Below are 81,996 nucleotides of genomic sequence, written 5' to 3'. Positions count from 1 at the left end.
GGAACGGCCCGTTCATAGCGCAGGTGAGGGCGGGTCAGCCGGTTTGGGAGGCGGCGGTCTTCGACCCGAAGGGCTTCCGCTGCAGAGCGCGAGCGACCGGCTCGACGATCCGCGCGGCCGTCGGGCCGAGGATCGCCATCAGCAGCACATACGCCGTCGCGAGCGCCGCGAGTTCGCCGGTCACCGCACCCGCCGCCACCGCAAGCCCGGCGATGACGATCGAGAACTCGCCTCGCGCGACCAACGCGGCTCCGGCGCGAGCGCGGCCCATCTTCCCGATGCCCTGCCGTCGCGCGGCCCACCAGCCGGTGCCGACCTTCGTCAGCGTGGTCGCGACCGCCAGCACGACCGCCCAGCCGAGCACGGGCGGGATCGAAGCGGGGTTGGTGTTGAGCCCGAACACGACGAAGAACACGGCGGCGAACAGGTCTCGCAGCGGTTCGAGCATGTGCGTCGCGTTCTCCGCCGTCGAACCCGAGATCGCGATACCGAGCAGGAACGCGCCGACCGCGGCCGAAACCTGCATCGCCGAAGCGACACCGGCGACCAGCAGTGCCGCGCCGAGGACCTTGAGGAGGAACACCTCGCGATCCGGGCTGTCGACGGCCGCGGAGACGTAGCGGCCGAACTTCAGCGCGATCACCAGGACCACGGTGATGACCATCAGCGAGATCCCGACGGCCTTCATCCCGCCGAGGAAGCTCACCCCGCCGAGCACCGCGGTGAGGATCGGCAGGTACAGCGCCATCACCAGGTCCTCGAACACCAGGATCGACAGCACCACCGGGGTTTCCCGGTTACCGAGCCGTCCGAGGTCGCCGAGCACCTTCGCGATGATCCCGGACGACGAGATGTAGGTGACGCCCGCCATGACGATCGCGCCGATCGGCCCCCAGCCGAGGATGAGCGCCACGATCGCCCCCGGAGCGGCGTTCAGCACGATGTCCACGACACCCGCCACCCACGAGCGTTTCAGCCCGGTGAACAGCTCGGCGGCCGAATACTCCAGGCCCAGCAGGAGGAGCAGCAGGACGACACCGATCTCGCTGGCGAGATGGGTGAAGTCGCCGATGTCGCCGAGCGGGATCAGCCCGCCCTGCCCGAAGCACAGGCCACCGATCAGGTACAGCGGAATGGGGGACATCCCGATCTTCCCGGCGAGGCGGCCCAACGCGCCCAGCCCGAAGAAGACCGCCCCGAGTTCGATCAAGGACAGTGCGGTGTGATCCATCCGCGATCAGCCGTACTTCAAGATCTTGACGGCGGCCTCGAGACCTTCTGAGGTGCCGACCGCGACGAGTACGTCGCCCGCGGTGAGGTTGAAGTCCGGGTTGGGGGAGGGGTGGACCTGTCCGGCCCGCATCACCGCGACCACCGAGACGCTCGTCCGCGTGCGCATGGCGGTGTCGCCCAGTGTCCGCCCGTCGAACGGTGACGACGCCTTGATCGGCAGCTGCTTGGTGTTGATACCGGGCAGATCCCGGTGCTCTTCGGTGAGCTGGGCGACCAGCTGGGGCGCGCCGAGCAGGTTCGCCAGCGCGCCCGCCTCGTCGGTGGTGAGCGGAAGTGACGCCAGGCAGGCGTCGGGATCGTCCGTTTTGGACACGATCAGCTCGACGTGTCCATCGCGATGGGTCACCACCCCGACACGGCGGCCGTTGCGGGTGGCGAAGTCCTTGCGGACGCCTATTCCGGGGAGCGGGGTCACTTCGACGTTCACGTGAACAACAGTAACTCACTGTCCGTTTCGCGCGGGACGGATCAGGAACAACGCCGAGATCACCACCATGAGGGCGCACGTCGCGCCGTGGATGCCGAGCGCGGCGCCCACGGATCCGTTGTGGGTCAACACGATCAGCATGTCGCCGAACGGGATGAAGGCCAGCGCCAGCATCGCCCAGCCCAGCGCGCGGGCGTTCCGGAACAGGATCAGCGCGAGCACCACGAGCGCCGTGCCGATGTCACGGACGCCCTTGACCGCGAGGATCGGGTCGCCCTCGGAAGGCATCACCGGCAGCCCGAATCCGCCCGTCTGGGTCGCCGGGAAGAACACGTAACCGCTGCCGAAGTAGAGGACGAAAAGCACGAGGGCGGCGGACAGGACGTAGGCGATCTTGATTCGGGTCATGGTCTCCGACTCCAAAAGCTAGCAGCGCTAGGAACGGTGCCGACACTAGTGCTAGCACAGCTAGCTTGTCTAGCGGTGCTAGCATGCCCGTATGGTCACGAACCCCCGGCGCGAGCGGGATCGCTCGCAACGCGAACAGCTGATCGTCACCACGGCTCGCGAGATCGCCGAAGAAGAGGGCTGGGACGCGGTCACCACCCGGCGGCTGGCGGCGAAGATCGAGTACAGCCAGCCCGTGCTCTACAGCCACTTCTCCGGCAAGGGGGCGATCATGGCGGCCGCGGCGCTCGAGGGCTGCACCGAAATGGCCGCCGACATGCGGCGAGGGGCCGGGGCGGCGGAGGGCTCCCGTGACGCGCTGCTTCGGCTGGCCGGGAACTACTTCGACTTCGCCGACCGCAAACCCGCGCTCTACGACGCGATCTTCACTCTCGCCAGTGAACTGAGCTTCGCCAGCCCGGACAGTCCGGAGCCGTTGAAGGACGCGTTCGGCGCGCTGCTCGAAGTCGTCGGCCCGGTCGCCGGCCAGTACGACCCGGCCCTCTACACCGAGACCTTCTGGGCCGCCCTGCACGGCCTGGTCACCCTCGAACGCAGCAGCCGGCTCCCGGCGGCCGCGCGCGCGGAACGCATCGGCATGCTCGTCGACCGGTTCGCCGTGGGCGGCTGAGGCGTGTCGTTCGCCACCAGGCAGAATGGTCGTCGATCAGATGAGCGACGGATGAGCTGAGGAGTGTTTCGGTGGCGGGAGCCCTGCGTGGTGTGGTCGCGATGGACGGCCCGTCCGGAACCGGGAAATCCACGGTTTCGCGGAAGCTCGCGACGAAACTCGGCGCCGGTTACCTCGACACCGGCGCGATGTACCGCATGGTCACCCTCGCCGTCCTGCGCGCCGGAACCGACCTGACCGACGCGGACGCGATCGCCGACGTCGCCCGGAAGGCCGAATTCGGCATCGGGACCAGCCCGGACGAAGCGACCGTGACCCTGGCGGGTGAAGACGTCTCCGCCGAGATCCGCGGCGCGGACGTCACCACCGCGGTGTCGCCGGTTTCGGCCGTCCCCGCGGTCCGCGAACTGCTGGTCGCCCGGCAGCGCGAGATCATCGCCGAGGTGCTCGGCCGCGTCGGCGGCATCGTGGTCGAAGGCCGCGACATCGGCACCGTCGTCTCGCCGGACGCCCCGCTCAAGATCTTCCTCACCGCGTCGGCCGAAGTCCGCGCCGCACGCCGCAGCGCGCAGGATTCCGCCGCCGGTCGCGAGTCCACCGTCGACGTCGCCAAGGCGGCGGTGGAACGACGTGACCGCCTCGACTCCACGCGGGCGGCTTCGCCCTTGCGCGCGGCGGAGGACGCCGTCGAGGTGGACACTTCGGCGCTCAATATCGACCAGGTGATCGTGGCGCTGGCGGAACTCGCACTGCACCGCGGCCTTCTCGAGGGTTGCCCGGCCGAGGCGACGAGGTGACCGCGCAGGGGCTTCCCGAGGGCGCGAGCGGCCCGATTCACACGTTCGGCCGCGGCATCGCGAAGTTCATCGTGCGGCCCGCCTTCCGGGTGCGGGTGCACGGTGCCGAGCGGGTCCCGGCGTCCGGGCCGGTGGTGTTCATCGCCAACCACAGCTCGATGGTGGAACCGCAGCTGCTCTTCGGAATGTTGCCGAGGCGCACGGCGTTCCTGGTCAAGGAGGAACTCTTCCGGGGGTTCGTCGGCTGGTTCTTCCCGAAGCTGGGCCAGATCCCGGTGAAACGGGGGGCGGTGGACCGCAAGCCGCTGATGGCGGCGGTCAAGGTGCTCGAGGACGGCGGTGCGGTCGGGATCTTCCCCGAAGGCACCCGCGGCCTCGGTGACGCCGAAAACTTCGAGCGCGGCGCGGCCTTCCTGGTCCGCGCCGGGAACGCGACCGTGGTTCCGGTCGCCACTCGGGGGACGTACAAACCCGCCGGCGCCAAGAGGCGTTGGCGGCCACGCGTCGACATCATGGTCGGCGAACCTTTCACTCCCGACATCGGGAAGGGAAGGACAGGGCTGGAGGAGGGAACCGAGCGGCTTCGCATCGCGCTCGCGGACCTCGTGAAGGCACTGGACGAATGGCGCTTGGAGCACGGGCTCCGAGACACGCGACAGGATTGAGAAAATGACAGAGCTTGACGGAGTCGGCGAGGTCGACGGCTCCTGGTCCGACGAGTCCGAATTCACCGCGCTCGACGCGCAGATCGCCGCGGGCGAGGCCGAGGAGGAGGCGCAGCTCGCGCAGCCGGTCCTCGCCGTCGTCGGCAGGCCGAACGTCGGCAAGTCCACCCTGGTCAACCGCATCCTCGGCCGTCGCGAGGCGGTCGTGCAGGACGTCCCCGGCGTGACCAGGGACCGCGTCGCCTACGACGCGTTCTGGGCGGGCCGCCGGTTCACGCTGGTGGACACGGGCGGATGGGAGCCGGACGCGACCGGGCTCCAGGCCAGCGTCGCCGCGCAGGCCGAGATGGCGATGGCCACCGCCGACGCGGTGCTGCTGGTCATCGACGCCAGTGTCGGCGCGACGGCCACCGACGAGGCCGTTTCCAAGGTCTTGCGCCGCTCGAAGAAGCCGGTGCTGCTCGCCGCCAACAAGGTCGACGACGACCGCCTGCTCGCCGACACCGCGTCGCTGTGGTCGCTCGGCCTCGGCGAGCCGTATCCGGTCAGCGCGCTGCACGGCCGCAGCTCGGGCGATCTGCTCGACGCCATCGTCAAGGCGCTGCCGTCGATGCCGCGCGACGGCGACCGCGCCACCACCGGCCCGCGCCGCGTCGCGCTGGTCGGCAAGCCGAACGTGGGCAAGTCGAGCCTGCTGAACAAGCTCTCCGGCGAGGAGCGGTCCGTCGTGGACTCGGTCGCTGGCACCACCGTCGACCCGGTCGACTCGCTGGTCGAGCTCGACGGCGAGACCTGGCGGTTCGTCGACACGGCCGGTCTGCGCAAGCGGGTCAACTCGGCCAACGGCGCCGAGTACTACGCCTCGCTGCGGACCAAGACCGCGATCGACGCGGCCGAGGTCGCGATCGTGCTGCTGGACGCGGCCGAACCGCTTTCGGAGCAGGACCTGCGGGTGCTGACCATGGTCGTCGAGGCGGGCCGCGCCTGCGTGCTCGCCTTCAACAAGTGGGACCTCGTCGACGAGGACCGCCGCCACGCCATGGTCCGCGAACTGGACCGCGGCCTGGTGCGGGTGCCGTGGGCGGACAAGGTCAACATCTCCGCGCTCACCGGGCGGTCGGTGCGCAAGCTCGCGCCCGCGCTGCGGACCGCGTTGAAGTCCTGGGACCAGCGGGTGCCCACCGGTCAGCTGAACGGCTGGCTGGCCGACCTCATCGCCGCGACCCCGCCGCCGGTGCGCGGTGGCAAGCAGCCGAAGGTGCTGTTCGCGACCCAGGCGGGCATCCGGCCACCGACGCTGGTGCTGTTCACCACCGGCTTCCTCGAGGCGGGCTACCGGCGGTTCATCGAACGGAAGTTCCGTGAGCGGTTCGGTTTCGAAGGCAGCCCCGTTCGGGTGAATGTGCGGGTGCGGGAAAAGAAGCAAAAGCCCAAGGCCGGTGGTAAAGCGGCGGGGAAACCGAAGACCCGCTGATTTTCTCACGATGTAGGTGACTATTTCACTGGGTGGACACGCCGATGACCTCGGGTTTCGGCGTGTCCACCGGTGAGTTTCGACACTCTGCCGAGACCCTCCCGAGATATGTCGTTCACCTGCGGTAAAGTCGATGGTCTGCTAGCGGGCGCCTCATTCGGAGAGCGAGCCCGAATGACGCACTTCGCGAAAGGTGTGTGATGGGCTTGCGCGCCCATGGTTCCGCCGTGCCCGTGGTGATCTCCCGATGACCCTGACCGCCGACTCACGACCGATCGCCTGCGTCGCGGACGTCACCGTCGCCCCGTCGCCCGCCCCGGTCGCCGATCGAGCCCTGTTCTGGTCCGGTCTCGGCGCGGGCGAGCGCACCCTGATCGACATCCTCGCCGAGACCGCCGCCCGCCACCCCAACGCGGGCGCGATCGAGGACGGCGAGACCACGCTGTCCTACCGCAAGCTCATCGAGGAGATCGACGCCTACGGCCGCAAGCTGACCGCCAACGGCGTCGGCGTCGGCGACCGGGTCGGCGTCCGGATCTCCTCCGGCACCGCCGAGCTCTACGTCGCGATCCTCGCGATCCTGTCCGTCGGCGCCGCCTATGTACCGGTCGACGCGGACGACCCGGAGGAACGCGCCGAACTGGTCTTCGGCGAGGCCGACGTCGCCGCGGTCGTCACCGACGGCGGCGCGATCACCGTGCTCGGCTCGCCGGGCGGCGTCGAGGGCTCGCCCGCCCCGACCGACGACGCCTGGATCATCTTCACCTCCGGTTCGACCGGTAAGCCGAAGGGCGTCGCGGTCTCGCACGCCTCGGCCGCCGCCTTCGTCGACGCCGAAGCTCAGCTGTTCCTCACCGAGGAGCCGATCGGCCCCGGAGACCGCGTGCTCGCCGGGCTGTCCGTCGCGTTCGACGCCTCCTGTGAAGAGATGTGGCTCGCCTGGCGCCACGGTGCCTGCCTGGTGCCCGCGCCGCGTTCGCTCGTGCGTACCGGCGTCGACCTCGGCCCGTGGCTGGTCGCGCAGGGCATCACCGTCGTCTCGACCGTGCCGACGCTGGCCGCGCTGTGGCCAGCCGACGCGCTCGAAGACGTCCGCCTGTTGATCTTCGGTGGCGAAGCGTGCCCGCCGGAGCTGGCCGAACGCGTCGCCGTCGAGGGACGCGAAGTCTGGAACACCTACGGCCCGACCGAGGCCACCGTCGTCGCCTGCGCCGCGCAGATGACCGGCGAAGGCCCCGTCCGCATCGGCCTGCCGCTGGTGGGCTGGCAGCTCGCCGTGGTCAACGAGGCGGGCGAACCGGTCGCGATGGGGGAGACCGGCGAGCTGGTCATCGGCGGCGTCGGCCTGGCCCGCTACCTGGACCCGGAGAAGGACGCCGAGAAGTTCGCGCCGCTGCCTTCGCTGGGCTGGCGCCGCGCGTACCGCAGCGGCGACATGGTCCGCGCGGAGGCCGAGGGCCTGCTGTTCCTCGGGCGCCTCGACGAGCAGGTGAAACTCGGCGGCCGCCGGATCGAACTCGGTGAGGTCGACGCCGCGCTCCAGGCGTTGCCCGGCGTGCAGGGTGCCGCGGCTGCGGTCCGCCGCACCAAGGCGGGAAACCAGGTGCTCGTGGGGTACGTCGTGCCCGCCGAAGGGGTCGAGTTCGACCACGACGAAGCCGCGACCCGGCTGCGCGAGCAGCTGCCCGCCGCGCTCGTCCCGCTGCTGGCGCTGATCGACGATCTGCCGACGCGTACCTCCGGCAAGGTCGACCGCAACGCGCTGCCCTGGCCGCTGTCCACTGTGGACGCCGCGAAATCCGGTCTGTCGCCGACGGAGAGCTGGCTCGCCGAAGGCTGGGCGGAGATCCTGGGCGTCTCGGTCGACAGCCCGAAGGCCGACTTCTTCACCAACGGCGGCGGCAGCCTGACCGCCGCCCAGCTGATCGCGCGGATCCGCACCCGCCACCCGCAGGTGTCGGTGAGCGACATCTACGCGAACCCGAAGCTCGGCGCGCTCGCGTCGATGCTGGACGCGCTGAGCGGCGAGAAGACCGAACGCCGCGACATCGCGCCCACCCCGCGCAAGGCCGGGATCATCCAGTCGCTGCTGATGATCCCGCTGATGGGCCTGGTCGGCCTGCGCTGGACGACCATCGCCGCGACGCTGTCGAACGTGCTGTCGCTGGCCGGTTTCGCTTGGGCGCCGACGCTGAACTGGGCGTGGATCGCGGTCGCGTGGATCGTGCTGTTCAGCCCGGCCGGGCGGATCGCGATCTCGGCGACCGGCTCCCGGCTGCTGCTGCGCGGAGTCCGTCCCGGCAGCTACCCGCGTGGCGGCAATGTCCACTTGCGACTGTGGACCGCCGAGAAGCTCGCCGAGTTCAGCGGCGCGGACAGTGTCGCGGGCGCTTCCTGGATGACGACGTACGCCAAGGCCCTCGGCGCGCGGATCGCGAAGGACGTCGATCTGCATTCCCCGCCGCCGGTCACCGGTATGCTGAAGCTCGGCCGCGGTGCCGCCGTCGAACCCGAGGTCGACCTGTCCGGCCACTGGGTGGACGGCGACCTCGTACACATCGGCAAGATCCGGATCGGCGCCGACGCCCGGATCGGCGCGCGCAGCACGCTGTTCCCCGGTGCGCGAATCGGCAAGGGCGCGGAGATCGCGGCCGGGTCGACCGTCCGCGGCAACGTGCCCGCCGGGCAGCGCTGGGCCGGCGCGCCCGCCGCGCGTGCCAGCAAGGACGCGCTGAAGTGGCCGTCGAGCCGCCCGCCGCGTTCGCGGTTCTGGGCTTCGGTCTACGGCGCGACTTCGGTCGCGCTGGGGCTGCTGCCCGCCGTCGCCGCCCTGCCCGCTGTCGCCGTGCTGGGTCACGCGATCGCCGGTGCGCCGTCGCTGGGCGCCGCGCTCGGCCAGGCGCTGCTGTTCACGCCGCTCGCGACCGTCGCGTACTTCCTTACGTACGCCCTGCTCGTGCTCGTCGGCGTCCGCTCGCTGAGCATCGGCATGGTCGAGGGCTATCACCCGGTGCACGGCCGTGTCGCGTGGCAGGTCTGGGCGACCGAGCGGCTGATGGGCATGGCGCGTGAAGGGCTGTTCCCCTTGTACGCCAGCCTGTTCACCCCGGTGTGGCTCCGGATGCTCGGGGCGAAGGTCGGCCGCAACGTCGAGGCTTCGACCGTGCTCGCGCTGCCGAAGATGACCCAGGTGGACAGTGGCGCGTTCCTCGCGGACGACACCATGGTCGCCACCTACGAACTCGGCCACGGCTGGCTGCACGTCGCGCCGGCGCGGATCGGCAAGCAGGCGTTCCTCGGCAACTCGGGGATGGCCGCGCCGGGACGTTCGGTGCCGAAACGCGGTCTGGTCGGGGTGCTGTCGTCGGCCCCGCTCAAGGCGAAGAAGGGCTCGTCGTACCTCGGGATGCCGCCGCTTCCGGTCCGCCGGTCGGTCGGCGAGGCCGACACGAGCCGTACCTTCACTCCGCCGCTGCGGCTTAAGGCGGCCCGGGCACTCGTCGAACTCTGCCGCATCGTGCCGGTGATGTGCGGCGTCGCGCTGACCGTGCTGGTGGCCGCCGGGATCTTCGCGCTGGCGTCGTCGTTCGGTTTCCTGGTCGCGGTGCTGCTCGGCGGGCCGCTGCTGCTCGCCGCCGGCGCCGTCGCCGCGCTGACCGCCACCGCGATGAAGTGGCTGCTGGTCGGCCGGTTCCGCGCGGTCGACCATCCGTTGTGGAGCTCGTTCGTCTGGCGCAACGAGCTCGCCGACACCTTCGTCGAGGCGCTCGCCGTGCCGTGGCTGATCGGTTCGCTCGGCGGTACGCCGCTGCTGCCGGCGTGGCTGCGGACCATGGGCGTCAAGATCGGGCGCGGCGTGTGGCTGGAGACGTACTGGCTGCCCGAGTCGGATCTGGTGAGCCTCGGCGACGGCGCGACGATCAACCGCGGCTGTGTGGTGCAGACGCACCTGTTCCACGACCGGATCATGACGATGTCGCCGGTGACCCTGGACGAGGGAGCGACGCTCGGGCCGCACGGTATCGTGCTGCCTGGCGCGAGCATCGGCGCGCGGACGACCGTCGGACCGGGCTCCCTGGTGACCCGGGGCGACGCGGTTCCCGCCGACTCGCGCTGGCTGGGTAATCCCATCTCGGCCTGGACGAAGTAGGAACGGCTGGCGGAGCTGAGGTGCGTTCGGAATGGTGACCACAGGGGTGAACCCGCCCTGGCCGAAGGCCCCGCTATCGCGGTGGCAGGGCGCCGTGTCCACGCACCGTGACGGTCTTCTGTCAACCAGCGCCCTGCCGACGTCGATCGCGGCCGCGGGTTCACAGACAGACACAATGGAAAGCGGGGTCTTTCGCGGGTGATTTCGAAGGCCTCCGCGCAGCCCTCGCCCGGCGCGGACACCTCCGGTGACTCCTATCTGCCCCGTCACGGTAACGGCGGTTACCGGGTCCGGCATTACGACCTGGAGCTGGACTACAAGATCGGTCCCAACCGTTTGTCCGCCTCCGCGGCCATCACCGCGGAGGCGACGCAGGCGCTGTCGCGGTTCACGCTCGACTTCGGTGATTTCCGGATCAACCGGGTGCTGGTCAACGGGAAACCGGCCAAGTACCTGCGGCGTGCGCACAAGCTGCAGGTGAAGCCGGCGAAGTCGCTGGCCCTCGGCAGCGAGTTCCTGGTGGAGGTCCACTACGTCGGCAATCCGCGGCCGCTTCCGGGGCTGTGGGGCGACATCGGCTGGGACGAACTGACCGACGGCTCGCTCGTCGCGAGCCAGCCGGTCGGGGCGCCGTCGTGGTTCCCCTGCAACGACCATCCCGCGGACAAGGCGACGTACCGTGTCGCACTCACGACGTCGTCGCCGTATCTCGTGGCCGTCACCGGGAATCTCGTGTCCCGGTACACGCGCGCGAGCACCACTCAGTGGGTCTTCGAGCGGCCCGAGCCGACGCCGACGTACCTGATGAGTGTCCAAATCGGACGGTACGACGACATCGTGCTCGCGTCCGGCGGTGTCCCGCAGCGGGCCGCCGTCCCGCCGCGGCTACGCCGGGCCTTCGCGCGCGATTTCGGGCGGCAGGGCCAGATCATGGACTCGCTGCAGCGGCTGTTCGGGCCGTATCCGTTCGGCGAGTACGTCATCGTCGTCACCGACGACGACCTCGACGACCCGATCGAAGCGCAGGGCATGTCGATCTTCGGCGCCAACCACGTCGACGGACGGCGCACGCACGAACGGCTCGTCGTCCACGAACTGGCGCACCAGTGGTTCGGCAACAGCCTGACCGTCGCCGATTGGCGGCACATCTGGCTGAACGAAGGCTTCGCGACGTACGCGGAATGGCTCTGGTCCGAGGAATCCGGCGGACAGAGCGCGCACGTGTGGGCGAAGACCTGGCACGCGCGGATGAAGGCGAAGCCCGCCGACCTGCGTCTCGCCGACCCCGGCGTGGCACGGATGTTCGACGAGCGGGTGTACAAGCGGGGCGGGCTTTTGTTGCACGCCTTGCGTTGTACCGTCGGTGACGAGGTCTTCTTCCCGCTGGTGAAGGCTTGGGCGATGGAGAACCGGCACGGTCTGGTGACGACTGCCGGGTTCGTTGCGCTCGCTGAACGCTTTGCCGGGCGTTCGCTTGGTGGGTTCTTCGATGCTTGGCTGGACGCTCCGGCGCTGCCTCCGCTTCCGCTCGCTTGATGCGCGTGTCCTGAAGGCCCCTTTGAGACATCCAACGTCTCAAAGGGGGCCTTCAGGACATCCGGCGAGTTGTCCACAGGCGGTGCTGACGGAGCGAGTTGTCCACAGATCGCCGGAGGCACTGGCGAGACGTCACCGAATGCTCGGACGATCATGGAGTGAAAACCGGAGAATGGGCCGACGATCCCGAACGGCTCTACCAGCACAGTCGCGGTGGCGTGATCACCGTCGCCCGGCTCGTGGAGCTCGGTGCGCCCGCCAGAACCTGCTACCGGCGCTGTCAACCGGGGCGTCCTTGGCGACGCTTGCTGCCGGGTGTGCTCCTGCTCGGCGGCGGCGAGCCTGACCATCGGCAGCTGGTAGACGCCGCGTTGCTGTACGCCGGCCGGGAAGCCGTGGTCACCGGTGCGGCCCTCTGCCGTCGCCGGGGTCTGCGCTCGGTTCCCGCGGGAGCAACCCGTGTGCATCTGCTGGTCCCGCATGAACACAAGATCAGCAGTTCCGGATTCGTGATCGTCGAGCGTACGACGCGGATGCCGCCGCGGCGGTTCGACGACGGTGTTCCGGTGGCGCCGTTCGCCAGAGCCGTTCTCGACTTGTGCAGGAGGCTCCGCTCACCAAACGCGATTTCGGCCTTGCTCACCGAGGCGGTGCAATCCGGTGGGCTGAGCCCGGCGAAGTTACTGGAGGAGCTCGACGCGGGAAGCAATCGCGGCACGGCGATCCCGCGTCAGGTGCTGCGTGATGTCCTCAGAGGGGCCCGGTCCGTCGCCGAAATCGACGCGATGCGCGTCTGGCGGCTCTCCGGCCTGCCCGAACCGCTCTGGAACCACCAGCTCCGAGACGAAAAGGGCGAGTACATCGCGACACCCGACGGCTACTTCAAGGAAGCCGCTCTCGCCTGGGAGATCGACTCTTACGAGTTCCACTTCGCGAAAGAGGACTATGCGAAGACCCTGGACAGGAACGCCAGATACGCCGCTGCGGGAATCGCCGTTCTGCAAACCCTCCCCAGCCGTCTCAGGTCAGAGCCCGAGGCTGTCGCTCGAGAGCTTCGCCAGGCATATGAGGCTCGACGCCGCGAATTCCCAGAACGTACTTGAACTCAACCGAGGTTGAGGAGGCAAGCTCAGGCCAAGCGAATCCCCTGGGAGGTAACGAAAGTGATTCTCCAGCTCGCCGAAGCGAAAGGCTGCCCTCGTGACCTCGTCGGCGGCAAAGCCGCGAATCTCGCGGAGATGATTTCGGCGGGTTTCCCGGTGCCGGAAGGCTTCTGTATCACGACCGCCGCGTACCGGCAGATTCTTGCGGACGGTGCCGCGCCGCTTCCGGCCCGGCTCGAAACCGGGATAGTCGAGGCGTACGAACGGCTTTCGCGGGGCGGTCCGGTCGCGGTGCGGTCGTCGTCGACCGCCGAGGATCTGCCGGACGCCAGTTTCGCCGGACAGTACGACACCTTCCTCGGCGTCCGGGGTGCGGACGAGGTGCTCGCGGCGGTGCGCCGGTGCTGGGCCTCGTTGTGGTCCGATCGGGCGACGAGATACCGGGAGGCGCACGACACCGGTCATGTTCCCGGCATCGCGGTGATCGTGCAGCGCCTGGTCGAGGCCGAGTGCGCAGGGGTGCTGTACACGGCGAATCCGGTTTCGGGTAAACGATCCGAAATCGTCGTCGACGCCGCGCCCGGGTTGGGTGAAGCGGTGGTTTCCGGTGCGGTCACGCCGGATCACTACCGGCTGAGCGGCAAGGGCGAAATCGTCGAGGGGCCGGGTGAGGGTTGCTTGACGCCGTCACGGCTGGGTGAGCTCGCGGCCGTCGGCAGGAGGCTGGAGAAGCACTTCGGCGCGCCGCAGGACGTCGAGTGGGCGTTCGATGGCGACGGCGAACTGTGGTTGACCCAGTCGCGGCACATCACCACGCTGTTCCCGGTCCCGGAGACCGCGGGAGAGCCGCGCGCGTACTGGTCGGTCAACGTCTACCAGGGGATCAACCGTCCCTTCACGCCGATGGGCGCGTCCATGATCCGGGAGCGGCAGCGCGGGATGGCGACGTACATGAGCGCGCTCGGCTTCTCCGACGAGATCGTCGACGTGGACGGGTGGCTGTTCTGGGACATCACCGACGGCGTGCGAAGCCCGGCGAAGCGGCCGAAGATGGCCGCGTTCATGGACAGCCTCGCGGCGCCGTCGGGGCGGTTGGTCGAACAGCTCGGCCGAGACCAGCGGTTCCCTTCGGTGCCGCCCGGATCCGACGAGGACACCCCGCCTGAGAACCGGCGCCGCCGCTGGGACCGGATGATCGCCGCGTGGCTGTTGCCGGATCGGGCCCGCGCCAGGGGCGTCCGCGACGCCGAACGGCGGATCGCCGCGTTCGCGGGACCGGACGACGCGACGGCCTGGCAGCGACTGTCCTTTGTGGAGTCCATTCGCGGTGACGTCTGCCGGATCGAGGCGAATCTTCCGCGTGACGCCAATACCGCGGGTGCGGTCGGCGGGCAGCTGGCCGGACGGCTGCTGCGGGGTTACGTGGACGAGGCAGAGATCGCCGCCGTTTTCCGCGGCATCCCGCACAATCCGACCACCGAGATGGATCTGGCGTTGTGGCGCACGGGAGAGTCGATCCGACGGGACGACGAGGCCCGCAGACTGCTGCTGGACACCGCGCCCGACGAGCTGGCCGCCAAACAGCTCGCGGGAGCCCTGCCGGACGTCATCCAGCACGGCGTCGCGGCGTTCCTGACGGATTACGGTTGCCGCGCCACCTCGGAGATCGACTTCGGCGTACCCCGCTGGGCCGACGATCCCGAGCCGGTCTTCGCGATGCTGGTGAATCTGCTGAGTGCGGAAGCCCGCTTCGAAAGCACGGCCGCGGCGGCCGAGACACGGATCGTCGAACTCACTCGCCGACTTCCGGTGACCAAAGCGCACCGGGTGATCTTGGCGCGTTTCCTGCTGCGCCGGTCGAGGCGATTGCGCGGTCTGCGTGAGTTCCCGAAATTCTGTCTCATGCGCGGTTTCGCCGCGCTCCGGAAGCAGTTGCTCCTCGTCGGCGAGGAGATCGTCCAGGCGGAGAGACTGGGCCGGGCCGACGACGTGATGTTCCTCGACCTCGCCGAAGTCCGCGAAGCCTTGGACGGCAGAGACTTCCGGGCGATCGTTGCGCGACGGCGAGAGGTCTGGGGGCGGGAGGCGCGCAGGCCTCGGGTGCCGTCGGTCCTGCTTTCCGACGGCACCGTGCCCGCGCTCGAGTCCCATGCGGGCGAAGGTGACCTCGCCGGGCTGGCCGCGGCGGCGGGGGTGGTGACCGGCCGGGCGAGGGTGGTCCGCGATCCCGACGGGGCGCGGATCGAACCGGGCGAGATCCTCGTCGCCGCGACGACGGATCCCGGATGGACACCGCTGTTCCTCACCGCGGCCGCGCTCGTGACCGAAACGGGCGGGATGATCTCCCATGGCACCACCGTCGCCAGGGAACACGGGATCCCGGCCGTGGTCGGTGTCCCCGACGCCACCACGCTGATCACCACCGGCCGGGTGATCACCGTCGACGGCTCGGCGGGGACGATCACGTTCGGCGAGGAGCACCGGTGACCTCCGCGCTCACCGGCGCGTTCAACTTCCGCGACACCGGCGGCGGGCCGATCCGGCGGAGGCGGCTGTTCCGCAGCGACACCTTGCAGGCTCTGACTGGCAGGGATAAGGACCTCCTGCTCGACCGGTTCGGTATCGAAGGCGTCCTCGACCTTCGCTCCAGCGCCGAGACGGCCGGCGAGGGCCGGGCGGCACTGCCCGGAGTCCGCTACGCGAACGTGCCGTTGCGGACCGTCCAAAGCGGACGGTCGTTGGAGGCGACTTACGCCGACCATCTCCGGCTCGACGACAACCTCCCGGTCGCCATCGAGATCCTGGCGGTCCTGCTGGCCCGGCCCGTCGTGGTGCATTGCGCGTCGGGCAAGGACCGGACCGGGATCGTCACGGCCCTCGCGCTCGGTCTCGCCGGTGCGCCACGGGAGCTGATCGTCCAGGACTACCTGCGCAGCGCGTACAGCCTTCCCCGGGTGATCGAGCGCTTCCGCTCGCTCCGGTTGCCGGAGGAACTGTTCCGGTGCACCGAAAGCACGATCAACGCTCTGCTAGACAGCGTCGAGGACGATTTCGGGAGTTTCGCCGGCTGGGCGCGGCAGCGTGGTGTGTCCGACGCGGCGGTCCGGACATTGAAGGCGCGTTTGCTCGAACCTCCCGACCTGCGGCAGCCCCGGTAAATCGGTGGTCGGCGGCTCGGACGTCTCGTTATCGTCCTTTCTCCGACGTCAGGGGGAGAAGCATGGGACGGAAGAGTCCGCAGGAGAAGAAGCGGCTGAGCTACGCCAAGGATCGTCGCAACGATTACGGCGCGAACGACAAGGCTTCGCGCAAGAACCTTCCACGTCACAAACGCCGTGTGAACCAGGCGAATCGGCACCGCGATCAACAGATGCTGACCTCGGCCCGCGGACCGGTGGACCTCGAACATGCGGCGACCGCCGAGGAGGACCTGTTGAAGGTCCGGCCCCTGCGGTGGCGGAAATGGCCCGATACCCCGCTGGGCGGGGTCGTGCGCGGAAAGCTGGACCGGATCGATGTGCGCCGGTCGTTCGAGGCGGCAACACTGTCCCCATTGGCCGACCGCGAACCGCGCGAGATGCTCTCCGCGGCGGCGCACCTTTTGTCGACCAAGGACGTGGCGGTCCTGCACTTCCTGGCGCACACCGGTGTTCGGGTCACCGAACTCTCCGCACTCGATCTGCGGGACGTGTCGACCGGCTCGGTCATCGTGCGCGGCGGGCGACGGCGGACGATTCCGCTGCCGCCCGAGCTTCGGCCTCCGCTCGACGCCTATCTCCGGGTCCGTGCCGAGCGGCCGGGTGCTGACGAGGAACCGGCGTACTTCCTCAACGCTTTTGGCTGCCGAGTGTCTCCGAGGTCGGTCAATGACGTCGTGGCCACATTCGGGACCTTGATCGGCATGCCAGGGCTCTCCGCGCGAACTCTGCGCAAGACCTTCGCCATCGACCTGCTCCGCGCCGGAGCCGATCTCGGCACCGCCTCCGAGATGCTCGGTCACGCCTCGCCTGACGCTACTCGTGCCTACCTCGCCCGCTGACCGATAGGTCGGATGTATCTGCCGCTTTCCGGGTGAGCGTACTGGTCAAAGTGCGCTGATCTCTGGAAACATGCCGGTCGCCAGGACTTGATCTGCGGTAAACGTAGTATGAATCTGGAGGCGCCCCATGGCCGAGCTGTCCAGGCGATCGATGCTGAGGGTCGCGGCGGGGGCGGCGGCGCTCGGTGGCCTCTGGGCTCAAGGTGCGCCACCGGCGCTCGCCGGAGAAGACGTCCGTCGCCGGATCGTCGACGACGCGCGCATGGTCTGGAAGCGGCTGCCGACGGGCTGGCAAGAGGGCCCGTTCCTCGCCAACGGCTTCCTCGGCGTCCAGTTCTACGCGGGCGCGCAGCCGAACGTCCTCAAGGTGATGCTCAGCCATTCGCGCGTCCAGGACCAGCGCGGGCAGTGGGAAGCGGCCATCGGGTACTCGCGGCTCCCGATCGGCTACCTCACCCTCACCTTCGAGGGCGCGATCACGGCGGTGGACTGGCACCTCGACCTGTACAACGCCGAACTCGGCGGCACCATCACCACCACCCGCGGCTCGGTGCGCTTCTCCGCGCTGGTCCACAACGACCAGGACCTCCTTCTCGTCTCGCTCACCGGGGAGGCGGCGGCGGACTGGGGGTTCACGCCGCTCAAGTCGGCCACCACCCGGACGATCCGTAAACCGCCCGACTACACGGCCAATCCCGATCCGAAGCTCGTCAGTGCGGGCGCCGTCCGGTACTGCGAGCAGCCGCTCCACGCCGGCGGCGGATACACGACGGCGTGGCGCGAGCGGACCATCGGCACGCGACGGCTTCTGGCGGCGACGGTCGCGTACGGGTTCCCCGAGCCGACGCACACCGCGGAAGCGATCACCAGGGTCAATCGGGCGTCGACGGTGGTCCCGGACCTGCTCGTCGCCGGGCACCGGCGCTGGTGGAACGCCTTCTACCGGCGCAGTTTCGTGTCCATTCCGGACAAACGGATCCAGCGGTTCTACTGGATCCAGCTGTACAAGACCGCGTGCGCCACCCGCGCGAGCGGCCCGGTGGTCGCCGAGTGGGGGCCGTGGTTCCCGGAGGTCGGCAACAGCTGGACGGCGGTGTGGTGGAACCTGAACGTCCAGGTCACGTATCCGATCGTCAACAGCAGCAACCATCCCGAACTCGACGCCGTCACCGAGACCTTCCGTCGCGACTACGCCAACCTCGAACTCTCGGTGCCTCCCGCTCACCGGGACGGCGACACGTACGCGCTTTCGCATCCGGGCGACTGGCGGCTGCGGCCCGGCGGCGCCCGCGCGGTCGGGGTCCCCGGGCCCGCCACCAAGAACGACCAGACCGGAAACCTGATCTGGGGTCTGCACAACGTCTGGCTCGCGTACCGGCACAGCATGGACCACCGGGTCCTGCGCGACGTCCTGTATCCGACGCTCGCCAAGGCGCTCAACTACTACCGGCATTTCCTCGCGACGGGCCCGGACGGCGCCCTGCATCTGCCGATGACGAGATCGCCCGAGTACGCCGACGCGGCCGACTGCACCTACGACCTGTCGTTGATCCGCTGGGCCGCGCGCACCCTCGTCGAATCGGCGGCCAAGCTACGGATCGACGATCCGCGGGTGCCGGCGTGGCGGGAGATCGGCGAGAAGCTGGTGCCGTACCACCAGGATCCCGCTCAAGGCGTGCTGATCGGAGACGGCGTCCCGCTGGCCGACTCGCATCGGCACTTCTCGCATCTGCTGTGGCTCTATCCGCTGCGCGAGAAACTCTGGGATCGTCCCGGAGAGCGGGACATCATGCGCCGTACGTTCGCGCATTGGTCGAGCGCGCAGGAGAAATGGCACGGTTACAGCTTCGCGGCGGCGTCGTCGATGTGTTCCGTGATGAACCAGCCCGAGGAAGCCCTGCGCTATCTGAAGATCTTCCTCGACGGAACCGTCGTCGCGAACACCCAGCTGACACCGAACACGATGTACCGCGAGGGGGCGAACCTCGCGATCGAGAGTCCCATCACCGCCGCACAGTCCGTTGTGGACATGCTCCTGCAGGGTGACCACGGCGTGCTCAAGGTCTTCCCGTCGGTCTCGTCGGCGTGGCCGGACGCGTCCTTCGAAAGCCTGCGCGCGGAGGGGGCGTTCCTCGTGGACGCGTCCCGGCGGAACGGCGCGACCGAATGGATCCGCGTCCGCAGCGAGGCGGGGGAGCCGCTCACCCTGCGGCACGGGATTCCCGGCGACATCGAGGTCCGTGACGCGCGCGGACGGCGCCTTCCTTGGCGCCACGCGGGTCCCGGCACGATCTCCATTCCGCTCCATCGCGGCGGGACGGCCGTTGTCTCGCGACGCGGCACGCGTCCGGAACTGGAGCCGCGGGACGTGCCCGGCGACCGTTCGACTCCGGCTTGGGGGATCTGAGCATGGACATCACTCGCAGGACGGTGCTCGGCGGGGCGTTGGCAGGCGTGGCCGCGGCCGGATTCGCGCCGTCCGCGTCGGCGGTGGAGAACGACTTCGCGCTCGGCGGCCTCGACTGGCCCGGATTCCTCGGCACGGCCGACCTGATCTGGCGCCGGATGCCGAAGACCTGGTACGAGGGGCCCTTTCTGGGCAACGGTTTCCTAGGCTCGGGCATCTACGCCGAACCCGGCCGGAACGCCGTCCGGTTCAACGTCCAGCACAGCGAAGTACAGGATCACCGGCCGGAGTTCGGTTCCCTGTTCGGGCTCGCACGGCTGCCGATCGGGCATTTCACCCTCGAACCGGTCGGTGCCATCACCGGGATCGACTGGCGGATGGACCTCTGGAACGCCGAGCTCAGGGGCACGATCACCACGGCCGCGGGCAGCCTGTCGCTGCGCGCGATCGTCCACACCGGACAGTCTCTCCTGGCCGTCGAGATCGAGCCGACCGAGGGGGAGCGCGGTTTCGCCTGGGTCTTCCATCCGGCGGAGGCGGTGAGCCCGAGAACGGATCCGAAGTTCGGGAAGCCGCCGCCCGCCGGGTATGCCGCCAACCCGCCCGCGACTCTGAAAAGCAGCGGTGACAGCAGGCTTTCCGTGCAGACCCTGCTGTCGGGCGGCGAACACGTCACGGCGTGGCGCGAGGTCGCCCAGGGCTCGAAGCGGACGCTGTACACGTCCGTGGCCTGGTCGTATCCGAAGCGGACCGCCGTGCGGGAGGCGTTGAAGACGGTCCGTCGCGCCGAGCCGTTCTCGGCGTTGACGGCCGGACACCGCCGCTGGTGGCACGACTACTACCGGCACGGTTTCCTGTCCATTCCGGACACCCGGCTCCAGAGCTTCTACTGGATCCAGCTGTACAAGATCGCTTCCGCCGCGCGCCGGGAGGCTCCGGTGATGGCGACCTGCGGACCGTGGCTGGAGCCGACCCCGTGGCCCGCGACCTGGTGGAACCTCAACGTCCAGCTCGAGTACTGGCTCATCCACGGGTCCAACCACCTCGAACTGGACGCCGTCGGCCACGCGCTCGGGAAGTACCGGGCGAATCTGACGAGCCAGGTCGCCGAGCCGTACCAGCACGATTCGGCGGGCATCCCGCGTACGACGGACATGAACCTGCTCAACGGCGCGGTCGGGACGAACGCGGGCTTCCCGGTCGGCATCCCGGGCAAGGAGACACCGACGCCGGAGGTCGGGAACCTCACCTGGGCGCTGCACAACGTCTGGCTGTCGTATCGGCACACGATGGACCGGCTCCTGCTGCGGGACACCCTGTTCCCCTTGCTGCGCAAGGCGATCAACTACTACCTCCACTTCCTGACGCCCGGGGCCGACGGGAAGCTTCATCTTCCGGCGACGTTCTCCCCGGAGTACGGCGTCAACGCGCCCGACTGCAACTACGACCTGGCACTGATCCGATGGGGCTGCAAGACCCTGCTGGAGTCGGCGGCGGAACTGCGCGTCGACGATCCGCTCGCGCGACGGTGGCGGGAGGTCCTGGCCACACTCGTCCCGTATCCGGCCGACGCCAACGGCTACATGATCGGCGCGGGGGTGCCGTTCGCGAAGTCGCATCGGCACTACTCGCATCTGCTGCAGATCTACCCGCTGTACGAGATCACCTGGGAGCGGCCGGAGCACCGGCGGATCATCGAGACCTCGCTCGATCACTGGGTGGGCTTCGAGGGGGCGTTGCAGGGCTACACGTTCACCGGGGCCGCGTCGATGTCGGCGCAGATGCTGCGCGGCGAGAAGGCGGAGTTCTACCTCGGTGAACTGCAGCGGCGCTACATCCAGCCGAACACGATGTACAAGGAATCCGGTCCGGTGATCGAGACACCGCTTTCGGCCGCGCAGTCGCTGCACGACATGCTCGTGCAGAGCTGGGGTGGCGTGATCCGGCTCTTCCCGGCGCTGCCCGCGAAATGGGCCGACGCCGCGCTGCGCGACTTCCGCACGGAGGGGGCGTTCCTGCTCAGCGCCTCGCGGCAGGGCGGGAAGACGCGGTGGGTCAAGATCACCAGCGAGGCCGGGGCGCCGTGCGTGCTGCGGACGGATCTCGACGGCGAGCTGACCGTCCGTGACCGGTGGGGGCGGCCGAAACGCTGGCGGCGGCTGCCGAACGGTGACGTCCGGATCGACCTGCGGCGCGGTGAAGAGGCTGTCGTGCACCGTGCGGGCGACCGGCCGGACTTCGAGATCCGGGCCGTGCCGTCGAACGGGGACAGCGCGCCATGGGGGATGCCGTGACCTCTTGAAGGGCGATACGAAAGAGTGTCCCTGTACTTCCTCCGGACGACAGGAGCACAGATGTCCCAGCCGCCGCAGCCGGGAGAGCCCGAAGGCCAGGCGCCCGACCCCGGCCCTCAGCCGGGGCAGCCGTACCCGCAGCAGCCGTACCCGCAGCAGCCTTATCCGCAGCAGCCGTACCAGCAACAAGGCTGGTACGGCGCGCCGCAGCAGCCGCCGCCGTCTTCGAACAAGACGGCGCTGTGGGTCGGGCTCGGGGTACTGGGACTTGTCGTGGTGGTCGCCGTCGTGGCGATCCTGGGGTTCGTCGCGCCGGGTTTCTTCCTGTCGGACTCGAAGGACAAAGGCGCGGTCGCGTCGTCCTCGTCGGCTCCGGCCTCCAGCTCCCAGGAGACGACGACGCAGAGCCCGGTGAACATCCCGTCCGCCCGCACCGAACTGCCGAAACGCACGACCCCGCTCGCGGATCCGACGGAGTGCGCCTATCCGGCGGACACCAGCAAGGAGGCGGCGAAGAAGGTGAACCCGCCGGCGGCGGGACCGACTCCGGCTTCCGGCACGGCGGCGGTCACGGTCAAGACGAGCGCGGGTGACATCGGGCTGACGTTGGACCGCGGCCTCGCTCCGTGCACCGTGGCGAACTTCCTTTCGCTGGCGCAGCAGGGTTATTACGACGGCACCTCGTGCCACCGGCTCGGCGTTTCGGGACTGCAGATGCTCCAGTGCGGCGACCCGGAGGGCTCCGGAATGGGCGGACCGGGTTACACGATCCCGGACGAGATCTTCCCCGAGCTCAAGTACGGTCGCGGGCTCATCGCCATGGCGAAGACCCAGAACCCGGACTCGGGCGGCAGCCAGTTCTTCATGGTCTTCGGTGAAGCGGAACTGCCGCCGGACTACACGGTGTTCGGGAGCATCTCCGACGAGGGCCTCCAGACCCTGGACAAGGTCGCGCGCGGGGGCGTGGACGCCGAGAAGGGGTCCGGAGACGGGACGGGGCCGCCCCGGATCGAGGTGAAGTTCCAGTCCATCGCGGTGGGCTGAACTCGCGGTTGCCAGGAAAGGGCCTTTCCTGGCAACCGTCGTCTCACCCGGCGGTCCGCGGCTCTTCGCGCAGGATCCGCCAGCACAGATAGAGGCAGACGCCCGCCGCGGGCGCGCCGCCCAGCAGTGTGGCGGCGATGCCGAGCGGGATCACCGTCCCCGCCAGGTACAGCGGCACCAGCGCGGCCGTGGCGATCGCGAACTTCGCGAGGAAGATCGTCGTGCACAGGTAGTACCGCCGACGCCGCCGTCGATCGCGCCGCCAGGTCTGACGTTCGCCGCGTAGCCTGCCCAGCACCAGCCCGATGACCGGCTGTCGCACCAGGATGGACAGTCCGAACAGCACCCCGCCTCCCGCCTGCCAGAGGACCGTGCTCAGGTAGAAGTCGGCCGCGTGGCCGGAATTCCCGGCCAGCAGTGCGGACACCCCGACCACGATCACCCCGATCGACGGCTGCCAGACCTTGCGGTCGGTGAACAGCCGCACCGCGGCCAGCACGACCACGGCGCCGACCGTGATCAGCGCCGACGTCAGCACCTGCCCGGTCACGAGGTACGCGACGAGGAACACCACCCGCGACGCGACACCTTCGGCGACCGTGCGCCAACCGCCCACCGCGCTGAACAACGACAGCGACTTCCGGGTCAGCACGTCGAGGCTCACGCGCCCACCTTCGTGAAACCGTTGCGGCGCATCGTGTCCTCGTACTGGCCGATCGCGTCGAGCAGGCCGAGCCGTCCGTGGTGCGCCTCGGCCAGCGCTTCGCAGAGATGGCGCGCGTCCTGCATCGCGAGGTTGCCGCCGAAGCCCGGGGCGAGATGGATTGCGTCGCCGAGGAGCGTCACCGGACCGGCGCGCCAGGGCTCCGGCGGTGGGATCGATCCGATCCGCAGGGCGACCGTGAAGTCCGGCCATGCCTCGCCGATGATCGTCCGCAGGGCTGGAGGCATCTCCATGCTCGGCTCCCGTGTGGCGGGCAAGGCCCACATCACGTAGTCCTCGATTTCGGCCGCGGTGCGACGCAGGGCGGGCAGCCACCGCCGTCGCGCGGACAGGGGAGCTTCGGAGAACCGCAGCACGGCCACCACCACCGTCGTGCCGCGGATGCGAGCAGTCGCGGGGCTGTGGCCGATCAGGCCGGGCAGCCCGGTGCCGAGGACGGCCCGCAGCGGAGTCGCGCCCATGATCATCCGGCGTCCCGTGTCCACCACCCGCGCGTCGGGCAGATACCGGCGGCGGACCGCCGAGCCGATTCCGTCCGCGCCGACGAGAACGTCCGCGGTGTCCGTGCTCCCGTCGGCGAACCACGCCCGGACCGTGCCGTCGGCGCGCTGTTCGAACCGGGTGAACTCCGTCCAGAACCTGGCCACGTCGTCGAGATCGGTCAGCAGGACCGCTCTCAGCAACGGCCGGTGTACCTGCCTGCCGGGTCTTGCCAGGCTCGGCTGAACGCCCGTGATCGCGAGTTCCCCGTCCACATCGGACAGTGTCAGGGTCTGCTCGCGCGGTCCTCCCGTGGTGGCCTCGACCATCGCGAAATGCGCCGGGGGCAGGCATGCGTGCAGCGCCGACCTCCCGCGCTCGTCGAGGTGCAGGCTCACGCCCTGCGGACGTCCCTGCGGGGTGTCTCGCTCGTACACCGCGACGTCGATCCCCGCCCGGCGCAACCCGTGAGCGAGCGTCAGCCCGCCGAGACCGGCGCCGATCACGATCACCTTCATGACTTCACCTCATTCTTCACCGCCTGATGAAGAACACGGTACCGAAAACTTCATCGGGTGGTGAAGAAAACGGTGTTAGGCTTCGGATGCCATGACAGAACACGAGAAGAACCGCCGTCCCGGGCGCTGGCGGTCGGGCGCGGAGAGCAAGCGGCGGATTCTGCAGGTCGCTCGTGAGCTGTTCCACGAGCACGGCTACGGCAGTACGACCGTGCGCATGATCGCCACCGCCGCCGAGGTCGACCCGGCGATGGTCTTTTACTTCTTCGGCACCAAGCAAGGTCTGTTCAGCGCCGCGATCGAGATCTCCGGCGACGTCCCGCCCGCCGTCGAGGCCCTTTTCGACGGCGGCCTCGACGGCATCGGCGAGCGCCTCGTCCGGACGCTGGTGGGGAACCTCGACAAATCCGACCGCACGCCGCTGATGATGCTGACCCGGTCGGCTCCCGCCGATCCGCGGTCCGAAGCGCTGCTGCGCGAGTTCATCGACCGGGAGATCACCGGCAGGCTCGCGGCGCTGCTCGGCACGCCGGACGCCGCGCTGCGGGCGGGCATGGTCAACGTGCAGATCCTGGGGCTCGCGGTCGCCCGGTACATCATGCGTATCGAGCCGATCGCGTCTTCGTCCGTCGACGAACTGGCCGCCACGTTCGGCCCGCTCGTGCAGCACTGCCTGACCGGGCCCGCGACGCGCGCGTGATCGCTCTTGTATCTCCCCCGAGGGGAGGTGCGAGGGTGGGCGGATGGACGCCCCCCGGTACTCGATCGGCGAGCTCTCCCGGCGGACCGGGCTGACCGTCAAGACCATCCGTTTCTACTCCGACCGAGGCATCTTGGCCCCGTCCGGCCGCACCGCGTCCGGGCACCGCCGCTATGGCGTCGACGCACTCGCGCGCCTGGAGCTCGTGCGCACGTTGCGTGAGCTGGGACTCGACCTGGCCACGATCCGGAAGGTCGTCGAAAGCGAAGCCGCCCTTCCCGATGTCGCCGAGGCCCACCTGCGGGCGCTGGAAGCGCAGATCCACGTGCTGCGTCTCCGTCATGCGGTGCTGAAAGCCGTGACCCGGCGCGGATCCACTCCCGAGGAGATCACTCTGATGCACGACTTGGCCAAACTGACCGAGGATGAGCGACGTCGGCTGATCGACGACTTCCTCGACGCCATCTTCGGCGGTCTCGAGCATCCCGGGTTCGTCGGGATCGCCCGCTCGATGACGCCCGAACTACCCGAAAGTCCCGCGGTCGAACAGGTCGACGCCTGGGTGGAACTCGCCGGACTGGTGAGGGATCCGGATTTCCGCGCCCTCATGCGACGCCTCGCCGAAGGGTACGACGCCGCCCCGCGGCGGGATCTGCCCTGGCTGGACATCGCCGATGATCCCCGGCGGGAGCGGTACCTCGAGCTGCTCGCCGTGATCAACGGGTGGGCGGCTCCGGATCAGCGCCGCGTTCCCTGATCGGGGGAGAGGATCTCGGCCAGCCGAAGGGTGTCTTCGAGGTAGCGCTCGTAGGGGAAGCCCGCCGCGATGAGCCCGGCGCGGAACTCGTCGTAGAGCGGTTTTCCGGCCGCGTGGAAGGCTTTCCGGCCGACTTCGGTGAGGCGGACGAGCCTCCGGCGTGCGTGCTCGGGGTCGACGGTGATCTGTACCAGGCCGTCCGCTTCGAGCGGTCGTAGCGCCCGGCTGATCGCCGGGTCGGACACCGAAAGCGCCTGTGCGAGCCGATGCTGCGTCGCCGGCTCGATCTCCTCGAGCGTGCCCAAAAGCCGTATCTGGCTGTAGGTCAAGCCGTCGGTGTCTTCGGTGCGCCGCCGGGCGTTCTCGCCCAGCAGCATGACCACGCGGTGCAACAGGTCTGCGAGTCCGTCATCCACGAGGATCACTATACCTGATTGTTGACGAGTTAATATTAACTAGGTAAGACTGAAGACATGGACAACTTCTCATACCTCGCCCAATCCGCCTTCCCGCTGGTCTGGATGCTGGTACCGGCCGTCGGGGCGTTCCTGCGAGCCCGCCACGCTCCGACGGCCCACGAACGGCTGGAGATCTGGCAGCGCTGGTGGGCGATCGGCGCCCTGGGCTTCGGCAGCCTGTGGATGACGGTCGCGTTCCTCGCGTTCCCGGACGTCATGGCCACCGCCATCGGCTTCGACCGGACGCCCTTCCTGTTCGAGATCGCCTTCGCCAACCTCGGGCTGGCCGTCATGGGATTCCGCGCCGCTTCGGCGTCCGCGCGTGAACGCGTCACCATCGGACTCGGCGCCGGGATGTTCCTCTGGGGAGCCCTGGTCGGCCACGTCTACCAGTGGTTCGCCAACGGCGTCCACAGCCCCGGCAACACCGGCGGAGTCCTCGCCAACGACCTGCTCATCCCCGCCGTCATGATCATCCTGGCCGTACGGTCACGGAAGCTCCGCCCGGCAACCGTCGCCTGACGCAGAAGGAGATTTCCGCATCATGGCGACTCAGGCCCCTCCCGAGCGGCTCACCATGTTCATCGACGCGGTGATCGCGATCGCGCTCACCCTGCTGGCGTTGGAACTCCCCGTCCCCGCTGGCGACACCACCGAGGCGATGCTGAGTTCGGTGGCGGATCACGGCAAGGAGTATCTGGCCTTCGGTGTCAGCTTCGTGGTGATCGCCGCCCATTGGCGCGCCCACCACGAGATCTTCGGCCACGTCCGCTCGCTGAACAGCCGCCTGATCAGCCTCACCCTTGCCTGGCTGTTCATGCAGGTGCTGACGCCGTTCGCGACCCGGGTGATCACCGCGGACGGCGCCTTCCCGCCCCGGTTCAGCCTGTACGCGATCGTGCAGGTGCTGGCGTCCGCTTCGTTCGCGCTGATCATCCGGGAGATCCGGCGCGAACACCTCTACCGCGCGGACACGCCGCCGTGGGCGTTCAGTCAGAACCTGGTGCGGAGTGTGTGCCTGGCGGTTGTGTTCGGGGTTTCGGTTCCTGTTTCGTTCGTCACCGCGGGTACTTGGGCGTATTTGTGTTGGCTGGCGGCGCCGGTGGTGCTGGCGGTGGCCGGGCGGGTGCAGGGGCGTGCGAGGTGAAGTCGGGTAGTCATAGGGGTATGACCGACCGTGTTCCGTGGCAGGCCGACGCCTATCTCGATCTCGCCCGCCGAGCCTGTTTCGTCTGCGAACTTCTCGACGGCAACCCCGACTACCCGCATCACATCGCCTACCGGGATGCCGACGCGGTGGTCTTCGCCAGCCGTTTCCCTTCCGTGCTCGGGCATTTTCTCGTGGCCCCGATCGAACATCGGGAGCACGCCATCGGCGACTTCACCGCCGACGAGTACCTGGCCGTCCAGCGGGTCGTGCACCGCGCGGGCACCGCGTTGAGCGACTTGTTGACCGTCGAACGGCTTTACGTGCTGTCCTTGGGCAGTCAACAGGCCAACCGGCACGTCCATTGGCACCTCGCGCCTCTGCCGCCCGGCGTTCCGTACGAGCAGCAGCAGGCCGCGGTGTTCGATCCCGCGCGTGGCCATCTGGACGTTCCCGATGACGAACTGGCGGATCTTGCGCGCCGGCTCGGTGAACGCATGACCGACAGCTCGACGATGTAGGAATCGGGACACTCAACGTCCCGATTCCTACATCGTCGACACTCGGCATGCGAGAGGTTCCGGCTCCCTTCGGCGGTTGGGCGTGTCTCAGGAGACGGCGCGCGTGATCAGGTGGACGACACGCGTGACTGGATGGACGACACGCGTGTCGCCGGGGCCTTCAAATGCCAAACGAAAGACGTCAGAGCGGGTTGTGCGCCCCCAGCGGCGCGGTGCAGAACGGTCCGCCGACGTACTCCGCCGCCACCCCCGTCGGCGCGGGCATGTCCGCCAGCTGGTCCGCGTAGGTCTCCGCGTTGTCGAGCGACTTGTAGCCCAGCTCTTCGGCTTCGGCGAGTGAGTAGATCCGGCGCGTGTTGTCGGAGACGCCCCAGATCAGCCGGTAGCCGGGGGAGGGGTAGCTCAGGCAGGCCTCGAACAGCCGGGCGCCGTCGTCGGGGGAGAGCCACGTCGTCAGGCCGCGCGGGCCGAGGACGAGCGGGCTTTCGAAGCAGGAGCCGATCCGGATGACGATCACGTCCATGCCGAACCGCGAGTGGTACAGGCTGCCGAGCGCTTCGATGGCCGCCTTGCTGACGCCGTAGTAGGTGTCGGGGCGGGGCGTGGAGTCGGCGGGGAGGCCGTCCGCGCCCGCCTCGTCGTTGCGGCGGAAGCCGACGGAATGGTTGCTGGAAGCCAGAATCACGCGCGGCACACCGGCGGCGCGCGCGGCTTCGAGGACGGTGTGGGTGCCGTTGATGTTCACGTCGAGCGTGGCTTCCCACGAGTTCTCGCGGCTGTGCCCGCCGAGGTGGATCACCGCGTCGACGCCGGCGCAGGCCTTCGCCATCGCCTCCGGGTCGGTCACCGAAGCGGTGATCAGCTCGACGTCCTCGCCGCCCGAGGCTTCGGGTTGCGCGGCCAGGTCGAGCAGGCGCAGCACCCGTCCGGAACGGCGCAGTCGCGGCCGCATCAGGGTGCCGACGATGCCCGCCGAGCCGGTGATCAGGACGCGCTGGTCTGCCATGGGGACCCCTTGTCAGTGAAGGAAAGTGGGAAACAGGTCAGCGGATGCCGGCGCGGCGCAGTTGCTGGCCGAGCTCCGCGGTGATTTCGGCGAGGAGCTCGCCGACGCGCTGGGCATCGGCGTCGGTGACCTCGGTGACCGGCATGGAGCAACTGATCGCGTCGGTGCCGGGGATGCGGTACGGGATCACGGCCGCGACGCAGCGGACGCCGAGGCTGCCTTCCTCGATTTCCGAGGCATAGCCGCGTTCGCGCGTCTTCGCGCATTCGGCGTGCAGCGCCTCGACGGTGGTGATGGTGTTCGGGGTGAGCGCCGTCAGCTCTCCGGTCAGGAGGCCGTCGATCTCGTCGTGTGTCAGTTCGGCCAGCAGTGCCTTCCCCAGTGCGGTCGCGTGGGTGGGCAGCGTGCGGCCGACGCGGGACACGAGATGCGTCGAGTGCCGGGACTCGCGTGTCTCCAGATAGACGACGTCGGTGCCCTCGCGGCGCGCGAAATGCGCCGTGTAGCCGGTCTTCTCCCGGATCCGCTCCAGCGCTTCGGTCGCGTACGGGACGACCGGGTCGCGGTCCAGGTAGGCCGTGCCACAGATCAGCGCGCGGACGCCGAGGCGGTAGCGGGCGGTGTTGGTGTCCACTTCCAGCCAGCCGGCTTCGAGCAGGGTGCGGAGCAGGCCGTGCAGGCTCGACCTGGGGAACCCGGTCCGCGCGTGGAGATCCGAAAGGGAGAGCCACACGTCGTTCGCGGCGAAGGTCTCGATGAGGTCGATCGCCCGCCTCGCCGACTTCACCCCGGCGGGTTCAGGCGCGCCGTTCGCCACCGTGACGGCGGCTTCCTGCTGCGGCATCCGCGCTCCTCCATCCGGCCGTTGACTTGTGACTCCGGCCATATTAGCGTCCCGAACAGCGTTCTTATGGATGAACATAATCACTATAACAGACTCCGTTCATGGATGTGAACAGGTCGGGCTGGGCCTTCGTGAACGCGGAAAGGAGTCAGCGGTGCATTTACTGGACTGGATCATGGTGTCCGCGTACTTCGTCCTGATGGTGGTGATCGGCTTGTGGTCGCACAGCCGGGTCAACACGGTCAGTGACTTCTTCACGGCAGGCGGCAAGATGCCGTGGTGGCTGGCCGGTATCTCCCACCACATGTCCGGCTACAGCGCCGTGCTCTTCGTCGCGTACGCGGGCGTCGCGTACACGGACGGCATCACCGTCTACTTCTGGGGCATGGCCAGCATCGGCATCGGTGTCGGCATCGGCAGCTGGCTGTTCGCCTCACGGTGGAACCGCCTGCGTTCGAAGCTCGGTGTCGCCTCGCCGCTCGAGTACCTGGCGAAGCGCTTCAATGTGCCCACCCAGCAGGCGCTGGCCTGGAGCGGCAGCCTCCTGAAGATCTTCGACATCGCGGCCAAGTGGTTCGCGGTCGCGACGATCCTCAACGTCTTCGCGGGCGTGCCCTACACCTGGGGCATCATCATCACCGGCACGATCACGCTGATCTACTGCACCGTCGGCGGTCTCTGGGCCGACGCGCTCACCGACTTCGGCCAGTTCGTCATCCAGGCCATCGCGGCGATCGTGATGCTGTGGGTGGTGCTGGACAAGCTCGGCGGCGTTTCCGGGCTGTGGACCGTATGGGGTGACCTCCCGCCCGCCCACCTGAACCCGACGACGTCGAAGTTCACCACCATCGTGTTGCTCGTCTACGTGCTGGTGAAGACGCTGGAGTACAACGGCGGTATGTGGAATCTGGCGCAGCGCTACATGGCCGCGCCGAACACCTACGAGGCCCGTCGCGGCGCGCGGCTCTCCTCGATCCTGTACCTGGTGTGGCCGCTGGTGATGATGTTCCCGATGTTCGCCGCCCCGCTGCTGATCCCGGACATCGACAACCCCAACAACGCGTACGCGATCATGACCACGACCTTCCTCCCGCCGGGTCTGGTCGGGCTGGTGCTGGCCGGGATCTTCTCGCACACCATGGCGATGGTCTCCTCGGACGCCAACGCGATCTCCGCGGTCATCACCCGCGACATGCTGCCCGTGCTGTGGAAGAAGGCCAGGAACTTCACCGAGTCGCAGGGGCTGCTCGCCGCCCGTGTCTCCACCGTGCTGTTCGTCGCCGCCACCATGGCGGTGGCCACGCAGGCCGAGAAACTCGGCGGTGTGCTCGGGATCGTGGTGCTCTGGGTCGCGGCACTGATGGGCCCGATCTCGGTGCCGCTGCTGCTCGGCATGCTCCCCGCGTTCCGCCGCTCCGGCTCCCGCGCGGCGCTGATCTCGTGGGCGGGCGGTCTCATCGCCTACGCGATCGCCTACTACGGCTACAACGCCACCCTCGCGGTCACCGTGTCCACCCCGATCCTGGTGTCGCTGGGCTTGTTCATCGGGCTCGGCTACCTGATGCCCGAGCGCAAGGCCTCCACCGACGAGATCATCGACACGATCGACCGCGACGACGACGTCACACCCCGCAAGTCGCAGGACGGCACCACCGTGCCCGCCTGACCGGGCCCGTACCCGGGACCATCCACAAAGAACGAAAGAGAAATCCATGGCACAGCCCAAGATCGAACTCGACGGCCTACTGGCGTTCCCCCTGACCCCCTTCACCGAGGGGCTGGAACTCAACCTCGACGCGTTCGCGGAAACCGTCGAGAGCCACGTGGCCGCCGGAGCCGGTGCGCTGTTCGTCGCCTGCGGTACGGGCGAATTCAGCTCGCTGTCCCCGGACGAGCACGCAGCGATCCTGCGTAAGGCTCGTGAGGTCGTGGCCGGGCGCGTGCCCGTCTGGGTCGGCGCCGGCGGCGGTGCGGCCTCGGCCCGTGCCGGGATCGCGGCGGCGGAGGCGGGCGGCGCGGACGGCGTCCTCCTCCTGCCGCCGTACCTGGTCACCGGTCCGCCGTCCGGGCTGGTCGACCACGTCCGGTACGCCGTCGGGGATTCCTCGATCCCGGTGATCGTCTACCACCGGTCCACCGGCGTGTTCACCCCGGACTCGGCGGTGGAACTGCTCGGCATCCCGTCGGTGGTCGGCATCAAGGACGGCTTCGGCGACGTCGAACTCATGAGCCGGATCATCACCACGATCCGCTCCGTCGGCACCGACCGGGCCCGGGATTTCCTGTTCTTCAACGGTCTTCCGACGGCGGAGGTCTCCGCGCGCGCCTACTCCGCGGTCGGCGTGGCGCGGTACTCCTCGGCCGTGCACTGCTTCGCGCCCGAGATCGCGGCCCGGTTCCACCGCGCGCTCGCGGAGAACGACGACGCCGTCATGGAGGCGCTGCTCGCCGGGTTCTACCTTCCGCTGGTCGCGTTGCGGGATGAGGGGCAGGGCTTCGCCGTGTCGCTGGTCAAGGCCGCGGCGCGGCTGCGCGGGGACAAGGTCGGCTCGGTGCGGCCGCCGCTGGTCGAGCCCACCGCGGACCAGATCGCCCGCCTGGAGAAGATCATCGACGACGGATTCGCCGTCCTCAAGTCCGTCGAGGCCGGTGCCTGAAGATGAAGGTTCTCGACGTCGTCCTGACCCCGGTCGCGTTCGCCGACCCTCCGCTGCTCAACGCGATGGGCGTGCACGAGCCGTTCGCGCTGCGCGGTGTCGTCCAGCTGATCTGCGAGGACGGCGTGGTCGGCCTCGGTGAGTCCTACGGTGACCTCGCCTTCCTCGACCAGGTCAGGAAGGTGCTCCCGGAACTCAAGGGGCACGACGTGTTCGACCTGCCCGGTCTCCGCCGGAAGGTCGCCACCACGCTGGGCGAGGTCGTCTTCGCCGACGCGCACGGGCTGACCGGCGGCTTCTCCGTCAGCAAGACCGTGGCCAGCGTGTACTCGCTGTTCGAGGTGGCGGCGCTCGACGCGCAGGGCCACTACCTCGGCAGGCCGGTCGTGGACCTGCTCGGTGGCAAGGCGCGCGACAAGGTCGACTTCTCCGCCTACCTGTTCTACAAGTTCGGTGCCCACCTCGGCGCCGAGGAGGACTCGTGGGGCGAGGTGACCACGCCGGACGCGCTCGTCGGCGAGGCACGCCGCATGGTGGAGGAGTACGGCTTCGGCTCCATCAAGCTCAAGGGCGGGGCTTTCGACCCCGACCAGGAGATGGACGGGATCCGCGCGCTCGCGGACGCCTTCCCGGACCACCCGCTCCGCATCGACCCGAACGCGGCGTGGACCGTCGAGACCGGGATCCGGGTCGCCGAAGAACTCGACGGGGTCCTTGAATACCTCGAAGACCCGACACCGGGTATCGAGGGCATGGCGCGGGTCGCGGAGAAGGCGAACATGCCGCTGGCCACGAACATGTGCGTCGTGCGCTTCGCGGACATCGAGCCCGCCTTCCGGCAGCGAGCGGTCGGGGTCGTACTTTCGGACCATCATTACTGGGGTGGTCTGCGGGACACCCAGGCCCTCTCCACCACGGCGGAATGCTTCGACGTGGGTCTTTCCATGCATTCGAACAGTCATCTCGGGATCAGTCTGGCCGCTATGGTGCACGTGGCCGCGGCGACGCCGCACCTGACCTACGCCTGCGACACCCACTGGCCGTGGAAGACGGCCGACGTCATCGCCCCGGGTGCGCTGGAGTTCGCCGACGGTGCGGTCGCGGTGCCCGACAAGCCGGGGCTGGGGGTCGAACTCGACCCCGACGCGCTGGCACGGGCCCATGAAGACTATGTCCGAAGTGGACAGACCAAACGGGATGACGTGACCTATATGCGGAAGTTCGTGGGAAGCTTCGAACCGAACACGGCACGGTGGTGACAGGGTGAAGGTCACCGGATACGCCTACCCCTGGGACGTCGTCGACGATCCCGGCTTCGTCGAGCGCGTACGGGAACTCGGCGTCGACGAGGTCGCCGTCGCCGTGTCGTACCACAGCGCCCGCGCGGCGACGCCCTGGTCGCCCGAGCGCACCTCGGTCGTCGCGCGCCACGCGGCGCTGTACCGGCCGGTGCGCGACGAGGCGTGGGGTGAGCTGAAGCCCGCCGAGCCGGACTGGGTGGAAAGCCGCGACAGCGCGGGCGACGCCGTCCGGACGCTGACCGAGGCGGGGATCCCGGCCGCGGCGTGGATCGTGCTGACGCACAACTCGCAGCTGGGCACGGAATTCCCGGATTTCACCGTGCGCAACTGTTTCGGTGAGCGGTATCCGTGGGCGCTGTGCCCCGGCGTGCCCGCGGTCCGCGAGTACGCGGCGAACGTGACGGCGGAGAGCCTCGCCGGGCTCGACTTCGCCACCGTCATCCTCGAGGCCTGCGGACCGCTCGGCGCCGTGCACCAGCACCAGCACGAGAAGACCGACGGCGTCTGGTCGCCCGCGGTGGCCCGGCTGCTGTCGATCTGCTGCTGCGACGACTGTCTCGACGCCTGGGCAGCGGCCGGGCAGGATCCGGTGAAGGCGCTGGGCAAGCTGCGGGCCGAGGTCCGGCGGCTGATCGACAGCGGTGACCTGCGTGCCACCGAGGACAAGATCCTGCCCACGCTGCGGCAGGTCCTGCTCGACACGCGCCAGAACGCGACCGACGCCCTCCGGCGCGCGGTGCTCGAGAAGATCCCGTCCGGGCCCAGGATCGTGCTGCACGGCGCGATGGACCCGTGGGTCACCGGCGCGCTGCCGGGGCTGACGCCGTCGGCCCCGGACGACGTCGACGCGGTGGTGCTGCAGAACTGGGCACCCGGCCGTCCCAGCGTCGGCGCCGTCGAGGCGGCACGGGCGAAACTGCCGGAGAAGGTCGCCGTCGGCAGCTACATCACCGCGGTGGCGGCGAGCCCGGTGCCCGACATCGAGGCCTACACCACCGAACTCGGCAAGGCAGGCGCCACCGAGCTGCACCTGTACCACCTCGGCCTCGCCGGCCCGGGGCGCTGGGCGGATCTCATCGCCGCCGTCAGCGCCGCGCAAGAACTCTAGGAGACGCAAGAAAATGAGCCAGGCAACGGATCCCGCCACGCTCGAACAGATCCTCGCGGCCGCCGCCGATGCGGCAGGCACGACGGCGGCCGCGACCCCAGCCCAGCGCGCCGGATGGCTGAACGCGGCAGCGGACGCCCTCGACGCGGCGGCCGAAGAGCTGATCTCGCTGGCCAACCAGGAGACGCACCTCCCGGCCGCGCCGCGGCTGCAGGGCGAGCTGAAGCGCACGACGTTCCAGCTGCGCCTGTTCGGCGAGGTGCTGGCGGACGGCGAGTTCCTCGGCGCCACCGTCGACCACGCGGACGCCGCGTGGCCGATGGGGCCGAGGCCGGACATCCGGCGGCTGCTCACCCCGATCGGGCCGGTGCTGGTGTTCGCCGCCAGCAACTTCCCGTTCGCGTTCAGCGTCGCGGGCGGCGACACCGCGTCGGCACTGGCCGCGGGCTGTCCGGTCGTGCTCAAGGCACACTCGGGGCATCCGGAGCTGTCCGCCCGCACCGGCGAGGTCCTGCGTGACGCGCTGGTCGAGGCCGGTGCTCCGGAAGGGATCTTCGCGGTCATCCACGGCCAGCAGAACGGCGTCACGGCGCTGAAGGACCCGCGGATCCAGGCGGCGTCGTTCACCGGTTCCGTGCCGGGCGGGCGCGCGCTGTTCGATATCGCGAGCTCGCGGCCGTCGCCGATCCCGTTCTACGGCGAACTCGGCAGCGTCAACCCGGTCGTCGTCACGCGGGCCGCGATCGACGCGCGCGGTGAGGCGATCGCCAAGGGCTACGCGGGTTCGTTCACCCTCGGTGCCGGGCAGTTCTGCACCAAGCCGGGGCTGCTGTTCCTGCCCGAGGGCCACGGCCTCGAAGACACGCTCCGCGAGGCCGTCGCGGCGATCCCGGCGCAGCCGATGCTCAACGAGCGCATCGCGGCGGGTTTCGCCGACGGATTGGCGAAGCTCAGCGAGGTCGACGGCGTCGAGGTGCTGTCGGAATCCGGTGGCGCGGAGGGGATTTCGCACGGCGCGACGCTGCTCGCCACCACCGCCAAAGCGTTCCTCGCCGACGCCGACACCGTCCGCGAGGAGTGCTTCGGCCCGGCGTCGCTGATCGTCACCTACACCGATCAGGCCGAGCTGATCAGCCTGCTCGGCGTGATGGAACCGGGGCTCACCGCGACCATCCAGGGCGAAGAGTCCGATGTGGACTGGATCCGCCAGGTCCTCCCGTCCCTGACCCGGGTCGCCGGCCGTCTGCTGTGGAACGACTGGCCGACCGGCGTCACCGTCACCTGGGCACAGGAACACGGTGGTCCCTACCCGGCGACCACCGCGCCGACCAGTACCTCGGTCGGCACCGCCGCGATCGAGCGGTTCCTGCGACCGATCGCCTGGCAGGGCTTCCCCGACGCGCTGCTGCCGGAACCGTTGCAGGAGAACAACCCGTGGGACCTGCCTCGCAGGACCGACGGGAAGCGCTAAAAGCTCGTGAGTGATTTGGGTCGTTCTAACGACCCAAATCACTCACGAGACCCCAGCACCCGCCGCCGCCCTTGATCCGTCTCTGACCCCTTTTGGGAGGCACTGTCATGTCCGGATTCGGTTGCTTCGACAGGAGAACGGCCTTGCGGGGAGGCGCGGCAGCGGCCGCTTCGGTGGCGCTCACATCAGCACTCGCGGGCACCTCGTCCGCGCAGCCCGCGGCTCCGGGCTCGTCGTCCATCGTGACCGGCTACCGCGAACTGCAAACCGGTATCAACCGGCCGTCGGCGGAGCGCACGGCCGCGCTGGCGAATCTCGACAGGGTCGCGAAGGCGTACCACGACAGCATGACGGTCGGCGACGGTCCACTGTGGAAGGACCTGCCGCTCGGCCCCGGCAGCGAATTCACGACGTCGATGTACGCCCGGCTCCGCGCGATCGCGGTCAACTGGGGTACTCCCGGCGGCGCGCTCGCGGGCGACCCCGCGGTGCTCGCCCGGATCAAGGGCGCGCTGGAACTGCTGTACACCAGCGATCAGTACAGCGAGAAGACCGCCGAGATCGGCAACTGGTACACCTACGAGATCGGCATCCCGCTCTACCTGCTGCACATCCTCGCGACGGTCGCCGACGAGCTCACCCAGGACGAGCTCGCCAAGTATCTGAAGCCGGTACTGAAGTTCTCCGGCGACCCGAACCGCCGCACCAACAATCCGAGCGTCGTCGAGACCGGCGCCAACCGCGCGGACAAGTCGACGATCTCCATCGTCTCCGGCGCGATGCTGGGCGACGCCGGGCGGATCGAACGCGGTGTCGGCGCGTTCACCGACGTCGAAGGCGGGGGAGCGGCGAGTGTCATCGCCAAGCTCCACCGCTCCGCCGGTGACGGTTTCCACACCGACGGCTCGTTCCTGCAGCACGATTCGGTGCCGTATCCCGGGCACTACGGGATCATCCTGCTCACCGCCGTCGCGTCCGCCATCCACGTCACCAAGGGCACGGAGTTCGAACTGCCCGCCGACGTCCGCGACGCGGCGTACGCGCTGGTCTCCGACACGTTCGCGCCGTTCGTGTACGCGGGCGCGCTGATGGAGTCGGTCCGCGGCCGGTTCCTTTCCCGGCAAGGGGAATCCGCGCACGACATCGGGCACCAGCTCACCGGTGCGGTGGTCCTGCTGGCCCGGTCGGCGAGCGGGAAACGCAAGGAGGAGCTCGGCGGTCTCGCCGCGAAGTGGATCACCGAGGACACTTTCGCACCGTACCTCGAGATCCCCGATCCCGAACGGTTCGCGCCGGGGCCGGATCTCGTCGGCATCCCCGGTATCGAGTTCGCGCAGGAATTGCTGGCGACCAAGGTGCGGGCGACGCGGACGGTCGCGACGCATCGCGTGTTCGGCCAGCAGGACCGGATGGTGCACATCACCGAAGGCTGGTCGGCCTCGCTCGGCGTCGCCTCGACGCGGATCTCGCGGTACGAGTCGATCAACTCGATGAACCTGCACGGCTGGTACGTCGGCGACGGTTCGCTGTATCTGTTCCTGCCCAAGGCGAAGGGGCACTTCACCGACGCCTACTGGCCGACGGTCGACCCACTGCTGCTGCCGGGTACGACCACCAAGAGCGGTCCGACCCCGAAACTCGAGTCGGTCCCGCTGACCGGCAAGGATCACTGCGGCGGTGTCCGCTGGGACGCGCGACACGGCGCGCACGCCCTCGACTTCGTCTCGCAGGACGGCACGCTGACCGCGAAGAAGTCGTGGTTCTTCACGCCGTCCGGTGTGCTGTGCCTCGGTGCCGGGATCACCGACACCTCCGGCGAGCGGATCCGGACCACGATCGAGAACCGTAATCTCGGCGAGAACGGCACCGGTGTCCTTCTGGCCGACGGTCGTCTCGTCGAGGGTTCGGAGTCCTTGCGGCGCAAGCGATGGCTGCATCTCGAACGGGTCGGCGGTTACGTCCTCCTCGACGACGCCGAGGTCACCGCGCTGCGTGAGGACCGGACGGGGACTTGGCGCGACGTCGACAAAGGCGCCAACACCAAGGGCACCACGGTGCCGTACACCCGGCGGTACCAGAAGCTGGTCATCGAGCACGGGGCCAAGCCGTCGAACGCGAGCTACGCGTACGCCGTCCTGCCGACCGCGTCGGTACTGCAGACGATCGCCTCGGCCTGGTCGTGGCGCGTGCGGTCCAACACCACGACCGTGCAGGCCGTCCGGTTGTGGGACGCGACCCTGCTGGCGAACTTCTTCGAGGCCGGGTCCGTCGACGAGGTGTCGGTGTCCGGTCCGGCTTCGGTGGCGCTCGGCCGGACGGGGAACGGCTGGCAGCTGGCGGTCTCGGATCCGACGCAGCGTCAGGAGGTCCTGCGCGTGACCGTGCGGCGGAAGACCTTCGAGGTGCCGGTGAAGGACACCTTCGGCGCTACGCAGATCGTCCGCGTTTAGCCGGCTGAACGCGGGGTCGCTCGGCAATCGCAGGCCGGTCCGTGAAGGCCTCCTTGAGGGACTCTGGGTCCCTTAAGGAGGCCTTCACGGACGAATGCGACGGATCGCCACGGTGGGCCAAAGACAGTGTTGCGAAGGGGACTTTCATCGCATCGGATGCGGGGAAAGCTCCCTTCGTCCTCCCCGAACGCCAAGGCTTTCGCGACACGCTCGACCACGAGCCCGCAGTTAGTCGGCTAAGTGCGAGGGGGGGCATTTAGGTCAGGATCTGGCCTGAATGGCCCCTACGGTCATCTCATGACCGACATCGAGCAGTTCCGCATCGACATCCCGCAGTCCGATCTGGACGACCTGACCGACCGCCTGGCCCGCACCCGCTGGCCGTCGGCGCTGCCCGGTGCCGAGTGGAGCCGCGGCGTCCCCGTCGCCTACCTCAAGGACCTGGCCGAATACTGGCGAGACGGCTACGACTGGCGCGCGTGGGAGAAGCAGCTCAACGAGTTCCCGCAGTACCTCACCGAGATCGACGGTCAGCGTGTGCACTTCCTGCACGTCCGGTCGCCGGAGCCGGACGCGATCCCGCTGATCATGACGCACAGCTGGCCCAACTCGATCGCCGAATTCCTGAACGTGCTCGGCCCGCTCACCGACCCGCGAGCCCACGGCCTCGACCCCTCACGCGCCTTCCACGTCGTCGCGCCGTCCTTGCCGGGCTTCGGTTTCTCGCCGTTCCCGGAGCCGGCCGACGAACGTCCGTGGGACATCGCGCGGGTGGCGCGGACCTGGGCGGAACTGATGAGCCGTCTCGGATACGAACGGTATGGCGCGCACGGGAACGACGCCGGCGCGCTGGTGACGCCCTGCCTCGCGGTGCACGCGCCCGAGCACGTCATCGGCTCGCACATCACGTCCGGCCTCGGGGTGCCGATGGGCGATCCGGCCGACTTCGACGGGCTCACCGAACAGGATCAGGCCGATCTGGCGGGCCTGATGGAGCGCTTCGCGGGCGGCAGCGGATATGCGCCGTACCTGACGAACAGGCCGCAGACGCTGAGCTTCGGGTTCCTCGATTCGCCGGTCGCGCAGCTGGCGTACCTGGTGGAACGGTTCAAGGAGTTCGACGGCTGGCCCGACGGCACCGCGCCCGCCGAGCCGATCGACCGCGACCTGCTCCTCACCAACGCGACGCTGTACTGGCTGACCGGGACCGGCGGCACGTCGCTGTGGCCCTACTACGAGGGCCAGGCCGCGATGCCGATGGACCAGACGGTGGTGCCGACCGGCGTCTCCCACGGCGGGCCGTCCGCGCTGCGCACGATCGCCTCCCGCAAGAACGACGTCGTGCGCTGGGCCGATCACGACAGCCCCAGCCACATGGTCGCGATGGCCGTCCCAGGCGACGTGGTGGCCGAGCTCCGGGAATTCTTCGGAAATCTCCGGAAGTGATGTCGAGCGGTGGTCATCGGCTCCGACCCAGTGCCGAAGCTAGAGTGAAGCGACCCTGCGGAGGACCTGATGACCACCTCGTTCGAGACCGTGACTTCGGCCGACGGCACCCCGATCGCCTTCGAGCGCACCGGGAACGGCACGCCGGTGATCCTGGCCGGCGGCGCGTTCAACGACCGGACGACCGTCGCCGGCCTGGCCGCCACCCTGGCGCCGGAGCACACCGTGATCGCCTACGACCGTCGCGGCCGGGGTGACAGCGGAGCCGGCGCGGTCTATTCGGTGGAGCGCGAGGTCGAGGATCTCGCCACGTTGATCGAGCACGTGGGCGGTTCGGCGGCGGTGTTCGGGCACTCGTCGGGTGCGGTGCTGGGGCTGGAGGCGGCCGCCAGAGGCGTCGCCATGACCAAACTCGCCGTGTACGAGCCGCCGTACGTCGTCGACGACAGCCGGGAGCGGCCCGGGGCCGACCTCTTCGACCGGGTCCGTGCGTTGATCGCCGACGGCGACCGCGACGGCGCGGCGGAACTGTTCCTGGTCGAGGGGACGGCGACGCCGGAAGAGGTCGTCAAGGGGATGCGGGACGACCCGTTCTGGGCGTGGTTCACCGGGCTCGCCCACACACTGCCCTACGACCTCGCGCTCTGCGGTCCCGGAAACGTGCTGCCCGCGGAAAGGCTGGCGAAGGTCTCGGTGCCCACGCTGGTCATCGACGGCGGGGAGAGCGACGCCTGGATGCGGGCGGGTACCCGCGCGGTCGCCGACACGGTTCCCGGCGCGCGGTACGCCACCGTCGAGGGACAGGACCACGGTGTCCTCCACCGGCCGGACACCCTGCGCGATCTGCTCACGGGGTTCTTCAGGTGACGACCTGCAGCGGTCCGGCGGGCAGGCCCATCGCGGCGTAGTGGTCCCGCGCCGCCCCGGCCTGCCCCAATCCGGCCAGCGCGCGGGCTTCCTGCAGCCGGTAGCCGATCCGCTTCGCCGTTTCGAGCGCGAGCCGATGCCGGCTCAGGCCCACCGTCGTCTCGCCGAGCGCGAGGCAGGCGGTGCCCAGGCTGTTGGCCGCCATCGCCAGTAGCAGCGGATGGTTGAGCCGCGTGAGGATCGCGCACGCGCGATCGGCTTGCTCGCGCGCGTCGCCCGGCCGGTGGGCGAGCAGGAGGGCGTCGGCGAGATCGATCAGGCTCCACGCCTCGCCGAACAGGTAACCGAGATCCCGCGAGGCGGTGATCGACCGTTCGATGATCTCGAAGGCCTCGTCGAACCTGCCCAGCTTGGAGAGGACGAGGCCGAGCTGGGCCGAACTCAGGATCGCGCCGCGCTCGTCCTCACGCAGCGCCACCGCGCGCCGGGCCGAAACCAGCGCGTCGTCCAGCCTGCCGAGGACTTCCTGTGCGTTGCTGAGATTGGTCCACAGGGTGGCGGCGCCGGTCTCGCCCACGACGGCCAGACCGTCCTCGTAGAACCGGATCGCCTCGGGGTACCGGCCGAGCATGGCGTGCAGCGCGCCCGCCCTGGACAGCGCGATCGCCTCGGCCGCGCGGTCGCCGGACGCGCGGACGACGTCCAGCCGTTCGAGGGCGCAGGCCATTCCCTCGGTGAGCCGCCCGTTCTCCCAGAACGCCAGGGTGAGGCTCGCCAGGCTCAGCTGGATCGCGTGCGGGTCGCCGATCCGGCGGGCGGCGGCGATCCCGGCTCGTGCCACGGCGAGCAGTTCGTCGAGGTGCCCGCTCTCCCGGAGGTGCTCCGCGGTGTCCGCGGCGATCCGCCAGGCGTGTTCGTCGAGACCGGCGTCGAGCGCGTGCCGGGTCACCGCGACGAGGTTCGCCCGTTCCGCCCGGTACCAGCCGGGGCCGCCGCCGTCGCGGTAGTGATCGAGGAGCCGATGCACGGCCGGACCGGATTCCTCGTCGCGTGCGGCGTTGCGGGCGTGTTCGGCGATCAGGTCGTGGAACGCGTAGCGGCCCAGCGCGGGCTGCCTGAGCAGGTGGGCGTCGAGCAGGTCCTCCAGCAGGCGTTCGGCCTCGCGTTCGCCGGTGCCCGCCAGTGCGGCCGCCGCGGGTACGCCGATGTCGGCACCGGGATTGCGCCCCAGTAAACGGAACATCCGCTGCTGCGCGGCGTCGAGTTCCCGATAGGACAGTGCGAAGGCCGCGGCCACGTCACGCCCGGCGACCTTCAGCTCGGCCAACCGGTCGTGTTCGGAGCCCAGCCGCTCGACCAGGGCCTGGACGGTCCACTGTGGACGATTCTGCAGCCGGGCGGCCGCGATGCGGATCGCCAGCGGCAGGTTCCCGCACAACGCGGCCACCCCCGAGTCCGGCCGCCCGGACGCCGCCGCGAACAGCGCGCCCGCCTCTTCGTCCGGCAACACTTCGAGACTGATCGACGCGGCACCGTCGACCGCGGCGAGGCGGCGCCTCCCGGTGACCAGTAGGGCGACCGTCGCCGAGCCCGGCACCAGCGGCCGCAGCTGTTCCGCGCTCGCGGCGTTGTCGAGTACCACGAGCAGCGACCGGCCCGCCGTCCTGGTCCGCCACAACTCGGCCCTCCGGTCCACGCCGCCGGGAAGCCGCGAAGCCGGGACGTCCAGCTGCCCGAGCAGGGCTTCGAGCGCGGCCTCGGGCGGAAGCGGTTCGCGCGCGGGGGAGTGGCCGTGCAGATCCACGAACAGCTGCCCGTCGGGGAAATCGGCGGCGAGCCGATGCGCCGCGTGGACGGCGAGCGAGGTCTTGCCGACACCGGCCATCCCGTCGACGACGACCGGGCGGCCGAGCCGGACGGCGTCGGCCAGGCGGCCGATCTCGGCCTCGCGCCCGGTGAAATCCGGGACGTCGTAAGGGAGGAAGCAGCGGGTCTTGCCGTATTCCGGCTCGTCACGCAGGATCCGCTCGTAGAGTTCGCGCAGTTTCGGCCCGGGGTCGATCCCGAGTTCCTCCACCAGCCGCGTTCGCGCCTGCCGGTAGACGTTCAGTGCGTCGGCCTGCCTGCCCTGCTGGTGCAGTGCGCGCATGAGCAAGCCGGCGAACGGCTCCCGGAGCGGGTGTTCGGCGACCAATGCCGTCAGCTCCGCGACGGAGTCTTCGCCGGCGGAGATCTCTTCGTCGAGGCAACGCTCCACAACGGACAGACGACGCTCGTCGAGCTCTTCGGCCTCACCGCGCAATGCCGCACTGTCCACACCGGACAGTGCGGGCCCGCTCCAGCACGCGAGTGCTTCACGGAACTCGCCACGCGAGACGTGCTCCTCGAACGTGCGCAGGTCGAAGGAGCTCGGGCGAAGGACGAAGCCCGGGCCCTCGGCGGCCAAAACGTCGTCGGCGGCGCCCTCGGCGACGAGCGTGCGCTTCAGCGCGGTGGTGAGGTTGCGGATCTGACGCGTGGCCGTGGCGGGCGGCTCCTCGTCCCAGACGACGTCCACCAGCCGTGAGACCGAGACGACGCGATCGGCGCCGAGCAGCAGCGCGGCGAGGATCCGCTCCTGCCGCGGGCCCGCCAGCTTCACCGGCCGTGCCCCGTTCCGGCACTGCACCGGCCCCAAGATCCGGAACTCCATCGCACCCCCTTCCGCGAGGTTAACCGGCCCCGCGCCCGCGCCGGTGCGGAAGTGATGCAGCTGTGATGCGCCGCCCGGCGAATCTCCTGGTGGACGGAATACGGGACGTGATGAGGAGAACCCCATGCGCAAGCGGTATTACGCGGCGTTGGCCGGACTGGTCGTGGCCGCGGCGGGAATCGGCGTGCCCGCCGCGGCGGCGGGAGAGCAGCAGGCCGAGTCGGAGCGGCAGGCGTGCCAGCGCTCGTTCGACCGCGCGGTCTGGGAGGACATGGACAGCTTCAACAAACGCGACGAGGCCCGCTACCGGGCGATCATCCACCAGAACATGGTGACCGTCGGGCGCAAGGGGCAGCTGTTCATCGGCTACGAGGCCAACGTGGAGCCGGTGGTCGACGTGCAGTTCAAGCTCCCGTACGAGTACAGCATGCCCTGGACGGTGACCCACACCGTCGTCGAGGACTGCAAGATGGGCTTCGCGATCCTCGACGCGTACTACAAGGTGCCGTCGCAGAACATCGACCGGCACTACACGATCAGCCTGACGCTGGTACGCGAGCACGGGAAGTGGCAGGTCATCAAGGACACCGTGACCGACGTGCTGCCCTGAGCCGGGGGAGGCGAGGGGGAAACGTCAGGAAAGGGTCGTTCAGGACATCTTTCGTCCTGAACGACCCTTTCCTGACATCCTGGGCTCAGGGTTTCCGGCCGACCCCGGCGTACGGCAGCGAGTTGATCTCCGGGTCTTCGGACATGTCACCGGCGCCCTGGGGTTTCCACATCGCGCAGCCGACGACGCCGGGCTCGAGGACGTCGAACCCCTCGAAGAACGAAAGCACCTGGTCGTGGGTCCGGGGGATGGGGTCGTTCTGGGTGCTCTTGTACGCCTCGATGGCCTCGTCGAGGCCGCTCGAATTCGCGTCGGCGGCGACGTGCGAGATCGCCAGGAAGCTGCCGGAGGCCATCCGCTCCCGGTAGCGGGCCAGTATCGCGTGCGGCTCCCACGAGTCCGGCACGAAATGCAGCAGCAGCAACATGAACAGGCCGATCGGCCGGTCGAGGTCCAGCAGGTCCCTGGTTTCGGGCGCGTCGAAGATGTCGTTGACGTCGCGGAGGTCGGCCTGGATCGCCGCGCACCGGTCGTTGCCGCGCAGCAGCAGTTTGGCGTGTGCCACGGCGACCGATTCGCGGTCGACGTAGACCACCCGGCAGGAAGGGTCGATCCGCTGGACGATCTCGTGGAGGTTGCCGACGGTCGGGATACCGGAGCCGATGTCGAGGAACTGCCGCACTCCCGCCTCCGCCATGTGCACCGCGGCACGCCTCAGGAAGGCACGGTTGAGCCGGGCCGCGTCGCGGATACCCGGCATGATCTTCAGGATCTGTTCGCCCAGTTCACGGTCGGCCTGGAAGTTGTGGTCGCCGTTGAGCCAGTAGTCGTAGACCCGGGCGGGATTCGGCACGGTCGTGTCGACCTCGGGGGGCACCCAGCTCAGGTTCGAAGTCACCTTCGTCGCCGCCGTTCGGTTGGGATCCGTTGGGGCACAGGAGTCTAGCGGCCTCGCGGGACCGGGCGGCCATCGTCCGATCGTGTGGAAGTGCGGCGGCGGAAGCCTCTTCGCCGCTCGCCGGCCCTAAGGTGGCCGGGTTCAGCGTCCAGGCACCGGGAGACGAACACGATGGCAGCACCTCCGGACGTCGCTGTCGCACCGGGCCGGTGGCCGGTGCTCGGGCATACCGTGCCGATGCTTCGTGACCCGCTGAAACTGTTGTCCTCATTGCCCTCGTACGGCGACGTCGTACGGCTCGACTTCGGCCCGATGCCGGTCTATCTGGTCACGACGCCGGAGCTGGCGTGGCGGCTGCTCGCCGTCGACGCGGGGAAGTTCGACAAAGGCATCGTGTTCGACAAGATGCGGCCGTTGTTCGGCGACGGGCTCGCGACCTCCAACGGCGCCTTCAACCAGCGGCAACGCCGGATGATGCTGCCCGCGTTCCAGCGAAGCCGGATCGCGCTCTACGCCGAGACGACGATGACGAAGCTCGCTGTAGAACTTGCCGGCAGCTGGAAACCGGGCGAGGTGGTCGAATTCGACCGGCGTATGCAGGACCTCGCGCTGACCATCTCCGGGCGCACGCTGTTCTCCACCGAACTCGGCGACGACGCGCTCACCGAGATCCAGCGGTCGATCCCGATCATGTTGAAGTACGTCATGGTCCGGGCGTTCTCGCCGAAATTCGTGGAACGCCTGCCGATCCCGGCGAACCGCGAGTTCGACGCGGCGGCCGCGCGGCTGCGACGGGTCATCGGCGACGCCGTCCTCGAAGCGCGTGAGAAGGGCGGTGATCAGGGCGATCTGCTGTCGATGTTGTTGCTGGCCGAGGACGAGGAGACCGGCGAGAGGATGACCGACCGGCAGGTGGAGGACGAGGTCATCACGATCCTCACCACCGGCGCCGAGACCACGGCCGTCGCGCTCGCTTGGTTCTTCCACGAGATCGGGGCGAGGCCGGATATCGAGCGCCGTTTCCACGCCGAGGTCGACGAGGTGCTGGCCAGCGGGCCGGCACGGTTCGAACACCTGCCGCGGCTGGTCTACACGCAGCGGATCATCAACGAGGTCGTCCGCCGGACGCCGCCGGTGATCCTGATGCGGCGGGCACGGGAGGACGTCGAACTGGGCGGGGTACGCCTTCCCGCCGGTACCGAGGTCGCGGTCAGCCAGCACACCTTGCACCGCGATCCGCGCTGGTTCCCCGATCCGGAGCGCTTCGACCCGGATCGCTGGGAACCCGAGCGCGCCGCCGAGGTGCCGAAGGGCGCGTTCATCCCGTTCGGCGCCGGGGCCCGGCTGTGCCCCGGACATCAGTTCGCGCCCACGGAGATCGCGTTGGTGGCGGCGACGATCGGCGCCCGATGGCGGCTGGAACCGGTACCTGGGGTGAAGGTGTTCCCCAAGATCAAAGCGACGATGCAGCCGAATCGGTTGCCGATGATCGCGCGGCCGCGAAGTCAAGGCTGACGGTGAACGTTCGATCACCAGGTGTAGGGTTCATGCTCCTTCCGAGCGTCCCGATTCCGGAGAGGGTCCTGTGCGAATGCCGCTCAAACTGGCCACGGCGGTGGCCGCCTGCTGCGTGCTCCTCGGTGGTTTCCTGGTCGCGGCCCCGGCAGAGGCCGTCGACGTCCGCTGTTCCGATCTGGACCTCCCGGTCACCGGCCCGCTCGGCGAACCCGCCACGGTGCACGGCCGGTTCTGCCTGCCCGAGGGCCCGGCGCCCGAGGCGGTCCAGCTGCTGGTGCACGGCGGCACCTACAACAGCGCCTACTGGGACCTGCCCTACGACCCGGATCGCTACTCCTATCAGCGGGACATGGCGAAGCACGGATATGCGACCTTCGCCGCGGACCAGCTCGGTTCGGGCGGGAGCAGCAAACCGGCCAGCCTGCCGCTCCTGCTGCCGGTGCTGGCGCGGTCGATGCACGAGGTGGTCGGTCATCTGCGCGCCGGGCGGGTCGGCGGCACGCCGTTCGAGAAGGTCGTGATCGTCGGGCATTCGGTCGGTTCGGGCATCGTCGCGGCCGAGGCCTCGACGTATCACGACGTCGACGGCGTGATCCTCACCGGAATGACGCATCTGCCGTCCGTCCCCGCCTTGACGTTCGGGGTGCTTTTCGGCCTTCAGCCCGCGTTCACCGATGGGCGGCTCGGTTCGCTGGGCAGCGATCCGCTCTATTTCACGACGAAACCGGGAGCGCGTGCCGGACTTTTCTACGCGACGGAAAATACCGACCCGCGGGTCATCGAAGCGGACGAGGCGACCAAGGATCAGGTTTCGGTCCCGGGAATGGGGACGGTCGCCGTGTTCGGCATCGTGCTGCCCGCGACGAAAGACATCCGGGTACCCGTTCTCCAGGCCATCGGGTCGGAGGACATCCTGTTCTGCGGTCTTTTCTCGCTTCGCGACTGCTCGAGCGCCGAGTCGCTGCGTCCGGCGGAAGCGCCGTTCTACCGGCCGGAGGCCGAGCTTTCCACGTATGTTCTGTCCGGTGCCGGACATTCGCTGGCGTTACATCGCAACGCGTCCCAGTATCGGGACGCCACCCGCGATTGGCTGAGGGAAAAGGTCGGTGTTGCAGTACCGTAGGGTGACCACCCGATTGGGTTACCGTCAAACCGTGAGTACGGCATCAGAATCGTGGAGGATGTCCCTCCACGACGGAATACGAAAGCGACCCCAGGACCGGCGGACGTGACTGCCCCACTTCCGGACGGCGATGAGTTCCCCGTATCGCCGGACGCCCCGAAGAGAACTTCATCCTCCGCAGCGCCGAAGCGGAAGAACGCCGCGCCGACCCGTGCCACGCTGGCCCGCAAGTGGGCCTACCTGGTCACCGGTACGGCGTATCTTCCGTATACCCACGCCCAGATCGAAGAGCATTTCGCCACTCTGCTGGACGAGATCTTCGACGCGGTGCTGAGCGAGGACGCCGAGCCCGCGCAGGCCACCGAGGCCGGCGCGCGGCTCGTCGCGCTCAGATGCGTCGGGCCGGACAGCCTGCGCCGCACGATGGACGTACTCGGCAAGGGGCTCCTGCACGAGCCGGAGTTGCGGGGCGTGAAGTCGCTCCCTGAACGGGTGTTGCAGGTGCTCGGCGCGCTCGCGTCCGGCTACGGCGAGGCGTTGCGCGAGAGCATCCAGACGCAGCAAGAGGATCTGAGCCGCACGCTGGTCACGCTCGAACGCGAGACGCGGCGTGAGCTGGTGCTGACGCAGGCGCGTTTCGAGCAGCTGTTCACCGGCTCGGCGACCGGCGTGGCCGTCACCAGGGTCGACGGCCGCGTCCAGCGGGTGAACCCGGCGTTCGCCGAAATGCTGAACCGGCCCGTCGCGGATCTGATCGGGCTCAACCTCTACGACCTCGTGCACCCGGACGACGTCGACGGCCTGCGCGAGGGCTACCGGAAGTTGCTCGACGGCGAAAGCCAGCGGCTCGAGCTGTCGCGAAGACTCGTGACCGAGGACGAGGAACCGCCGTGGGCCGCGTTCACCGGCGCCGTCATCCGAGACCCGGCGGGTGAAGCCCAGCAGTTGATCACCCTCGTCGACGGCGACACGGACGTTTCGTTGCTGCAGCGCCAGCTCAGCCGTCAGGCCCTGCACGATCCGCTCACCGGCCTGCCGAACCGGCAGTGCTTCGGCACCCGCCTGGAGAAGGCGTTGCGGCACGCCGATCCGTCCTTCGGCGTCACGGTCTATCACCTCGACCTGGACGGGTTCTCGCTGATCGCGGGCGGGCTCGGCCAGAGGCAGAGCGACGACCTGCTGAAGAACGTCGCGGCGAAGCTGCGGACCGTCGTCGGCGGCGAGGACGCGCTCGTCGCCAGGATCGGCGGCGACGAATTCGGCATCCTCATCCAGAACACCGCGACCAGCCCGGACGTCGCCACCGTCATCGGCATGATCAACCAGGAGCTGTCCGAACCGGTCTACCTCGAGAGCGGCAGCGGCGTCGCGGTTTCGGCCTGCGTCGGCGTCGTGCACCGGCCGCCGAGGGACATCGCGCCGAACGAACTGCTGCGCGTCTCGGATATGACGCTGCGCCGGGCGCAGGCCAACGGCTACCGGCAGTGGGCGCTGTCGGATTCCGTGCTCGACAGCAGGGAGCGGCACGAGTTCGGCCTCGCCGTCTCCATGGCGGGCGCCTGGGAGACCGGTGAGATCGAGGTCGGCTTCCGGCCGCTGACGTGGCTCGCGGACAGCAGGCCGGCGGGTATCGAGCTGAGGCTCGCGTGGAACCATCCGCGTCACGGCCGGATCGGTCACGACACCTGCGTCCGCTTCGCCGACGAGACCGGCCTGATCGTGCCGCTCGGCGAATGGCTCATCCGCACCGCCTGCGAGGAATCGGACGACAGGCTCCCGATGGTCGTGGGACTGACCCCGCATCAGGCCGCCGACCCCGATCTCGTCGGGACGGTGCGGAACATCCTGGCCACGACCGGTCTCGGACCGTCACGGCTTCGCCTGGGCTTTCCCACCGAGGCCGTGCTCGCGGACCTCGGCGAGACGGTCGACAACCTGCACCTGCTCGCCGAGATCGGGGTGGACGCGGAACTGCAGGGCTTCGGCGCGGGCGGCGACGTCGTCTGCCTGGTCGACGTGCCCGTGCGGACGGTCCGGATCGCGCCCCGGCTGGCGGAGCGGCGGACGGAACCGCTGGCGGAACGCGCGCTGCGGAACCTCATCGACACCGCGACGATGGCGGGCGTGACGGTGATCGCGGACGGCATCGATTCGACCGGCGATGCGGGCTGGTGGCAGTCCGTCGGTGCCCACATCGGCGCCGGACGGTATTTCGGCTAGGCCGAACTCGCGTGCTTGGAGCCGTGACTCGCGTGATTGGAGGCGGAACTCACGAGTTCCGCCTCCAATCACGCGAGTCACGGCTCTGATCACGTGAGTCACGGGTTTCGTTAGGCCGTTTGCCGCAACGGGGCGCGCTAAGTTACCCGAGGGTTGACGTTCGCGGGCGGATTGGGCAACATCCCAGGTCCTCACCCCGCACCTCGGAGGCACGCACATGCAGGACGGCCCGAGGCGTGCGCCCGTGGTCGTCTTGAGTCTGTTGTTGGTGATCGCGCTCGGCGCCTGGTGGGGTGTCGACTACCTGCGGGCCCGGTTGGCTGGCAACGGATGTGACGCGTTGACACCGGTCGAGATCACCGCGGCGCCCGACGTGGCGCCGGTGCTCACGCGGCTCGCGAAGACCGTGCCGCAGGAAGAATGCTTCAGTGTCAACGTGACCGCGAGCGAGTCGGCCAAGACCGCCGACCTGCTCGGGACCACCGCCTCCGGCGGGCCCGACGTCTGGGTCCCCGAGTCGAGCACGATGTTGTCGCAGGCCAGGGACGCCGGCGCGTGGAACCTGCCGGAATCCGGTCAGTCGGTGGCGAATTCCCCGGTGGTACTGGGACTTCCCGACGAAACCGCGCGGCGGTTCGGCTGGCCGGGGAAAACCCCGTCGTGGCAGGAGATCCTCGACGGGGCACCGATCGGGATCCCGGATCCGGCACGCGATCCGCTCGGCGTCGGCACGTTGCTCGCGCTGCGGAAGCTGACCGAGAAGGAACCCGACCCGGCCGCGGCGTTCACCGCCGCCATGCGGAAACTGAACCCGGCGCCGGACGGGTTCCCGGCCGCCTTTCCCACGACCGAACAATCCGTCCTCGCGCGGAACCTGGTGGCGGCCTACCCGGGTGTCCCGGTGCAGGGCTTCGACTATCCGTATGTCGTGCTGCCCAAGGCGTCCGAAGCGTCGAGGACCGCGGCGGAACGCTTCCTGCGGTTGCTGCTCGACCCGCTCGCCGGCGGCATCTTCGCCGACGCGGGATTCCGGGCTCCCAGCGGCCAGTTCGCCGTGCCGCGGGCGCAGGACGGCCGGACCGATCCGGCGCCGCGTCCGCCGGGAGCCCCGCCGGTGGCGGACCTGTACGCCGTCCTGCAGGCCTGGGCAGGGACGAACCTGAGCGCCCGCGTCCAGGTGCTGCTCGACGTCTCCGGTTCGATGGCCGCCGCCGTGCCGGGTACGGGGAAGAGCCGGATGGAACTCACCCTGCAAGCCGCGACGCAGGGGCTCGGCCTGTTCAAACCCACGACGGAACTGGGTTTGTGGCTGTTCTCGACCAAATTGGACGGTGACAAGGACCATCGTGTCCTGCTGCCGATGAAGACGATCGCCGAGCAGACGGCTTCGGGCGGTGTCGCGCGACTCCAAGCCGTACGCCCGAAAGCCGGTGGCGCGACCGGCCTCTACGACTCCATCCTCGCCGCGTATCAGAACGCCAGGCAGAACTGGAAACCCGGCCGGATCAACCTGGTCGTCGTGCTCACCGACGGGCGCAACGAGGACAGCGAGACGATCGGGCTGCCCCGGCTGCTGGAGGAACTGGGCAAGCTCCAGGATCCGCGGAAACCGTTGCCGGTCATCGGGATCGGCATCGGGCCGGATATCGACGCGTCCGAACTGCGGCAGGTTTCCACCGCCACCGGCGGGGAATCGTTCACCACCCCCGATCCGAGGAAGATCTCGGACGTCTTCTACCAGGCGCTGAGCAAGATCATGTGCCAGCCGCCGACCTGCAAGAATTGAGGCGACCCGTGGCTCTCCGGGGGAAAAGACCTTCGCCGGTCGCGCTCGCCGCCTTCGCGGCCGGCGTGATCCCGTTCGTCCTGCACGTGTGGGCCGCGCTGCGCGGCAGCCTCGCGCAGGACGACTTCGTCATCACCTATCACGCCGCGAAGGCGGGCCCGTTCGACTTCGGCTACTTTTTCCAGGACTACCACGGTCATCTCGCGCCCGGCGGATTCCTGCTCGCCGACGTGGTGACCGCGTTGGCACCACTGAACTTCGCCGTGCTGATGGCACCGGTCCTGGTGATGCAGGCGGCGTCGTCGGTGCTGCTGTGGGCGGTGCTGGTGCGCTGTTTCGGGCGGCGGTGGGGGATTCTCGTCCCGTTCACGATGTTCACGACATCGACCTTGCTGCTCGTCCCGACACTGTGGTGGGCGTACGCCATCCAGATCGCGCCCGTGCTACTGGCGGCCACGGCCGCCTTGCACGCGCACGTGCGCTACCTCGCCGACGGCGGCCGCTGGGCGATCGCGACCGTGGCGTGGACCGTGTTCGGGCTCGCCTTCTACGAAAAGGCGGTGTTCATCCCGGTGCTGATCGCCGGGATCACCGTGCTGCTCGGGATTTCCTTGCGCCGCCACCTCGTGCTGATGGGTGTCTTGGCTGCCGTTCTCGCTGGCTACGCCGCCGTTTTCCTGACGTTGACCACGAGCCAGGTCGGGCAGGGCGGCGGTCCCGTCACCGTCGGCACGGTCGCGGACATGACGGGCAGGATGCTCGGCGACACCCTGATCCCCGGGATGGTGGGCGGACCATGGTCGGGACCGGGCCCCGGCGCGACGTTCACCGCTTCCCCCGTGGTGGTGCGGATCGTGCTGCTGCTCGTGGCCGTCGCGGTGCTGGTGTTCGGGAGCCGCGTGGGCGGGCTACGGGCCAGGAAGGCGTGGATCCTGCTGGGCCTGGTGTTCGTGGCGGACATCGGGCTTTCGGCGGCCACCAGGCTCACCGAGGTCGGCCCGGAACTGGGCAGCGATCCCCGTTACGTCGCCGATCTGGCGCTCGTCGTCGCGCTGTGTCTCGCTTTCGCCTTCCTGGAGCCCAAACCGCTCGACCGGCCTTCGGATCCCGTGCCGTCTTCGGCGAAACGTCCGTTCGCCCTGGCGTTGTGTCTCGCCTTGCTCGCGAGTTCCGCCGTGGGCTTTTCCCGCCTGGCGCCCGGATTACGGTTCGAGCACTCCCGGGAGTTCCTCGCCAACGCGCGAGCTTCGATCGAGCGGGATCCCGACCTCGTCCTGTTCGACTCGCCCGTGCCGAACGACATCCTGCACGGCTGGTTCGGCGAGAACGCCCGGACTTCACGGGTGGTGGGCCTGATCCCGGGTTTCCAGTTCGATCAGCCGGCCAGCCGGATGTCCCTTTTGGACGACTCGGGTACCGCGAGGACGATCACCGGCGTGGAACCGGTTTCCCGCGGCGTGCCCGGTCCGGTGGCGGGCTGTGGGTACACCGTCGGCGAGCAACTGGTCCGGGTTCCGTTGGACACGCCCGTTCTCGGCCGGTACCTGCTCCGTATCGACTACTTCACCGCGGACGGCGGCGAAGGGTTCGTGGATCGCGACGGGACCCGCGTGCCGGTGTGGTTCCAGCCCGGCCTGCACACGATGTACCTGCCGATCGAGGGTCTGTTCGACAAGATCGGCTTTCAGCTGTCCGCGAAGGGTGCTCCAGTCTGTCTCGCCAAGGTCGACGTCGGCAAACCGCTCACTCAGTAGGGGTCGTACGGGCTGTCGTGGCCGAAGATCTTCGCGACGGGGGCCAGGCGCAGTCGCAGCAGGATCTTGATCCCGACGTTGCGCGCGAACCACGGCAGCTGGGCGAGCACGCGCAGCCTGTCCTTCGCCGACGGAGGAGCGAGCCGGAACCGGGCCAGCGAGGTCGCGCGGTCGAGATAGGTGTAGCGCCGTCCGAAGAGGACTTTCGCGATTGTGCCCAGTGTGACGCCGATCGAGGAAAAGCAGTCGTGGACCAGGATTTCCCGGCCGTCGTCGAGGTTCGCCGACCAGCGCAGGTCGTCGGTGTAGGTCCAGTAGTCGTGTTTGCCGTCGATGTAGAGCAACTGGATCGGACGGTCCCAGCGCGGGCGGAGCTTCGTGCTGTACTCCGCCACGAGCTCGACGACGTCGTCGACTCCCGCCTGCCTCAGGTTCGCCTCGAACCGTTGGCGTGTCGGCGATCCGCCGAACAACCGGCCGTCGACGAACGGGTCGACGGCGACCACCCGCGCCCCGACCGTGCGGGCGGCGCTCGCGAGCACGATCGTCGAACGGCCCTGGTGGCTGCCGATCTCCACGATGAGATCGCCCTTGTCCAGCCGGCACGCGGCGTTCCACAAGGCGAGTCCCTGATCCCGCGTCATCCAGCCCTTGACGGGTTCGGCGAGCGACCACGCTTCTTCGAAACCGTCTGTCATAGGGCGCATAATAGCCACGTTTCCGCCTAGTATCTACCGGATGGTAACCCCCGGCGCGCTCGTGAAGAGGCCGAGCACGTGGATCGTGCTGGCACTCACCGTGCTGTCCTTTGTGCAGCGTCCCGGCAGGACGACCTTCGACACGAAACTCGACCTCGCCGTGGATCCGCTGGCCTTCCTCGGCCGGGCGCTGCACCTGTGGAATCCCCAGGCGACGGCGGGGGAGCTGCAGAACCAGGCCTACGGCTACCTGTTCCCGATGGGGCCGTTCTTCGCGGCGTGCCAAGCCGTCGGGATACCGGTGTGGATCGCGCAGCGGCTGTGGTGCGCGATCCTGCTCTCGGTCGCGTTCGGCGGCGCCCTGCTGGTGGCCCGCGCGCTGAAAATAGGGAACGAACGGACTCGGCTGATCGGAGCAGTGGGTTACGCCCTCGCGCCGAGGATGGTCACCGAAATCGGTTCGCTGTCCTCGGAAATGCTGCCCGCCGTCCTGCTGCCGTGGGTTCTGCTGCCGTTGATCCTCGCCGATCGCATCGGCTCGCCGCGCCGTGCCGCCGGGCTGTCCGCGCTCGCCGTGCTGTGCATGGGCGGGATCAACGGCGCGATGGTCGTGATGGCGCTCGTGCTCCCGGGATTGTGGCTGCTGACCCGGAAATGGCGGAGCACGCATGTCGCGCTGGTGATCTGGTGGTTCGTCTTCGTCGTCGGGGTGGTGCTGTGGTGGTTCCTGCCGCTGGTACTGCTCGGCCAGTACAGCCTGCCGTTCCTCGACTACATCGAATCCGCGACGAACACCACGGCGCCGATGTCGCTGTTCGAGGTGCTGCGCGGCACGAACCAGTGGGTCGCCTACGTCGTGCAGGGCACGCCATGGTGGCCCTCGGGCTGGGCGCTGATCGACAACCCGGTGCTGATGACGGCGACCGGGCTGGTGGCCGCGGTCGGGTTGTTCGGTCTCGCGCGGCGTGGGCTGCCCGAACGGCGGTTCCTGGTGCTCGGCGTGCTGACCGGGTTGACGCTGCTGACCGTCGGCTACGTCGGGACGCTCGACAGCCCGCTGGCGGAACCCGTGCGGCATCTGCTCGACGGCCCGCTCGCGCCGCTGCGGAACGTGCACAAGTTCGAACCGGTGCTGCGGCTGCCGTTGATGCTGGCGTTCGTCCACGGCATCACCAGCGCCGCGCCCGCGCTGCGGCGAAATCTGCGGCCCGCGCTGGGTGCCCTGCTGGTCGTGGTGATGGCCGCGCCGGTGTGGCTGCTGACGCTGCGGCCGGGGCCTGGCTGGGACGAGGTGCCGGGATATTGGTACGACGCGATGGGCTACGTCGCCAAGACCGACGCGACGGCGCGCACGCTGCTGCTGCCCGCGACCGGGTTCGGCGAGTACGACTGGGGTCGCACGGTGGACGAACCGGCGCAGGCCATCGCTGACAGCCCGTGGGCGGTGCGCAACCAGGTGCCGTTGGGCTCGGAGGGCAACACCCGCCTGATGGACTCGGTCGACGCGGCCCTGGCCGACGGCAGAGGGGATCCCGGGCTCGCGGCGCTGCTCGCGCGGTCGGGCTACCGGTTCCTGCTGCTGCGCGGCGACGTCGACCGCGCCAAGGTCGGCGCGCCCGACTTCACGACGTTGCGCGCCGGGCTGGCCGGATCGCCGGGGATCGAGAAGTCGGCCCAGTTCGGGCCGCTGGAGGTCTTCGAGGTGAAACGGCCGGTGCCGCTCGTCACCGCGACGTCCACGAAGGACGTCCCGACGGTGAGCGGTGGCCCGGAGAACCTGTTGCCGCTGATGAACTCCGGCCAGCTCGACCCGGGTACGCCGACGGTGCTGACCGGGGACGGCGGTTCGCCGACGGGGCCGAGGCTGGTCACCGACGGGCTGCGCCGCGCCGAACGCAACGTCGGCGGGGTGCGGGACAACCTGAGCCAGACGCTGACCGCCGGGGAATCCCCGCGCCAGCAACGAGCCGCGCTGGACGTCCTGCCGTTTCCTGGTGAGCAGCACCAGACCGTGGCCGCGTACCGGGGGATCCGCTCGGTCACCGCGTCGACGGCGGCTTCGTTCGCGGACGCCTTCGGCGGCTCGGATCCGAGCCATCAGCCGTTCGCCGCGCTGGACGGGGATCCGCGCACCGCCTGGCATTCGTCGAGCTTCACGGGGCCGATCGGGGAGTGGCTCGAAGTCGAGCTCGACACCCCGCGGCTGGTGAACTCGGTCGATCTCGCGATGGTCGACGACATCCGCGTCGGCTGGCCGCCGACCAGGATCCGGATCACCACGGACAACGGTTCCGTCGATCACCAGGTCGTCCGCGGTGCGGGGGCGCACACCTATCCGGTGCCGGAAGGGGTGACGCGCAAGGTGCGGATCACGTTGCTGTCGCTCGTGGTCGGCAGGCAGGACGGGAACGTCGGGATCTCGGAGCTGAAGATCCCCGGCGTGGAACCGCAGCGTGCGCTGGAAGTCCCCGCCGATCTCGGGGCGGGTACGGCTCCGGGATTCGCGTTCACCCGAGGGTCGCAGCCGAGGTACGCGTGCGTGTCCGGCCGCTGTGACGCCAACGCGGGCCGTGACGGCGAGGAACCGGCCGGGATCCGGCGGCTGTTCTCGACGACGTCGCAGAGTACCTACGAGTTCGGCGGCACCGTGCTGCCGGCGGGCGGTGGACGGGTCCCGGTGGCGCTTCCGGGCTTGCAGGTTTCGGCGACGTCGCAACTGGGCGGGGATCCGTCCGCGAGCGCGTTCGCCGCGGTGGACGGGAATCCCGTGACCGCCTGGCAGCCCGACGTCACGGATCTGCGGCCGACGATGACCCTGGACTGGGCGAAACCGCAGACGATCTCCGGGATCCGTGTCGCCGACTCGCGTGCCCCAGCGCGGTTGGAACTGACGACTCCGACGTCGAGCCGTTCCGTCGAACTCGACGCCTCCGGCGCGGCGACTTTTCCGCCGTTGGAGACCTCGCAGCTGAAGATCGCGTTCGCCGGCCTCGACGACGACCAGCGGACCCGGCACTCGCTCGGAATCGGGAGCCTTTCCCTGACCGGCGCGGAACTTCCCGCCCCGGCCGCGGAATTCGCCCTGCCCTGCGGATCGGGCCCGAACGTCCGCCTGGACGGCTTCGACTACGACACCTCCGTGCGCGGCACGCTCGCCGACTTCGTCGCGCACCGGCCGCTGACGTTGTCCGCGTGTCCCGATTCGGCGGGCGGCGTGGACCTGGCGGCCGGCGGGCACGAACTGCGGACCGACCGTTCCGAGTCCTTCGTGGTCCAAGACCTCTGGCTCAAACCGGCGGGCCGGGCCGTTTCGCCCGCCACGCATCGCGCCGTCACCGTGGACTCGTGGGACGCGACGTCCCGATCGGTCACCGTGGCGGGCGGCGGCGAGTCCATTTTGGCCGTTCCGGAGAACGCGAACGCGGGCTGGACCGCCTCGCTGAACGGAACTCCGCTGGTGAAGACGCGCGTCGACGGCTGGCAGCAGGCGTGGATCCTGCCCGCGGGCTCCGGTGGTGTCGTGCAACTCGAGTTCACGCCGGACTGGAAGTACCGCTCAGGCCTGCTGATCGGGGCGGTCGCGATCCTGCTGGTGCTGGCCGGGGCGCTGTGGCCGGTCCGCCGTCGTCGTATTTCGGTGGAAGCCGGTTCCGGGCCGGTGGTGCCGGTGGTCCTGATCGGACTGCTGGCCGTACTGGGCGGGATGCTGCCGATCGTGCTGCTGATCGCCGTCCTGCTGGCCCGCCAGTTCAGCGAACGCGCGCCGCGATACCTCGCCTTCGGTGGGATGGTCGTGGGAACGCTCGTCGCTGTGGTGGGGCGGCTGCTGGGGCATGGGCAGGAGTGGGCCTATGGGCCGGTGACGCAGGCTTCGCTGCTGCTGGCCGCGGCGGCGATGGTGGCGATGTGTGTGCCTTGGTTCGCCGGCCGCTCAGCCGAGCCGGACGTCGGGCCGCGGTCGTAGGCGAGCGCTGTCCAGCGCCGCCCGGAGCTCGGCTACAACTCTGTCGGGCTCCGAACGCAGCCTTGATGGCAATGTCTGGACGACGACGATCCCGGCCGCGGCATAACGGGCGTTGCGGGCGAGGGTGTCGCGAAACCCCGTGTCTCCCGCGTGATGCCCGAGGGAATCGATTTCCCAGGCGAAGCCCAGTTCGTCACACCAGCCGTCGGGCTGCGCGATGTAGGTGCCGTCCGCGCCGAAGAGCTTGACGTTCCAGCGGCACTCGGGCAGGTCCGATCGCTGCCAGAGGCGCCAGGCGTCGGCTTCGGCGACCGACCGCGCGCCGCCCAGGATCGGGAGGAGAGCGCCTCGCAGGGGTTCCTTACTCGCCCGGCGGCCTGCGTCGAGTTCGTCGGCGAGGGATTGCGGCAGGCAGAAACCTCGCTGGACGGATTCGGCCATCATCGCCGTGATCGCGTCCTTGTGCGGTGTCCTTCGCGCCGCGTCGATCACCGCGCGGGGTACTGGAGCCGTCGGGACTCCGGACCGAGGTCTGGGCTTCGGGAGACGTCGAGACCGTTCGATGTGGACGAACCCGCAGTCCGCTGCCGAGCGGTTCGCGGGAATGAGCATGTGGACCTCGTCGGTGTGCGGGAGGTTGCGCAGCCCGTAGCGATCCAACGCGCGTACGCCGGTCAGGATCGAGCCGGGCCCGGAATGCAGGAGCGCGGCGTGGATCTTGTGCTCGTCGGTGGCCTCGCCGTTCTGGAGCAGCACGACGCCGGGCAGCAGCATTCGCCACTGCCCGCCGGGCTCGCACCTTCGCGAGATCGTCCGGCGCGGCATGCCGATGGCTTCGAGCTGTTTCGCCGTGATCACTTTCGGGCCGTTGGTGATCAAGGGGTGGCGTGCCCAATCTCCTCTACGCACTCGAACAGCTTGGAGCCGATCAACGACAGAACCGGGCGGCTTGGCGTCGTGACTGGGCCTTTCATGCGTGACTGTGTGGATTTCTGGACATCTGACGTCCCAAAATCCACACAGTCCCGCCTCACCGCCGTCGCGACCGCAGCTCCAGCAAAGCCCCGGAAAGCGCCAAACCCCCGGCACAGCAAGCAGCGACGGTCACCACCTGAGCGGCCGAAGAGTGCAGCCAAGTCGTCACCAGCACCGTCTCCACCACCACGGTCGTCCACATCAGCAAGGTCACCCGCCGGTCACCGGCGGCGAGGCGCGAGAACAGCAGGATCTGCACCAGCGCGAGCATCGAGCCGGCGAGGGCGAACGGCCAGACCGGCATGGTGCTGGCGGCGTAGCCGGAGCCGCCGATGAACGCGAGCAGGCGCGACCCGAAAGCGAAAGAAACCAACAGCACGAAGGCGTCCAGTGCAGCGCAGACGGTCAGGGCGGCGGGCAGGATGCGGCGCCGGTCGTCGCCGTTCGCGAAACGGGGCAGCACCAGGACACCGACGGCTTGGGGGAGCCAGTAGGCGATCTTCGTGACGATCGCGCCGAGCGCGTATTCACCTGCTTCCCCGGCGGGGAGGGTGTGGCGTGCCAGCACGAGGTCGAGATTCACCAGCAGGACCAGCGCCAGCATCGCTTGAGCCGCGTGCAGGACCTCGCCCGCGTGCCAGCCCGCCTTGCGGGGCCGCGGCCGTCCACAGAGGACCCAGCCGCAGAAGATCACCAGGTACGAGCCGATCGCGGTGCCTGCCAGGGCGCCGGTGGCGTCACCGCCGATCAGCAGGCCGACCAGCGAGCCGCCGACCTTCCCGGCGCCTTCGAGCGACATGAGCCCGGCCAGCAGCGCGAACCGGCCGCTGCCCTGCAGCAGGCCGTGGAAGAGGCCGAGCAGCGTGAGCGGCCCGAGTGTGACGGCGAGCAGCAGCGCGGGCACCACCGAGTCCAGGTGCAGCACGAAGACCAGCACCGGCGCCAGGATCAGCCCGATGGTCGCGACGATGGCGCTCGTCGTGAGGCCGAGCGCGAGCAGTGTCCCGCTGTCTTGTGGTTTGCGGGCCACCCGCAGCGCGACCACGGTCTGCAACCCCATCGCGGGCACGACGCCGATCACCAGCACCGCCAGCAGCGAACTCAGCTCGCCGAACGCGCTCGGCGCGAGCAGCCTGGCTGCGACGATGCTCAGCGCGTAGGCGCCGGCGTTGTTCGCGGCCAGCGCGAGCGAGACGAGGATCGCCGCGACACGCTTGTCGGTCCTGGTCTGGCCGACCTCGACGTCTACGCTCAACAGAGCTCCCATTACCGGCGAGTAATCTCGGCGACCATAACCGCGAACGAGGCGGAAAGGGAAGGGCACTTGGACGCACGGCGCGAACGTCTCGCCCTGGCCGCGGTGTCGGCGGGGCTGGCGCTGCTGGTGTTCCTGCCCGTGCTCGGACGCGGCTTCGTCTTGAGCTACGACATGGTGTTCGCCCAGCGTCAGTCGCTGATCCCGGACGCGGTCGGGCTCGGTTCCGCGCTGTCGCGATCGGTCCCCGCCGACGCCGTGATCGCGCTCGCGACCGCCGTCGTTCCCGGCGACATCGTCCAGAAAATCATTCTGCTGCTTTCATTGTTCGTGGCGGCATACGGCGCAGCGCGGCTGGTCCCGACGGAGCAACTCGGTACGCGGATCGTCGCCGCCACCGGTTACGCGTGGACGGCCTACTTCGCGGAGCGGTTGTTCATCGGGCATTGGCCGCTCCTGCTCACCTACGCCTGCCTCCCGTGGATCGTGCGCGCCGCGCTTTCGTTGCGCCGGAACGAACCGAGGGCGCTCGCGCGGCTGATCCTCGCCTGTGCCCCCGCGATGCTCACCCCGCCCGGCGGAGTGCTGGCCGCCCTCACCGCGATCGCCCTGGCCGGACCGCGGAAACTCGGCCACACCCTCGGTCTCGCCGTGGTGCTCAACCTGCCGTGGCTCGTCCCGACGCTCCTGCACGAAGGCGGAACGCTGTCCGATCCCGCCGGGGTGGCCGCGTTCAGCGCCCGCGCGGAAAGCTGGGGCCCGGCCATCCTGAGCGTGCTCGGGCTCGGCGGGATCTGGAACGGCGATGTCGTCCCCGGCAGCCGGGGCGCGCCGATGGCGCCGGTGCTGATCCTCGTCACGGTCGCCGTGGCCGTGGCAGGTCTCCGCCCGCTGGCGCGGAAGTGGGGCACGCCGCCGGCGAGAGCGTTGCTGGTGCTGGGAGTTCTCGGTGTCGTACTCGCCGCGCTGGCGACCCTGCCGTTCGGCGAGCCCGTGCTGTCCTGGGCGACGGGACACGTTCCCGGCGTGGGCCTCCTGCGTGACGCGCAGAAATGGGTGGCCTGGTGGGCGCTTCCGGTCGCGCTCGGGTTCGCGCTCGCGGTCGAGGCCGCCGCCGCGCGCCTGCGGACCGGGGCGGCGCGTGGGACGCTCGTCGCTGCCGCCGCGCTCTTTCCCTTGCTCACCATGCCCGATCTCGCCTGGGGCGGCTGGGGAAGGATCGAAGCGGTGCGCTACCCGGACGACTGGAACGCCGTCCACCGGGTGCTCGCCGAAGACGACCGGCCCGGCGACGTCGTCGCGCTGCCGCTGTCCACGTTCCGGAGTTTCGCCTGGAACGACCACCGCACCCAGCTGGACCCGGCGCCACGAGCACTCCCGAAGACGGTGCTCGTCGACGACACGCTGCGGGTCGGCGGCGAGGAGATCTCCGGCGAGGATTCCAGAATGGACCGAGTGCGGGCGGCGAAATCGCCGGAAGACCTGTCCGCGGCGGGAATCGGCTGGATCCTCGTCGAGCACGGAACGCCGGGGCGGGTCGATCCGCGGTTGCTGACCGGCGCGAAACCGGTGTGGTCCGGTGATTGGCTCACGCTTTACCGCACTCCCGGTGAGCCCGCCGTGACCGGGACGCGATCATCGGCGCCCGTGGTGCTGGCAAACGGAGTAGCGCTGGTGTCGATCGCGGCCGCACTGTTGTGCCTCAAGTTACCGGTGCGTACATTGAGCCGACGCAGGAATTCCCTGTCGCGGAAGGAGTAGGTCTTGGGCACCCTCATCGGCGCGGCCGCCGCCGTCATCATCGGGCTCGCAACGGCCGCGGGCGGGAGTTACGCGCTGACGAACACCGCCGATCCGGACGCCGCCCCCCAGGTGCAGGCGAAGATCAAGGAGCAGTTCAACCCGAACTCGAGCCCCGAGCACGTCATTTACGGCAACCGCTGAGCCGGTGTCCGAGCTCGCTTCCGACCACGCCGGCCGGGTCGTCGGGCTCTACGGCGACCCCACCGTTTCCTGGAGCATCCTCCTGGAAGCGAGGCTGTCTTCGGCCCTGACGCCGGAAAAGGCGCGGATGCGGCTGGCGGTCGCGGTCGAGGAACGGCCGTGGCTCGGCGCCGCTCCGGACGTCGAAGCCGTTCGGAGCGAAGAACTTCCGGCGGTCCGCGATCGGTTCGCCGAGGCGGCGTACGAACGCGGCGCCCCGCTGCTCCGGGTCGCCGTCGGCACCGACGAACCGGTTGTACTGATCGCCGCGCACCACGGCGCGCTCGACGGTCTCGGCCTGCTCGCCGTCCTCGGGCTGGCGCTCGACGTCCCGATTTCGTCCGCCGCCAAGGGAATCGGCGCCCGCACGGCGGACCGGTCCTTTCTCGTCTCGGCCTTCCAACGGCTCGCTGAAGCGCTTTTCGCGCCTCCGGCGAGAATCACCCCGGAACGAGTCGAAAGCGGGCCTGGGGACGTGTTCAGCGCCAGGACCCTCCCGCGCTCACGGTTCGGGTCCTCCGCCTTCGCCGCAGCCGCCGCCGACCTGACCGAGACGTGGAATGCCCGGCACGGCGAGGAAACCACACGTGTGGTGGCCGCGGTCGGCGCGTCGTGGCGAGGCGGAGCCGCCCCGGAACCCGTGCACGACAGCGCTTTTTTCCGGTTGCGGCTCGGCAGGAGACCCGCGGTCGCCGAAGTCGGCGCGCTGCTGGCCACGCGGCCGCCGGAGCCCGATTTCCCCGCCCGCAGCAGCCGGATCGCCCGGCTGGGCACCCGGCTGCTGGCGGGCAGGCTCGGTTCGACCTATCTGGTTTCCAACCTCGGCGTCGTTTCGGCGGCCGACGCGGTCACCTCGATCGCGTTCTATCCCGCCGCCAGCGGCCGCTCAGGCGTGGCGTTCGGCGCGGTGACCGTCGGCGAGACGAGCACCGTCACCGTGCGCGCACGCCGCAAGGACTTCGACGACGCCGCCACGGCCGACCTGGCCGACGGGATCGTGGAAGCCCTGCGGCGTCAGGACCCGCGGGTGGGGAATAGCCACCCCGGCCACGTCGCGCACGAGTGATTCGAAGCGGTTCACGCTGTGCTCCCAGTCGAACAGACCGGCCCACGTGACCCCGGCCCGGCCCATTTCGGTCCGCCGCGCCCGGTCGGCGAGCAGCCCGTCGACCTGCGCGGTGAAATCGGCGAAGTCGTCGGCCAGCAGTCCGGTCTTGCCCTCCACAATGGACTCGGCGACCCCGCCCGCCGCCCGGTAGGCCACCGACGGCACACCGTGCGCAGCGGCCTCCATGATGACGATGCCCCAGCCCTCCTTGACCGAAGGGCACAGATGCAGCCATGACCGTTCCAGAATTTCGTGTTTCTCGTCTTCGTCCACCCAGCCGTGCAGCCGCACCCGGTCCTCGACGCCCCTGTCGCGGGCGTGCTCGCGCAAGACCTCTTCCCACGGACCCTGTCCCACGACCTCCAGCTTCAGCGTCGGCCAGCGCCGGGACAGTTCGGCGACGACGTCGATCGCGTGCTCGATCCGCTTGTGCGGCACCAGCCTGCTGACCGCGACCAGCGTCGGTTCGGTCTCCCGCACGGCCTTGCCGCGCGGGGGAGTGTCCAATCCGTTGGGTACCACGGTGATCCGTGAGCCCTCGATGCCGAGGCCCGCCAGTTCGCCCTTGGTGATCTCGGAAACCGTGACGTAGCGGCAGTGGCGGAACAGCCACGGTGCCAGCCTCGACTCGATCCACCAGCCGATGCGGCCCAGTGTCTCGCCCAGCGCGCTGATCCACTGTTCCTTGTGGACGTGGTGCACCAGCACGAGGACCGGGCAGCCCGCGACGAGCCTGGCGAAGAACGGCATCCCGTTCTGCACGTCGACGACGAGATCGGCGTGTGCCTTCCGGATCGCCCTGAGCGCGTGCAGGTACACGCCGAACTTGTTGCCGCGGCGGCGATAGCGGACACCGTCACGCCATTCCCCGGCGTTCGCGCCCGGATACGCCGCGCACTGGATCTCGACCCGGTATCCGGCCTTGGCGAGCCCTTCGGCCATCCGCTCGACGTACCGCTCGGAGCCGCCGCCCTCCGGATGCCCGGTGTCGCGCCAGTTGACGAGCAGCACACGTGGCCTTTCCATCGTGGTTCTCCCAACCTGTTAGCGACAATGCTAGGTTACCGGTGCGTACACGGTAGATGAATCATTCTCGGAAAGCGATGGTTCGATGGTCGGTAATCGGTCGGTGACCCCAGTGACGATGCCTCATCGCGCCACCTTGCGCAGATCGGTGACGTTGTTCCGGGCTTTTCTCACCGAACAGACGGATCCGGACGGTTTCTACTCGGTGCTCGCCGAGGACTCGGTCCGGCAATTGGCGCAGCACACTCCGTTGAACGGCCGAACCATCGTCGACGTCGGTGGTGGCCCCGGCTATTTCTCCGACGCGTTCCGTGCCGCGGGAGCCACGTACCTGGGCATAGATCCCGACGTCGGCGAGTTGACGGCGCGAGGCGAGGCCGGGGAGAACATGGTGCGCGGCAGCGGGACGAAACTGCCCGTCCGCACCGCGTCCGTCGACGTCTGCTATTCGTCGAACGTCCTCGAACACGTTTCCGAACCCGAGGTCATGCTGACCGAGATGTGCCGGGTGACCAAACCCGGCGGAACGATTTTCGCCTCGTTCACACCGTGGTATTCACCGTGGGGTGGGCACGAGACGGCACCGTGGCATTTCCTCGGTGGCCACTACGCCCGCCGGCGTTATGTCGAAAAGAACGGAAAGGAGCCGAAGAACAAATTCGGCGAGAGTCTTTTCGCCTTTTCGGCCGGCGCGGCCATCCGGTGGGGGAAGTCCGCGCCGCTCGCCGATCTCCAGGAGGTCTACCCGCGCTACCACCCCTCCTGGGCCCAATGGATCGCGCGTGTCCCGGGTGTGCGGGAGGTCGCGTCGTGGAATCTGGTGATGGTGCTGCGCAAGCGTTAGTGACGTGAGGGAGCGGGGCGGCGCTTCGCGAGAAGGAAGACCCCGAGTGCGAGGAAGACCGCGCCGGCCACTCCGAGCACGATCGGCCCGGTGCTCCCGATGAAGTCGAGCTTGCCCTTGTTCTCGTCGACCTGCTTGACCATCGCGTCGACGGTGGCGTCGGTGAAGGCCAGCTTGCCGTCGAAGACCACTGTGGGGGTGGGGTTGGCGGCCGACCGCAGTTCCTGATGCGACTGCTGTTCCTGCTTGACCTGGATGCCCGTCACCGGCTCGATCCAGCTCGTGATGGTGCCCTGGTAGAACTGCCCCGCTTCGACGGAATCGCCGGTGGCGCCGATGAGGGAGCCCGGCACCTTCTTCATCGAGATCTTCGTGTCGGGGATCTCCTGGACGAACTTGTAGACCTCGACGCCCTTGATCTCTTCGACGCCCTTGAACCGGGCCTGGACCGCGCGGCCGGTGTTGTCGTCGTAGACCTGGTAGTCCTTCTGCTCGGTGTCGAAGGGGAACTTGAAGTTCAGGCCGGGCTGCGGCTTGTACTCCTGGACCTCTTCGGGCTTCTCGCCCTCCTTCGCGGGCTTCTCCTTGAGCTTGGTGACGAAGCTGCTGTTGTCGGAGCACTTCGACTCCTGGCCGCCGCCCGGCGGCACGTAGCCTTCCGCGGTGCGGCGGTCGAAGCAGACCTGGCGCTTGCTCGCGCTGACGACGGTCTGGTCGCTGGTGTCGACCACCGACACGGCCATCAGCCACACGGCGACGTCCGTGCCTTCCTGCATCTCCGGCGGCGCGAAGTTCGCCACCACGCGGGCGGTCGCCTTCAGCTTGGCGTCGTCACGGATCTCCGTGACGGTCTTGCCGTCCACCGTCTTCACCGCGAGCACCTTCGACGCGGTGCCTTCGAGGACCGACGTCGATTCCTGGTTCAGCGGCACCTTGGCGAGCTGGGGTTTCACATAGGTCGGCAACAGCACCGCGCCGGCGACGGCGAACACCCCTAGTGCCAAGAAGATCAGGCTCAACGCTCGACGCAACGGTCCTCCTGGTGAGACACATTACCCATCGGTAATCAGTCGCCAGATACTGGCCCGCGCGCCGGTCGGCGTCAAAGGTGTGACCGACGGTCACAGGCACGCCGTGCGACCGGAAGGTGGTACGGGCGCACCCATTCGGCGCAGTCCGCCAAACATGTTTGTTCCCCGGAACAACGTGATGGGGACCACCATCGGACGACTTCCGGTGCGTGGAAAGGAACTCTGTGCCGCAGGACCCGAACGATCGTCGCGCGCTGGACATCGGCGCCTACTCGGATTCCATCACCGACATCGAGCTCCGCGACGCCGTCGCCGACGTCGCCGCGCTGCTTTCGTTGCACGGCAACGTGATCCGTGATCTCGACGCCAGGAGGTCACGGTGGCGTCCCGGACGGCGGTCGCCGCATCCCGACATCGTCCTGTCCGCGGCCGGGCGCCGTCCACAGTGGACGAGATCCGCGAATCCCGAAGTGACCCTGCCGGTCGCCACCACCGCGCGCGGCCGGACACTCGCGGTGCGGCTCACCGCGCGGCCCGGTCTCGGGCACACGCTGCTGGACCTCGCGAGGATCATCGACGCCGACATGGCGCCGGAGAGAAGAGGCTAAGCCTCCGTCAGCCGGACCGCTTCCAGCGCGACGTAGAGTTCGCCGACGTCGACCGGGTCGGACAGGTCGCGCCGGGTCAGTTCCTGCACCCGGCGCAGCCGGTAGCGGACCGTGTTCGGGTGGACGATCAGCCGGTCCGCGGCCTCCTTGGCCGAGCCGTGTCCGGCGAACCACGCGATCAGGGTGTCGAGCAGGACCTGCCGCTCGGCTTGGGGCAGCACCAGCAGCCCGGCCAGCACCGAACGCAGCACGTCCCGCGACATCTCCGGCGCGCTCGCGACCAGCGTGGTGACCGGCGAGTCGCCGAACACGGCGACACCGGCGGCGCCCGCGGCCAGCGAGCGGCGGGCGATCCGGGCCCGGTGGACCGCGTCCGGCACTTCGAGGAATCCGTTGAACGGCCTGCTCATCCCCGCAGCCAGGGGCAGGGTGCCCAGCAGGTCGCGCAGCCGCCGGACGTCCTCGACGCGATCGATCACCACCAGGCCGACCTCGGCGCCCGGCCGCCAGGCCGATTTCCAGCGCCGCGCCCTCAGCAGTGCCTCGACGCCGGGCCGTTCCTCCGGCTCGACGGCCTCGGTCACGACGGCGACGAACGTGCCCGCGGCCGGGAGGTCGAGTTCCTTCGCGGCGTTCTCGAGCTCCGGCTGGGTGGCGAACCGGCCCTGCAACAGACCGTCGAGCAGGGCGAGCTTCTCCTGGGAGAGTTCGGCGGCGACCTCGCTGTACGCGGTGGTCAGCGCGTCGGAGTAGAGGTCGATGGTCTTCCATACGTTGGAGTTGATCTCCACCGTGCGCGCCGGGTTGATGAAACCGGGACCCGCCAGTTCCAGGAGGCGCTCGTAGACGAAGATCCCGCCGATCCGGAAGGCGCGGAGCACGGACGGCAGCGGGATACCCTGCCTGGCCTGGGCCAGCCCGGTCTTGCGGGCCGCGTCGAGCGGCAGTCCACGCCCCTCGACGAGTGCCGTCAGCGCACGTTCGAGGTTGGCCCGGCAGACCTTGCGCAACTCGTCCGGCGCGGTGCTGTCCACCTGGTGGTAGAACTCGTCCTCGTCGCTGAGCAGCTGGGCGAGGCGATCACTGAACTCGGGCAGCCGGGTGAGCATCGCCTGCATGAGCACACGCTGCTCCCGGGGTGCGGGAGTAGCGAGAGCTTCGGTGCCCATCCGTCAACTCTAACCCGATGGAGCGGCCGCTTTTTATCACGATGCGACGAAAGGGCGGTTTCACGAGCTGAGCGCGGTTGACAACCTGCGCAGGGTTTCGCGGGCTCGCCGCAGCTCATCGGGGGTGACACCGCTGTGGTCGAGCACGTCCCGGCGCCGGGTTTCGCTCGCGTCCCACAGTCGTCGCAGCAGTCGTTCGCCCTCGGGGGTGATGGCGTACAAGGCCGAGCGCCGATGCGCGGGATTGGGCCGCGCGCACAGTTCGCCGGCTTCGGTGAGGTCGTCCACGACGCGCTGGACGGCTTGGCGGACCTGGCCGAGCCGTCGCGCGATGGCGGGGACGGCCAGTGGTTCTTCGGACACCGTGCTCAGCACGTGCCAGCGGGCGACCGTCGTGCCCTCTCCGGCGGCCTCCCGTTCGCTGATCCGGCGGCTCACCCCGGCCAGTTCGTAGACGTCGGCGATCAGCAACCGGTAGTCGTGGACGAGCTCGCTCATAGTTGACAGCATACTGTCAAAGTGCCCATCCTGGCCGCATGGACGTCACCGAACGGATCGCCGCCGTGTTCACCGCCGCCGGGCCACGCCCCGAACTCGCCGCCCGGTTGAGCGTGTTCGAGCCGCTGATCGGCAGCTGGGATCTGGTGGTGCACAACCACGCAGAGGACGGGAGTGTCCGGACCGTCGACGGCGAATGGCATTTCGGCTGGGCGCTGGACGGCCGTGCGCTGGCCGACGTGTGGATCAGCCCGGCCAGGGCGAGCAGGACCGGCGGTGTGGACGGGGAGTGGGGGATGAGCCTGCGCTTCTACGACGAGAAGATCGACGCGTTCCGGTCGACCTGGCTCGGCCCCGGCAACGGCTGGGTTATCCCGTTCCTCGGCAAGCCGACGGAGGACGGCTTCGAGATCGAGGCGGACACCGGCGGCGTCCGGCGCCGGTGGATCTTCTCCGAGCTGACCGCCACGAGTTTCTCCTGGCGGGCGGAGGAAACGCTGCCGGACGAGGACCCCTTCGTCCGGCAGCGTTTCGAGGCCACTCGTGCGGTCAGTGGTTGATCTTGAACCACGGCTGCGACCAGCCGAGATAGGTGTAGCCCCAGGTGTTCTTGATCTCCGCGATCGTGGTCTCGGTGAAGCTGCCGGGGCCGTGGATGTCGTTCGACAGGAACTTGCCGCCGCCGATGGAGAACATCGCGTGCCCGGTACCGCCGTTGCTGAAGAAGGCGAGCCCGCCCGCGGGGACCTGGGTGTCACCGGGGTGCTTGAACGAACCCGGGATCTGGGTCCAGTGGACGTAGGCCGTCTCCGAACCGCTCGCGTTCCAGCCGTAGGCCCACGCGTTGATCCGGTCGCACCAGCGGTAGTAGTCCGGGTCGTTGTGGGTGTGCACGTGCGCCTTCGCCCACGCGATGGCTTCGGCGCAGGTCCGCGGGTTGCCGGTGCCCGCGGTGGAGCAGGAGAGGGTGCTGCCGGCGCAGTCCGGGGCGACCCGGCCGTCCGAACCGGTGTAGACGTAGGCGTCGCTGATGTAGCCGCCCTTCGACGGCACGTAGTCCCAGATGTCGGTGGTGCCGTACTTCCCGGTCACCGTCGAGCCGTTGGTCTGGCAGTCGATGGTGACGGCGGTGCCGCTCGCGACGGTGCCGACCGAACTCGCGCTGGTGCTCGGGCTCGACCGTACGGTCACCGCCACACCGGAGTCGGTGTTCACCGTGCCCGTCGCCGCGAGCGCCTGGCCCGCACCGCCGAGCATGATCGCCCCGGTCAGCGCGATGGTGCCCGCCGCCCCCACCATGCCTCTGGCGATCCTCGATCGGATCTTCATCTGTGTCCTCCCGTGGTTTCCCCGAATAGGGGGCCAGGATGGAGGATCGCCGTACAAGGCCCGTACAAGAACCCGATCGTCCGAAGTGGACTGTTCTATACCGGGACGAGCTCCGGTTCCGCGATTTGTCCGATGATCGGGACGTCACTCGCGTGCCGGGCGTTCCGCTCGGTGAGCAGGACCCGCAACCGGGCGAGCGCCCGGAACTGGGCCGCGCGGACCGCCCCCGCGCTCGGCAGGCCGAGCCGCTCCGCCGTCTCCTCGGCCGACAGCCCGAACACGAACCGCAGCGCGAGCACCTGCCGGTGCGGCATCGGCAACCGCGCCAGCAGGACCCCGGCCTGCAACCGGTGTTCCAGCCGTTCGATCTCGTCCGGGTCGCGGCGCGCCCACGCCGTCAGTCCGTCGCCGATCTCCGGCACGCAGGCGACCGGTTCGCGAGACCGGCGCCGGTGCAGGTCGGCCACCTTGTGCCCGGCGATCCCGAGGACGAACGCGAGGAACCGGTCCGGGCGGTACCGGTAGCGGGGCAAGGCGATCAGCACCGCCTGCAACACCTCCTGCGCGCAGTCCTGTGCGTCGCAGGCACCCGTTCCGGCACTTCCGAGCCTGCTCGCGCAGTAGCGGAACACGTGCGGGGAAAGGAAACGGGTCAGGTCCCGGAGCGCGTCCGGGTCACCGGCCACGGCCGCCCGGACCAATCTGCTGTCCGGGTTGGGCAGCCGTCCCGCCGTGGCGGCGGCACGGGAGTCCGCGGGTACCGTCGAGGGCGCTACCTCGTCCAAGTCTGCACTCCTGGTTCGGGGGAATTGGCCGCCAAGGTGCGCCCGTCATCGGGGGCCGGGACTTCGTGCGCGGTTGTCCAGCTTGCCGTTCCGTGCAGGGGATGTCCATACGGCGGCCCGGAAGTCATCCGAACCGCGCAATGTCTATTGTGGACTGTTATCTTTCGGCGCCTTGAGGCAGGACAACACCGGGGGATAGGCGGTGGTGTCGGTGCTGAGAAGATCCGCCGTCCAGACCACACAGTGCGCGAGCACCCGGATCCGCTGATCGAGATCGGCGTTCTCGCAGGCTTGCCCGATCTGGTCGGCGCAGGTGTCCCGGTCGTCGCGGACGCTGGCGGCGATGGCCCGGACGATCGCGGCCACGCCAGGGTCGAGGCGGTCGGGCCGGACCGTCAGGCCCGCGTGATCCCGAAGACGCAGGGTGAACGGTTCGCCGATCCGCAGCGAACGACGACGATCCTTGGCCGCCAAGGAAAACGTGTCGACCAGCCGGCCGACGACGTCGTCGAGCGCCGGTTTTCGCCGGGTGGAGGTGGCGACGGACACCAGTGCGGTGGCGAGCCGATCGGCTTCACCCGATCTGGTGAGCGAAAGGAGATCGCGCGCGACGGTGTGCGCGCGTTCGGTGGTGGGTTTCATGGCGGGGTCCCTCGTTCGGTATGCCGCCTCCCGATACCCGTCCGAGTGGTGGCCAAACCCGAATGGCGGTCGATTGCCGCCTGTGGGGGCGCGGGTTGGGCCGTTCGGCTCAAGCCGATGGGCTCGCTCCGACGCGCAGGTAGCCACTTACGGCGGCGACCACCTGATCCGCGTGAGACGGCTCGAGGTTTCGCACCCACACCCGGAGCGCTTCGAGAAAACCGGCGAGATCTCGGCGCACGCCCTGGAGAAGGCCGGGGAGATCCTGACGCCGGATCTCCAGCCGTCGTCCTTCGGGGGTCTCCCAGTCCTCGTCGTCCACGTCCGGCCAGAACCGGATGATGTCGCCGTCGAACTCGACCACCGTCCCCGGTCCGTGACCGAGGTCGGGCAAGTTCCCGTCCGGCATCCCGTGCCAGTCCGGCCAGTCGGTCAGGTCACAGCAGCAGCCTGGAGTCACGGCGATTCCCTCGGCTTCGAGCAGCAGACCCCCGGGGAGGAAGAGGGTCTCGAGCCGCGCCAGCTCGTCGAACGCGGTCCCGAGGTCGGGGCGGGCGAGCTCGCCGCTCGTGCTGTGCCCGAGCAGCGAGAGCACGACCGCCCCGACGTCGTCGGAGGACATCTCACGGCGCAGGGGGATCCACTCGCCGTCGTGGCCGCGGAACGGCCACAGATCGAACGACGAATAGCCGGGCGGCAAGGATTCCACCACCGGAATGAGCCTGGACATGCGGCGACGATACGGTGCGTGGTCCGGCAGGCGCCACGGCGTTTCAAGGGACCCGCCCCAGGCCTAGCGTGTCAACAGGTCGCGAAGCGCCTTCGTCACCTCCGACGGCGACTCCTCGGCCATGAAGTGACCCGACGTGACCGTCCGGTGGTCCAGGTCCGTCGCCCACGCCCGCCAGAGCGCGGCGGCGTCGTAGCCGAGCACGGCGCCCCAGTCCTGCTGGAGCACGGTGAGCGGCATGGTGAGCCGGTTGCCCGCCGCGCGGTCCGCCTCGTCGTGCTCGACGTCGATGCCCGCCGACGCGCGGTAGTCGGCGACGATCGAGGGCACCGCGTTGCGAGACGCCTCCAGGTACGCGGCGCGGACGTCGGCGGGGATCGCGTCGCCGTCGCGCGTCCACGCGTCGAGGAAGTGACCGAAGAACGCGTCCGGCGCGCCCGCGATCAGCTGTTCCGGCAGTCCGGGCGGTTGGGCCATCAGGTAGAGGTGGAAGCCGACCGCGGCGCCGGCGCCGTGCAGCACGTCCCACATGTCCAGCGTCGGCAGCACGTCGAGGATCGCGAGGTGACTCACCTTGTCCGGGTGGTCGAGCCCGGCCCGGATGGCCACCAGCGCGCCCCGGTCGTGCCCGGCGAGGGCGAACCGGTCGTGGCCGAAGGCCTTCGCGACGGTGACGACGTCGGCCGCCATCGACCGCTTCGAGTAGGTCTCGCCGGTGTCGGCGGGCTTGTCGCTTTCGCCGTATCCTCGCAGGTCAGGGCAGAGGACGGTGTGGTCGGCCGCCAGATCCGCCGCGACGTGCCGCCACATGAGGTGGGTCTGGGGGAAGCCGTGCAGGAGCACGATCGGGCTGCCCGTCCCGGCGACGGCGACGTCGAGTGCCACGCCGTCCGCCACGGGCACACGCTGGTAGTCGAATCCGGTGATGCGCATGGGTACCTTCCTGGTCGTTCCGTGATGACCGCCAGCGTCCCCGGCCCGAATCAGCGCCCGGTCAGCGACGACCGAGCGGCCAGGGCACGATGATCACCGTCGGTGAAGGAGGTGACGATGCGGTTCGGTGTGCTCGGCCCGCTCGTGGCCGAGGACGGGCGGGGCGAAGTCGGGCTCAAGGGCCCTCGGCACCGCGCGGTGCTGGCCAGGCTGCTGATCGCCCGCGGCCGGGTCGTGCCGGTGGAACGCCTGGTCGACGACCTGTGGGAACGCCCGCCCGAGGGCGCGGTCGGCGCGGTCCAGACCTTCGTCGGTGCCCTGCGCCGCGCGCTGGAACCGGATCGTGCGCCCCGTGAGCCCGCGCGGCTGCTCGTCACGGTCGCCCGCGGCTACGCCCTGCGCGCGGATTCCGTCGACGCGTGGGATTTCGAGGCCGCCGTCGCCACGGCCCGTGAGCTCCTCGACGCCCGCCGGGCGGACGCGGCACTGTCTCAAGTGGACACCGCGCTCGCGCTGTGGCGCGGTCCCGCGTACGCCGAGTTCGCCGAGGAAGGCTGGGCACTCGGCGAGGTCTCCCGGCTGACCGAACTCCGGTTACTGGCGGGCGAACTTCGTGCCGATGCCCTTCTCGCGCTCGGCCGGGCCGCCGAGGTGATCCCCGAGCTGGAGCCACGGGTACGCGAGTTCCCCTTGCGGGAGAACGGTTCCCGGCTCTTGGCACTGGCGCTCTACCGCTCCGGACGGCAAGGCGACGCTCTGGCGGTGTTGCGCGCGACGCGAGAACGGCTCGCCGACGAGCTCGGCATCGATCCCGGCGCGGGCCTGCGGGACCTGGAAGCCGACATCCTCGCGCAAGCGCCCCGGCTGGAGCCGTCCGTGCCCGAGATCCCCGAGCGGCCGCTGATCGGGCGGGACGCGGAACTGGCCAGGCTCGAAGAAGCCTCGGTTGGGTCGCGGCTGGTGCTCGTGTCGGGTGAGGCGGGGGTGGGGAAGACCGCGCTCGCCGAGGCGTTCTCCGCCCGTCTCGCCGCGCGAGGCTGGACCACGGCCTGGGGGAGCAACCCCGACGACGAGGGCGCGCCGCCCGCCTACGCCTGGACCCGGATCCTCGCCACCCTCGCCGACGCCGGCTACGGAGCGCCACCGACCGCGGAGCCCGCGACCGAAGATCCCCTCGCCGCGCGCTGGCGATGGCACCGGGCGGTCGCCTCCTACCTGTCCGGTGCCGCGCCCTTGCTGCTCGTCCTCGACGATCTGCACTGGGCGGGCGAGGAGACGCTGGCGCTGCTGGCCTCGGTGCTGAGCGAGCCGGTGCTGATCGTCGCGACCTATCGCGGCACCGACCCGCCCGCCCGGTTGACGGACTTCCTCGGCCGGGCCGCTCGGCACGAGCCGGAGCGGATCTATCTCGGAGGGCTGCCCGAGACCGAGATCGCCGCGCTGGTCAGGGCCACGACCGGGGAAGACGTCGAGCCGGAGACCGCCGCGGTACTCCACCGGCGAAGCGGCGGAAACGCGTTCTTCGTCCGTGAACTCGCCCGGCTGCTGGCCGACGAGGGGCCCGCCGCCTTGGCCGCGGTGCCGCCGGGAGTCCGCGACGTCGTCCGGCACCGGGTGGCCGCGTTACCGGACGAGGTCCGCGGTGTGGTGCGGCGCGCGGCGGTGCTCGGTACGGACGTCGATCTGGACGTACTCGAGGCGCTGGCGGGGGAAACCGCGCTCGACGCGGTGGAAATCGCGGCCAGGCAAGGAATCCTGACCGAGCGGGCGCCGAACCGGTTCCGGTTCGCGCACGCGCTCGTCCGCGACACGCTCTACCACGACCTCTCCCGTTCGCGACGGACCCGCGAGCACGGCGGGATCGCTCAAGCGCTGGAACGTCTTCGCCCGGACGACGTCGACGCGCTGGCACACCATTTCCTGCTGTCGGAGGAGCATGGTGACCGGGCCGCACGGTACGCGCGGGCGGCCGCGGAACGTGCCGAAAGTCGTTTCGCCCCAACGGAAGCGGCACGGCTCTGGGAGGCGGCGCTCACCGCGTACGACCGATCCGGCGGCTCCGACCCGGAGAAGCGGCTGGAGCTGATCATGGGCCTGGCCCGCGCTTCGGCCGTCGCCGGCGGCCTCGGCCGGTCGCGGCGGTATCGGGCCGAAGCGTTGGAACTGGCGGAAAAGCTGGACGATCCGCTGCTGACCGCACGGACGATCGGCGCCTTCGACGTCCCCGCCAGCTGGACCGAAAGCGACGACAGGGAGCTCGCTTCCCGGATCGCGGACGCCGTCGAGCGGACCCTCGCCGCGCTACCGCGGGATCGGCGGGCCGAGCGGTGCCGCCTGCTGGCCACCCTCGCCGTCGAACTGCGCAACACGGGCGGACGGCGGGCTCGTGAGGCGGCATGGGAAGCCGAGACGCTCGCCCGCGGACTCGGAGACCCGGCGCTGCTCGCGTTCGCGCTCAACGCCCGGTTCCTGCAGTCCTTCGACCGCGCGGGGCTCGCCCCCGAGCGGGCCGCGATCGGCGCCGAACTGGTCGATCTCGCCTCACGGCACGGGCTGGTGACGTTCGAGGTACTCGGACATCTCGTGCTCCTGCAGGCGAAGAGCGCGCTCGCGGAGTTCGCCGCCGCGGACCGGCACGCCGCGTCGGCCGACGAACTCGGGGAGAAGTACGGCCTGCCGCTCGTCGGCGTGTTCACCCGGTGGTATCGCGCGATGCGGACCGCGATGACCGGCCCCGGCGGGGCAGCCGCCTATCGTGCCGCGGCGGCGGGGCTCGCCGGAACGGCCATGTCCGGAGTGGACAACGGGATCCTCGCGCTCGCCCTGTACTGCGACCGGCTCCAGCGAGGTTTGCCACCGCGAGCGCTGGAGGAGAGCTACGGCGCCTACGAAAGCTGGTGCCGTCCGATCCTCCCGATCCCGGATTCGCCCCGGGACCTGCTGTTCGAGGCCCGATCCTGTCTGCACGCCGTGGTCGCGATCGAACTCGGCGACCGGCCGGCGATGGAACGCCTGTACGCCGACCTGCTGCCCGCCGAGGACGAGATCGCCGGTGCCGGGAGCGGGATGCTCACCCTCCGCCCGGTCGCCCGCTACCTCGGCGACCTGGCCACGGCTCTCGGCAGGCCGGAGGCCGCCGCCGGGCACTACCGGAAGGCGCGGGCCCTCGCGGTGAAAGCCGGTTCACCGCATTGGGATTAGCTCACTGCTCCCGCATCGCGCGGCGGATCTCGGCCAGCTTGTCCTTCGCGGCCTTGTCGCGGTCGGCGATCTTCTTGTCCAGCGAAGCGACGTCTTCCTTGCCGCCGAGGCCCGCGAGTTCGGTCGAGCCCAGCGAGGTCGTGTAGCGCTGCTCGATCCGGTCCCGCACGTGGTCGAACGAGGGCACGCCACCCTCGCTGTAATCCGGCTCCGGTACCTCGACAGGGGCCGTCGGGGACTCTTCGACGATCTCGGCGTCGAGGATTTCCTTGTCCGGGTCGTTCTCGGTCATCGTCCACTCCGTCCTGCGTGCCACGGCACGGCTTCGGTCATCAACCCGAGCATGCCCGAAACCAGCCGCATCTGGTCGACCGTGCGGATGTCGGCCTCGACCAGGCGCGGCGAACAGACCACGATCGCGAGCGCCTGCGCCCGCGAAAGCGCCACGTTGAGCCGGTTCCGGGAGAGCAGGAAGTCCAGGCCACGCGGCAGATCGACCGCCGACGACGAGGTCATCGTGGTGATCACCACCGGCGCCTCCTGGCCCTGGAACCGGTCCACCGTGCCCACCCGCACGCCGGGATGCCCGGCCTCGTCCAGCGCGCGAGCGACGACCCTGGCCTGCAGGTTGTACGGCGCCACGACCAGGATGTCCTCGTCGCCGAGCGGCCGGGGCTCGCCGTGATCGGTCCAGGGGCGGCCGTGGAGTTCGGCGACCAGAGAGGTGACCGCCTCGGCCTCCTCGACCGACCGCGTCGTGTTGCCGTGGTGGTCGACCTCGGCGAGGTACAGGCCCGATTCGACACCGTCGATCGCGCGTTCGGCCGCCGAGGGATGCGAGTGCAGACGGCCCGCGTAGGACAGCCGTGACACCGGCGCGCAGACGGCGGGATGCATCCGCCGGGTCTCGTCGAGGAAGTACCCGAGTTCGGCCGGGATGATGTCCGCCTCGCCGATCAGGTGCCCGAGCGCGGACGCCTCGGCGCCGGCGGGATGCGTGCCCTGTACGACCTGCGGCAGCTGCTGCGGATCGCCCAGCAGTAGGAGATTCTTGGCGCACATCGACACCGCGAGCGCGTCGGCGAGGGCGAACTGGCCCGCCTCGTCGATGATCAGCAGGTCGAAGGGCTCTTCCCGGATCGCGGCGTTCGCGAAGGTCCAGGCGGTGCCGCCGACCAGATGACCGGTGTCGTGCTCCTCGCGCCATTTCACCAGCGCGGGATTGGTCTTCGGCTGCTCCCACGGCGCGGCCGGATCCGGGGTGCGCTTGGCGCGTTTCGCGCACGGCAGATCCGGCGCGTTCTTCAGCGTGGCGGACAGCACGTTCTCCACGGCCTTGTGACTGGTCGAGGTGACGGCGATCGTCTTGCCCGCGCGCACGAGTTTCGCGATCAGCCTGCCTGCCAGATAGGTCTTGCCCGCGCCCGGCGGGCCTTGGACGGCCAGCGTGGAGCCATCGAGCGCCTCGACGGCCTCGATCACCGTGGTCACCAGGTCGGCCCCGGGTTCGGGCAGGGTCTTGTCGTCGCGAAGCCGGGGTGTCGTGCGCCGGAGCAGATCGACGCCGGGATGCGCGGGCAGCGCCGGCAGGCCGTCGACGACGAGGCGGGCGAGGTCCGCGACGGCGTCGTCCTTGGGGGAGGGGCGGACCGGGCTCCCGGGCAGCACCGCGACCGGCCGGTCGGCGGTGGTCTCGTCGGGCGCGCAGCTTTCTTCGAGGGTCAGTTCGACGGCGGTGGCCGAGACGACCTTGGCGTCGCGCGCGGCGGCGCCGTACCGCAAGCGGACGTCGTCGCCGGGGGCGAAGGGATGCGGGCGGTCCGGGTCGCAGCGGAGGACGAGTGAGCGCTTCGCCTTGCGGACCCGGCCCGACGGCGGAACCCATTCCCCGGCTTCCAGCGAGATCGGGACGGTGCAGGCGTTGTCGGTCTCCAGATCGCCTAGCGGGGCGGCCAGCTGGCGGAAGTACTCCCACCACGCCGGATTCGTCTCGCGGCGGTGATAGCCGACCGACGCGGCCAGCAGCGCGCGGGCGCGGTCCTCGCCGGTGAACTCGGCCGGATCGTCGGGCAGCCCGTCCAGCAGCGGATCGACCAGCGCGGCCAGCTGCGCCGCGCGTTCGGCGCGTTTCTGAGCGGCGACGTCCTCTTCGGTCTGGCGGAGCAGAGCGTCCACATCGGACTCTTCGGGCGGCTCCGCGAGCGCGATCCCTTCCACCACGCGGATCTCGTGGAGGAACTCGAAGAGCCGCAGCGTGGAGACGCAGTCGTATTCGTTGTAGTCGCTGATCCCGCGCAGCACCTCGTCGGCGTGCTCGGTCTCGCCGGAGGCGGTGAGCGTCAGATACTCCTCGTAGGCCTCGATGCTCGACACCGCCGTCTTGACGTCCCCGTCGCGGGCTTCAGGCATGTAGAGCGGCTCGAGATACTTGATCGAGTACGACCGCTGCGAGACCCGGAGTGCCTTGCGCACCACGGAATACAGGTCGACCAGACCGCCGCTGCGCAGCAGATGGTCGACGGCGTCCTCACGGGTCCCGTGCACGGCGGCGAGCCGTTTGATCGCGGTGACCTCGTACGGCGCGTAGTGGTAGACGTGCGAGCCCGGATGCTCGGCGAGCCTCGCGGTGGCGAAGTCTACGAACTCTTCGAAGGCCCGCTTCTCCTGCGACCGGTTGTGCGCCCAGAACGGGGTGAACTTCGTGCCGTCGTCGGCGGTCACGGCGCCGAAGAGGTATTCGAGCCCTTCGCCCGCAAGCGCGTACGGGTCACCCTCCATGTCGAAGAAGACGTCGCCGGGGGCGGGCGGCGGCAGTTCGGCCAGCGCGTCCGGATCGATGACCTCGTAGGCGATCTGCCCGGTTTCGTCCTGCCGGACCTGGATCGCGGCCTGGGCGCGCAGCGTGGTGAACGACGTCGTCGAGATGTCGCGCGGACGGTCTTCCGGTGCGGCGGCCGCGAGCGCGTCGATGGTGCCGAGTCCCGCCGCGACGAGCTTGCGCCGCTGATCGCCGCGCATCCCAGCGACCAGCGAAAGGTCGCGGTCGGCTTCGCGGGCGCTCGCGCAGTGCGCGGCGTAGGAGCAGCCGGCGCACGCGGGCCGTTCGTCGGCCCAGAGCTGGACCGGCAGGGTCGGCGGCCGGTTACGCAGCCGGGCGCGGAGCCGGTCCACCAGCGGGAGGAAGTCGTCGACGCGGAACGAGCGCGTGCTGTGATCGCCGAGCAGCAGGTGCATTTGCGGGCCGGCGGGCCAGCCCGCCCTGCGCAGGGCGTCGGCGTAGGCGGTCAGCTGGACGACGGCGGCGGGTTTCGCGTGCCGGGCCAGCTTCGTGTCGTAGACCTCGTAGCGGCCTTCGTCGTCCCGCATCAGGAAGTCGGCCCGGCCGGAGAACTCGCCGTCGTGGAAGACCGCCTGGTAGATCACCGGAGCACCGGCCCGAAGCGCTTCTTCGGTGGCCTTCGCGGCGACGGCCGGATCGCGTTCGTCGATCTCGACGACGGCGCTCCGCTCGCCGCGAAGCTTGTCCAGCGTCGCGGCCTCGTGCGCGCGCCCGTGCGTGACCGCGAGCTGATCCGGCCCGGAACCCGGCCTCGGCGCGCCCGGCAGGCCCGCGGCCAGCGCCTGGTTGAGGATGCTGCGGTGCTCGCATTCGAGCAGGTCGGCGAGATCGGACGGGGTGTACATCGCCCGGGAGTCTTACATGGACTCCGGCCGCGACCGGCCCGGCGCGCCGGAGTCAGCCCGAGGTGTGGTCGAACGTCAGGTGCGAGGTGATCCGGTAGCGGTCGCCCCGGTAGATCGAGCGGGTGTACTCGATCACGCGGCCGCCGTCGCCGCGGGTGGTGCGTTCGAACAGCAGCGCGGGGGAGTGCTGCGGGACGCCGAGCAGGCCGGACTCGTCGGGGTCGGTGACGGTCGGCTCGATGATCTGCACGGCCGTCGCGGGCACGACCTCGTACCGCGTGCGGAGCAGTTCGTAGAACGAGCCGGACTCGAACCCCGCGGCCGTGATGTCGGGCACGAGGTCGCGCGGGACCAGGATCCGCTCGATCGCCATCGGTGCCTCTTCGACGACGCGGACGCGGGTGACGGCCACCAGGACGTGACCGGGAGAGACTTCGAGCCGTTTGCCCAGCCGGGCACCCGCCGGCGTGGTGGCGAAGTCGATCACGCGGCTCGTCCAGTGACCCTCGGCGGGCGGGGCGAACTGCTCGCCGCCGGTGGCGGGCAGGAGGTCCTGGGAGATCTTGCGCGGCGCGGTGAACGTGCCGCGGCCGTGCTCGCGGACCACGAGACCGTCGCGCTCCAGTTCGTCGATCGCGGCCCGCAGAGTGGGGCGCGAGACGCCGATTTCGGTGCTCAGCGCGCGTTCCGAAGGCAGGACCTCGCCCGGCTGCCGCCGCTCGATGAGCTGGCGTAGCCGATCCTTGACCTCTGTGCGCCGCATGACCACAGCTTACCCAGTGGTCACGGCGAATTGGCTGGTGGACAAGTTGTCTAGACCTATTGACTTTACCACTTCACCGGGCGACGGTGGAAAGAAACTGACCAGTGGTAAAGGAGACGGGATGTCGACCTCAGGGAAGTTCCGCGCCGCCGCCGTCGCGGCCTTGTCGGTCACCGCACTGGCTCTGGCGCCGGGCGCCGCTTCGGGAGCGGCCGGTTGCGGGGCGCTGTTCGACGACTTCCACTACGGCTCGCACACCGACGGTCTCCTCGCCCAGCACGGCTGGCAGGTGCGCTCCGGAGCGGGCGGCCCCGGTGTCGGCGGTGCGCGCTGGGCGCCCGAGGGCATCACGTTCCCGACGTCCGACGGCGACAAGGTGCTGCAACTCGCCTCCACCACCGACGGCACACCCGCGGGGACGACGCAGGCCGAGATCATGCAGCCCGATCGGCGGTTCTTCGAAGGCACGTACGCGGCGCGGATCCGCTTCTCCGACGCGCCGGCGTCCGGCCCCGACGGCGACCGGATCAACCAGACGTTCTTCACGATCAGCCCGCTCCGCTACGCCAACGACCCGATCTACAGCGAGCTGGACTTCTCGGAGTACCTGCCCAACGGCGGATGGGGCGAGGCGGGGCCGGTGAACTTCCAGACCAGCTGGCACACCTACACGCCGGATCCTTGGTACGCCGAGAACAAGAGCGACAGCCAGCGCCGCAGCATCGACGGCTGGCGCTCCGTTGTCGCGACGGTGTCCGACGGCCATGTGCGGTACTACATCGACGGCGCCCTGGTGGCCGACCACGACCGCGGCGGGCCGTTCGACGTGTACCCGCGGCAGAACATGTCCCTCAACGTGAACCAGTGGTTCATCGACCTCACGCAGCACAGCGGCGGGACGAGCACCTACCTCGAACAGGTGGACTGGGTCTACTACGCGAAGAACGAGGTGCTGACGCCGCAGGCCGCCGCCGATCGGGCCGCGTCGTACCGGTCTTCGGGCGTGCGGTTCACCGACGATCTCGGTGGCTGTTAGATGTGAACGGTGGATCGGCTGACGGAACGTTTCGAGGAACACCGGACCAGGCTGCGGGCGGTGGCCTACCGGATGCTGGGCTCGGCCAGTGAGGCCGAAGACGCCGTCCAGGACACGTGGCTGCGGCTGAACCGCACCGACGCGGCGGAGATCGAGAACCTCGGCGGCTGGCTGACCACGGTGGTGGCGCGGGTGTGCCTGAACGTGTTGCGCTCGCGCGACCACCGGCGGGAGGAATCCCTCGACGACCGGCTCGCCGAACCGGCCGACTCCTCGGCCGATCCCGCCGCCGACGCGGTGCTCGCCGACTCGGTGGGGCTCGCGATGCTGGTGGTGCTGGACACGCTGGCCCCCGCCGAACGGCTCGCGTT

At 69.4% G+C, this 81,996-nt stretch carries 66 protein-coding genes; 41 read left to right on the top strand and 25 right to left on the bottom strand.

All coding sequences use genetic code 11. The features are described 5' to 3' along the window. Positions 1–34: 34 nt before the first annotated feature. From AVR91_RS37305 to AVR91_RS37295, 3 genes are read right to left on the bottom strand one after another with little or no spacing between them, the layout of a single operon-like run. Positions 35–1,231, bottom strand: a complete 1,197-nt coding sequence (locus AVR91_RS37305; RefSeq protein WP_063272282.1) for a cation:proton antiporter — start codon at positions 1,229–1,231, stop codon at positions 35–37. 6 nt (positions 1,232–1,237) lie between these two features. Continuing rightward, positions 1,238–1,720: a cation:proton antiporter regulatory subunit gene (locus tag AVR91_RS37300; protein ID WP_063272281.1), complete on the bottom strand. Its 483-nt coding sequence runs from the start codon at positions 1,718–1,720 to the stop codon at positions 1,238–1,240. A 15-nt stretch (positions 1,721–1,735) separates the two neighbouring features. Beyond that, positions 1,736–2,128, bottom strand: coding sequence for a DUF4267 domain-containing protein (locus AVR91_RS37295; protein ID WP_063272280.1), 393 nt, complete (start codon positions 2,126–2,128; stop codon positions 1,736–1,738). A 91-nt stretch (positions 2,129–2,219) separates the two neighbouring features. Here AVR91_RS37295 and AVR91_RS37290 point away from each other — a divergent pair, with 91 nt between their 5' ends. The 13 genes from AVR91_RS37290 (at position 2,220) to AVR91_RS37230 (ending at position 22,307) form a co-directional block, all read left to right on the top strand. Next, positions 2,220–2,798, top strand: a complete 579-nt coding sequence (locus AVR91_RS37290; RefSeq protein WP_063272279.1) for a TetR/AcrR family transcriptional regulator — start codon at positions 2,220–2,222, stop codon at positions 2,796–2,798. A gap of 92 nt (positions 2,799–2,890) precedes the next feature. Then, positions 2,891–3,595, top strand: a complete 705-nt coding sequence (gene cmk, locus AVR91_RS37285; RefSeq protein WP_063272278.1) for a (d)CMP kinase — start codon at positions 2,891–2,893, stop codon at positions 3,593–3,595. Beyond that, a complete protein-coding gene (locus tag AVR91_RS37280) occupies positions 3,592–4,260 on the top strand; it encodes a lysophospholipid acyltransferase family protein (RefSeq protein WP_016335350.1) in 669 nt (222 codons plus the stop codon). Before cmk ends, AVR91_RS37280 begins: the two co-directional genes overlap by 4 nt. Positions 4,261–4,264: 4 nt before the next feature. Continuing rightward, on the top strand, positions 4,265–5,734 hold the full coding sequence (gene der, locus AVR91_RS37275) for a ribosome biogenesis GTPase Der (RefSeq protein ID WP_063272277.1): 1,470 nt from the start codon (positions 4,265–4,267) through the stop codon (positions 5,732–5,734). A gap of 247 nt (positions 5,735–5,981) precedes the next feature. Next, entirely contained in the window at positions 5,982–9,884 is a 3,903-nt protein-coding gene (locus AVR91_RS37270; RefSeq protein ID WP_063272276.1) for a Pls/PosA family non-ribosomal peptide synthetase, read from the top strand. A gap of 198 nt (positions 9,885–10,082) precedes the next feature. Continuing rightward, complete coding sequence (locus AVR91_RS37265) at positions 10,083–11,420, top strand: M1 family metallopeptidase (protein WP_063272275.1); 1,338 nt, start codon at positions 10,083–10,085, stop codon at positions 11,418–11,420. 218 nt (positions 11,421–11,638) lie between these two features. Further along, on the top strand, positions 11,639–12,523 hold the full coding sequence (locus tag AVR91_RS37260) for a hypothetical protein (RefSeq protein ID WP_228709442.1): 885 nt from the start codon (positions 11,639–11,641) through the stop codon (positions 12,521–12,523). A gap of 60 nt (positions 12,524–12,583) precedes the next feature. Beyond that, a complete protein-coding gene (locus AVR91_RS37255) occupies positions 12,584–15,010 on the top strand; it encodes a PEP/pyruvate-binding domain-containing protein (protein WP_063272273.1) in 2,427 nt (808 codons plus the stop codon). Beyond that, positions 15,007–15,681, top strand: a complete 675-nt coding sequence (locus AVR91_RS37250; protein ID WP_063272272.1) for a tyrosine-protein phosphatase — start codon at positions 15,007–15,009, stop codon at positions 15,679–15,681. Before AVR91_RS37255 ends, AVR91_RS37250 begins: the two co-directional genes overlap by 4 nt. A 62-nt stretch (positions 15,682–15,743) precedes the next feature. Next, positions 15,744–16,562 carry a tyrosine-type recombinase/integrase gene (locus AVR91_RS37245; RefSeq protein ID WP_063272271.1) on the top strand — a complete coding sequence of 273 codons (819 nt, stop codon included), beginning with the start codon at positions 15,744–15,746 and terminating at the stop codon, positions 16,560–16,562. A gap of 127 nt (positions 16,563–16,689) precedes the next feature. Next, positions 16,690–18,969, top strand: coding sequence for a glycosyl hydrolase family 95 catalytic domain-containing protein (locus tag AVR91_RS37240; protein ID WP_063272270.1), 2,280 nt, complete (start codon positions 16,690–16,692; stop codon positions 18,967–18,969). A 2-nt stretch (positions 18,970–18,971) separates the two neighbouring features. Further along, on the top strand, positions 18,972–21,263 hold the full coding sequence (locus AVR91_RS37235) for a glycosyl hydrolase family 95 catalytic domain-containing protein (RefSeq protein WP_063272269.1): 2,292 nt from the start codon (positions 18,972–18,974) through the stop codon (positions 21,261–21,263). Between the two features lie 60 nt (positions 21,264–21,323). Then, complete coding sequence (locus AVR91_RS37230; RefSeq protein WP_063272268.1) at positions 21,324–22,307, top strand: peptidylprolyl isomerase; 984 nt, start codon at positions 21,324–21,326, stop codon at positions 22,305–22,307. A gap of 43 nt (positions 22,308–22,350) precedes the next feature. Here AVR91_RS37230 and AVR91_RS37225 read toward each other — a convergent pair whose 3' ends face one another. Together AVR91_RS37225 and AVR91_RS37220 are read right to left on the bottom strand one after the other, a co-directional pair. Next, positions 22,351–22,971 (bottom strand): DUF3159 domain-containing protein, encoded by a 621-nt coding sequence (locus AVR91_RS37225; RefSeq protein WP_063272267.1) that lies wholly within the window; start codon positions 22,969–22,971, stop codon positions 22,351–22,353. Next, positions 22,968–24,029 carry an FAD-dependent oxidoreductase gene (locus AVR91_RS37220; RefSeq protein WP_063272266.1) on the bottom strand — a complete coding sequence of 354 codons (1,062 nt, stop codon included), beginning with the start codon at positions 24,027–24,029 and terminating at the stop codon, positions 22,968–22,970. Before AVR91_RS37220 ends, AVR91_RS37225 begins: the two co-directional genes overlap by 4 nt. A gap of 91 nt (positions 24,030–24,120) precedes the next feature. On the opposite strand from AVR91_RS37220, the gene AVR91_RS37215 reads away from it, so the two are divergent. Continuing rightward, positions 24,121–24,729 (top strand): TetR/AcrR family transcriptional regulator, encoded by a 609-nt coding sequence (locus AVR91_RS37215; RefSeq protein ID WP_063272265.1) that lies wholly within the window; start codon positions 24,121–24,123, stop codon positions 24,727–24,729. A 43-nt stretch (positions 24,730–24,772) separates the two neighbouring features. Continuing rightward, positions 24,773–25,486 carry a MerR family transcriptional regulator gene (locus AVR91_RS37210; RefSeq protein WP_063272264.1) on the top strand — a complete coding sequence of 238 codons (714 nt, stop codon included), beginning with the start codon at positions 24,773–24,775 and terminating at the stop codon, positions 25,484–25,486. Here AVR91_RS37210 and AVR91_RS37205 read toward each other — a convergent pair. Continuing rightward, positions 25,468–25,902, bottom strand: a complete 435-nt coding sequence (locus AVR91_RS37205) for a MarR family winged helix-turn-helix transcriptional regulator (protein WP_037348294.1) — start codon at positions 25,900–25,902, stop codon at positions 25,468–25,470. The genes AVR91_RS37210 and AVR91_RS37205 overlap by 19 nt on opposite strands. A 57-nt stretch (positions 25,903–25,959) precedes the next feature. On the opposite strand from AVR91_RS37205, the gene AVR91_RS37200 reads away from it, so the two are divergent. The 3 genes from AVR91_RS37200 to AVR91_RS37190 are packed head-to-tail and all read left to right on the top strand — an operon-like array spanning position 25,960 to position 27,612. Beyond that, positions 25,960–26,466, top strand: a complete 507-nt coding sequence (locus AVR91_RS37200; RefSeq protein ID WP_063272263.1) for a DUF6790 family protein — start codon at positions 25,960–25,962, stop codon at positions 26,464–26,466. 22 nt (positions 26,467–26,488) lie between these two features. Then, entirely contained in the window at positions 26,489–27,091 is a 603-nt protein-coding gene (locus AVR91_RS37195) for a TMEM175 family protein (protein WP_063272262.1), read from the top strand. Between the two features lie 20 nt (positions 27,092–27,111). Then, positions 27,112–27,612: an HIT family protein gene (locus tag AVR91_RS37190; protein ID WP_063272261.1), complete on the top strand. Its 501-nt coding sequence runs from the start codon at positions 27,112–27,114 to the stop codon at positions 27,610–27,612. A gap of 181 nt (positions 27,613–27,793) precedes the next feature. On the opposite strand, the gene AVR91_RS37185 is transcribed toward AVR91_RS37190, so the two are convergent. Both AVR91_RS37185 and AVR91_RS37180 read right to left on the bottom strand, forming a co-directional pair. Further along, complete coding sequence (locus AVR91_RS37185) at positions 27,794–28,618, bottom strand: NAD-dependent epimerase/dehydratase family protein (RefSeq protein WP_063272260.1); 825 nt, start codon at positions 28,616–28,618, stop codon at positions 27,794–27,796. Positions 28,619–28,655: 37 nt separating this feature from the next. Continuing rightward, complete coding sequence (locus AVR91_RS37180) at positions 28,656–29,462, bottom strand: IclR family transcriptional regulator (RefSeq protein WP_063272259.1); 807 nt, start codon at positions 29,460–29,462, stop codon at positions 28,656–28,658. Positions 29,463–29,616: 154 nt separating this feature from the next. Here AVR91_RS37180 and AVR91_RS37175 point away from each other — a divergent pair, with 154 nt between their 5' ends. The 8 genes from AVR91_RS37175 to AVR91_RS37140 all read left to right on the top strand — a co-directional run bounded on the left by AVR91_RS37175 (position 29,617) and on the right by AVR91_RS37140 (position 40,762). After that, the gene (locus AVR91_RS37175; protein WP_063272258.1) at positions 29,617–31,128 is read left to right on the top strand and encodes a sodium:solute symporter family protein; all 1,512 of its coding nucleotides are present in this window, start codon (positions 29,617–29,619) and stop codon (positions 31,126–31,128) included. A 46-nt stretch (positions 31,129–31,174) separates the two neighbouring features. Next, positions 31,175–32,119, top strand: coding sequence for a 5-dehydro-4-deoxyglucarate dehydratase (locus tag AVR91_RS37170; protein ID WP_063272257.1), 945 nt, complete (start codon positions 31,175–31,177; stop codon positions 32,117–32,119). A gap of 2 nt (positions 32,120–32,121) precedes the next feature. Next, the gene (locus AVR91_RS37165; RefSeq protein WP_063272256.1) at positions 32,122–33,378 is read left to right on the top strand and encodes an enolase C-terminal domain-like protein; all 1,257 of its coding nucleotides are present in this window, start codon (positions 32,122–32,124) and stop codon (positions 33,376–33,378) included. A 4-nt stretch (positions 33,379–33,382) separates the two neighbouring features. After that, positions 33,383–34,528 carry a hypothetical protein gene (locus tag AVR91_RS37160; protein WP_063272255.1) on the top strand — a complete coding sequence of 382 codons (1,146 nt, stop codon included), beginning with the start codon at positions 33,383–33,385 and terminating at the stop codon, positions 34,526–34,528. Between the two features lie 13 nt (positions 34,529–34,541). After that, complete coding sequence (locus tag AVR91_RS37155; RefSeq protein WP_063272254.1) at positions 34,542–35,999, top strand: aldehyde dehydrogenase (NADP(+)); 1,458 nt, start codon at positions 34,542–34,544, stop codon at positions 35,997–35,999. Positions 36,000–36,106: 107 nt separating this feature from the next. Next, positions 36,107–38,449 (top strand): polysaccharide lyase 8 family protein, encoded by a 2,343-nt coding sequence (locus AVR91_RS37150; protein ID WP_063272253.1) that lies wholly within the window; start codon positions 36,107–36,109, stop codon positions 38,447–38,449. A 297-nt stretch (positions 38,450–38,746) separates the two neighbouring features. Further along, entirely contained in the window at positions 38,747–39,895 is a 1,149-nt protein-coding gene (locus tag AVR91_RS37145; protein ID WP_063272252.1) for an epoxide hydrolase family protein, read from the top strand. Positions 39,896–39,964: 69 nt separating this feature from the next. Continuing rightward, positions 39,965–40,762: an alpha/beta fold hydrolase gene (locus AVR91_RS37140; RefSeq protein WP_063272251.1), complete on the top strand. Its 798-nt coding sequence runs from the start codon at positions 39,965–39,967 to the stop codon at positions 40,760–40,762. Here AVR91_RS37140 and AVR91_RS37135 read toward each other — a convergent pair. Continuing rightward, positions 40,755–43,454: an AfsR/SARP family transcriptional regulator gene (locus AVR91_RS37135; RefSeq protein WP_063272250.1), complete on the bottom strand. Its 2,700-nt coding sequence runs from the start codon at positions 43,452–43,454 to the stop codon at positions 40,755–40,757. The genes AVR91_RS37140 and AVR91_RS37135 overlap by 8 nt on opposite strands. 124 nt (positions 43,455–43,578) lie before the next feature. On the opposite strand from AVR91_RS37135, the gene AVR91_RS37130 reads away from it, so the two are divergent. Beyond that, positions 43,579–44,064: a hypothetical protein gene (locus AVR91_RS37130; protein ID WP_063272249.1), complete on the top strand. Its 486-nt coding sequence runs from the start codon at positions 43,579–43,581 to the stop codon at positions 44,062–44,064. Between the two features lie 85 nt (positions 44,065–44,149). On the opposite strand, the gene AVR91_RS37125 is transcribed toward AVR91_RS37130, so the two are convergent. Next, positions 44,150–44,962 (bottom strand): SAM-dependent methyltransferase, encoded by an 813-nt coding sequence (locus AVR91_RS37125; protein ID WP_063273804.1) that lies wholly within the window; start codon positions 44,960–44,962, stop codon positions 44,150–44,152. Positions 44,963–45,133: 171 nt separating this feature from the next. Between AVR91_RS37125 and AVR91_RS37120 the strand changes: the two genes are divergently transcribed. From AVR91_RS37120 to AVR91_RS37100, 5 genes are all read left to right on the top strand, one after another. Then, positions 45,134–46,477, top strand: a complete 1,344-nt coding sequence (locus tag AVR91_RS37120) for a cytochrome P450 (protein WP_063273805.1) — start codon at positions 45,134–45,136, stop codon at positions 46,475–46,477. 76 nt (positions 46,478–46,553) lie between these two features. Beyond that, entirely contained in the window at positions 46,554–47,603 is a 1,050-nt protein-coding gene (locus tag AVR91_RS37115) for an alpha/beta hydrolase (RefSeq protein WP_143254224.1), read from the top strand. 105 nt (positions 47,604–47,708) lie between these two features. Continuing rightward, positions 47,709–49,823 (top strand): EAL domain-containing protein, encoded by a 2,115-nt coding sequence (locus AVR91_RS37110; protein WP_063273807.1) that lies wholly within the window; start codon positions 47,709–47,711, stop codon positions 49,821–49,823. 217 nt (positions 49,824–50,040) lie between these two features. Next, positions 50,041–51,609: a substrate-binding and VWA domain-containing protein gene (locus AVR91_RS37105; RefSeq protein WP_063272586.1), complete on the top strand. Its 1,569-nt coding sequence runs from the start codon at positions 50,041–50,043 to the stop codon at positions 51,607–51,609. Positions 51,610–51,617: 8 nt separating this feature from the next. Then, positions 51,618–53,363: a hypothetical protein gene (locus tag AVR91_RS37100; protein WP_083737897.1), complete on the top strand. Its 1,746-nt coding sequence runs from the start codon at positions 51,618–51,620 to the stop codon at positions 53,361–53,363. Here AVR91_RS37100 and AVR91_RS37095 read toward each other — a convergent pair. Then, complete coding sequence (locus AVR91_RS37095; protein WP_063272585.1) at positions 53,357–54,061, bottom strand: class I SAM-dependent methyltransferase; 705 nt, start codon at positions 54,059–54,061, stop codon at positions 53,357–53,359. The genes AVR91_RS37100 and AVR91_RS37095 overlap by 7 nt on opposite strands. A 40-nt stretch (positions 54,062–54,101) precedes the next feature. Between AVR91_RS37095 and AVR91_RS37090 the strand changes: the two genes are divergently transcribed. Beyond that, positions 54,102–58,025, top strand: a complete 3,924-nt coding sequence (locus AVR91_RS37090; protein ID WP_063272584.1) for an alpha-(1->3)-arabinofuranosyltransferase — start codon at positions 54,102–54,104, stop codon at positions 58,023–58,025. Here AVR91_RS37090 and AVR91_RS37085 read toward each other — a convergent pair. Both AVR91_RS37085 and AVR91_RS37080 read right to left on the bottom strand, forming a co-directional pair. Beyond that, positions 57,993–58,934, bottom strand: a complete 942-nt coding sequence (locus AVR91_RS37085; protein WP_228709440.1) for a hypothetical protein — start codon at positions 58,932–58,934, stop codon at positions 57,993–57,995. The two genes, AVR91_RS37090 and AVR91_RS37085, sit on opposite strands and share 33 nt — an antisense overlap. 121 nt (positions 58,935–59,055) lie before the next feature. Next, on the bottom strand, positions 59,056–60,255 hold the full coding sequence (locus AVR91_RS37080) for a lipopolysaccharide biosynthesis protein (protein WP_063272590.1): 1,200 nt from the start codon (positions 60,253–60,255) through the stop codon (positions 59,056–59,058). Positions 60,256–60,324: 69 nt separating this feature from the next. Between AVR91_RS37080 and AVR91_RS37075 the strand changes: the two genes are divergently transcribed. Both AVR91_RS37075 and AVR91_RS37070 read left to right on the top strand, forming a co-directional pair. After that, the gene (locus AVR91_RS37075; protein ID WP_063272583.1) at positions 60,325–62,016 is read left to right on the top strand and encodes a hypothetical protein; all 1,692 of its coding nucleotides are present in this window, start codon (positions 60,325–60,327) and stop codon (positions 62,014–62,016) included. A gap of 3 nt (positions 62,017–62,019) precedes the next feature. Beyond that, entirely contained in the window at positions 62,020–62,199 is a 180-nt protein-coding gene (locus tag AVR91_RS37070) for a hypothetical protein (protein ID WP_016335312.1), read from the top strand. Between the two features lie 925 nt (positions 62,200–63,124). Here the strand turns inward: AVR91_RS37070 and AVR91_RS37060 are convergent. Continuing rightward, positions 63,125–64,357 (bottom strand): glycosyltransferase family 4 protein, encoded by a 1,233-nt coding sequence (locus AVR91_RS37060; protein WP_063272581.1) that lies wholly within the window; start codon positions 64,355–64,357, stop codon positions 63,125–63,127. Between the two features lie 163 nt (positions 64,358–64,520). On the opposite strand from AVR91_RS37060, the gene AVR91_RS37055 reads away from it, so the two are divergent. Continuing rightward, positions 64,521–65,216 carry a class I SAM-dependent methyltransferase gene (locus AVR91_RS37055; RefSeq protein WP_063272580.1) on the top strand — a complete coding sequence of 232 codons (696 nt, stop codon included), beginning with the start codon at positions 64,521–64,523 and terminating at the stop codon, positions 65,214–65,216. Here the strand turns inward: AVR91_RS37055 and AVR91_RS37050 are convergent. Next, complete coding sequence (locus AVR91_RS37050; protein ID WP_043848213.1) at positions 65,213–66,247, bottom strand: DUF3068 domain-containing protein; 1,035 nt, start codon at positions 66,245–66,247, stop codon at positions 65,213–65,215. The genes AVR91_RS37055 and AVR91_RS37050 overlap by 4 nt on opposite strands. Before the next feature lie 224 nt (positions 66,248–66,471). Here AVR91_RS37050 and AVR91_RS37045 point away from each other — a divergent pair, with 224 nt between their 5' ends. Next, positions 66,472–66,855, top strand: coding sequence for a hypothetical protein (locus AVR91_RS37045; RefSeq protein ID WP_016335307.1), 384 nt, complete (start codon positions 66,472–66,474; stop codon positions 66,853–66,855). Here the strand turns inward: AVR91_RS37045 and AVR91_RS37040 are convergent. Both AVR91_RS37040 and AVR91_RS37035 read right to left on the bottom strand, forming a co-directional pair. Then, entirely contained in the window at positions 66,852–68,024 is a 1,173-nt protein-coding gene (locus AVR91_RS37040; RefSeq protein ID WP_063272579.1) for a PucR family transcriptional regulator, read from the bottom strand. The genes AVR91_RS37045 and AVR91_RS37040 overlap by 4 nt on opposite strands. Positions 68,025–68,084: 60 nt before the next feature. Continuing rightward, on the bottom strand, positions 68,085–68,522 hold the full coding sequence (locus AVR91_RS37035) for a MarR family winged helix-turn-helix transcriptional regulator (protein WP_063272578.1): 438 nt from the start codon (positions 68,520–68,522) through the stop codon (positions 68,085–68,087). 38 nt (positions 68,523–68,560) lie between these two features. Between AVR91_RS37035 and AVR91_RS37030 the strand changes: the two genes are divergently transcribed. Further along, positions 68,561–69,082 (top strand): hypothetical protein, encoded by a 522-nt coding sequence (locus AVR91_RS37030; RefSeq protein ID WP_063272577.1) that lies wholly within the window; start codon positions 68,561–68,563, stop codon positions 69,080–69,082. Here AVR91_RS37030 and AVR91_RS37025 read toward each other — a convergent pair. The 5 genes from AVR91_RS37025 to AVR91_RS37005 all read right to left on the bottom strand — a co-directional run bounded on the left by AVR91_RS37025 (position 69,072) and on the right by AVR91_RS37005 (position 72,941). Further along, positions 69,072–69,851, bottom strand: a complete 780-nt coding sequence (locus tag AVR91_RS37025) for a hypothetical protein (protein WP_063272576.1) — start codon at positions 69,849–69,851, stop codon at positions 69,072–69,074. The genes AVR91_RS37030 and AVR91_RS37025 overlap by 11 nt on opposite strands. Positions 69,852–69,946: 95 nt before the next feature. Next, a complete protein-coding gene (locus AVR91_RS37020) occupies positions 69,947–70,636 on the bottom strand; it encodes a sigma-70 family RNA polymerase sigma factor (RefSeq protein WP_063272575.1) in 690 nt (229 codons plus the stop codon). A 144-nt stretch (positions 70,637–70,780) separates the two neighbouring features. Continuing rightward, complete coding sequence (locus AVR91_RS37015) at positions 70,781–71,278, bottom strand: hypothetical protein (RefSeq protein WP_063272574.1); 498 nt, start codon at positions 71,276–71,278, stop codon at positions 70,781–70,783. Between the two features lie 109 nt (positions 71,279–71,387). After that, entirely contained in the window at positions 71,388–72,008 is a 621-nt protein-coding gene (locus AVR91_RS37010) for a hypothetical protein (protein WP_063272573.1), read from the bottom strand. Positions 72,009–72,071: 63 nt separating this feature from the next. Continuing rightward, entirely contained in the window at positions 72,072–72,941 is an 870-nt protein-coding gene (locus AVR91_RS37005) for an alpha/beta fold hydrolase (protein WP_063272572.1), read from the bottom strand. Positions 72,942–73,058: 117 nt separating this feature from the next. Between AVR91_RS37005 and AVR91_RS37000 the strand changes: the two genes are divergently transcribed. Next, positions 73,059–76,142, top strand: coding sequence for a BTAD domain-containing putative transcriptional regulator (locus tag AVR91_RS37000; RefSeq protein WP_063272589.1), 3,084 nt, complete (start codon positions 73,059–73,061; stop codon positions 76,140–76,142). Between the two features lies 1 nt (position 76,143). Here the strand turns inward: AVR91_RS37000 and AVR91_RS36995 are convergent, their stop codons facing one another. The 3 genes from AVR91_RS36995 to AVR91_RS36985 are packed head-to-tail and all read right to left on the bottom strand — an operon-like array spanning position 76,144 to position 80,589. Then, positions 76,144–76,434 carry a hypothetical protein gene (locus AVR91_RS36995; protein WP_063272571.1) on the bottom strand — a complete coding sequence of 97 codons (291 nt, stop codon included), beginning with the start codon at positions 76,432–76,434 and terminating at the stop codon, positions 76,144–76,146. Then, complete coding sequence (locus tag AVR91_RS36990; protein WP_063272570.1) at positions 76,431–79,826, bottom strand: TM0106 family RecB-like putative nuclease; 3,396 nt, start codon at positions 79,824–79,826, stop codon at positions 76,431–76,433. Before AVR91_RS36990 ends, AVR91_RS36995 begins: the two co-directional genes overlap by 4 nt. Before the next feature lie 52 nt (positions 79,827–79,878). Then, entirely contained in the window at positions 79,879–80,589 is a 711-nt protein-coding gene (locus AVR91_RS36985; RefSeq protein WP_063272588.1) for a GntR family transcriptional regulator, read from the bottom strand. Positions 80,590–80,710: 121 nt separating this feature from the next. On the opposite strand from AVR91_RS36985, the gene AVR91_RS36980 reads away from it, so the two are divergent. Beyond that, the gene (locus AVR91_RS36980) at positions 80,711–81,625 is read left to right on the top strand and encodes a glycoside hydrolase family 16 protein (protein ID WP_063272569.1); all 915 of its coding nucleotides are present in this window, start codon (positions 80,711–80,713) and stop codon (positions 81,623–81,625) included. Positions 81,626–81,634: 9 nt separating this feature from the next. Further along, a partial coding sequence (locus tag AVR91_RS36975) for a sigma factor (RefSeq protein ID WP_323807907.1) occupies positions 81,635–81,996 on the top strand: 362 nt, incomplete at its 3' end.

This window comes from Amycolatopsis keratiniphila subsp. keratiniphila (assembly GCF_001620365.2).
Lineage (GTDB): Bacteria > Actinomycetota > Actinomycetes > Mycobacteriales > Pseudonocardiaceae > Amycolatopsis > Amycolatopsis keratiniphila.
This window is presented reverse-complemented; position numbering and strand designations above follow the sequence as displayed.

Excerpts from the sequence above, each read along its gene's own strand:
- AVR91_RS37165 (WP_063272256.1), top strand. The coding sequence starts at position 32,122 with ATGAAGGTTCTCGACGTCGTCCTGACCCCGGTCGCGTTCGCCGACCCT.
- AVR91_RS37245 (WP_063272271.1), top strand. The coding sequence starts at position 15,744 with ATGGGACGGAAGAGTCCGCAGGAGAAGAAGCGGCTGAGCTACGCCAAG.
- AVR91_RS37190 (WP_063272261.1), top strand. The coding sequence starts at position 27,112 with ATGACCGACCGTGTTCCGTGGCAGGCCGACGCCTATCTCGATCTCGCC.
- AVR91_RS37185 (WP_063272260.1), bottom strand. The coding sequence starts at position 28,618 with ATGGCAGACCAGCGCGTCCTGATCACCGGCTCGGCGGGCATCGTCGGC.
- AVR91_RS37025 (WP_063272576.1), bottom strand. The coding sequence starts at position 69,851 with ATGAAGATCCGATCGAGGATCGCCAGAGGCATGGTGGGGGCGGCGGGC.
- AVR91_RS37230 (WP_063272268.1), top strand. The coding sequence starts at position 21,324 with ATGTCCCAGCCGCCGCAGCCGGGAGAGCCCGAAGGCCAGGCGCCCGAC.
- AVR91_RS37090 (WP_063272584.1), top strand. The coding sequence starts at position 54,102 with ATGGTAACCCCCGGCGCGCTCGTGAAGAGGCCGAGCACGTGGATCGTG.
- AVR91_RS37150 (WP_063272253.1), top strand. The coding sequence starts at position 36,107 with ATGTCCGGATTCGGTTGCTTCGACAGGAGAACGGCCTTGCGGGGAGGC.
- AVR91_RS37005 (WP_063272572.1), bottom strand. The coding sequence starts at position 72,941 with ATGCGCATCACCGGATTCGACTACCAGCGTGTGCCCGTGGCGGACGGC.
- AVR91_RS37130 (WP_063272249.1), top strand. The coding sequence starts at position 43,579 with ATGCGCAAGCGGTATTACGCGGCGTTGGCCGGACTGGTCGTGGCCGCG.
- AVR91_RS37095 (WP_063272585.1), bottom strand. The coding sequence starts at position 54,061 with ATGACAGACGGTTTCGAAGAAGCGTGGTCGCTCGCCGAACCCGTCAAG.
- AVR91_RS37170 (WP_063272257.1), top strand. The coding sequence starts at position 31,175 with ATGGCACAGCCCAAGATCGAACTCGACGGCCTACTGGCGTTCCCCCTG.
- AVR91_RS37135 (WP_063272250.1), bottom strand. The coding sequence starts at position 43,454 with ATGGAGTTCCGGATCTTGGGGCCGGTGCAGTGCCGGAACGGGGCACGG.
- AVR91_RS37040 (WP_063272579.1), bottom strand. The coding sequence starts at position 68,024 with ATGGGCACCGAAGCTCTCGCTACTCCCGCACCCCGGGAGCAGCGTGTG.
- AVR91_RS37010 (WP_063272573.1), bottom strand. The coding sequence starts at position 72,008 with ATGTCCAGGCTCATTCCGGTGGTGGAATCCTTGCCGCCCGGCTATTCG.
- AVR91_RS37195 (WP_063272262.1), top strand. The coding sequence starts at position 26,489 with ATGGCGACTCAGGCCCCTCCCGAGCGGCTCACCATGTTCATCGACGCG.
- AVR91_RS37295 (WP_063272280.1), bottom strand. The coding sequence starts at position 2,128 with ATGACCCGAATCAAGATCGCCTACGTCCTGTCCGCCGCCCTCGTGCTT.
- AVR91_RS36980 (WP_063272569.1), top strand. The coding sequence starts at position 80,711 with ATGTCGACCTCAGGGAAGTTCCGCGCCGCCGCCGTCGCGGCCTTGTCG.
- AVR91_RS37155 (WP_063272254.1), top strand. The coding sequence starts at position 34,542 with ATGAGCCAGGCAACGGATCCCGCCACGCTCGAACAGATCCTCGCGGCC.
- AVR91_RS37180 (WP_063272259.1), bottom strand. The coding sequence starts at position 29,462 with ATGCCGCAGCAGGAAGCCGCCGTCACGGTGGCGAACGGCGCGCCTGAA.
- AVR91_RS37290 (WP_063272279.1), top strand. The coding sequence starts at position 2,220 with ATGGTCACGAACCCCCGGCGCGAGCGGGATCGCTCGCAACGCGAACAG.
- AVR91_RS37035 (WP_063272578.1), bottom strand. The coding sequence starts at position 68,522 with ATGAGCGAGCTCGTCCACGACTACCGGTTGCTGATCGCCGACGTCTAC.
- AVR91_RS37000 (WP_063272589.1), top strand. The coding sequence starts at position 73,059 with ATGCGGTTCGGTGTGCTCGGCCCGCTCGTGGCCGAGGACGGGCGGGGC.
- AVR91_RS37140 (WP_063272251.1), top strand. The coding sequence starts at position 39,965 with ATGACCACCTCGTTCGAGACCGTGACTTCGGCCGACGGCACCCCGATC.
- AVR91_RS37240 (WP_063272270.1), top strand. The coding sequence starts at position 16,690 with ATGGCCGAGCTGTCCAGGCGATCGATGCTGAGGGTCGCGGCGGGGGCG.
- AVR91_RS37235 (WP_063272269.1), top strand. The coding sequence starts at position 18,972 with ATGGACATCACTCGCAGGACGGTGCTCGGCGGGGCGTTGGCAGGCGTG.
- AVR91_RS37200 (WP_063272263.1), top strand. The coding sequence starts at position 25,960 with ATGGACAACTTCTCATACCTCGCCCAATCCGCCTTCCCGCTGGTCTGG.
- AVR91_RS37305 (WP_063272282.1), bottom strand. The coding sequence starts at position 1,231 with ATGGATCACACCGCACTGTCCTTGATCGAACTCGGGGCGGTCTTCTTC.
- AVR91_RS37015 (WP_063272574.1), bottom strand. The coding sequence starts at position 71,278 with ATGAAACCCACCACCGAACGCGCGCACACCGTCGCGCGCGATCTCCTT.
- AVR91_RS37030 (WP_063272577.1), top strand. The coding sequence starts at position 68,561 with ATGGACGTCACCGAACGGATCGCCGCCGTGTTCACCGCCGCCGGGCCA.
- AVR91_RS37120 (WP_063273805.1), top strand. The coding sequence starts at position 45,134 with ATGGCAGCACCTCCGGACGTCGCTGTCGCACCGGGCCGGTGGCCGGTG.
- AVR91_RS37105 (WP_063272586.1), top strand. The coding sequence starts at position 50,041 with ATGCAGGACGGCCCGAGGCGTGCGCCCGTGGTCGTCTTGAGTCTGTTG.
- AVR91_RS37145 (WP_063272252.1), top strand. The coding sequence starts at position 38,747 with ATGACCGACATCGAGCAGTTCCGCATCGACATCCCGCAGTCCGATCTG.
- der (WP_063272277.1), top strand. The coding sequence starts at position 4,265 with ATGACAGAGCTTGACGGAGTCGGCGAGGTCGACGGCTCCTGGTCCGAC.
- AVR91_RS37210 (WP_063272264.1), top strand. The coding sequence starts at position 24,773 with ATGGACGCCCCCCGGTACTCGATCGGCGAGCTCTCCCGGCGGACCGGG.
- AVR91_RS37220 (WP_063272266.1), bottom strand. The coding sequence starts at position 24,029 with ATGAAGGTGATCGTGATCGGCGCCGGTCTCGGCGGGCTGACGCTCGCT.
- AVR91_RS37270 (WP_063272276.1), top strand. The coding sequence starts at position 5,982 with ATGACCCTGACCGCCGACTCACGACCGATCGCCTGCGTCGCGGACGTC.
- AVR91_RS37115 (WP_143254224.1), top strand. The coding sequence starts at position 46,554 with ATGCCGCTCAAACTGGCCACGGCGGTGGCCGCCTGCTGCGTGCTCCTC.
- AVR91_RS36985 (WP_063272588.1), bottom strand. The coding sequence starts at position 80,589 with ATGCGGCGCACAGAGGTCAAGGATCGGCTACGCCAGCTCATCGAGCGG.
- AVR91_RS37215 (WP_063272265.1), top strand. The coding sequence starts at position 24,121 with ATGACAGAACACGAGAAGAACCGCCGTCCCGGGCGCTGGCGGTCGGGC.
- AVR91_RS36990 (WP_063272570.1), bottom strand. The coding sequence starts at position 79,826 with ATGTACACCCCGTCCGATCTCGCCGACCTGCTCGAATGCGAGCACCGC.
- AVR91_RS36995 (WP_063272571.1), bottom strand. The coding sequence starts at position 76,434 with ATGACCGAGAACGACCCGGACAAGGAAATCCTCGACGCCGAGATCGTC.